Origin of the sequence: Micromonospora chaiyaphumensis (assembly GCF_900091435.1) — a bacterium.
GTDB classification, from domain to species: domain Bacteria; phylum Actinomycetota; class Actinomycetes; order Mycobacteriales; family Micromonosporaceae; genus Micromonospora; species Micromonospora chaiyaphumensis.
Genome location: NZ_FMCS01000010.1, coordinates 112767 through 225899, shown reverse-complemented (window position 1 = coordinate 225899; position 113133 = coordinate 112767). Strand labels below are relative to the sequence as shown.

Genomic DNA, 113133 nt, shown 5'->3' with positions numbered 1-113133 from the left:
GTGCGGCTGGGCCCGCAGGTCGGTCCACCAGTCCGGCACCACCTCGACGGAGTACGGGGCGGCCGGGTGCGCGGACTCCACCCGCAGCGGTGGCGCGCCCGGCACGGCCACCGTCCCGTACGCCTGGGTGAAGGAGAAGCCCTCGTTGCGCCGGAAGCCGGTCCCGCTGAGCGGGTGGCGCGCGTACAGCCCGGAGCCGGTGGTGCCGACCTCGGGATTCAGCGCCCGGTAGGGCAGCAGGGTCGCCAGCCCGAGCCGGTCCAGCTCGGCGGCGATCTCCGGGGTGAACTCCTGCACGGTGAGCACGTCCACGTGGTGCGCCCGCACCAGCTCGACCAGCCGGGCCGGCTGGGCGCCGCCCTTGAGCAGGTTGGCGGTGAGCAGGCGGAGCACGGGCCCGTCCGCCGTGGGCCCGTCGTCGCCGACGGCCCGTGGCGCCACGGCGCCGGCCAGCGCCAGCGCGGCGAGGGCCGCGACCACGGCGGGCACGCGGCGCCGCAGGGCGAGCGCCAGCACGAGGGCGGCCGGCGCAGCGGCGGCGACGTACGGCGTGAAGGCGACCGCCTGCACGAGCGGCCCCCGTTCCAGCCCGGCGAGCCGGAGCACCGCCCAGGCGGCCACGGGCACGGCTGCCAGCCAGCACGCGACGGTGGCGACCCGTCCCCTCGTGATCATGGCCGTCACCCTACACGGCGCGATTTCATGAATGGTCGGTCGTTCACTTCTCACAATTATCAAACGCATTTCTCCGACGCGGCCGAGGAAATGTGAGCTATTGACCGTCCGCATTTTCCGATGTTAGGTTCCACCTGGTCGAGATGTCGCGACTCTCCGTAGTAATCCCAGCTCAAGGGCCAGGTAGCTCGACACTGACGGTGCGCTCAGAACTGCGCCTGGCTCCCGTGCCGCATCCATCCGTCCCGCGCCAAGCATGCGGGCCGGCCGTATCACCACGGTCACAAAAGGGAGATCTGTCATGGCCACATTCCTCAAGCGCAAGGCGACGGTGGTGGCCCTCGCCGCGCTGTCCCTCACCCTGGCCGGCGGGGGCATCGCGGCCGCCGCCCACCCGGCGGCGAAGGCGCCGGCCGAGGTGGCGCAGCCCGGGGCCCGGCAGCCCGGTCAGCAGCCGCCGGTGACCGCCGCCGAGACCCGGGCCGCGAAGGCCGCGCTGAACGCCACCCTGGCCGCGCCGACGCCCGGGCTGGTCGCCTGGGCGGTGGTCAGCAGCAACGGGACCCTGCTCCAGCACTCGGCCAACGTTGTGAGCGCCAAGAGGTTCTCCTCGTCGACGCCGGGTCAGTTCGCCGGGCAGTACCAGGTGACGCTCGACTACGCGGTCAACCTCAAGGGCCTGCACGCCACGATCGGCACCAACGACGCGGCGAACGTCCCACCCGCGGGTGAGGTCGCGGTGGCGCCCCGCTACCTGATCCCGAACGCGGTCTTCGTCCAGACCCGCAGCTCCAGCGGCGGGTACGCGGACCGGCCGTTCCACCTGCTCATCGCCAACTGACCCCCGCCGGCAGCCGGCCCCCGCCCCCGGGCGGGGGCCGCCTGTCGTGCTCGTCTGCCCCGGTCTGGCCCCGGCCGCACCCGCTCGCGCCGTTGCGGATCGGCCGGGGGAGTCGTCCCCGTCCGGCCCGGGAAGGGCCGCTCAGGGGCTGATAATCCGACGTTTGCCCACATGCCGGCACGGGAAGCAAGCACCGTGACGGACATCTCGGACACCCTGGCCAGCGTGCCCAGCCCGGTCGATGCCGACGCGAGCGGCGTCGAGCTGGAACAGACCCTCTTCGAGGTCAAACGCGTGATCGTCGGGCAGGATCGCCTCGTCGATCGCCTGCTCACCGCCCTGATCGCCGACGGCCACTGCCTGCTGGAGGGTGTGCCCGGGGTCGCCAAGACCCTCGCGGCGCAGACCCTCGCCACCGTGGTCGGCGGCACCTTCTCCCGGATCCAGTTCACCCCCGACCTGGTCCCCTCGGACATCGTCGGCACCCGCATCTACCGGGCCTCCACCGAGGCGTTCGACGTGGAGCTGGGCCCGATCATGGCGAACCTGGTGCTCGCCGACGAGATCAACCGGGCCCCGGCCAAGGTGCAGTCGGCGCTGCTCGAGGCGATGGCCGAGCGGCAGGTCTCCATCGGCGGCCGGAGCTGGCCGGTCCCCGACCCGTTCCTGGTGCTGGCCACCCAGAACCCGATCGAGTCGGAGGGGGTCTACCAGCTCCCCGAGGCGCAGCGCGACCGCTTCCTCATGAAGATCGTCGTGGACTACCCGAGCGACGCCGACGAGCTGGCCATCCTCTACCGGATGAGCACCGAGCGGCCGACCGCGCGCCCGGTGCTCGACCCGGCCCGGCTGCGCGAACTCCAGCGCCGTGCCGCCGACGTCTTCGTCCACCACGCCCTCGCCGAGTACGTGGTCCGGCTCATCCTCGCCACCCGGGACCCCGGGCGGTTCGGGTTGGCCGAGATCGCGCCGCTGCTGGCGTACGGGGCGAGCCCCCGGGCCACCCTCGGCCTGGTGGCGGCGGCCCGGGCGCAGGCGCTGATCCACGGCCGCGACTACGTGCTGCCGGAGGACGTGCGGGACCTCGCGGTGGACGTGCTGGCCCACCGGCTGGTGCTCTCCTTCGACGCGGTGGCCGACGGGGTCTCCGCCGAGACGCTGGTCCGCCGGCTGGTCGAGGCGGTCCCACCACCCCGGGTGGTCACCGGGCACCCGGAGACGGCGGCCGACCTGGCGGCGGCATGAGGCGCCGGGAGGCACCCACCATGCCCGACCCCGGGCTGGCCGACCTGGCCCCCGACCAGCGGCTGCGCCGCCTGGAGCTGACCGTCACCCGGCGGCTCGACGGGCTGCTGCACGGGCAGTACCGCGGCCTGCTGCCCGGCCCCGGCAGCGAGGCGGCCGGCAGCCGCGAGTACCGCCCCGGCGAGGACGAGGTCCGCCGGATGGACTGGGCGGTGACCGCCCGGACCACCGTCCCGCACGTCCGCGAGGTCGACGCCGACCGCGAGCTGACCACCTGGCTGCTGGTCGACGCCAGCCCCAGCATGGAGTACGGCACGGCCACACTGGACAAACGGGAGCTGGCGGTGGCCGCCGTGGCGGCGGTCGGCTTCCTCACCGCCGGCGTCGGCAACCGGCTCGGCGGCCAGGTGCTCACCCCGGACGGGATCCGCCGGTTCCCGGCCCGCGGCGGGCGTACCCACCTGCTCGGGCTGCTCCGCGCCCTGCTGGGCGCGCCGCGCACCGACGGGCACCCGGTGACGCCGGGCCTGCACGACGGGCTGGACGGGCTCCAGCGGATGGCCACCCGGCGCGGGCTCGTGGTGATCGTCTCCGACTTCCTCGACGGGTGGCCCGACGAGCCGGACGCCGCCCCGGCCTGGGAGACCGTGCTGCGCCGGCTGGCCGTGCGGCACCAGGTGCTGGCGGTCGAGGTGACCGACCCGCGCGAGCTGGAGCTGCCGGACGTCGGGCTGGTCACCCTCGTCGACCCGGAGACCGGCCGCCGCCGCGAGGTGTGGACCGGCGACCCGGGCCTGCGCGAGCGGTACGCCCAGGCCGCCGCCGCCCAGCGCGACCAGGTGCGCGATGCGCTGCGCCGGTCCGGGGCCACGCATCTGGCGCTGCGTACCGACCGGGACTGGAGCGCCGACATCGTGCGGCACGTGCACGCCCAACGCCGGCTCGCCGCCGCGCCCGCCGCGGCCCGGGGAGGTGCGGCGTGACCTGGGAGTCGCCCGCCCGCCTCTGGCTCCTGCTCGGCGTCGCCGCGCTGGTCGTCGGCTACCTGGCCATGCAGCGCCGGCAGAGCCGGTACGCGGTGCGCTTCACCAACCTGCGGCTGCTGGACCGGGTCGCCCCGCAGCGGCCGGCCTGGCGCCGGCACGTCCCGGCGGGACTCTTCCTCGCGATGCTGGCGCTGCTGGTGGTCGGCTTCGCCCGGCCCAACGCCGAGGTACGGGTGCCCCGGGAACGGGCCACCGTCATGGTGGCGGTGGACGTCTCCACCTCGATGCTGGCCGGCGACGTCGACCCGGACCGGCTGACCGCCGCGAAGGAGGCCGCCCGCCGGTTCGTCGACGGGCTGCCCGACGAGTTCAACGTCGGGCTCGTCGCGTTCGCCGGCAGCGCGGCCGTGGTGGTGCCGCCGAGCACCGACCGGGAGGCCCTGGACGAGGGGGTCGAGCGGCTCGCCGAGGGCATCACCGGGGTGCAGGGCACCGCCATCGGCGAGGCCATCAGCACCTCGCTGGGCGCGGTCAAGAGCCTGGACGCCAAGGCCGCCAAGGACCCGCCGCCGGCACGGATCATCATCCTCTCCGACGGCGCGAACACGTCCGGGATGGATCCCATGGAGGCGGCCGGCCAGGCCGTGGCGGCCAAGGTGCCGGTGCACACCATCTCGTTCGGCACCCCGTCCGGGTCGGTGGACCGGGGCGGGCGGGCCATCCAGGTGCCGGTCGACGGGCAGACCCTCAAGGCGGTCGCCGAGGAGACCGGGGGCGGCTTCCACGAGGCGTCCACGAGCGCCGAACTGCGTGCCGTCTACGAGGACATCGGCACGTCGGTGGGCTACCGCAGGGAACGGCAGGACATCTCGGCCCGCTTCATCGGCCTCGGGCTGGTCCTCGCCATGGGGGCCGCCGCCGGATCGCTGCGGTGGTTCTCCCGGCTGCCCTGACCAGCAAGGACCGGACGACGCACGACACGTGAGGAGCCCAGGTATGGCAGTGCAGACCGGACTCGGCGAGCCGCGCGGCCCGTGGTTCGTCTCGCCGGAGCTGGACCCGGACGGGCGCGGGCGCTGGGACGTACCCGGATCGGAGCGGGACGCCGCACGGCACGGCTGGCGCCGCCGGCTGCTCAGCGCGGCGGCGGTGGTGGCCCTCTCCACCGTCTCCGGGGCGGCGGCCGGCACCTGGGCCGCGGACCGGGACGCGCCGGGCCCGTCCGCGGCCTCCGCGGCGCCGGTGCCGGCGGAGCTGGTCACGGCCGCCGAGAAGACCGTCCCCGGCGTGGTCTCGGTGCTGGTCGGCGGGGCGTCCGGCACGTCGGCCAGCGGCTCCGGCTTCGCCATCGACAACGAGCAGCACATCGTGACCAACGACCACATCCTCTCCCGGGGCGGCTCCGGACCGGTGACGGTGGAGACCTCCGACGGGCGCCGGTTCAGCGCCGAGGTGGTGGGGCGGGAGCCGGCCAGCGACCTGGCGGTGCTGAAGGTGCCGCCGTCGGCCCGGCTGTCGGCGCTGCCGCTGGCCAAGCCGAACTCGACCCGGGTGGGCGAGCCGGTGCTCGCGGTCGGCTCCCCGCTGGGCCTGGCCGGCACCGTCACGGCGGGTATCGTCAGCGCGCTCAACCGGCAGGTACGCATCGGCAACGGCCGGCACACCGCGGTCCAGACCGACGCCTCCATCAACCCGGGCAACTCCGGCGGGCCGCTGGTCAACGCGCGCGGCGAGGTGGTCGGGGTGAACACGGCCATCGCCACCATCGACGGCAACGGCTCCATCGGCATCGGGTTCGCCATCCCGATCGACCAGGTGCAGCAGACCGCCGACACCATCATCGGCCGGGGCGGCTGACCGGTCCGCAGGCCCTGACCTGCGCCGTCGGGAGGTGCCGGGAACTGTCGGATATCCGGCGTGGGACCATCGGGCCATAGAAATATTACGCTGAGTATGGATACTGGCGTGGGTGGAGCAAGCTGTCATCGCGGCCCTCCTCCTTGTGGGCCTGGTCATCGGCGCCGGTGTCGGCGCGTCGTACGCCCGCGCGCAGCGGGGCTGGAAGGACTACCAGACGATCCGGACCAGCGTGCCCGGCGCCCGGCGTACCGCCTGGGTGGCGATCCGGGCGGTGGTCACCAAGATCGGTGTGATCGCGCTGCTGCTGGTCGGGGCGGCGGCGTACGCGGCGGCCGGGTCGGACCACGAACGCGCGGATCCCGCGCCCACCCCGACCCCGACCGTGACCGCCACCCCGGGGCACCGTGCCGGGCGCTAGCCTCGGGGCGTGGACGACGGACTGCGGGTGACCGACCGGCTCGTGGTGCCCGATGCCGAGCTGCGGGAACGCTTCTCCCGCTCGTCCGGCCCGGGTGGTCAGGGGGTCAACACGACCGACTCCCGGGTGGAGCTGAGCTTCGACCTGGCCGGGTCGCCGAGCGTGCCCGAGGCGCTGCGCGTCCGCGCCCTGGACCGGCTCGCCAACCGGCTGGTCGACGGGGTGCTCACCGTCGCGGCCAGCGAGCACCGGGCGCAGCTGGCCAACCGCGAGGCGGCCCGCGAACGGATGGCCGCCCTGCTGCGCGAGGCGGTCGCGCCGCCGCCGAAGCCGCGCCGCCCCACCCGGCCGTCCCGGGCGGCCAAGGAGCGCCGGCTGGCCGAGAAGAAGCGGCAGTCCCAGCGCAAGCGCGACCGCCGCGTGGACGGCGACTGACCGCCACGTACCCGAAAAGGGTTTGAGCCGAGGATCAGCGGCCGCCCAGACTGCCCGGGTGCCGAGCGATTTCTCCGTCAAGCCCACCCTCACCGGCGACCGCGTGCTGCTGCGCCCGTTCGTCGACGACGACCTCGCGGCCTTCGAGGCGATCCTGGCCGACCCGGAGGTGGCCCGGCTCACCGGCAGCCCGCCGGGGGAGGGGCTCGAACCGGCCCGGCTGCGGGCCTGGTACGGCACCCGCAACAGCCAGCCGGACCGGCTCGACCTGGCCGTCGTGGACCGGGCCACCGGGGCCTGCGTGGGCGAGGTCGTCCTCAACGAGTGGGACCGGCACAACAACAGCTGCAACTTCCGTACCCTGATCGGCCCGGCCGGGCGGGACCGCGGGCTCGGCACCGAGGCGGTCCGGCTCGTCGTCGGGTACGGCTTCGAGCAGCTCGGCCTGCACCGCATCGGGCTGGAGGTGTTCGCCTTCAACCCGCGTGCCCGCCGGGTCTACGAGAAGGTCGGTTTCGTGGTCGAGGGCACGCTGCGGCAGGTCCTCCGCGACGGCGACGGCTGGGTGGACGCCGCCGTCATGTCGATTCTGGCCGACGAGTGGGCCGCGCACCGGGGCCACCCGCCCGTCTGACCCTCAGCGGCGGGCCAGCGCCAGCACACTCAGACCGAACATCAGGACACCCAGGGGCAGGTGGACCGCCGGGACGTGCGCGATGCCGAGCACGACCTGGACCGAGGCGAGCACGAGGAATGCCGAGGCGTGCCAGACCGGCCGGAGCGAGCCGCCGCCGGGCTTCCACGCGAGCACCGCCGCGAGCACGTACAGCATCGACGCCGCGTACATCACCCGGGCTCCGACGCTGTGCAGCGTCTCGCCGTATGACGAGGTCAGCAGTAGTCCGGCGGAGACCGCCTGAACGAAGATGGTCAGGGTCTGCAGGGCGATCGCGAGCTGCAGGAACGAGGAGCTGCGCCGTGCGTTCGCCGTCACCTGGGTGGCCATGTCACGGTCCCCTTTCCGCCCTCGGGGCAGTAGATCGTTAAGGTCTCACCAGCCCGACGACACGGGCCGGCGAAAGGTAAGGCGAAGGCGGCCGGAAGCATGGGAACTGTGAGGACCCGCACAGAGGAGATAGCCGGCGAGCGACGCCAGCTGATCAACGTCGCCTACCGGTTGCTCGGTTCGGTGAGCGAGGCCGAGGACGCCGTGCAGGACGCCTACGCACGCTGGTACGGGCTGCCCCCGAGCCGGCAGGAGGAGATCCGGTCACCGGGCGCCTGGCTGACCACGGTGACCAGCCGGATCTGCCTGGACGTGCTCGGCTCGGCGCGGGCCCGCCGGGAACGCTACGTCGGCGCGTGGCTGCCCGAGCCGCTGCCCGACCGCACCGAGTGGGACCACGCGGGCGGCGCCGACCGCACCGGCCCCGCGGACCCCGCGGACCCCGCGGACCAGATCGTCCTGGACGAGTCGGTGTCCATGGCCCTCCTCGTCGTCCTGGAGTCGACGACGCCCGCCGAGCGGGTGGCGTTCGTCCTGCACGAGGTCTTCCGGTACCCGTTCGCCGAGATCGCCGACGTTCTCGGCCGGACCCCGGCGGCCTGCAAGCAACTGGCGGCCTCCGCCCGCCGGCGGGTGAGCGCCGCGCGCGCCCCGGTGCCGGCGACCGGCCAGGCCGAGGTGGTGCGGCACGTCCGGAAGGCCTGGGAGGCCAGGGACATCGCCACCCTCGTCGGTCTCCTGAACCCGGCCGCCGTGATGACCGCCGACGGCGGCGGCGTGGTCGGTGCCGTCCTGCAGCCGGTCGAGGGGGCGGCACGCATCGCCCGGTACCTGGTCGCCATCGCCGAGATGGCCCCGGGGCTCGAACTCCTGGAGCGGTCGGTCAACGGTGTGCCGGGGCTGGTGGCCCAGCGTGCCGGGGTCGTCGTGACGGTGGCCTCGTTCGACGTCTCCGACGGGCGCGTCAGCCGGATCTGGGCGGTGCGCAACCCGGAGAAGCTGCGGCCGTGGGCGCGGGAGGGCTAGCCTCGCGCGGCCGTCACACCCCGGCCCGTGCCGGTGTCTCCGCCGGATCCAGCAGGGTTGCGCAGACCTCGATCAGTCGGGCCCGGAGGCTGCCGGCACGCTCCGCGAACTCGCGTTGACGTGCGACGTACTCCGCCTTGCCCTCCGGAGTCTCGATCGCCACGGGCCGCTCACCGTACGAGGAGAAGTCGTACGGGGACGCCTGCATGTCGAGCAGCCGGATGTCCCTCGCCAGCGCGAAGCAGTCGAGCGCCAGCTCGCCCGGAACGGCGGGCCCCAGCTTGGTCGCCCACTTGTGGCAGTCCATCGAGGCGTGGAGGCAGCCCGGCTGGTCCAGCTCCACCTGGCTCTCTCTCGTGGGACGCAGCCGGTTGAGGCCGACCGCGTCCGGGGTGAAGAACCGGAACGCGTCGAAGTGCGTGCAGCGGATCTGGTGCGACTCGACCACCGCGTCGGTGCCCTCCTGGCCGAGCCGCAGGGGGAGCGGGTGCCGGTGCTCACGTTGCCGGTACACCATCGCCCACTCGTGCAGGCCGAAGCAGCCAGTGAAGGCCGGGCGCGACGCGATCGAGGACAACAGCCGGTGGATGAAGCGCACCGACTCCGCCCGGTCGGTGAGGAACGCCACGGCGTCGAGGCGCACGCCCCCGTCCGCGTCCGTGGCGTACCAACGCCACGTCCGGTGCGGTGCGGGCCCGTCCGGACCGGGCTCCAGCGTGACCCCGACGCCGGGGTGCCACCGCCGCAGCACGGACGGCCTGGTGCCGTAGTAGTCGTAGAGGAAGTCGTCGATCGCGTGGCGTTCCCTCGCCGCCCTGCGGGCACGGTGCCCCGCCGTGAGGGAGTCGGCGCGCTCCTCGTGGGCCCGCAGGCGCGCGAGCCAGGTGGCGGGGGCGAGGGCGGCGGTCACGGACCCCAGGGTACGGCCGCCGCCCGCCCCCGGTCACCGCACGTTCACCCGCACCCCGGCCGAGAAGACGCCGCTACGCAGCTCCAACTGCTTCGGCGGGTCGTCGCCGTGCACGGTGAACACCAGCGGCAGCAGCACCCGGGAGCCTGCGGCGACCGGCTGGGCGAAGACGTCCCGCCCGAGGTTCGCCACCCGGGTGGCGCTCTCGTCGGTGGCCACCCAGTTGCCCCCGGTCAGGTACGCCCGCTGCAACTGCCCGTGCCAGGTCTGCTCGCCGCCGGTGAGATTGCGCACCCCGACCGTGGCCAGGCACTGCCGACCGCCGCCCGGTGCCGCCGGTAGCGTGCCCACGCCGCAGGACACCCGGTAGACGGTGAACTCGAACGCGGTCTCGCGCAGCGGGACGCCGAGCGCACCCGTGACGCTGTTGCCCACCCAGGCGCCGCTGGTCGGCTGCTTCGTGGTGTCCATGGCGGCGACCCGCTGGGTGGCCGTCCACGCCGCCGCGCCCACCACGCCGGCCAGCACCGCTGCCGCGACCCCGACCACCAGCCAGATCGGCGGCCGCCGGCGGCGCCCGGCGAGGGCGGGCATGGCCGGACGCGGGTAGACGGTCCCCTGCTCCGCCGGGCCGCCCACGCCACCGGCGACCGGCGGGACGCCGGTGGCCGCCGGGGCCCGGCCCGGCCGCGTGCGCCGGCGGCGCCACGCCCACCACAGCACCCCACCGGCCACGACCAGGAGCGCGGCCAGCGCGGCCAGCAGCACCGGCGGGCGGCGCCAGGCCGGTGCCGCCGCGGTCACCTGCGCCGCCGGGACCCTGGACCCCGTCCAGGTCGCCGTGGCGCAGTCGTACGGCCGGGTGCCGTCGGTGCCGTAGGCGCAGGTCGGCGCGGTCACCGACCGGTCCGGAGCGGCCGTGCTGAGCGCGGTGTTCAGCGTGGTGGTGCTCCGCCCCGGCAGCCGCAGCCGCCAGGTCACCTCGTTGGCGGTGGCCGAGCCGATGGGGTGGTTGGCCCGGCCGCCGCCGGTCACCGCGGTCGCCCGGGATCCGGCCGGCAGCTCCTGCCGGACGGTCGTCTCCACCGGCGTCGGCCCGGCGTTGCGCACCTGGATCCGGTATCCCGGTGCCGGGGTGCCGGCCGCCGCCACCGCCACGGTGACCGGTGGCGTGCTGAGCCGGATCGGCGCCGGCTTCGTGGTCGGCACGGCCGGTGGCGCCGCCGGCATCCCGGTCGGGATCGGGGTGGCCCGGGCCGCCGCGGCCGGCGGAGCCGCCGGTTGCGGGGGCGCGGCCTCCGCCCGGTGCGCCGCGGGCAGCGCCGGCACGGCCGCGATGATGCCGAGGCAGTTCACGAGCACTGCCAGGGTCCTGTGGTGTCGTCTCGATGCAGGCATACGAACGAACCTCCGGCCCCGAAGCTATGGGCCCGGGCCCGCCGGGCGGGTACGAAGTCCGCAATCCCGCCCCGGCGGGCGCGGGCCGGCGTACCCTGGCGCGCCGCCCGCCAACGGGGAGCGGGTGGCCGCGTCCGGCGTGGCCCGCCCCGCCCGCGGGGATAGATTGGCCGGGTGCGTATCGCTCGTTTCGCTCATGCCAAGGGAATGTCGTTCGGGGTCGTCGAGGGCGAGTCGGAGGCCGGGCCGCAGGGCCTGACCATCGCCGAGATCGAGGGCCACCCGTTCGGGCAGATCCAGTTCTCCGGCGCCCGCTGGGCGCTCTCCGACGTCCGGCTGCTCTCGCCGATCCTGCCCAGCAAGGTGGTCTGCGTGGGCCGCAACTACGCCGAACACGCCGCCGAGCACGGCAGCGAGGTGCCCAAGGAGCCGCTGCTCTTCCTCAAGCCGTCCACCTCGGTGATCGGCCCCCGCGACGCCATCCGGCTGCCGATCTTCTCCAAGCAGGTCGAGCACGAGGCGGAACTGGCCGTGGTGATCGGCGCCCCCGGCGCCCGCCGTGCCGACCGGGCCGCCGCCGAGCGGGCCATCTTCGGCTACACCTGTGCCAACGACGTCACGGCGCGGGACCTCCAGCGCTCCGACGGGCAGTGGACCCGGGCCAAGGGCTTCGACTCGTTCTGCCCGATCGGTCCCTGGATCACCACCGGGCTGGACGTCACCGACCTTGAGGTCCGCTGTGAGGTGGGCCGCAACCCGGAGGAGATGGAGGTGCGCCAACTCGGCCGCACCAAGGACATGGTCTTCGACGTGCCGGCCCTGGTGTCGTACATCTCCCACGTCATGACGTTGCTCCCCGGTGACGTGGTGCTGACCGGCACGCCGGCCGGGGTTAGCCCGCTCACCGACGGGGATACGGTCACCGTGCGGATCGAGGGGATCGGCGAACTCACCAACCCGGTGGTGCCGGTCGCCTGATGCGTCCGACGCCCTCGTTTCCGCAGTTGAGGGGCGGTTCGAGGGGGTTGGATTTGGCCTGTCGGCACCGGGAGGGTAAAGTTCATTCCTGGCGCCGCAAGGGGCCAATGGGGTATGGGGTAATTGGCAGCCCGACTGATTCTGGTTCAGTTAGTCTAGGTTCGAGTCCTGGTACCCCAGCGCAGCCGCGGATTCGCGAGAATCCCGGACGCTGGATTCTGGCGGAGTTCCGCTCCGCTCCTCGCCAGAGGAGCGGCAGATGATCTCTGATAGAGTGCAGCTTCCCCGCCCGCGAGGGCGCGGAAGCATGAAGTTCTGGCCCCGTCGTCTAGCGGCCCAGGACGCCGCCCTCTCAAGGCGGTAGCGCCGGTTCGAATCCGGTCGGGGCTACCACAGGAAACGGCCCGTCTCGCTACGCGAGACGGGCCGTTCACCGTCCGGCCCTCACTCTGCCCCTCACTCCGTCGATCATGAAGTTAGCGGCGGTCTCGATCTCTCTGACTGCCGCCAACCTCATGATCAACGAGGTTCAGGGGTGGGCGGGGTTACAGGCCGGAGAGGCGTTGGCCGGCTCGGACCACCGCCATGGCGTGGCGTTCGCCGGGGCGGCGGCCCAGGCGTTCGATCGGGCCGGAGATGCTGATGGCGGCGATGACCCGGCCCGTGCGGTCGCGGATCGGGGCCGAGACGCTCGCCACACCGGCCTCCCGCTCGGCGACGCTCTGCGCCCAGCCGCGCCGGCGTACCTCGGCGAGGGTGCGGCCCGTGAACTTCGACCGGGGCAGCAGCGGCATGACCGCCTCGGGCGGCTCCCAGGCGAGCAGGATCTGCGCCGCCGAGCCGGCCGTCATGGGCAGCACCGAGCCGACCGGCACGGTGTCCCGCAGGCCGCTGGCCCGCTCGGCCGCGGCCACGCAGATCCGCTCGTCGGCGCGGCGCAGGTAGAGCTGGGCGCTCTCACCGGTGGCGTCGCGCAGCGCGGCGAGCAGCGGCTCGGCCGCGGTCAGCAGCACGTCCGGTGCGGCGTTGGCCAGCTCGCCGAGCCGGGGGCCCGGGCGCCAGCGCCCCTGGGTGTCCCGGACCAGCATCCGGTGGATCTCCAGGGCCTGTGCCAGCCGGTGTGCGGTGGCCCGGGGCAGCTTGGTGCGTTCAACGAGTTCGGCCAGGCTGGCGCCGTCGACGCAGGCGGCCAGGATGACCACCGCCTTGTCGAGAACGCCGACACCGCTCATACTGTGTCCCACAAGCCGAAATTTACCTCCCAGAATTTAGGATGTCCAGATGGTGGGAGTCACTCAACCGAGGACCCTGGCCGAGAAGGTCTGGGACGCGCACGTCGTCCGCTCCGCCGACGGCGAGCCGGACCTGCTCTTCATCGACCTGCACCTGCTCCACGAGGTCACCAGCCCGCAGGCCTTCGACGGGCTGCGCCTGGCCGGCCGCCCGGTCCGCCGCACGGACCTCACGGTCGCGACCGAGGACCACAACACCCCGACCGGGTACGACGACCCGGCGTTCCGCTCCCGGCGCGGCGACCTGCTCACGATCGCGGACCCCACCTCCCGCACCCAGATCGAGACGCTGCGCCGCAACTGCGCCGAGTTCGGGGTGCGGCTGCACCCGCTCGGTGACGAGAACCAGGGCATCGTGCACGTCATCGGCCCCCAGCTCGGCCTCACCCAGCCGGGCATGACGATCGTCTGCGGCGACTCGCACACCGCCACCCACGGCGCGTTCGGTGCGCTCGCCTTCGGCATCGGCACCAGTGAGGTCGAGCACGTGCTGGCCACCCAGACGCTGCCGCAGGCCCGCCCGAAGACCATGGCCGTGAACGTCACCGGCCAGCTCGCCCCGGGGGTGACCGCCAAGGACCTGGTGCTCGCCCTCATCGCCCAGGTGGGCACGGGCGGCGGCCGCGGCCACATCGTGGAGTACCGCGGCGAGGCGATCCGGAACCTCTCCATGGAGGGCCGGATGACCATCGCCAACATGTCCATCGAGTGGGGCGCCAAGGCCGGCATGATCGCGCCGGACGAGACCACCTTCGCGTACCTCAAGGGGCGGCCCAACGCGCCGCAGGGGGCCGACTGGGACGCGGCGGTGGCCCACTGGCGGACGCTGCCCACCGACGAGGGCGCGACCTTCGACACCGAGGTGACCCTGGACGCCAGCCGGATCACGCCGTTCGTCACCTGGGGCACCAACCCGGGGCAGGGCGTGCCGCTGGGCGCGACCGTGCCGGACCCGGAGGAGTTCGTCACCGAGCCGGAGCGGGTCGCCGCACGCCGCGCCCTGGAGTACATGGACCTCACGCCCGGCACCGCCCTGCGGGACCTGGCCGTGGACGTGGTCTTCGTCGGCTCCTGCACCAACGGCCGACTGGAGGACCTGCGCGCCGCCGCCGACGTGCTGCGCGGTCAGCGGGTCGCCGACGGCGTACGCATGCTGGTGGTGCCCGGCTCGGCCGCGGTCCGCGAGGCGGCCGAGGCGGAGGGGCTGGACAAGGTCTTCACCGACGCCGGCGCCGAGTGGCGCTTCGCCGGCTGCTCCATGTGTCTGGGTATGAACCCGGACACGCTGAAGCCCGGTGAGCGCTCCGCCTCGACCTCCAACCGCAACTTCGAGGGCCGCCAGGGCCGGGGTGGGCGTACGCACCTGGTGTCCCCGCCCGTCGCCGCCGCCACCGCCGTGGTCGGCCGGCTGGCCGCCCCCGCCGACCTGTAGAAGGGCAGCCGAGCCATGGACAAGTTCACCACCCACACCGGCACCGCCGTGCCCCTGCGGCGCTCCAACGTGGACACCGATCAGATCATCCCCGCCGTGTACCTCAAGCGGGTGACCCGCACCGGTTTCGCCGACGGTCTGTTCAACGCGTGGCGGGAGGACCCCTCATTCGTCCTCAACGATCCCGCCTATTCGGGTGCGTCGATTCTGATCGCCGGTCCCGAGTTCGGCACCGGATCCTCCCGGGAGCACGCCGTCTGGGCGCTGCGGGACTGGGGCTTCCGGGCCGTGATCGCGCCCCGCTTCGGCGACATCTTCCGCGGCAACGCGCTCAAGGAAGGTCTCCTTCCGGTCGAGTTGGAATTGAAAGCCGTGGAAGAACTGTGGGATCTCGTGGAATCCGAGCCGAGCACCCCCATCACGGTCGACCTCACCGCCCGCCAGGTTCACGCCGGTGACGCCACCTGGGCGTTCCCGCTGGACGACCACAGCCGTTGGCGGCTCATGGAGGGCTTGGATGACATTGGACTCACCCTCCGGCACGAGGCCGAGATCAGCGCCTACGAGGCGTCCCGGCCGTCGTTCCTGCCCTCGGTCGCCTGATCGCAGATAGCTTTTCGCCCCCACCGGCCCCGCCGGTGGGGGCGAATCCGTTACGACACAAGGGCTTTTTTCCACCGAATGTTTGTGTCCAGGCAGCACAGGGCATACCGTGCGCGCAGAATGGCTCGCGACGAGTCAGTTGCACAATCGGGAGGAAGTCGTGAACAAGGCCGAGCTCATCGAGGCGCTCGCCGTTCGCCTGGGGGACCGGAAGACGGCGACGGCCGCGCTCGAGGCGGTCCTCACTGAGGTCCAGGCGGCGGTCACCAAGGGCGAGAAGGTGGCGATCACCGGTTTCGGAGCGTTCGAAAAGCGCGTCCGGGGCGCCCGAACAGCGCGCAACCCGCGGACCGGCGAGGCGGTGAAGGTCAAGAAGACCTCCGTCCCGACCTTCCGTGCGGGCGCGGGCTTCAAGGAGATGGTGGCCAGCGGCAAGGTGCCGAAGGCCACGGTCGCCGCCAAGAAGACCACCACGGCCGCCGCGAAGACCACGGGCGCGAAGGCGACCGGGGCCAAGGCGACCGCCGCGAAGAAGACCACGGCGACGGGCGCCGCCAAGAAGACCACGGCGGCGAAGGCCACGAAGACCACCGCCGCGACCAAGAAGACCGCGCCCGCGAAGAAGGCCGCGACCAAGACGACCGCGGCGAAGAAGACCACCGCGGCGAAGTCGGCCGCGGCCAAGAAGACCACGGCCGCCAAGAAGACCACGGCCGCCAAGAAGACGACGGCCGCCAAGAAGGCGCCGGCGAAGAAGGCTCCGGCCAAGAAGGCCGCCAGCCGGCGCTGACCGCACGCCCGAAAAGGCGCCCACCGTCCGTGGTGGGCGCCTTTCTCGTGCGTACGCGTTGACCCGCCGTCGCGCGGGCCCGCAGAATCCTCGTGCCGAGAACCCCCGTCGGTCACGAGAAGAGGGGCGCCCGTGCGCCACCGTCACCTCCGCACCGCCGCGCTCGCCCTGGGCGTCGTCGTCCTGCTCGACGTGCTGCGGGTGTGGCTGCCGTCGATCATCACCATCTTCGGCCGGGCGGCCGAGACACCGGCCGAACTCCTCGGCGCCTTCGCCCTCGGCTGGTTCGTGCTCGCCCTCGCCGCGCCCGTCCTGGTCCGCCGGCTCGGTCCGCGCCCGGTGGGTGTGGTGGCGGCCGGGGTCCTGGCCGCCGCCCGGCTGGCCCTGACCGCCGCGCCCGGCGGCCGCAGCCAGCTGTGGCTGGCCTGCGCCGGCCTGCTCGCCGGCCTGGTCTGGCTCGCCGCGACCGCCGCGACGGTCGCGCGGCCGGTGCCGGGGCTGGCGTTCGGCCTGGCCGGTGCCGCCGTCGGGCACGCCCTGCTCGGCACCGAGGACCTGGTCTGGCGGGGCGGCGCGCTCGGCTGGGCCTTGTCCGTCCTACTGGTGCTGGCCTTCCTGGCTGCCTCCGCAGCGGCCATCGGCTGGTTTCCGAGACCATGGCACAGCTCGGCCGTGCCGGAGCGGCCGGCCGCTGAGCGACGCAGTGGCCCGACGGGTGTTCGGGCCTGGCTGATCGCCGGTCCGGCGCTGCTGGTGGCGGGTCAGCTGGCACTCGCCCCGGCGCTCTGGAGCGCCTCGTACTCCTACGGATACGGCACGGCCGACTTCCCGGGTCTCGCGCTCCCGCCCGACGGCCCGGTGTCGTGGTTCCCGGCGTACGCGATCGGGTTGTTCCTGGCTGCCGCGCTCACCCGGCCCCCGTCCTGGCTCGGGCGGGTGGTCTGGCCGGCCACCCTGCTCGCAGGCGCGGTGCTGTTCGCCGCCGACCGGCCGGGGTGGCTCGGTTGGGCCTACCTGCTTGCCGCCCTCGGCCTCGGCGGCTGCTTCGCCCGCACCGACGGGGTGTCCGGTGTGGTGGAGGATTCGGCCGCCGACCGGGCGCACAAGGCGACCGGAGGCGATCCCCCGGACACCGGTGCGTTCCGGCGTGCTTGGGCGGCCGTCTGCGGAATGGTGCTCTTCGCGGTCGGGTGCGTCGCCTACTACGCGGCCTACGACCTGGGCTATGCCAACGGCTGGGTGCCGGTGGGCACAGCCGGCCTGATTGCCCTGGCCGCCGTCACCGGACCAGCCCAGGCGGCTCCCGTCCTGACCGGTTACGCCCGACGCCTGACGGCCCTGATGCTGGCGGCGTTGGCCTTGCTGGCAGGCGAGGTGCACCGGCCGGAGCATTCGGTGGCGTCGCCGAACCAGCGAACGGCGGAGGTGCGGCTGGTGGCGTACAACATCCGGATGGGTTTCGGGCTGGACGGGCGGCTCGACCTGGACGCGCTGACCCGGGCGGTGGACGGCAGCCGGCCGGACGTGGTGCTGCTCAGCGAGGTGGACCGGGGCTGGCTGCTCAACGGCGGCCACGACACCCTCGCCCTGCTGGCCGGGCGGCTGCGGATGCCCTACGTCTTCGCGCCGGCCGCCGACCCGGTCTGGGGCGACGCGGTGCTGAGCCGCTTCCCGGTGCGGGCCGGCCGGACCGAACCGCTCGCGGCGCACGGCGCACCCACCGGGGCTCAGGCGCTCGGCGTCACGCTCGACCTCGGCGGCCGGGAACTCGCCGTGGTCGCCACCCACCTGCAACCGCCGCCGGGGCAGGGACCGGTGGCCCAGGCCGGCGAGGTGGCCGCCTTCGCCATCCGGTACGCGGCCGGCCGCCCGCTGGTGCTCGGCGGCGACCTGAACACCGAGCCCGGCGATCCGGCGTTCGCCGAGTTCACCCGGGCCGGGCTGGCCGACGCGCTGGTCGCGGCCCGCCCGCTGCGCACCAGCCCGGCCGACGACCCGCGCAGCCAGATCGACCACGTCTTCGTCACACCGGGTCTCACCCCGTCCGGCGCGACGGCACCGCGCAGCACCGCCAGCGACCACCTCCCGGTCGCGGTGACGCTCGCCCTGCCCTGAGCACCCTTACAGGCGGTCGGCGGCGACGAGGCGGTCGCCGGTGAAGGCGAGCAGCCAGCCGCCGCCCTTCGGCGTGGTGAAGTCCTCGTCATCGCGGCCGGTCAGCCGTTCCAGCGCGCCCGGGATCACCTTGCCCTGGCTGCACACGGCGACCGGTTCCCCGGCGGCGGCCAGCGCGGCCAGCCGGGCCGCGGCAGCCAGCGCGCACTCGTCCGGCTGCTGGCCGGGTCGCGGCTCGTCGAGGTCACCGACCACCTCGATGGGCAGGTCCAGCAGGGCGGCCGCCGGGTCGAGGGTCTGCACGCAGCGCCGGGCCGAGGCGGAGACCAGGCGGGCCGGGCGGACGAGGGCGACCAGGGGGGCGAGCGCCTGCGCCTGGGCCCAGCCCTCGGCGTCCAGCGGCCGGCCGTCGTCCGGGCCTGTCCAGGTGCCGCGCTTGCCGGCGTGCGCGTGCCGGACCAGCAGCAGGGCGGTGGTGACCGGCGGCAGCGCCGCGAACGCGGCGATCACCTCGGCGTCGTGCGGGTAGCTGACCCGGCGTGCCGCCTCGTCGGTGGGGAACCAGGCCACCTCGTCCACCTCGGTGTCCGGCTGGAAGCCGCCCTGGGCGGCCGCCCGCATCGACCAGTAGTCGACGGCCTTCGGCCGGCCCTCGCTGCGGTAGCGGACGGACGGCAGGCGTACCTGCGGGACGGCCCGGACGTCGGTCTCCTCGGCGACCTCGCGGACGGCGGCCCGCAGCGGGTGTTCGCCGGCGTCCAGCTTGCCCTTGGGCAGCGACCAGTCGCCGTACCGGGGGCGGTGCACGAGGCAGACCTCGACGCCGGCTCCGGCCGGGCGCCAGACGACCCCGCCCGCCGCCCGGATCCGCACCGGCTCGTCGTCGGTCATCCGCTCACCGTATGCCCGCCCGGAGCGGGCCGTGGTCCGGTCAGCCCGCCCTCCCGCCGACCCGGTGCAGGAGCAGGTCCTGGAGGTGGGTCAGCGGCGTGTCGTCGGTGCCGGTACGCCGGTGCCAGGTGCCATCCCCGGACAGCTCGAAGGCGTCCACCTCGGGGCTGAACGCGGCGGTCAGCACGTGGTCCAGCTCGGCCCGGGCCACCGGGTCGCTCACCTGCACCAGCGCCTCGACCCGGCGGTCCAGGTTGCGGTGCATGAGGTCGGCCGAGCCCATCCAGAACTCCGCGTCGCCGTTGTTGCCGAACCGGAAGATGCGCGAGTGCTCCAGGAACCGGCCGAGGATCGAGCGGACCCGGATGTTCTCCGACAGCCCCGGCACCCCGGGCCGCAGCGTGCACATGCCCCGGATCAGCAGGTCGACGTGCACCCCGGCGATGGACGCCCGGTAGAGCGCGTCGGTGATCTCCTCGTCGACCAGCGCGTTCACCTTGAACTGCACGAGCCCCGGCATGCCGAGCCGGACGTGCTCGATCTCCCGCTCGATCCGTTCCACGAGGCCGCTGCGGATGCCCTGCGGGGCCACCAGCAGCCGCCGGTACGCGGTCTGCCGGCTGTAGCCGGTGAGCACGTTGAACAGGTCGGTGAGGTCGGCGCCGATCTCCGGGTCGGCGGTGAGCATGCCGAAGTCCTCGTAGAGCCGGGCGGTCTTCGGGTGGTAGTTGCCGGTGCCGATGTGGCAGTAGCGGCGGATCTGGTTGCCCTCCTGGCGGACGACCAGGGCGGTCTTGCAGTGGGTCTTCAGGCCGACCAGGCCGTAGACCACGTGGCAGCCGGCGCGCTCCAGCGTGCGCGCCCAGCCGATGTTGGCCACCTCGTCGAAGCGCGCCTTCAGCTCGACCAGCACCACCACCTGCTTGCCGGCGGCGGCCGCGTCGACCAGCGCGTCCACGATGGGGGAGTCGCCGCTGGTGCGGTAGAGGGTCTGCTTGATGGCCAGCACGTTCGGGTCGGCGGCGGCCTGCTCGATGAACCGCTGCACGCTCGTCGCGAACGAGTGGTACGGGTGGTGCACCAGCACGTCGCCGTCCCGCAGGGTGGCGAAGACGCTGCGCGGCACCTCGCCCTCGGCGAGCCGGGGGTGGGTGGCCGGCACGAACGGCGGGTCCTTGAGGTCGGGGCGGTCGGCCTCGCCGTAGACCTGCCAGAGCGCGGACAGGTCGAGCAGGCCGCGGACCCGGAGCACGTCGTGGCCGTCCATGTCCAGCTCGCGGACGAGCAGCTCCAGCATGTGGTCGGAGATGGAGGCGGCCACCTCCAGCCGTACGGGCGGGCCGAACCGGCGCCGCGCCAGCTCCCGTTCCAGGGCCTGGAGCAGGTCCTCGTCGCGGTCCTCGTCCACCTCCACCTCGGCGTTGCGGGTCACCCGGAACAGGTGGCACTCGACCACCTGCATGCCGGAGAACAGCTGCCCGAGGTGAACCGAGATGAGGTCCTCCACGGGCAGGAAGCGCACCCCCGGCTCGTCGCGGGCCACCCGGACGAACCGGGGCACGTTGTTCGGCACCTTCACCCGGGCGAACAGCTCCGAGCCGCCGTCCGGGTCGCGTACCGAGACGGCCAGGTTCAGCGACCGGCCGGAGATGTAGGGGAACGGGTGCGCCGGGTCCACCGCGAGCGGGGTGAGCACCGGGAAGATGTGCTCCCGGAACCAGGTGCGCAGCCGTTCCCGCTCGGCGTCGTCGAGGTCGCTCCAGCGCAGGATCCGGATGTCCTCGGCGGCCAGCTTCGGCAGCACGTCGTCGACGAAGCAGGCGGCGTGCCGGGAGACCAGGTCGGCGGTCTTCTCCGCGATCCGCTCCAGCTGCGTGCGCAGCGGCAGCCGGTCGCCGCCGCGCACCGGCAGGCCGGCGGAGAGCCGGCGCTTCAGCCCGGCCACCCGCACCATGTAGAACTCGTCCAGGTTGCTGGCGAAGATGGCCAGGAACTTGGCCCGCTCCAGCAGCGGGGTCCGGGGATCCTCGGCCAGCGCGAGCACCCGGGCGTTGAAGTCGAGCCAGGAGAGCTCCCGGTTGAAGAACCGGTCCTCGGGCAGCGGCCGAGCCGCCGGGGCCTCCACCTGCGGCCCCGGCCCCTCGACCGGGTCGAGGGACTCCTCCAGCCCGGCCGAGGCCGCCGCGACGGGCTCGGGGCTGACGCTCTCCTCCGGAGGGCGGACGCGGCGGAACCGGCCGTCGGCGCCGCGGGTCGACGCGCCGTTGCGGGGCGCGCCGGGGTCGACGAGGTTACGGGGGCCGTCGGGCTGCTCGCGAGGGGTGCTCACCACCTCATGATTCCCCGACAACGGTGAACGGAAAATGAACTCGGGGCAGGTTGGTCACGCCATCGTCGGCAATGTCACCCGGACGACCTCGCCGGCGGCGTCCCGCTCGATCCGGACCCGCTGCCCGAGCCGGAGCAGCCGCAGCCCGGAGGCGTCGAACGCGCGGGCCGGGAAGGCCAGCTCGGTGCCGTCGTCGAGGAGCAGCACGCCGCTGCGGGTCGACGCGTCGTAGGTGGCCACCGTGCCCTGCATGCCAGCACCGTACCCGACGTCCCGGCCGGTCCGGGCCAGCAGCGCGGCGGTGCGCGGACCGGCGCCGAGCCGGGCGGCGGCGGCGAGGTCGGCCGGGGTGTCCACGTCCCGGCGCAGCGTGGGCCAGCCGCCGGGCAGCGGCAGCGCCCCGCTCGCCGCGTGCGCCGCTGCCGAGCCGGGCCCGAAGCGGGGCGCCAGGGGCACCCCGGGCGGCGCGGCGAGCAGCACGGTGCCGCTGCCCGGGGCGTCGGCCACGAACCCGCGTACCCCGTCGGCGGGGACGGCCCGCAGCGCCGCGGCCAGGTCGGCCGGGCGCAGGGCGGGCAGGTCGGCGGTGAGGCCGGCCACGGCGGCGCGCGGGCCGGCCACGGACGCGCCGTGCCGGAAGGCGGCGTTCAGCCCGGCCGCCGGGTCCGGCGTGACCGCCGCGCCGGCCGTCGTCGCCTCCGCCGCGACCCGGGGGTCGTCGGTCACCACGAGCACCCGGACCACCGCCGGGCAGGCCCGCACCGCGCGGACCGTGTCGGCCGCCAAGGCCAGCGCCAGCTCCTCGTGGGGTACGCCGGGCAGCGCCCCGCGCAGGCGGCTCTTCGCCACCCCGAGGCGCTTCACCGGCACCACCACGGTCCAGGTCGGCTCAGGCACGTGACAATCCTGCCAGCCGCCCGGCGGTACCCTCACTGGCCGGACCGGGAGCGAGCAGGCATGATTTCGTCCCGGGGCGTGCGCGCGTGGGGCGGAACGAGGAGGCAGGGTGGCACCGCGGAGGCTGGGATTCTGGCCACGGTTCGCCGTGGTGCTGGTGAAGCCGGTGTTGACCGTCTGGACCCGCCGCACCTGGCGGGGGATGGAGCACCTGCCCCGCGAGGGCGGGATCATCATCGTGCCGAACCACATCTCGCACGCGGACCCGCTGGTGTCCGCGCACTTCATCCACGACGCCGGGCGCTGGCCGCAGTTCCTCGGCAAGGCCAGCGTGTTCCGGGTGCCGGTGATCGGCTGGATCCTGCACCGGTGCAAGCAGATCCCGGTGGAGCGCGGCAGCGTCGAGGCGGCCCGGTCCCTGGACAAGCTGGTGGCCGCCCTGAACTCCGGCGGCGCCGTCGTGATCTACCCGGAGGGGACCACCACCCGCGAGCCGGACCTGTGGCCCATGAAGGGCAAGACCGGCGCGGCCCGGCTGGCGCTCGCCACCGGCGCCCCGGTGATCCCGGTCGCCATGGTCGGCCCGGAGAAGATGTTCGACCCGCGGACCGCCCGCATCGGGCTGCGCCCGCGTACCCCGGTGACGGTGGTCGCCGGGCCGCCGGTCGACCTGAGCCGGTGGGCGGGCGCCACGCCGACCCGGGCGATCCTGGAGGAGATGACCGACACGATCATGCTGCGGATCCGGGACCTGGTCGCGGAGATCCGCGGTGGCACACCACCGCCGCTGTGGGAGCGGCCGGCCCGGACCCGTACGCCCGAGGTGACCGAGTGAGCGCGAGGAGTGAGCCGGTGTTGCGAGCCCCGCAGTCGCGAACGAAGGTGGCGCGGTGAGCGGGCATGTCGCCGTGCTGGGCGCCGGCTCCTGGGGCACCGCGTTCGCCAAGATCCTCGCCGACGCCGGCCGGGACGTGACCATCCTGGCCCGGCGCGCCTCGGTGGCCGAGGCGATCCGGACCGGGCGCCACAATCCCGATTACCTGCCGGACGTGCGGCTGCCCGACCGGGTCACCGCGACCGGGGACGCCGAGGAGGCCATCGCCGGCGCCGAGGTGGTGGTGCTCTCCGTGCCGTCGCAGACGCTGCGCGGCAACCTCGCCGAGTGGACCCCGTACCTGGACGCGGACGCCACGCTCGTCTCCCTCATGAAGGGCATCGAGCTGGGCACCACCAAGCGGATGAGCCAGGTGATCATGGAGACCGCCGGGGTGCCGGCCGACCGGGTGGTCGTCGTCTCCGGGCCCAACCTGGCCCCGGAGATCGCCGCCGAACAGCCGGCCGCCACCGTGGTCGCCGGCACCGACAGCCGCCGGACCGCCCTGGTGCAGTCGTCGATCCGCACGCCGTACTTCCGGCCGTACACCAACGACGACGTGATCGGCTGCGAGCTGGGCGGGGCCGTGAAGAACGTGATCGCCCTGTCGTACGGCATCGCCACCGCCATGGGCTTCGGCGACAACACCCGCGCCATGCTCATGACCCGCGGCCTCGCCGAGACCGCCCGGCTGGGCGTGGCGCTCGGCGCCGACCCGATCACCTTCGCCGGGCTGGCCGGCATGGGCGACCTGGTGGCCTCCTGCACGTCGCCGCTGGCCCGCAACCGCACCTTCGGCGAGCACCTGGGCCGGGGGGAGACCCTGGAGCAGGCGCAGGCGGCCACCCGGCAGACCGCCGAGGGCGTGAAGAGCTGCCTGGCCATCCGGGACCTGGCCCGGGCCCACGGGGTGGAGATGCCGATCACCGAGCAGATCGAGCGGATCTGCCACGAGGGGATGGACCCGCGGCTCGCCGTGGACGCCCTCATGAGCCGGACCGCGAAGCCCGAGTCGTACGAGTGAGGCGGCGATGACCGACGAGTGGGGTGACGGCACGCGCAGCGTGCACGCCGGGCTGCCCGCGCCGGAACCGGGCCAGCCCTTCCTGCCCGGGCCGGTCTTCGCGGCGCCGTACCACCTCGACCCGTGGCGGGGGCCGGAGGCGAGCCCCAACGGGTACGGGCGGCCGGACAACCCCACCCGGCGGCTGCTGGAGGCGGCCGTCGGCGAGCTGGAGGGCGGTGACTGCCGGGTCTTCGCCAGCGGCCAGGCGGCCATCACGGGGCTGCTGCTGGCCCTGCTGCGACCCGGGGACACCGTGCTGCTCCCCGCCGACGGCTACTTCCCGGTGCGTGCCTTCGCCACGGCCACCCTGGAGGGCATCGGGGTACGCGTCGGCTTCGTGCCGACCGCCGGGCCGTACCCGTCGTTCGAGGGCGTCCGGCTGGTGCTGCTGGAGACCCCCGCGAACCCGGGCCTGGACGTGGCCGACGTGCCGGCGCTGGCCGTCGCGGCGCACGGTGCCGGGGCCCTGGTGGCGGTCGACAACACCACCGCCACCCCGCTCGGGCAGCGCCCGCTGGAGCTCGGCGCCGACGTCGTGGTCGCCTCCGGCACCAAGGCCCTCACCGGCCACTCCGACCTGCTGCTCGGTTACGTGGCGACCCGCTCGGCCGAGCTGCTCGACGCGGTGACCGCCTGGCGGACCACGACCGGTGGGGTGCCCGGGCCGTTCGACTGCTGGCTGGCCCACCGCTCGCTGGCGACCGTGGACCTGCGGCTGGGCCGGCAGACCGCCAACGCCGAGGCGCTGGCCCGGCTGCTCGCGGGCCGCGGCGACGTCACCGGCGTGCGCTGGCCGGGGCTACCGACCGATCCCGCGTACCCGGTGGCCTCGGTCCAGATGCGACGGATGCCCGGTGTGCTCTCCTTCGACCTGGGCGACGCCGACCGGGTGGCCCGGTTCCTCGACGCGTCCCGCCTGGTGTCCGCCGCCACCTCGTTCGGCGGGCTGCACACCACCGCCGACCGGCGGGCCCAGTGGGGGGACGACACCGCACCCGGCTTCGTGCGGCTCTCCTGCGGCATCGAGGACGCCGCCGACCTGGTGGCCGACGTGACCGCCGCGCTGGACGCGGCCTGACACCGGCCCGGCCGCTCCGCTAGGGTGACGGGCAGCAGCGGCCCGCGCGGGCCCCGACCGGAGGAGGTGAGACCGATCCCCCAGCAGAGGACCGGCGCTCCCTCCGAGTCCGCGTCGCCCCAGGGTTAGGCGACGCCGGGAGCGCCGACGAGCGTTCCCGAAAGGCCTGCCATGCCAGCCACCCTGTTCTCCCCCGACCGTCCCGCTCTCGTCCGGCGGCTGCGCGCCGCCGGCTGCGTTTTCGCCGAGGACGAGGCGGACCTGCTCATCGCCGCCGCCGACTCGGCCGAGGCGCTCACCGACCTGGCCGACCGCCGGGTCGCCGGCCTGCCGCTGGAGCACCTGCTCGGCTGGGCCGAGTTCTGCGGCCTGCGGGTCGCCGTCGACCCCGGGGTGTTCGTGCCCCGCGGGCGGACCGCCCTGCTGGTCGCCGCCGCCGCGGCCGTGGGCGGCCCGTCGCCCGCCGTGCTCGACCTCTGCTGCGGTTCGGGCGCCGCCGCGCTGGTGCTGCACGGCCGGCTGGCACCCCGCTGGCTGGCCGCCGCCGACGTCGACCCGGCCGCGGTGGCCTGCGCCCGGCGCAACCTGACCCCGCTGGGCGTGCCGGTCTACCAGGGCGACCTGTTCGCGCCGCTGCCAGCCCGGTGGCGGGGGCGGCTGGACCTGGTGGTGGCCAACGCCCCGTACGTGCCGAGCGGGGAAGTGGCCATGCTGCCGGCGGAGGCGCGGCTGCACGAGGCCCCGGTGGCGCTGGACGGCGGCGCGGACGGGCTGGCCGTGCTGCGCCGGGTGGCCGCCGGCGCGGCCGAGTGGCTGGCCCCCGGCGGGCACCTGGCGGTGGAGGTGAGCGCCGGCCAGGCCACGGCGCTCTGCGGGATCCTCACCGACGCCGGCCTGGACCCGTCCGTGGTGCACGACGACGACCTCGAGGCCACCGCGGTCACCGCCCGCCGCCCGGGGTGAGCGCGCGGCCCAGGGCCGGGCCGCGCGACCGTGGCGGGACCACGCGGCGGGAACTAGCCTCAGGTCAGGCTCGGCGGGAGGCGGTGGCGGTGGGCAGCGCGGGTGTGCCGGTGGTGGTGGGTCTGGACAACGGCGGCACGAGCAACAACGCCACCGTGCTGACGGTCGACGGCCGGTTCCTGGTCGACGGGCTGGTGGAGATCCCGAGCGAGGTCCAGGCCGGTCCGGAGGCCGCGATCGAGGCCCTCGCCCGGGCGCTCGACGGCGTGCTGGCGCTGACCGGGGTGCCCCGCGAGCTGGTCCGCGCCGTCGGGCTGGACACCCCCGGCCCGGCCAGCGCCACCGGGGTGATCTCCTCGCGCGGCTCGACCAACTTCTCCCAGCCCGCCTGGCGCGGCTACGACGTGCGCGGCGCGCTGGAGCACCGGCTCGGCCTGCCGGTGGTCTACGCCAACGACGGCAACGCGGCGGCCCTCTACGCGCACCACACGCACTTCGGCGCCGACGCGATGGCCCGGTCCTCGGTCGCCGCGATCGTGGGCACGGGGCTGGGCGGCGGCGTGGTGGAGGGCGGCCGGGTGGTCGGCGGCGCGGCCGGCATGGCCGGCGAGTTCGGGCACGTGCACATCCCGCTCGACGGGCTGCTCGGGCCGGGCCAGCCGGTGCCCGTGTGCGCCTGCGGCTTCACCGGGGACGTGGAGAGCGTCGCCTCGCTCACCGCGATCGTGAACAACCTGCTGCCGTACTGGCTGGGCCGGTTCCCGGGGCACCCGCTGGCCGCCGAGGAGCCGGCCCGGGCGGCGAAGCTGGTCCGCGGCTACGGCGAGCGCGGCGACCAGCTGGCGCGTGAGGTCTTCACCCAGCAGGCCATGGCGCTGGGCCGGCTGTTCACCATCGCGGCCAACTTCACCGACCCGCACGCGTACTTCGTGGGCGGCGGGGTGGTGGAGGCGGCGCCGGAGTTCCGCGACTGGTTCCTGGCCACCGTGCGGGAGCACACCGTGCTCCGCGCCGAGCAGCGTGCGGTGGCGACCTTCGCGCTGGTGCCCGACCGGGACATGGCCGGGGCGCGCGGGGTCGCCATCGCGGCGCTGGAGGCGGTCCGCGGCGGGGCCGCCGCCGGCCCGCTGGTCGCCGGCTGAGCCGCGGCCTCGCCGCCCGGCGGATCAGGGCCGGCGGATCAGGGGCGCGGCGGGGCGCCGGTGAAGGCGGCCCAGGCGGCCGGTGGGAAGACCAGCACCGGGCCGGCCGGGTCCTTGGAGTCGCGGACCGCGACCGCCTCCGGCAGCGGCGCCATCTCGACGCACGCGCCCTCATCGCCGCTGTGGCTGCTCTTGCGCCAGCCGGTCACCGGCCGTTGGTGGCTGTTCGTGCCGTTCATGGGTTCTACCTCTCGTTCAGCAGGCGGAGCAGCTCGTCCCGGCTGGCCGCCGGGCTCAGCGCCACGGTCCGCAGGTGCTCCATGATCTTCGTGCAGGTGCGCAGGTCACCCGGCCGGTCCAGCACCATCTGCCCGGCGACCGTCTCCACCGAGGCGATGATCGGGTCCTCCGGGTCGGCGAACTCCAGGATGTGCAGCGACCCCCGGGTCCCCCGGTGGTAGCCGGCGGAGAGGGGGATCACCTGCACGGTGATGTTCGGCAGCTCGGCCATCTTCAGCAGGTGCTGCAGCTGACCCCCCATCACGGTCCGGTCCCCGACCGGGCGCAGTAACGCCCCCTCGTCGATGATGGCGTCGAGGATCGGCGGTTCGTCACCCGTGAGCCGTTGCTGGCGGTCGAGGCGCAGCTTGACCCGCTGCTCCACCTGCTCGTCGCTGAGGGTGTGCGGGCCGCCGCGCATCACCCCGCGGATGTAGTCGGCCGTCTGGAGCAGGCCGGGCACCACCGACGGCTCGAAGTTGGCGATCCCGGTCGCCTCCGCCTCCAGGGCGATGAAGTCGATGGTCCGCCGGTCCAGCAGGTACGAGTAGGAGACCCACCAGCCGGGTTTGCGGGCGTCCTTGGCGAGTTGCACGGCCGCGGCGGTCTCGTCGGGCCCCACCCCGTAGAGGGTGAGCAGCGCCCGCACGGTCGCCGGGCTGACCAGCGTCTGCGCGTTCTCGTAGCGGGACAGGGTGCTGCGGGTGCTGTTGATCTCGTCCGCCGCGGCCTCCAGGGTGAGGCCGGCGGCCTCCCGGTGGGTCCGCAGGGCGATGCCGAGCCGTCGGGCCCGGGCGGTCTTCGGCGCCATGCATCGATGGTCGCACATCAACGGGAGCTTGGGCATGAGAGAAATCCGATGAGAGTTGCATTCACGCGTGTCCACCTGTCAATCTGTGACGGCGTCCTCACCGCCGGTTGTCGTGGCGACGGTGGTGGTGAGTGACCGGAGGGGATGGGGCGCGCGGCGATCGGGTTTTACTCCCCCACGACCCGATCGTCGCGTGCCCTGGCCGGCAAGCCAGACGGGGAGGATCAGCGATGACGGTGACGGCCTGCCAGCCGGCGGACGAGGGTGGGCGGGGATGACCCGCTTCCTCGTGGTCCTCACCGACGTGCGCCCCCTCGACGGGATCTGGCGCAACGAGCGCACCAGCCCCGAGCGGCGCCGGCAGGTGGTCGGCGCGAGCAGCCGCGAGGCGGCGGACCGGATCGCGGGCGCCTTCATGGCGCTGGGCATGGTCCGCGCCGGCCGGCAACGGGTCAAGGTCATCGCGGTCGGCCGCCGGCCGCGCACCCCGGATCACCTGGACTGAACCGGGCCCGCCCCCGGGTCGCGGTGACGGGGGCGGGGAGCCGGGCGGCCGGTGGCCGGTCCCGCCGCCGGCCGCCCGGGCTCACCACCGCACATCCGGTTACTCGCCGTATACGACTCGTTGACCGATTGCGGCCCGCTGCGTCGTCTCCCCGGGTATCCACCACCGACGCTCGCCACGCACAGTAAGGTCAAGCGGGTGAGCGCCCCCGGCGAGCACGGCCAGCCGCAGTCGTGGACGAAGAGGTGACCGGAGTGACCACCCCAGGCAAGACCCGCGTGGCGATCGTCTTCGGCGGCCGCAGCCCGGAGCACGGCATCTCCTGCGTCAGCGCCGGCAGCGTGCTGGCCGCCCTCGACCCCGACGAGTTCGAGGTCGTGCCCGTCGGCATCACCCGGCAGGGCCAGTGGGTGCTCGCCAGCGGCGACCCCGGCCAGCTCGCCATCGCCGACCGCAAGCTCCCCGAGATCACCGCCGGCTCCGGCGCCGAGCTGGTGCTGCGCGCCGACCCGGCCGTGGGCGGCCTCATGGTGCTCGACCCGGCCCAGGGTCCGGTGGCGCTGGCCGACGTGGACGTGGTCTTCCCGGTGCTGCACGGCGCCTACGGGGAGGACGGCACCATCCAGGGGATGCTGGAGATGGCCGACATCCCGTACGTCGGTGCGAACGTGTTCGCCTCGGCGGCGGCCATGGACAAGGAGTTCACCAAGAAGCTCTGCGCCGCCGAGGGCATCCCGGTCGGCCCGTACGTGGTGCTGCGCGCCGGGATGACGCTGACCGAGGAGGACAAGGAGCGCCTCGGCCTGCCGGTCTTCGTGAAGCCGTCCCGCGCCGGTTCCTCGTTCGGCATCACGAAGGTCGACGACTGGGCGCAGCTCGACGCGGCGGTCGCCACGGCCCGGGAGATCGACACGAAGGTGCTGGTCGAGGGCGCGATCGTGGGCCGCGAGATCGAGTGCGGCGTGCTGGAGGGCGAGGCCGGCGGGGCCCCGGAGGCGTCGGTGCTCGCCGAGGTGCGGGTGGTCTCCGGCCACGACTGGTACGACTTCGAGGCCAAGTACATCGACGACGCCTGCGAGTACGACATCCCGGCGAACCTCCCCGAGCACGTGACCCGGCAGGTGCGCGAGTACGCGACCCGCGCGTTCACGGCGCTGGACTGCTCCGGCCTGGCCCGGGCCGACTTCTTCGTCACCCCGGAGCTGGACGTCTATCTCAACGAGATCAACACCATGCCGGGCTTCACCCCGACCTCGATGTTCCCCAGGATGTGGGCGGCCAGCGGGCTGGAGTATCCGAAGCTGGTCAACCGGCTCATCCGCACCGCCCTCCGCCGCGCCGGCCGCTGACTCCGCGACCGGCCGGCGGCGGTCAGGCGGAGCAGCCGGACGGCGCCGTCTTCGCGGCGGGCACCGAGGCGACCACCGCGTCGGAGATCGGCGTGACCCACTGGAGCGGCTGCTCGTACTGCTTCGGCACCCGCACCCGCACCGGGGTCTCCCGGTCGACGGTGGTCAGCACGGTGGCGTCGGCCTCCTGGACGGCGTGCCAGCAGACCTTGTTCACCGACCACACCTCGTCGGTGGGCTGCACGATCGCGGGCGAGCCGCCGCAGGCCACCGTGAGCGCCGGGTCGCCGTACGCGGCGTTCTGCTCGGCGCCCGCGGTGACCGGCCGCTGTGCCAGGTCACGGACGGTCGCCGGGAGCTGCGACACCAGGGCGCGGCACACCGTGGCGGGGCGCTCGGCCAGGGCCGGGGCCGGCAGCTCGACCGGCGCGCTCGACTGCGGCCGGACGGCGGACGCCGACGGGCTCGGCGCGGCGGCCGGGGAGTCCGGGGCGAGCTTGGCGAAGGTGAACCCGGCCACCGCCAGGGTGACCGGCACCGCGACGAGGGTCGCCCAGAGCGCGGCGCTGCGGGTCGACCGGTCGCGGCGCGCCGGGCGGGAATCCTCGGCGGCGGGGGAGGACGTGATCTCTTCCACTTACAGGCGCACCACCGAACACGTGAGGGTGCGGGTGATGCCGGGCACCAACTGCACCTTGCTGACGATGAGTTTGCCGAGCTCGTCGACGGTGTTCGCCTCGGTGAGGACGACCACGTCGTAGGGCCCGGTGACGGCGTCGACGCGTACCACGCCGGCAAGGTCCGCGATCTGACCGGCCACGTCACGTGCCCGGCCGACCTCCGTCTGGATGAGGATGTACGCCTGTACCACGACTCGACCTCCGTCCGTCGCCGCTTCGGCGGCCCGAAGGGTGAAACTACCCTACGGAGCGGCCCTGATCTGTCTCGGTCGCCGGGGGACCCCGGTGAGCGAGCACACGTGGGGCAGTGGTGGCGGGACTGCGGAGCTTGAAGAGCGCGACGAGGGGACGGCATGACGGTCGCGGGTGTCGGTGAGTTCGGGCTGATCGACCGGGTGACCGCCCGGTTGGCCCAGGGGGAGAGCTGCCTGCTCGGCCCCGGAGACGACGCGGCGGTGGTGGCGGCGCCGGACCGGCGGGTGGTCGCCTCCACCGACGTGCTGGTCGAGGGGCGGCACTTCCGCCGCGACTGGTCGGGGGCCCGCGACGTGGGGCACCGGGCGGCGGCGGCCAACCTGGCCGACATCGCGGCCATGGGGGCCACCCCGACCGCGCTGCTGGTCGCCCTCTGCATGCCGGCCGACCTCGACCCGGGCTGGGCCGAGGAACTGGCCGACGGGCTGGGGGCCGAGGCGGCCCTGGTGGGCGCGAGCGTGGTCGGCGGGGACATGTCCGCCAGCCCGACGCTGACCGTCGCGGTGACCGCCCTCGGTGACCTGGCCGGCCGGCCGCCGGTGGTCCGCTCCGGCGCCCGCCCCGGCGACGTGGTGGCCCTCGCGGGACGCACCGGCTGGGCGGCGGCCGGCTACACCGTGCTGTCCCGGGGGTTCCGCACGCCCCGGCTGCTCGTGGAGGCGTTCCGCCGCCCCGAGGTGCCCTACGCGGCCGGCCCGGAGGCCGCCGCGCTGGGGGCCACCGCCATGATCGACGTGTCGGACGGGCTGCTGGCCGACCTGGGGCACGTGGCGAGGGCCAGCGGGGTGGCCGTCGACCTCACCCGGGAGGCGTTCGAGGTGCCCCGGCAGATGCGCGACGCGGCGCAGGCGCTCGGCGTCGACCCGTACTCGTGGATCCTGGCCGGGGGCGACGACCACGCCCTGGCCGCGACCTTCCCGGCGACCGCGACGCTGCCGGCGGGCTGGCGGCCGGTCGGGCGGGTGACCGAGGGCGCCGGGGTGACCGTGGACGGCGCGCCGTACGCGGGGCCCGCCGGCTGGGACCACTTCCGTCGCGGGGAGTGATCTGCGTCCGATACCCGCGATCGGGCCGCCGGCGGTCCGGGGCCCGGTCGTACCCTTGCCTGTCGTGAGCGAGATCGAGATCCGGGCGCGGCGCTTCGACGCGCCCGAGGCGCAGGCGTTGATCCAGGCGGCCCTGGCCGACCTGGGCGCGCGGTACGGCGGCAGCGGCGACGACACCCCGGTCGACGCCTCCGAGTTCGAGCCGCCGGCCGGCGCCTTCCTGATCGCCTACCTCGACGGGCAGCCGGTGGGCTGCGGCGGCTGGCGCAGCCACGGCGACGGGACGGCCGAGCTGAAGCGGATGTACACGGCGCCGGCCGCCCGGGGCCGGGGCGTGGCCCGCGCGGTGCTCGCCGCGGTCGAGCGGTCCGCCCGGGACCACGGCCGCAAGCGGATCATCCTGGAGTGCGGCGACAAGCAGCCCGAGGCGATCGCCATGTACACCTCGGCCGGCTACGAGCGGATCCCGAACTTCGGCTTCTACCAGGACGCCCCGGGCTGCCTCTCCTACGGCCGCACCCTCTGACCGGCCGCACCCTCTGACCCCGCCGTCAGCCGGCGGTGATCCGGATCTCGCCGGCGGCCTTGCGGGCGGCGCTCTCCGCCTCGGTGGGCGTGGCGCCCCAGGCCAGCAGGTGCCCGCTGCGGTGCGCCGAGGAGAGCAGCTCCGGCACGTGGTCGCCGACCTTCGCCCCGACCTGCACGTCGAGCACCCCGGGCACCCGCTGGGCGGCCCGCCGGCCCTCCACGGCGGTGACCCGGCCGGGCGCGGCGACCAGGAACTCCACGGCCGCCGCGCCGGTCGGCCGGGTCGGCAGCGCGGGCCGCTCGCCGCGCAGCACCCGCAGGTACGCCCCGATGAAGTCGACCTCGTAGGCGATCGAGACCAGCGCGGTGATCATGTCGCCGGGCATCCGGGCGGCGCACTCGACAAGCGTCGGCACCCCGTCGACCAGGATCCACTCGCTGTGCAGCATGCCGCTGCGGAAACCGGCCGCCTCGGCGAGCCGCACGGCGGCGTCCCGCAGCGCCTGCCGTTCCGTCTCCAGCAGCGCGGACGGCACGGTGTGCCCGGTCTCCACCGGGTACCGGCCGCCGGCGATCCGCTTGTCCGTGACGTTCGCGAAGATCGTCTCGCCGTCGGCGACCAGCAGCTCGACGCTGTGCTCCGAGCCGACCAGCAACTCCTCGACCAGCACCCCGGTGGGCAGGCCGCGCTCGACGGTCTCGGCCGGCTCGGGCGGCGCCGCGCTGGCCGCCCAGCGCCCGGCGATCTCCGCCGGGTCGGTGATCAGCTGCACGCCCAGGCTGCCGGAGCGGCGGGTGGGCTTGAGCACGCACCGGCCGCCGTGCGCCCGGGCGAACTCCGCGGCCCGGGCCGGGTCGTCGACCAGCTCGTACGCCGGGTTGGCCAGGCCGGTCGCGTCGGCCAGCAGCCGCATCCGGTGCTTGTCGGAGAAGGTGTCGGCGGCGGCCACCCCGGCGCCGGGCAGGCCGAGCCGGTCGGCCAGCCGGGCGGCCGCGCCCACGGCGTACTCCAGGCCGGGCAGGACCAGCCGGGCGCCGGCGAGGCCGGGCTCGCGGGCGAGCAGGGCGTCGGGGTCGAAGCCGGTCTGGTACTCGGCCGGCACGAGCCGGGCGACCATCGACAGCCCGGCGACGAAACGCTCCAGGCCGCGGCGCCGGATCACGTCCGGCTCCTCGACCAGGACCACGCTGCCGGGCGGCAGCTCCTGGTCGAACCAGCGCAGCGAGCCGAACGACCCGCCGATCACCACCAGCTGCTCCCGCCCCAGGTCCAGCTCCACCGGTCGTTCCTCCCCACACCCGGCGCCGGAACGGACGGCCGGCGCAGCAGCACCCTAACCGGGCCGGCGCGGCCGGCCGCTGGACGGTCGGCGACCCGTCAGTGCGCGACCGGTGGGCACGACGAAAGCCGGCGGACCCGAGGGGTCCGCCGGCATCCGGCGAAACTGTGCAGGCGGTGCTGCCGCGTCAGGCGCGGGTGACCTTGCCGGCCTTGATGCACGAGGTGCAGACCTGCATCTTCTTGGTGGTGCCGCCACCGGCCGGGGTACGCACCGACTGGATGTTCGGGTTCCAGCGGCGGTTGGTCCGCCGGTGCGAGTGGGACACGTTGTGGCCGAAGCCCGGCCCCTTGCCACAGACGTCGCACACGCTAGCCACGGGATACTCCTGGGATTGAAACGTTCATGAGGTCGCCGCCAGGCGCTGCCCGGGCAACCTGGTCAGGTTACCCGATGACCGGCCGCCACGCCCAACCGCCCCGGTCGGGAGGCCGGCCCAGCGTACCCGGGGGACCGCCGGGCGGCGGCGGGTCCGTCCCCGGACCGTCCGGGACACGCCGGGCGGGCCCCGGCGGGTGTCGGTGCGCGCCAGTAGGCTTCCCGACGTGCTGGACACCCTCGACGCCGCCGCGGTGCGCCGCTGGTGCGCGAGCGGGCTGGCCGCCCTCCAGCGCCACCAGGGCGAGATCGACGAGCTCAACGTCTACCCGGTCCCCGACGGCGACACCGGCACCAACCTGGTGCTCACCCTCACCTCGGCCCAGCAGGCCCTCGCCATGGACCTGGAGACCCTCCCCGACGACGGGCACACCCCGCACGGGCACGCCCTGCGGCTGATGGCCCGGGGCGCGCTGCTCGGGGCGCGGGGCAACTCCGGGGTGATCCTCTCGCAGATCCTGCGCGGCTTCGCCGACGCGCTCGCCGCCGCACCGGCGGTCCGCGGCCGGCAGCTCGCCGCCGCGCTGGCCGACGCCACCACGGCCGCCTACGCGGCGGTCGCGCACCCGGTCGAGGGCACCCTGCTCAGCGTGGTCGCCGCCGCGGCCCGCGCGGCCGAGGGCGCGGACTCCGACGACCTGCGCGCGGTGGCCCGGGCGGCGGCCGGCGAGGCGGCCCGCGCCCTGGCGCGTACCCCCGAGCAGTTGCCCGCCCTCGCCCGGGCCGGCGTGGTCGACGCCGGCGGGCGCGGCCTCTGCCTGCTGCTCGACGCGCTCGTCGAGGTGGTCACGGGGGAGAGCCCGCGGCAGCCGGCGCCCGCACCGCCCGCGGTCCGCGCGCCCGCCACCGCCGTCCGGGAGACCGGCTCCCCGGCGTACGCCTACGAGGTGCAGTACCTGCTCGACGCCACCGACGAGGCGGTGGCCCGGCTGCGCGGCGAGCTGGACGCCCTCGGCGACTCCCTGGTGATCGTCGGCGACGCCGGCACCTGGAACGTGCACGTGCACGTCAACGATGTCGGGGCGGCCGTCGAGGCCGGCGTGGTGGCCGGACGGCCGCACCGGATCACGGTGACCCGGTTCGCCGACCAGGCGGCCCCGGCGCCCTCGCCCCCGGCGGCGCGGCCCGACGGCCGGGCCGCCGTGGTGGTGGCCACGGGCGCCGGCATCGCCGAGCTGTTCGGCGCCGAGGGCGCCACCGTGGTGCCGGCCAACCCGTCCACCGGCGAGCTGCTCGACGCGATCCGGGCCACGCGCGCCGCCCGGGTGGTGGTGCTGCCCAACGACCCCAACACCCAGTCGGTGGCGAGCGCCGCCGCGCGGGAGGCGCACGGCCTCGGGGTGAAGGTGAGCGTGGTGCCCACCCGGTCCCCGGTGCAGGCCCTCGCCGCCCTCGCCGTGCGCGACCCGAAGCGCCGCTTCGAGGACGACGTCATCGCCATGGCCGAGGCCGCCGGCGCCTGCCGCTACGCGGAGGTCTGCCACGCGAGCAGGGAGGCGCTCACCGTGGCCGGGCCGTGCCGGCCGGGCGACGTGCTGGCGCTGGTCGAGGGGGAGGTGCACCTCATCGGCGCCGACCTCCTCGACACCTGCACCGCCGTGGTCGACCGGATGCTCGGCGGTGGCGGCGAGCTGGTCACGCTGCTCTGCGGGGCGGACGCCCCGGCCGGGCTGGCCGACCGGGTGCGCGAGCACGTCGAGCGGTCCTGGCCGTTCGTCGAGGTGCAGGCGTACGAGGGCGGGCAGCCGCACTATCCGCTCCTGCTGGGGGTCGAATGACGAGCGAACCGGCGACGGTGGACACGCCGCTGAAGAAGCTGGTCGGGGAGCGCACGGCCAAGGCCCTGGCGAGCCACCTCGACCTGCACACCGCCGGCGATCTGATCTACCACTTCCCCCGCCGCTACGACGAGCGCGGCGAGCACACCGACATCCGCTCGCTCGACGTGGGGGAGCAGGTCACCGTGCTGGCCCAGGTGCAGCGCACCGCGGTCCGCCCGATGCGGCAGCGCCGGGGCAACCTGCTGGAGGTCACGGTCGGCGACGGCTCCGGCGGGGTGCTCACCCTCACCTTCTTCGGCAACCAGGCGTGGCGGGAGCGGGAGCTGCGCCCCGGCCGCTGGGGGCTGTTCGCCGGCAAGGTCACCGAGTTCCGGGGCAAGCGGCAGCTCAACGGCCCCGAATACGTGCTGCTCGGCGAGGGCGGCGACGGCGAGGCCGCGGCCAACGAGGAGGTCGAGGAGTTCGCCGGGGCGCTCATCCCGGTCTACCCGGCCGCGGCGGCCGTGCCGACCTGGGTGATCGCCCGCTGCGTACGGGTGGTGCTGGACACCTTCACCCCGCCGGACGACCCGCTGCCGGCCACCGTGCGGGCCAGCCGCAACCTGGTCGGCATCGGCGCCGCGCTGCGCGAGATCCACCGGCCCACCAGCAAGGAGGAGCTCTACAAGGCGCGGCGGCGGCTCAAGTGGGACGAGGCGTTCGCCGTGCAGCTCACCCTGGTGCAGCGCAAGCACCGGGCCGCGGCGTGGCCGGCGAAGGCCCGGCCGGCGAAGCGGGGCGGGCTGCTCGACGCGTTCGACGCCCGGCTGCCCTACGAGCTCACCTCCGGCCAGCAGGCCGTCGGCCGGGAGATCGCGGCCGACCTGGCGACCGCGCACCCGATGCACCGGCTGCTCCAGGGCGAGGTGGGCAGCGGCAAGACGGTCGTGGCGCTGCGGGCCATGCTCCAGGTGGTCGACGCCGGCGGGCAGGCCGCGCTGCTCGCGCCGACCGAGGTGCTCGCGGCCCAGCACCACCGGGGCATGCTCGACCTGCTCGGCCCCCTCGCGCAGGCGGGCGAGCTGGGCGCCGCCGACGACGCCACCCGCGTGGAGCTGGTCACCGGCTCGCTGGGCGCGGCGGCCCGGCGCCGGGCCCTCGCCGAGGTGGCCGAGGGGCGCGCCGGCATCGTGCTCGGCACCCACGCCCTGCTCTACGAGGGGGTCGACTTCGACGACCTGGGCCTCGTGGTGGTCGACGAGCAGCACCGGTTCGGCGTGGAGCAGCGGGACGCGCTGCGGGCCAAGGCCGACCAGCCGCCGCACGTGCTGGTCATGACCGCCACCCCGATCCCGCGCACGGTCGCCATGACCGTCTACGGCGACCTGGAGATCTCCACGCTGTCGCAGTTGCCGCAGGGCCGCTCGCCGATCGCCTCGCACGTGGTGCCGGCCGCCGAGAAGCCGGCCTTCCTCGACCGGGCCTGGCGCCGGCTCCGCGAGGAGGTCGCCAAGGGGCACCAGGCGTACGTGGTGTGTCCTCGCATCGGTGAGGGTCCGGTGTCGGACGAGGAGGCGCCGAGGGAGGACGACAACGGCCGCCGGCCCCCGCTCGCGGTGACCGAGGTGGCTCCGCTGCTGGCCGAGGGTCCGCTGCACGGGCTGCGGATCGGGGTGCTGCACGGGCGGCTGCCGGCCGACGAGAAGGACGCCGTGATGCGCTCCTTCGCCGCCGGTGACCTCGACGTGCTGGTGGCCACCACGGTGGTCGAGGTGGGCGTCAACGTGCCCAACGCCACCGTGATGATCGTGCTGGACGCCGACCGGTTCGGCGTCTCCCAGCTCCACCAGCTGCGCGGTCGCGTGGGCCGGGGCTCGGCGGCCGGCCTGTGCCTGCTGGTCACCGAGGCGATGGAGGGCTCCTCGGCCCGGGAACGCCTCGACGCCGTCGCCTCCACCACCGACGGGTTCAAGCTCGCCGAGCTCGACCTCGAGCAGCGCCGGGAGGGCGACGTGCTGGGCGCCACCCAGTCCGGCCGCCGGTCCCACCTGCGCCTGCTGTCGCTGCTGCGCGACACGGATCTCATCCGGGACGCCCGGGCCGAGGCGATCACCCTGGTCGAGGAGGACCCGGAGCTGGCCCGCCACCCGGCGCTGGCCGCGTCGGTCGCCGCCCTGGTCGACGAGGAACGCGCCGAATACCTGGAGAAGGGCTGAACCCCACGGGGCGCCCGTCCCGGCCTAGGCTCGTCCGATGCCGAAACCCTCTCTCGACCGCGGCGTGCTCCTGCTGGCCCAGGGCGACGAGATCCTGATGTCCCGGGTCACGGGTGCGGCCGACGCCGCCACCGCGTCGCCCTGCACGTCCGCGACCCGGTTCCAGATCGCCTCGATCAGCAAGCAGATGGCCGCCGTCGCGGTGCTGCTCCTGGCCGAGCGGGGCGCGCTGCGCCTGGACGATCCGATCGGCCGCTGGCTGCCGGACCCGCCGGCGGCCTGGTCCGGGATCACCCCGCACCACCTGCTCACCCACACCTCGGGCCTGGGTCATTGGGAGGAGTACCCGATGATCGACCTGGCCGCCCCGGCCGAGCCCGACAAGCTGCTGGCCGTCTTCGCGGGCGTGCCGCCCCTGTTCGCCCCCGGCGCCGGCTGGCACTACAGCAGCCCCGGCTACGTCCTGCTGGCCCGGGCCGTCGAGCGCGCGGCCGGCCGCCCGTACGCCGCGTTCCTCGCCGAGGAGGTCTTCGGGCCGCTGGGCATGACGGGCAGCTTCGCCGGCGGGGCCGCCGGGCGGGACGACGTGGCGACCGGGCACGAGGGCGGTCGGCCGGTGCCGTCCTGGGACCTGGACACGGTGAGCATGGGCGCCGGGGACGTCTGGTGCACCGGCGCAGACCTGCTGACCTGGCTGGACGTGCCCCGCCGGGGCCGGCTGCTCGGGCCGTCGGCGGCCGTGCTGACCGCCCCCCACGCGCCTACCGGCCGCCCCGGCGAGGCGTACGGCTACGGCTTCTTCGTCGGCCCGCTGGGCGGGGAGCGGGCGGTGCACCACTCCGGGGACAACGGTGGCTACAAGGCGTTGGCGGCCTGGTTCCCCGACTCGGACCGCCGCCTCGTGGTGCTGACCAACCAGGCGGAGATCGATCCGGCGCTGCTGAAGGCCGAGCTGGAATGAGCCGAGGGCGCGCCGGCCGGGTGGCCCGCGCGCCCTCGGATCAGGCGTACGTCAGGCGGTGAAGCGGATCCGCCGCCGCCGGGTCACCACGAAGAGCACCGCGCCGGCCGCCACCAGGGCACCGGCCACCGCGGCCAGGACGCCGGCCGCCGCGCCGGTCACCGGCAGGGCCGGCTCCCCGCCACCGCTGCCGCCGCAGTTCCCCTCGGGGGCGTAGACCGCCTGCATCTCCAGGTCGAGGTCGGGCAGGGCCACGGTGGCCTGCTCGTCCTTGCCGGCCTGGAAGGTCACCTTCTCCGTCCCGCCCGGCGCGACCGTCCGGGTCTCGGTGCGCCCGCCGTAGGTCAGCTCGGCCTTCACCGGCAGGCCACCCTTCGGGTTGGTCACCGTGAGGGTGAACGTGTCGCAGTCGGCCTTGGTGGCCACCGTCGGCAGCGCGCAGTCCTTCGGGCGCTGCCAGGAGTAGGTGCCCTTGTCGACCACCTTCCCGTCGACCAGCACCTCGACGGTGCCGGCGTTCGCGGCCGGAACGACGGTGTCGGTGTTCGCCTTGCCCGGCTCGACGGTCACCTTCTTCGACCAGCCGTTCGCGCCGCGCACCTCGAACTCGACCGGGTAGCGGCTCAGGCTGCCGTCGTTGCTCAGCGCCACGGCGACGGTGCCGTCGCACTTCGAGGTGAAGAGCGTGGCGGGGTTGGCGCAGGTGCGGCTGCCGCCGTTGTACCAGCCCTGCGGGCCGTGCGACCGGTTGCCGGGTGCGCCCGGCGAGCCGAGCTTGAGGTTGCCGTAGCGCTTGCCGTCCTCGGTCAGCGGGTCGATGACCTGGCTCGTGTCGCCCCAGATCAGGTCCACCTGGGTGTTGCAGTCGGGCAGGTCGACCGTCAGCTCGATCGAGGTTTTGGTCCCGCCGATCCAGTCGCTGTCCGGGGTGCCGTGGACGTACTGCGGGGTGGCGAACTGCGGGCGCGGGGCGAAGTAGGAGACGAGGGTGAACCACTGCTTCCCGTCGCCGCAGAGCGGCAGGTCGCCGTCGAGCTTGACCGTCGCGGTGCCCTTCGGTCCGTTGAAGGTGTGGCTGTAGGTGGCCGTGTCGAGGTCGACGCACTTGGGCGCCGGGGCGCAGGAGCGGTCCCGGGTCAGGTCGACGGTGCCGGTGTCGGTGTGCTCCTGGCCGTTGGCCTTCCACAGCGCGTAGATGGTCAGCGAGGCCGACCGGGTGTCGCCGGGCACGCGCTGGACCGCCTGGACGGAGCCGCCGTCGGGGACGACGGTGCCCTCCAGCGGGACGGGGGAGGCGCCCTCGACGGCGACGGTCACGTCGGTCTTCGGGTTCGGCGTGACCTGCTGGAGCGTGGCGGCCTTGTCCCGTTCGCTGTTCTCCACCGTCCAGGTGAGGACCCGCTCTCCGGTGAGCTGGTCACAGGCGGAGGTGGCCTTGATGGTGGTGTGGTGGGCGCTGGCGGGTGCGGAGACCGCCACTGCCCCGACGAGGCCGAGCAGGGCGGCGCCCAGCACGGCGAGCGGTCGCCGCGGCGACAGCCTGGTACGGATCACGGGTACTCCCGGATTGAGGGGGTTCGGGGTTGGTTGCCGGGGACCGCGGGCGCGCGGGGTTGCCGCGCCGGCGGCGTCCCGATGCCGGTGCCGGTGAGGCGAGCCGACAACCGGGCAGACCCTAGCGAAATCGACACGGACGGCGTTACCGCTACCGATGGCTCGTAAAGGGTCTGTTATAGATTTGAGATCATTGATGTACGACCCGTGACGGGCCGTCGCGCCGGGTGGTCCGTGCGCCCCAATTCGGGCATCGCGTAGCGTCGGGGCATGCGGAGGGAGCGACGGTGACCCGGATCGTGGGCGGGACGCTCGGCGGCCGGCGGATCGCCGCGCCGCCCGGTGCCGGCACCCGGCCCACCTCGGACCGGGTCCGGGAGGCGCTGTTCAGCGCCGTGCAGGCCGAACTCGACCTCGACGGGGCCCGCGTCGCCGACCTGTACGCCGGCTCCGGCGCGGTCGGGCTGGAGGCGCTGTCCCGGGGCGCCGCCCACGTGCTGCTCGTCGAGTCCGACCCCCGGGCCGCCCGGGTGATCCGGGAGAACGTCGCCGCGCTCCGGGCCGCCCCGGCAGCGCGCCTGGTCACCGGCAGGGTGGCGACCGTGCTCGCCGCCGGCCCGGACGGCGGGCCCTACGACGTGGTCTTCGCCGACCCGCCCTACGCCACACCCGACAGCGAGATCACCGCGATGCTGGCCGCGCTGGTCGGCGGAGGCTGGCTGGCCCCGGACGCCCTCGTGGTCGTCGAGCGCTCCAGCCGCACGGGCCCGGTCGAGTGGGTGGAGGGCGTCACTGGCGAGCGCAGCCGCCGCTACGGCGAGACCACCCTTTGGTACGGTCGCCGATCATGAGACGTGCGGTCTGTCCCGGCTCGTTCGACCCGGTCACCAACGGACACCTCGACATCATCGGCCGGGCGAGCCGGCTCTTCGACGAGGTGATCGTCGGCGTGCTGGTCAACCAGTCGAAGCAGGGGCTGTTCACGGTCGAGGAGCGCATCGACATGCTCCGCGAGGTGACCAAGTCCTACGACAACGTGCGGGTCGAGTCGTTCCGCGGCCTGCTGGTCGACTTCTGCCGTGCCCAGCACGCGAGCGTGCTGATCAAGGGCCTGCGCGCGGTCAGCGACTTCGACTACGAGCTCCAGATGGCCCAGATGAACATCGGCCTGGCCGGCGTGGAGACGCTCTTCATGCCCACCAACCCGCTCTACTCGTTCCTCTCCTCCAGCCTCGTCAAGGACGTGGCCAAGTGGGGCGGCGACATCTCCGCGCACGTCCCGGACGTGGTCCGCGAGGAGCTCGTGGCCCGGCTGCGCCGCTGACGGGCCCGCGCGGCCCGGCGGGCGACGCGCCGGGCGGGGGCGGGTGGCGCGGCGCTGGCCGATGCCCGACATGATGTGTGCAACGCCGAACCGGGGCGCAGGCCGCATCATGAAGGTCGGCCGACCAATGACAGGAGTGAGGTGCCGGTGGACCCGCTCGATCGCATCGACGAACTGATCGCCATGGTGGAGCAGGCCCGCTCCGTGCCGATGTCGCGCAACAACTGCATGGTCGACCGGGGCGAGATGATCGCCGCCCTGGACGAGCTGCGGGTGGAGCTTCCCGCCGACCTGCGCCGGGCCGCCGCGCTGCTGGAGGAGCGGGACAAGATCATGGAGGCCGGCAAGCGCGAGGCCGACCGGATCATCAGCGAGGGTGAGGCCGAACACGCCCGCCTGGTCTCGGTGAACGAGATCACCGTCTCCGCCGAGCACGAGGGCGCCCGGATCATCGCGGAGGCCCGGGCCGAGGCGCAGCGCCTGCGGGACGAGGTCGACGACTACGTCGACACCGCCCTGGCCAACTTCGAGCAGTTCCTGACCCGGGCGCTCGCCTCGATAGAGCGCGGCCGGGACAAGATGCACGCGCTGCGGGAGATCGGCACCTTCGCCGGGGACGAGGCGGATCGCCCGCTGCCCTTCTGAGCGCCGCTCCGGCAGCCGGTGGCCGCGCTACCCTTGCCAGCGGCACGCGGGCCGGTGGCCGACAGCCGGCACCCGACGGGCCAGGGACGACGCCCCGGTTCGACGGTCCGCCGGTCGTCCAGGTAACCTTCTTTGTCGGCCTCTCACCCGGCCGGAGTCTGACTATGCCCAAACACACGCCAAGCACACTCGACCCCAGGTCGCCGCTGGTCCTCGACACGAGGGACCTGCCGCGTCGGCCTGGCGCGTTGCGTACGCATCGGCGCGTCGTGCCGGCACCGGCGGACCTCGGCGTGGAGTTGATCACCGTGCCGGAGGGTGCGGACCTCGACCTCGACCTGAGGTTGGAGTCGGTGTCCGAGGGCGTGCTCGTCTCCGGGACCGTCACCGGTCCCGTCAAGGGCGAGTGCGGGCGCTGCCTGCGCGAGATCGACGACTCGGTGGCCGTGACGATCCAGGAGCTGTACGCGTACGAGAACAGCACCACGGACGACACGACCGACGAGGACGAGGTGGGCCGGATGCAGGGCGATCTGATCGACCTGGAGCCGGCGCTGCGGGATGCGGTGGTGCTCGCACTGCCGACCAACCCGCTCTGCCGGGAGGACTGCCCAGGCTTGTGCCCCGACTGCGGGGTGCACTGGGACGATCTGCCGGCCGACCACAGCCATCAGCAGATCGACCCGCGTTGGGCGGGCCTGTCGCAACTGACCCGTACAGAGGAGTAAGAACCGTGGCCGTCCCCAAGCGCAAGATGTCGCGCAGCAACACCCGGGCCCGTCGGGCGCAGTGGAAGACCGCGGCGGTCGCGACCGTGGCCTGCCCGCAGTGCAAGTCGGCCAAGCTGCCGCACGCCGCCTGCTCCGTCTGCGGCACCTACAACGGCCGTCAGGTCCTCGAGGTCTGACCGGACGCCGAGTGACGTCCCCGACCACCGGTCGGGTCACGCACGCACCACGGCTCTCGCCCGGTGCCCCGGCTCCCTCCGCCGCCGGCCGTTCCTCGGCCGGCGCCCCGACGGAGCCGGGCACCGCGCGGATCGCCGTCGACCTCCTCGGCGGGGACGATGCTCCCGCCGTCGTGGTTGACGGCGCTCTGCGGGCGGTGCGCACCGACCCCGACCTGCACCTGCTGCTCGTCGGCCCCAGCGAGGTCGCCGACGGGCTGATCGGTGCGCTCGACCCGGAGCAGCGCTCCCGGGTCACCGTCCGCCCGGTGCGGACCGCCGTCGGCATGGCCGACCATCCCACCGCCGCCCGCGGGGAGAGCACCGTCCGCGCGGCCGTGCACGCCGTCCGCGACGGGATCGCCGACGCGCTCGTCTCCGCCGGCTCGACCGGCGCCACCGTCACCGCCGCCGCGCTCGGCCTCGGCCGCTGGCCCGGCGTACGCCGGCCCGCCCTGGTCGCCACCCTGCCCGCCGTCGAGGGGCCCGTGGTGCTGCTGGACGTCGGTGGCACCCTGGAACCCGGCCCCGCCACCCTGGCCCGGCACGCCGTGCTCGGCGCCGCCTACGCGGCCGTGGCGCACGCCGTCGCCGCGCCCCGGGTCGGGCTGCTCTCCGTCGGCACCGAGGCGGGCAAGGGCGACCGCCTGCGCCGCTCCGCCGATCCGGCCCTCGCCGCCGTGCCACTGCCCTGCGGCGCCCGCTACGTCGGCCTGGTCGAGGGGTACGACGTGGCCGTCGGCGCCCGCGCCGATGTGGTGGTCACCGACGGCTTCACCGGAAACGTGCTGCTCAAGGCCATCGAAGGCGCCTACGCGATGGCCGGTGGGCCGCCGGCGAGCGGCGGCGCGCCGCGGGCGGCGGCCCTGCTCGGGGTGGCCGGCACCGTGGTGGTCTGCCACGGCGCGGCGCAGCCCGACGACGTCGCCTCCGGCATCGCCCTCGCCGCCCACCTGTGGCGCCGGGGCGCCACCGACACCGTCTCGACCGTGCTCGAGGCCGTCCCGCACGATCCCGCACCTGACCGCAACGACACCGAGGTAGCACCATGACCAACGACAAGCGGCGGCGTGCTCCCGTCGGCCACCTGGAGGCGGCCTTCGGGGTGTCGCTCGACCCGGAACTGCTGGAGCGCGCGCTGACGCACCGCTCCTACGCCTACGAGAACGGTGGCCTGCCCACCAACGAGCGGCTGGAGTTCCTCGGCGACTCGGTCCTCGGCGTGGTGATCACCACGGCGCTCTTCCACAACCACCCGGACCTGCCCGAGGGGCAGCTCGCCAAGCTGCGGGCCAGCGTGGTCAACATGCGCGCCCTCGCCGACGTGGCGCGCGGCCTCGGCCCGGACGGGCTGGGCGCCTACCTGCTGCTCGGCAAGGGCGAGGAGGCCACCGGCGGCCGGGACAAGGCGAGCATCCTGGCCGACACCCTGGAGGCGCTGCTCGGCGCGATCTACCTCCAGTACGGCCTGGACACCGCGGCCATCGTGATCCACCGCCTGTTCGACCCGCTGATGGCCGAGTCGGCCGGCCGGGGCGCGGCGCTGGACTGGAAGACCAGCCTCCAGGAGCTGACCGCCGCCCTGGGGCTCGGCGTTCCGGAATACCGGATCGAGGGCACCGGCCCGGACCACCTCAAGACCTTCACGGCCTGGGTGGTGGTGGCCGGCAACCGCTACGGCGGCGCGGAGGGGCGCAGCAAGAAGGAGGCCGAGCAGCGGGCCGCCGAGTCGGCCTGGCGCACGCTGACCGAGCAGGCCGAGGCGGAGGCCGCCGCGAAGGCGGCGGACGAGGCCGCGGAGGCCGGTGCGGGCCGTGCCTGAGCTGCCCGAGGTCGAGACCGTCCGGCAGGGGCTGGCCGACTGGGTCATCGGCCGGCGGATCAGCGCCGTCGAGGTGCGCCACCCCCGGGCGGTCCGCCGGCACGAGCCGGGCGGCGAGCACTTCGCCGACGTGCTGACCGGCCGGACGATCACCGACGTGCGGCGCCGGGGCAAGTACCTGTGGCTGCCCCTGGACAGCGGCGACGCCCTCATCGGGCACCTCGGCATGTCCGGCCAGCTGCTGCTCCAGCCGGTCGGCGCGGCCGACGAGCTGCACCTGCGGGTCCGGTTCCGGTTCGCCGACGACGGCCCGGAGCTGCGCTTCGTCGACCAGCGCACGTTCGGCGGGCTGTCGGTCTCCGAGGGCGGGGCGGAGCTGCCGGCCGAGATCGCGCACATCGCCCGGGACCCGATGGACCCGGAGTTCTCCGACGCCGGCTTCGTGGCGGCGCTGCGGAAGCGGCGCACCGAGGTGAAGCGGGCGCTGCTCGACCAGACGCTGATCTCCGGTGTCGGCAACATCTACGCCGACGAGGCGCTCTGGCGGGCCAAGCTGCACGGCGCCCGGCCGACCGACGCGCTGACCGGCCCCGCGGCCGCCCGGCTGCTCGGCCACGTCCGGGACGTGCTCGGCGAGGCGATCAAGCAGGGCGGCACGAGCTTCGACGAGCTGTACGTCAACGTCAACGGCGAGAGCGGCTACTTCGACCGGTCGCTGAACGCGTACGGCCGGGAGGGGGAGCCCTGCCCGCGGTGCGGCACGCCGATCCGGCGTGAGGCGTTCATGAACCGGTCCTCCTACAGTTGCCCGCGCTGCCAGCCGCGCCCCCGGGGCACCCTCCGGGGATGACCCCGAGCCGGCTCGGGGTTGCACCGGTGTGCCGCACCGGCCGCGGCCCGGCGGGTCCCCCGGTCGTACCCTGAAAATCCCGTTCTGTCCGGTTGGCCGACCCGGTTCCGGCCGCCCGGCCGGGGCCCGACGGATGGGGGACGAGCGGGGGCCGTTCCCCGATGTCCGGGCCCGGCGCGCTCCCTAGCGTCAGCAGACGTCGGCACAGGGCCGACGTCTGGAGGGGGATCCCAGATATGGGCAGGCGACCGGTGACCGTGCGGCTGGCACGGTGGAGTGCGGAGCATCCGTGGCGGGCCATCGCGCTCTGGGTGGTGTTCGTGGCGGTGTGCTTCGTCGGTGGCAACGCCGCCGGCCTGAACGAGGCGACCGACGACGACCAGGCGATCGGCGAGATGGGGCGGGCCCAGCTGATCGTCGACAGTGGGGGCTTCCACGAGCCGGCCACCGAGAACGTGCTGATCACCCCGCTCGCGGGGAAGCTCGACCCGGCCGCGGCGAAGGCCGCCGCCGACGACGCGACGGCCCGGCTGCGGCAGGTCGACGGGGTGGCCTCGGTGGGCGCGCCCATGCCGTCGCGGGACGGCAACGCCGTGCTGGTGCCGATCACCATGTCGGGCGACCCGGAGACCGCCGCGGACCGGGTGCAGCCGCTGCGCGACACCACGGCGAAGGTCCAGGAGGCGCACCCGGCGCTGCGGGTCGAGCAGGTCGGCGGCCCGTCGATCGGCAAGGCGCTCGACGACACCCTCGGCAAGGACTTCAAGCGGGCCGAGCTGCTCAGCCTGCCGGTCACTTTGGCCATCCTCATCATCGCGTTCGGGGCGCTCATCGCGGCCGGCGTGCCGGTGCTGCTGGCCCTCTCCTCGGTGGCCGCGGCCATGGGCCTCTCCACCCTGGCCTCGCACCTGGTGCCGGCCACCGACACCACGGCCAGCGTGATCCTGCTGATCGGCATGGCCGTCGGCGTGGACTACTCGCTCTTCTACGTCCGGCGGGAACGCGAGGAACGGGCCAAGGGCCGCTCCGGGCTCGACGCCGTGGAGATCGCGGCGGAGACCTCCGGGCACGCCGTGGTGGTCTCCGGCACCGCCGTGATCATCTCGATGGCCGGGCTGCTGCTCGCCCAGGACGCCATCTTCTCGTCGCTGGCCGTGGGCTCGATCCTGGTGGTCGCGGTCGCCGTGATCGGCTCACTGACCGTGCTGCCGGCGCTCCTGGCCAAGCTGGGCCGCTGGGTCGACCGGCCCCGCGTGCCGCTGCTGTGGCGGCTCACCGCCCCGCGCGTCGGGCGGCACGGCCAGCCGGCCCGGCCCCGCTTCTGGCCGGCCGTGCTGAAGCCCGCGCTGCGCGCGCCGATGGCGACCCTGGTGGTCTCGGTCGGCCTGCTGCTCGCCCTGGCCGCCCCGGCGCTGGGCATGAAGCTGAAGTTCCCCGGCATGGAGGACGTGCCCCGCACCACCGCGGCCATGCAGGCGTACGACCGGCTCACCGCGGCCTTCCCGAGCAACGGCACCAGCCACACCGTTGCGGTGCGGGCGCCGGCCGACCAGGCCGACCGGGTGCATGCCGCCCTCACCGGGCTGGCCGGCCGGGCCGCCACCGACCCGCTCTTCGCGCCGGCCGAGGGGGACGGCCCGAAGATCAAGGTGTCGGAGGACCGCCGGGTGTCGGTGCTGGAGGTGGCCACGCCGTACGCGAGCCGCACCGACGAGGCGTCCCGGTCCCTGCACGAGCTGCGCCAGGACCTCGTCCCGGCCGCGCTGAACGGCATCCCCGGCGTCGAGTACGCGGTCGGCGGCGGCGTGGCGGCCAGCGAGGACTACGCGGACCACATCTGGGCGAAGCTGCCCCTGGTGGCGGCCTTCGTGCTGGCGCTGACCTTCCTGGTGATGGCGTGGACCTTCCGGTCCGTGGTGGTGGCACTCACCTCGATCCTGCTGAACCTGCTCTCCGCCGGGGCCGCCTACGGCCTGCTGGTCCTGGTCTTCCAGGGTGACTGGGCGGAGGGGCTGCTCGGCTTCACCTCGATGGACGCGATCGTCACCTGGCTGCCGATGTTCCTGTTCGTGGTGCTGTTCGGGCTGTCCATGGACTACCACGTCTTCGTGGTCAGCCGGATCCGCGAGGGCATCCGCCAGGGCATGTCGAACAAGGACGCCGTGGCGTACGGGATCACCTCCTCGGCAGGGGTGGTGACGAGCGCGGCGATCGTCATGGTCGGGGTGTTCTCGATCTTCGCGACGCTGAGCACCATCGACTTCAAGCAGCTCGGCATCGGGCTGGCCGCGGCGATCCTGCTGGACGCCACGATCATCCGGGCGGTGGTGCTGCCGTCGCTGATGACCCTGCTGGGCGACGCGAACTGGTGGGCGCCGCGGTTCCTGCGCGGCCGGGCGGCGACCCCGCCGGCCGAGCCGCCCGCGCCGGCGCCGGAACTGGTCGGCGCCCGCTGAGTCGGGGGACGGGGGAGGGCGGGCCGGTCCGGTCCGCCCTTCGTCCGGTGACCGGGTTGTCACAGCAGGATTAACGGCCGCGGCGGCGGGGCATCTGGGCCGCCATGGACGAACAGCTTCCGCCGGCGGCCCGTCGTCACGCCCCGGCCACCGCAGCCTCCCGGAGCGCGTCATGAGCACCGACGTGCGGACCGGCACCGTACGGACCAACGTCCCGGCCCGCCTGGACCGGCTGCCGTGGTCCCGCTGGCACTGGATGATCGTGATCGGCCTCGGCACGGTGTGGATCCTCGACGGCCTCGAGGTGACCATCGTCGGCAACCTGTCCGGCAAGCTCGCCGAAGAGGGCAGCGGCCTGAGCATCACCCAGAGCCAGGTCACCGGCCTGGCCGCCGCGCTCTACGTGGCCGGCGCCTGCACCGGCGCGCTCTTCTTCGGCTGGCTCACCGACCGGTTCGGGCGCAAGAAGCTGTTCCTGCTGACCCTCGGGCTCTACCTGGTCGCCACCGCGCTGACCGCGCTGTCCTTCGACACCTGGTGGTTCTTCCTGTTCCGGTTCCTCACCGGCATGGGCATCGGCGGCGAGTACGCGGCCATCAACTCGGCCATCGACGAGCTGATCCCGGCGCGGCACCGCGGCCGCATCGACATCATCATCAACGGAACCTTCTGGCTCGGCGCGGCGCTCGGCGCCCTGCTCACCGTGCCGCTGCTCAACGGCCTGCCGACCAACCTGGGCTGGCGGGTGGCGTTCGGCCTGGGCGCGGTGCTCGGCGTGGTGATCCTGCTGGTCCGGCGGCACGTCCCGGAGAGCCCACGGTGGCTGTTCATCCACGGCCGGGCCGACGAGGCGAACCATCTCGTCGACTCGGTCGAGGCCGAGGTGAAGCGGGAGACCGGCAAGGACCTCACCGAGGCCGACAACTGGATCGAGATCAGGCAGCGGAAGAGCACCAACTTCCTGGAGATCGCCAAGACCCTGTTCGCCCGCTACCCGAAGCGCGCCACGCTGGGCTTCGCGCTCTTCATCGGGCAGGCGTTCCTCTACAACGCGATCACCTTCGGCTTCGCCCAGATCCTCCAGACGTTCTTCGACGTCCCGCCGGGCAACAGCGGCTACTACTTCGCCGTGATCGCGGTCGGCAACCTGCTCGGCCCGCTGCTGCTGGGCCGGCTCTTCGACACCGTCGGCCGGGTGCCGATGATCGCCGGCTCGTACATCGGCTCGGGCGTGCTGCTGCTCGGCACCGCCTGGCTGTTCCACTCCGGCGTGCTGAACGCGGTCACCATGACCGCCTGCTGGTGCGTGGTGCTCTTCTTCGCCTCGGCCGGCGCCAGCGCCGCGTACCTGACGGTCAGCGAGATCTTCCCCATGGAGACCCGGGCCATGGCCATCGCGTTCTTCTACGCGATCGGCACCGCCGCCGGCGGCATCACCGGCCCGCTGCTCTTCGCCAAGCTGGTCGGCACCGGCAAGGTCGGCGACACCGTCGTCGCCTTCGTGGTCGGCGCCGCCGTGATGATCATCGGCGGCCTGGTCGAACTGACCCTCGGCGTCAAGGCCGAGGGGAAGTCCCTGGAGGACCTGGCCACCCCGCTCAGCGCCGAGCACGCGGGCATCCCGTCGCAGCGCGGCGCCGGCGCCCCGGCGCCGGTCACCGGCGGCGCCCCCGGCTGACCTCCGCCGCTCCCCCCGGCACCGCCCCCGCCCGTCCAGGCCGGGGGCGGTGCCGCTTCTTCCAGGGGTACGCGGAGCACGATCCCGTGCTTTCGGTTTGTCGATGACCGGTCCGGTCCGGTAGGAAAATCGCATGCTGAGGGGCAACACGGTCGGGCTCAGGGCCCGGCACGAGGACGACATCCCGACCCTGCGAACCGAGCTCTACGACGACGTGGTCAACTCCTCCCGGGCCGAAGGGGGGCCGTGGCGGCCGATCACGCCCGGCTCGAAGGACCCGCGGCTCGTGGTGGACGACCAGGAGCAGGGAAGCGTCTCGTTCTCGGTGGTGGAGCTGGACGGCGGCACGCTGGTCGGCACCGCCACGCTGTGGGGCATCGACAACCACAACCGGTCCGCGCACATCGGCCTGGGCCTGCTCCCGTCCGCGCGGGGCAAGGGCTACGGCACCGACGTGGTGGCGGTGCTGTGCCACTACGGATTCGTCGTGCGCGGCCTCCAGCGGCTGCAGATCGAGACACTTGCCGACAACGCCGCGATGCTGCGCTCCGCCGAGCGCAACGGCTTCGTCCGCGAGGGCGTGCTGCGCTCCTCGGCCTGGGTGCTGGGCGAGTTCCTCGACGAGGTGGTGCTCGGGCTCCTCGCTCAGGACTGGAAGCCGGACGTGACGGCGTAGCCGCCCTGCGACAGCCGGCGGGGCCTCAGGCTCTCACACGTAGTCACGCCAGAAAGTCACCGTCACCTGGGGCTCGCGGAACTCCTGATCGATGTAGTGGGCGAGGTCGTTGCCGTACACGATGATGTCGGTCAGTCGGTGGATGGAGAGCACGGGATGCCCGGAGGAGCCGCGGCCGGCCGGCAGGTAACGGTGGGCGTACACGGGAACCATCCGGGGCACGTCGGCGAGCAGTCGCTGCGCCTTGGCGATACGCCGGGCGAGGTCGTGCGGGCGACGGTTCCACCCGGGTGGCCACTCGCCGCGCTGGATGCCGTCGAGCGCGGTCGCGAGTGGCCAGTCGACCTGCTCGTGCAGGGTGGTGGAGTCGAGCTGCCGCCAGTTCGGCCAGCCCCAGCTTGCCTTGTCGGGGTGGTCGTCGTGGCCAGGTGTCCAGACCGGCAGCCCGGCCGTGAGGAAGGCCCGGTGGTCGTCGGCGAACTCGAAGCCGAACCGCCGTTCGATGCTGAGGAACTCGGCGTCGGTGAGCCCTGGCTGAATGTCCACCAGGCCCAGCTGGGCCAACCGGCGAGCGGCCTCGATACCCAACGCGGCACCGGCATCATTCGTCACCGGCGAAGCGTAGCGACGGTGTAGTTGTCAGGCCGGTGTGTCGTCCTCGGTGGGGCGGGGCTGGCGGTACTCCTTGATCCAGCGCTCGATGTCGTCGGCCAGCCACACCTTCATGCCGCGCAGTTCCTGGTACGGCTTCGGGAAGGTGGGATACCTGGCGAGCTGCTGGAACCGCTGCCGCGACACGCCTAAGCGCTGGGCGATCTCGTAGGGCCCCATGAGCTGCCCCGGCCCTCGGTCCATGGCCTGAACGTAGGTCGATGATTGCTAGTCTATTGGATATTGCCAGTTGACTAACCGGTCGGCTGAACGGCATCGTGGTCGTATGCCGCGAGAGACCTGCCCGGTCCATGACTGATCACGGACCCGTTCAACCAATCTGGACCTGCTCGGGGTGCAGCCTGCCCTGGCCCTGTCCCACGCGCCGTCGGCAACTGCTCGCCGAGTACGACAACGCCCCGCTGTCTCTTTCCCTCTACATGGCCTCGCACCTGGTGTCCGCCACTCAGGACATGGGTTGGGCTCCGGCCGGGCCGCTCCATCGTCGCTTCCTCGGCTGGATGCCGTGAGCGTGCTCGGGCCGGGTGACGAGAAGTTCCACTACTCGGACAACTCCCACAGGTGGATACCCCCGGACCCCGACTTCCCGCAGGAGGTGTGGGACGAGATGGTCCGGCAGCACAAGGAGAGGCACCTGCGACCACCACGGCGGCCACGCCTCGCACGTCGTTCGATCTGACCGGGATGCCCTCAGGGCAGTGCGCAGGGTTCGCGCCAGGCGTCGAGGGTGCGGTCCTTGAGGATGGAGGCGAAGCCGTAGCCGACCGTGGTGACGCAGAACCGCGCCGGGTCGCCCGTGTACTCCACGTGGAAGACCGGCTTGTCCGCGTCGACGAACGGCAGTAGCTTGTCGCACCCGCCGCGGCGGACGCACTCCTGGTTGACCGCGAAGTCGAAGTCGGGGGCGAGCGCCGCCACCTGCGGCAGGTCGTCGATGAGACCGGGGGAGAGGTCAAGCCGCCGGGCCAGTTCGGCCAGCCGGCGGTTGAACAGCAACTGGTCGTCGAAGGTGAGCGGGAAGCCGGTGCGGTGCAGGTAGGCGTCCGCGTCGTCGAGCGCCACGGCGCCGAAGCCCTTGCCCCGGCAGAGCCGGAACCGGTCGGCCAGCACCGGCTCCAGCGAGTCCCACCGGCGGACGTCCAGCCACCGGGTGCTCGCCCGGCCGGGCACCGCCGTGCCGCGTACCGCGGCGGGGAAGCGGCTGGCGTCCGGCTCGCCGGTCGCGTACGTGCCGACCCGTACCTGGCAGACCAACCGCCGGTTGCGGGCGCGCAGCGCGCCGGTCTCGGTGGAGGTGGTGTGCACGGGGTCGAGCAGGAAGACGTCGGCGTCGACCGTGACGTCCACCGGGCCGGTGAGCTGCCACTGCCACTGCCAGTCCCGGGCGTGCGCCGACGGCCACGGGGTCGGCGCCCCGGGTGGGACGATCGGCTCCTGGCAGGCCGACGCCGGGGCGAGCAGCAGCGCCGACAGCACCACCGCAACGCCCCGGTGCGGCCCGCGTCGGCGGACGCGGGCCGCCCGGGGCGGCACGGCCCACGCCGGCCGCATCCGCATCGACAGCTCCCGGGTCGCGGGCGGCACCCCGCCCCCTGCCGGTACGTCTCCGGCGGCCCCGGTGCGCCGGCCGCGGGGCCGGCACGGCTCAGGCGTCCCCGGCGTACCTCACCCGGTCAACGAGCGCAGGCCCGGTCACGACGCGCGGTCAGCGCGGGGTGCCGAAGTCCTGCGTCCAGTACGGCCCGTTGCTCCGCGCCACGCCCACGCCGATCTCGGTGAACGAGCAGTTCAGGATGTTCGCCCGGTGCCCCGGGGAGTTCATCCAGGCGTCCATCACCGCAGCCGGGCTCTGCTGGTTCCAGGCGACGTTCTCGCCGTACGACCGCCAGGCGTAGCCGACCCGGTCGAGCCGGTCGCCCACGTCGCTGCCGTCGCTGCCGTCGTGGGTCATGTTCTTGTGGTCGGCCTGGTCCTGGCTGTGCCGCTGGGCGGCGAGCGTCAGCTTGTCGTCGACGGTCAGCGCCTTGCAGCCGGCCTTCGCCCGCTCCTGGTTGACCAGGGTGACGACCTCCCGCAGCTCGGCGGTGAGGCCCTTGGCCGAGGCCGTCGTGGCGCCCGTGCTGCTCGGCGCGGTGCTCCGCGGCAGCTGCCGGGACGGGGCGGTGGTCCGGCTCGGCTTCGGGGTCGGCTTCCTGCTCGGGGTGGGCCGGGCGCTGGTCGGCGCGGCGCTCGGGCTGGCCGACTCCGGCGCGAGGGCGTCGCCCGGGGCGTCCTCGGCGCCGTCGGTCGCGAGCGGGGCGGCGGCCACCGGCCCGTCGGCGGAGGTCGGCTCGGTCGGCTGGTCACCGTCGGGCAGCACCAGGGCGCCCACGCCGAGGCTCACCACGAGGGTCGCCGCCGCGGCGGCCCCACCGATGAGCAGGGGACGCCGCAGTCGGCGCCGCTGCCGGTGCCGGCCGGTGTCGTCGTCCGCGGCGTCGGTGGCCGGCTGCCAGGAGCCCGTCGACCGCTCGTCCACGCTCGGCTGCCAGGCGCCGGCCCGCTCGTCCACGGGCTGCTGCCAGGCGGTGTGCTGCTCGTCCACGGGCTGCTGCCAGGCGGTGTGCTGCTCCTCGGGGTGCCAGCCGCCGGCCCGCTCGTAGGGGGACATCGGCTCGTAGGGAGGCATCGGCGCGCCGCCCGGGTGGGCCGCCGGGCCGTACGCCGGCGGCTCGACGGCCGGGGAGTACCCGGTCCGGTCGGCGTCGGCGTACCGCCCGGCGTCGGCCCACCCGTGCGTCCCGGCGCCGGCGGTGGGGAGGTGGCCGGTGCGCTCGGGAGTGTGGTCGTCCCGCCACGGCGTCGTCGGGGCGTCGGCCCCCCAGGTGCCGGTGGGCGGCTCGGTCCGGTCCGGGCCGGGCTGCGCCGGCTCGTCCCCGAAGAGGTATGACGACCGCGGCTCGGGCCGGTCGGTGAGCCAGGCCGGTCCCTCGTCGGTCGGCGGCTCGGGGCGTCGGGGAACGCCATCCGGTTCGATCGGGTCGGTCCAGCGGTACACGCCTGTCCCCTCCACGGGTCGGTTGCGGGCCGCAGTGACGCTACGGGCGGCCCGCGAGCTGCGGCAACGTGGCTAAGAAAGAGTTAAGGGGAACCAGACAGCAAGGGTGAGGCGTTCACACATTCCCGGGCGTACAGTAAAGGCGTCCGGACAGAGCGTGTCCGCGCCTTGTGGCAGCCCCCCGACAAGTGGACCGGTGGACGTGGAGATGATCTACGGCCTGCAGGAACTTGACGAAGGAGGGGGTTTCGGCTCAATATATAGGTGTCGCCAGTCGCGCCCAGCCATGCCCGGATTTCGCGGGGGTGGCAGCCGCGAACATCAGTGGGCGCGCGTTGGCCGGCCTTTCCGGCAGCGCATATCAAGGAGTCAGCATGGCGAAGGCCCTCTACGGCCACGTAGGTGCAGCGCCCGACCGGCGTCTGCTCGACGAGGTCACCCGACTGCGTGCCAGGGTTCAGGCACTGGAGTTCGAGATCACGCGTCTGCGTGCCGACAACGATCGGCTTGCGGCGGCTGCGGCGGAGGCCGACGACCTCCTCCGTCTGGCCGAGCCCGCGCTGACCTGATCTCCGGTCGCCCGGAAAACTGAATCGCACCACACAGAAAACGCGCGCCGACACCCAGTGCCGGCGCGCAGCTTTTTGTTTTCGGGCCGCGCATTCCGCGATCTTGACGGGCCGTTCCGGAATTGCGTCCCGCAATTCTGATCTTGCACTTTCCCGTGGCGTGCGCCACACCGCCGGAAACCGGACACGTCCGGCACCGGGTGGGTCGCGTACCAGGCTCTCCCCGCCCGCGGGTTAGTCTGCGGGTTCGCCAGGTCCGCGCAGCCGGCGACGGTACGGCGGCCACCGGACGAGGATCGAGAAGGTGCATCTCAAGAGCCTGACGGTGAAGGGCTTCAAGTCCTTCGCCTCCGCGACGACGCTGAAGCTGGAGCCCGGGATCACCTGCGTGGTCGGCCCGAACGGCTCCGGCAAGTCCAACGTCGTCGACGCCATCGCCTGGGTGCTCGGCGAGCAGGGCGCCAAGGCGCTGCGCGGCGGCAAGATGGAGGACGTCATCTTCGCCGGCACCGCCGGGCGGGCGCCGCTGGGCCGGGCCGAGGTCACCCTCACCATCGACAACACCGACGGCGCGCTGCCGATCGAGTACACCGAGGTCTCCATCACCCGCCGGATGTTCCGCTCCGGCGAGAGCGAGTACGAGATCAACGGCGACTCCTGCCGGCTGCTGGACATCCAGGAGCTGCTCTCGGACTCCGGCATCGGCCGGGAGATGCACATCATCGTCGGGCAGGGCCGGCTCGACGGCATGCTGCACGCCAAGCCGGAGGACCGGCGGGCGTTCATCGAGGAGGCGGCCGGCGTCCTCAAGCACCGCAAGCGCAAGGAGAAGGCGCTGCGGAAGCTCGACGCGATGCAGACCAACCTCAACCGGCTCACCGACCTCACCGCCGAGCTGCGCCGCCAGCTCAAGCCGCTGGGCCGGCAGGCCGAGGTGGCCCGCCGGGCCGCCGCCATCCAGGCCAACCTGCGCGACGCCCGGCTGCGGCTGCTCGCCGACGACCTGCACACCCTGCGCACCACCCTGGACCGGGAGATCGCCGACGAGACCGCGCTGCGTGAGCGGCGCGAGCAGATCGAGGGCGAGCACGGCGAGGTGCAGGCCCGCCTCGGCGAGCTGGAGGCGGCGCTGGCCGAGGACGCCCCGCTGCTCGCCGCGGCCCAGGACACCTGGTACAAGCTCTCCGCGCTCCAGGAGCGGTTCCGCTCCATCGAGCAGCTCGCCCGGGAACGGCTGCGCCACCTCAGCGCCACCGGCGACGACGAGCGCCCCGGCCGCGACCCCGAGCAACTGGAGGCCGAGTCCCGGCGGGTCCGCGAGCAGGAGGAGGAGCTGCGGGCGGCGCTCACCGAGGACCAGATCCGGCTCGCCGAGGCGGTCGAGCACCGCCAGGAGCTGGAGCGGCAGCTCGCCGCCGCCGAGCGGGAACTGGTCGCCGCGGCCAAGGCCATCGCCGACCGCCGCGAGGGCCTGGCGCGGCTGACCGGCCAGGTCAACTCCGCCCGGGCCCGCACCACCAGCGCCGGCGAGGAGATCGAACGGCTCGCCGCCGCGCACACCGACGCCCTGTCCCGCGCCGAGAAGGCCCAGGCCGACCTGGACGCCGTCGCCGAACAGTCCACCGAGGCCGATCGGGACAACGCCGACCTGGACGCCCGGCACGCCGAGGCGGTCGCCGTCCACGAGCAGGCCCAGGCCGCCGTGCGCAGCCTCGCCGACGCCGAGCGGGCCGCCGAGAAGGACGCGGCGACCTGGAAGGCCCGCGAGGAGGCGCTCGCGCTCGGCCTGCGCCGCAAGGACGGCGCGGGCGCCCTGCTGGCCCGCGCCGACCAGGTGCCCGGCCTGCTCGGCAGCCTCTCCGGGCTGCTCACCGTCGCCCCCGGCAACGAGGCGGCGCTCGCCGCCGCGCTCGGCGGGCTCGCCGACGCCGTCGCGGTCACCGGCGTGGACGAGGCCGTCGAGGCCATGCGGCTGCTCAAGATCTCCGACGCGGGCCGGGCCGGGCTGCTGGTGGGCAGCCCCGCCGGCCCCGGCATGTCCGGCTCTGCCGACGCGCTGCGCCCGAAGCTGCCCGACGGCGCCCGCTGGGCCCCCGACCTCGTGGAGTGCTCCGCCGAGATCCGGCCCGCGGTGCACCGGGCGCTGCGGGACGTGGTGCTCGTCGACGATCTCGCCGCCGCGGCCGAGCTGGTCGCGGGCAACCCGGAGCTGCGCGCGGTCACCCCGGACGGCGACGTGGTCGGGGCGTACGCGGCGGCCGGCGGGTCGGCCAAGGCGCCCAGCTACATCGAGGTGCAGGCGGCCGTGGAGGAGGCGCGGGCCAACCGGGCCACCGCCGAGCGGACCAGCGCCGAGCTGCGCGAGCAACTGGTCGAGGCGCGCGCCGAGGTGGCCGCCGCCAAGGAGGCCGTGCAGCACGCCGCCGCGGCCAAGCGGGAGGCGGAGAGCCACCGCAACGCCGCCGCCCGCCGCCTCGCCGAGCTGGGCGCGGCCGCCCGGTCGGCCAAGGCGGAGACCGACCGGCTCGGCGAGTCCCGGGCCCGCGCCGAGGCGGCCCGGGAACGCGACCTCCAGGCCCTCGCCGAGCTGGAGGAGCGGCTCCGGCTGGCCGAGGCCACCCCGCTCGACGCCGAACCGTCCACCGAGGAACGCGACCAGCTCGCCGCCATGGTGCCGCAGGCCCGGCAGAACGAGATGGAGGTCCGGCTCGCCGTGCGTACCGCCGAGGAGCGGGTCTCCTCGATCGCCGGCCGGGCCGACTCCCTCGCCCGGCAGGCGACCGCCGAGCGGGCCGCGCGGGAGCGCGCCGCCGCCCGGCGCGCGGCCCGCACCCGGGGCGCGGAGATCGCGCGGGCCGTGGTCGGCGGGGCCCGCGAGGCGCTCACCCGGCTCACCGTCTCGATCGCCCGGGCCGAGGAGCACCGCGACGCCGTCGCCCGCGAGCGCGCCGCCCGCGAGGCCGAGCTCTCCGAGGTACGCGGCGCGGCCAAGCGGCTCGGCGCCGAGCTGGAGCGGCTGACCAGTCAGGTGCACCGGGACGAGGTGGCCCGCGCCGAGCAGCGGCTGCGCATCGAGCAGCTGGAGGCGAAGGCGGCCGAGGACTTCGGCCTCGACGTGGCCACCCTGATCGCCGAGTACGGCCCCGACCAGCTCGTCCCGCCCACCGACGCCGACGTCGCCGCCGCGGAGAAGGAGGGCACGCCGCTGCCCGAGCCGGTCCGCTACGAGCGGCCGGTGCAGGAGAAGCGGGCCGCCAAGGCGGAGCGGGAACTGGCCCTGCTCGGCAAGGTCAACCCCCTCGCGCTGGAGGAGTTCGCCGCGCTGGAGGAGCGCTACAAGTTCCTCTCCGAGCAGCTGGAGGACCTGAAGGCCAGCCGCCGCGACCTGCTCACCGTGGTCAAGGACGTCGACGACCGGATCCTGGAGGTCTTCGCCAGCGCGTTCGAGGACACGGCGCGGGAGTTCGAGCAGGTGTTCACCGTGCTCTTCCCCGGTGGCGAGGGCCGGCTGGTCCTCACCGACCCGGAGGACCTGCTCACCACCGGCGTCGAGGTCGAGGCCCGGCCGCCCGGCAAGAAGATCAAGCGGCTGTCGCTGCTCTCCGGCGGCGAGCGGTCGCTGACCGCGGTGGCCATGCTTGTGGCGATCTTCCGCGCGCGGCCCAGTCCGTTCTACATCATGGACGAGGTGGAGGCGGCCCTCGACGACGTCAACCTGGGCCGCCTGATCACGCTGCTGGCCCAGCTCCGGGAGAAGAGCCAGCTCATCGTGATCACCCACCAGAAGCGCACCATGGAGATCGCCGACGCGCTCTACGGCGTGACCATGCGCAGCGGGGTCACCCAGGTGATCAGCCAGCGGCTCAACCGGGCCGACGACGAGGGTCAGGAGACAAGCGAGTGAGTCGGGAACGCGCCACGGCGCTCCTGGTGGACTTCGACGGCGTGCTGCGCCACTGGGACCCGGCGGTGGCCGCGCGGGTCGAGCGGGAGTACGGGCTGAGCGAGGGCGTCCTCGGCGAGATCGCCATGTCCTGGGGCCTGCTCCAGCCGGTCCTCACCGGCAAGGTCAGCCACGCCGAGTGGATGACGAGCGTGGCCGACGCGCTGACCCCCTCGGTCGGCGACCCGGGCCGGGCCCGAGCCGCCGTGGACGCGTGGCAGCGTTACCGGGGCGAGGTCGACCCCGAGGTGCTCGCCTTCATCCGCGAGGTCCGGGCGGCAGGCGTGCGGGTCGGGCTGGGCACCAACGCCACCGACGTGCTCGACGCCGACCTGGCCGCGCTGGATCTGACCGACGAGCTGGACGTGGTGGTCAACTCCTCGGTGATCGGGGTGCACAAGCCGGCGAAGGAGTACTTCCAGGCGGCCTGCGAGGCGCTGGGGACGCCCCCGGCCCGGGTGCTGTTCGTCGACGACGAGGACCGGTCGGTGGCCGGCGCGCGGGTGGCCGGGCTCTCGGCGCACCGCTGGAGCGGCCCGGCCGACCTGCGCTACCTGCGGGCCGCGCTGGCGTACTGAGGCTGGGCGGTCAGTCGCCCGTGACGCCGTCGATGCGCTCGCGGATCAGGTCGGCGTGGCCGTTGTGCCGGGCGTACTCCTCGATCATGTGCACGTAGACCCAGCGGACGTTCATCTCGTCGGCGGTGCCGTCTCGGCGGGGGCGCCGGAAGGTGTGGTCCAGGGACAGGCCGGCGGCGGTCTTCCGGGCCGCCTCGACCTCGGCGCGGAAGGTGGCGAGGGTCTCCTCCGGGTCGGCGTCGGCGACGGCGTTCAGATCCGCGTCCTCGTCCTCGTCGTCGTCGTAGAGGACGGGGACGTCCTCCCCGGCGGCGCGGATCCGGAACCACCAGCGCTCCACACCGGCCAGGTGGCGGACCAGCCCGAGCAGGGTCAGGGTTGACGGCTCGACGCTCGCCGTCCGGAGCTGCTCGGCGGTCAGGCCGGCGCACTTGTGGAGCAGGGTGTCGCGGTGGTAGTCGAGCCAGCCTTCCAGCATGGTGCGCTCGTCGCCGACGTAGGGCTCGTGGCTGCGGTCGATCTCGGGTGCTCTCCAGGTCATCCGGCCATCCTCCGGCGCGGGTGCGACGGTCGCGACCGGATTTCAGGGCACCACCACGACCGGCCAGCGGCCGGTGCGGACCAGCCGGGTGGCGACCGAGCCGACCAGCTTGTGGCCGGCCTGCTCGGAGGACCCGACGACCACCAGGTCCGCGCGCTGCTCGTCGGCGGCCTTGGCCAGCTCGGCGTACGCGTCGCCGCGCCGGCACAGGAAGGTCACCGGCAGGCCCAGCTCCTCCGCGCCGCGCCGGCACTCCTCGCGCAGCTCGGCGGCCAGCTCGTCCTGGGTCTGCTGCACCGCCCCGGCCACCACGCCCGACATGATCGCGGTGTACGGGGACGGCGAGCTGACGAAGACGACCACGAGGCCGGCGCCCTGCCGGCGGGCCAGCCCGGCCGCGTACGAGGCGGCGCGCAGCGAGGTGCGGCTGCCGTCGACGCCGACCAGCACCACCCGGGGCCCGTCCGTGCCGCGCTCGAACGGCAGCGGCCGGGCCTCCGGGCCGTACTTCTCACGCTCGGGGGCGTCCATCGGTCAGTCCCGCCCGCCCGTGCGTACCACCGGGGCGCCGGCGCCGGCCGCGACGGTGGACTCCCGCTCGACCTCGGCGGAGATCGCGTCGCCGTTGTTGCGGCGCAGCGGCACCTCCTTGATGAACACGACCGCGAGCAGCGCGATCAGCCCGAACGGGGCGGCGGCCAGGAAGATGTCCCCGGCGCCGTGCCCGTACGCGGCCTCGACGACCGCGCGGATCGGTGCGGGCAGGGTGTGCACGTTCGGCAGGGTACCGCCGCTGCCGGAGCTGGACGCCGGAATGCCGAGCCCGGCGAGCCCCTCGGCGAGGTAGTCCTTGACCTTGTGGCCGAGGATCGCGCCGAGCGCGCTCACCCCGATGGCACCACCGAGGCTGCGGAAGAAGGCCACCACCGAGCTGGCCGCGCCGAGTTCGTGCGGGCCGACGGTGTTCTGCACGGCGAGGACCAGGTTCTGCATGGTCATGCCCAGGCCGAGGCCGATCAGCGCCATGAACACAGCGAGCCGCCAGTACGGGGTGTCCGCCCGCATGGTGCCCATCAGCGCGAAGCCGGCGGTGAGCAGCGCCGAGCCGGTGACCAGGTAGCGCTTCCAGCGGCCAGTGTTGGTGATGATGCGGCCGACCACGGTCGAGGCGACCAGCAGGCCGAGGATCATCGGCAGGGTCATGAGGCCGGACATGGTCGGGCTCTCGCCGCGGCTGATCTGGAAGTACTGGCCGAGGAAGACCGAGGCCCCGAACATGCCCACGCCGACCGCGATGCTGGCGATCACGGCGAGGGTGATGGTGCGGTTGCGGAACAGGCGCGGCGGGATCATCGGCTCGGCGGCGCGGTTCTCCACCCGGAGGGCGAGCGCGCCGAGCAGCACGGCGCCGGCCACCATGACGGCGCTCTGCCAGGACACCCAGTCGTACTTGTCGCCGGCCAGCGTGACCCAGATCAGCAGCAGCGAGACGGCCGCGGTGATCAGGGTGGCGCCCCACCAGTCGATCTTCGCCTCGCGCCGGACCACCGGCAGGTGCAGGGTCTTCTGGAGCACGACCAGGGCGAGAACGGCGAACGGCACGCCCACGTAGAAGCACCAGCGCCAGCCGAGCCAGTCGGTGTCGACGATGACGCCGCCGATCAGCGGGCCGCCGATGGTGCCGACGGCCATCACGGCGCCGAGGTAGCCGCTGTACCGGCCGCGCTCGCGCGGCGCGATCATCGTGGCCATGATCACCTGGGCCAGGGCGGTGAGGCCGCCCGCGCCGACGCCCTGGAGCACCCGGCAGGCGATGAGCTGGCCGGTGGACTGGGAGAGCCCGGCCAGCACCGAGCCCAGCACGAAGATCGTGAGGGCCAGCTGGACCAGGATCTTCTTGCTGGTCAGGTCGGCCAGCTTGCCCCAGATCGGGGTGGTCGCCGTGGTCGCCAGCAGCGTCGAGGTGACCACCCAGGTGTACGCGGACTGGCCGCCGTGCAGCTCGGTGATGATCCGCGGCAGCGCGTTCGAGACGACCGTGGAGGAGAGGATCGCGACGAACATGCCCAGCAGCAGGCCGGAGAGCGCCTCCAGGATCTGCCGGTGGGACATGTCGACGGCGGTCGCCCGGGTGGGCGCTGTCGCCTGCGTCATCGTGGATTGCCTCCGGAGAAAGACGGGGGAAGGAGTTGCTTCGGGCAACCGTATGGCTTGGTTGCCTCAAGCAACAACCTCACGTGGCGCAGGTCTTATTCCAGGGCGGATCCGGTCAGAAGGTCTCGTTGAACCGGTGCATGAGCCGGGCGAAGTCCTCGACGTCCTGTTTCGGCCAGGATTCGAGCGAACGCCGGATCTGTTCGAGTCGGGCCGCCCGTGCCGCGTCGAACCGGCGGGTGCCCTCCTCGGTGAGGCTGAGCTGAGCGGCCCGCCGGTCGGTGGGGTCCGGGTCGCGGCGGACCAGCCCCAGCGCCTCCAGGCCGCCGATCTGCCGGCTCAGCGTGCCCTTGCCGATGCCCAGCTTGACGGCCAGGTCCGTGAGCCGGATCGAGCCGGACCGGCGCAACCAGAGGAGCAGGCCGTAGGCGTTCGGCTCCAGGTTGGGATGCACCTCGCGGGCGATCTCCCAGGACAGGGAGCGCCCACGCCGCAGGAGCGCGGTCAGTTCGTGCTCGACGGCGCGCAGGCTCTCGTCCACGCTGAGAGGGTACTCACCCGTCGTCGCTGAGCCGCTGCCGCGCCACCGTCCGCAGGTGCCCGTCGCTCGTGGTGCCCTCGATGACCACCTCGGCCGCCCGGCCCCGGTGGGTCAGCGTGGCCACGGCGTTGCCGAAGTAGGGCCCGGCCAGCTTCTTCCAGCGCACCGGCGGGCGACGCACCCCGGCCGAGCGGGCCAGCGTGCGGGCCGCGCCGGCCGGCCCCGGGTTCCAGCCGAGCCGCATGAGCGGGCGCATCCCGGCCGGCACCTGGTTGTGGATGGGCGAGCAGGTGAGCTGGTGCACCGGGGTGCGCACGCTCTTGTCGGCGAACCGGGCCCGGGCCACGTACGAGTGGTGCACGTCGCCGGAGAGCACGCTGATCGAGGCCGGCCGGGAGTATGCCGGGCCGGCGCCGATCCGGGCGCCCTCACGCGGCGCCGTGCCGCTGCCCAGCCGGACGAACAGCTCACCGAGCGCCTCGAAGGAGCGCCGGAACGAGGCCCAGTGCTCCAGGTCCCAGGCCCGGCGCATCTGCTCGGCCAGCTTCGCGACCCAGGGCCGGCGGGAGTCGGCGAGCTTCTCGTTCCACGACTCGACGTGATGGATGCCGGGCGGGAGCAGCCAGGGCAGCGAGGCGCCGACCACCAGGTGGTCGTAGACGCCGTGCGCCCGGTCCAGGAACCAGGACCACTCGCCCGGCGGCAGCATGGCCCGGTTGCCGGCGTCGAGCACCCGGCTGGAGCGGTTGTCCAGCATCACCAGGCGGGTCCGGCCCAGGTCCAGCGCGTAGCTCCACTGGTACTGCACGGCCCGCCAGCGCTCGGTGTCGTGCGCCACGTCGGCCTCCTGGTCGACCCGCTCGCCGAACTCGTGCAGCACGCCCGTGGCGTCCTCGGCGGCGGTCACCTTGGCGTAGACCGGGTCGGCGGCGATCTCGTCCGGGGACAGGTTGCCCAGGTGCTGGTAGACCCAGTAGGAGGCCAGGCCGCTGCGGATGCGCTCCGCCCACCAGGGCTGCGTGCGCATGTCCGCCCGCCAGGACGCCGAGGTGTTCCAGTCGTCGATGATCTCGTGGTCGTCGAAGATCATCACGCTCGGCACCGTGGAGAGCAGCCAGCGGATCTCCGGGTCGCGCCAGGACTCCAGGTAGAGCTTCGTGTACTCGTCGAAGCTGACCACCTGGGTGGCCGGGGCGCCCTTCGGCCGGCGCCGCCGCCGCTTCAGCAGCCGGCGCACGGTCGGCGAGGTCTCGTCGGCGTAGACCTGGTCGCCGAGGAGCACCAGCAGGTCGGGCAGCGCGTCCGGGTCCGGGGTGGCGATCAGCCGCCGGGCGTACGCGTCCAGCGCGTCCGGGGGCAGCCGGCGGGCGGTGGCGTGCTGCGTGGTCTCGCGGCAGGAGCCGAAGAGCAGGGTCACCGGCTGGTCCCGGTCGTCCGCCGCCCGGGTGCGGATGAAGCTGGACGGGAAGCCGCTGTCCGGCACCGGCCAGACCACCTCGTCGTCGACGAGCACCTCGTAGGTGGTGCTGCTGTCCGGCGTCAGCCCCGACACCACCACGATCGCGTAGTGGTGGTCGTACGCCGAGAAGGTGGGCGCACTGCCGGTGGCGCCGCCGGCCGTGCGGACGGTGACCACGGCGGGCGCGCTGGTCTCCACCCAGACGGTGGCCCGGGTGTCGACGACCCGGCGCAGCAGCGGGCCGATGAGCAGACGGGGACTGGTCACGGCGCACCTCCGACGAAGATCATCAGATCCTTCCTACCCGGCCGGCGGTTGCGGCACGCCTTCCAGCCGCGAGCGTACCCGCAGCTTGTTCACGTGCCGAGGCGGTGAGTGGGACGCCGTCGCCGCCATCTGACAGGATTTCGGGCATGACGGAATACCTCCTCGTCGCACTCGCCCTGCTCGGCGTGCTGATCCTCGGCGGCCTCAGCCTCGTGGTGCCCCGGCTGCGCCGGCGCCCCGAGCCGCCGCTGCCGGAGACGGAGGTCGACACCCGGGCCGAGGAGGACCTGGCCGGGCCGCCGGTCGAAGCGGCGGAGTCGGACCTGCGCACCGGCGTGCTCGTCGAGCCGCCGCCGGTGGTCGAGGCGCCGCCGCTGCCCACCATCGAGGTCCCCGAGCCCACCGCCGGCCGGCTGGTCCGGCTGCGCTCCCGGCTGTCCCGCTCGCAGAACGTCTTCGGCAAGGGCCTGCTCGGCCTGCTCAGCCGGGACCGCCTCGACGAGGACACCTGGGAGGAGATCGAGGACAGCCTGATCACCGCCGACGTCGGCATCGACTCCACCCGCGAGATCGTCGACCGGCTGCGTGAGCGCACCCGGGTGCTCGGCACCCGGTCGGTCGACGAGCTGCGCACCCTGCTCGCCGCCGAACTGGTCAACGCGCTCGACCCGACACTGGACCGGTCGCTGAAGACCGCCCCCAAGGAGGGCGGGCCGGCGGTGCTGATGGTGGTCGGGGTCAACGGCGCCGGCAAGACCACCACCTGCGGCAAGATCGCCCGGGTGCTCATCGCGGACGGCCGGACCGTGCTGCTCGGCGCGGCCGACACCTTCCGGGCCGCCGCCGCCGACCAGCTGGAGACCTGGGGCGGCCGGGTGGGCGCGGAGACCGTCCGCGGCCCCGAGGCCGCCGACCCGGCCAGCGTCGCCTTCGACGCCGTGAAGCGGGGCATCGACACGAAGGTCGACACGGTGCTCGTGGACACCGCCGGCCGGCTCCAGAACAAGGTCGGCCTCATGGACGAGCTGGGCAAGGTCAAGCGGGTCGTGGAGAAGCACGGCCCGATCGACGAGACCCTGCTGATCCTCGACGCCACCACCGGGCAGAACGGCCTGGAGCAGGCCCGGGTCTTCACCGAGGTGGTGAACGTGACCGGCGTGGTCCTCACGAAGCTCGACGGCACCGCCAAGGGGGGCATCGTGATCGCCGTCCAGCGCAAGCTGGGCATCCCGGTCAAGCTGGTCGGCCTCGGCGAGGGCCCGGACGACCTGGCCCCGTTCGACCCGGCACAGTTCGTCGACGCGTTGCTCGGCAATGAGCCGATCGCCCGGGACGCGTAGCCTCGACGTGACGACTGACGATCGCGCCTACGCGGGGTGGCGCGACCCCAGCCACCCGTCGCCACGCCTCGGGAGACCGTACGTGACTTCGCAGGAGATCCCGCTCCACGGCGGGAACGTGAGCACCGTGGTCCGGGTGGGCGACACCGTCCGGCGCAACGCCGGCCCGTGGACCCCCTCGGTCCACGCCCTGCTGCGCCACCTGGAGTACGTCGGCTTCACCGGCGCGCCCCGCGCCCTGGGCATGGACGAGCGCAACCGGGAGGTCCTGTCGTACCTGGAGGGGGAGTGCGGGGAGTACCCGCTCGCCCCGCACTGGGTCACCGACGAGGCCCTGGTCACCGTGGCGACCATGCTGCGGATGTTCCACGACGCCCAGTACGGCTTCACCCCGCCGCCGGGTGCCGTCTGGCGCTCGTTCGGCCCGCCCCCGCCGGACACCGAGGTGATCTGCCACCACGACGCCGCCCCGCACAACGTGATCTGGCGGCCCGACGGCACCCTCGGGCTGATCGACTTCGACCTGGCCTCGCCCGGCGCCCGGATCTACGACGTGGCGTACGCGGCCTGGACCTGGGTGCCGATCTTCTCCGACCGGGACTCGATCACCCTCGGCTGGAAGCACCCCGACCGGCCGCGCCGGCTGCGCCTGTTCGCTGACGCGTACGGGCTGATCCCGCGCGACCGGCACCGGCTCATCCGCACCATCCGCAAGCGGATCGTCGACCACGTGGAGGGCATCCGGCGGATGGCGGCGGCCGGTGAGCCGGCGTTCGTCCGGATCGTGCACAAGGGCCACCTGCGCCGGCCCATGCGCGACCTGCGGCTGCTCGACTACGAGCGGCACGCCCTGGAGTACGCGCTGCGCTGAGCGCTCTCCGCCAGCATGATCGTCGTTCTTCACACGCCGGAAACAACCCGTCACGCGTCGGAAATCGAGCGGTGTCGGTGAAGGAAACAGCCGCCGAGCAAGCTTCCGCGCAACCGGCGTACGGGCGACGCTGCCCCGGAAGCCGCGAAGGAGGACTTCACCTTTAGGAGGCCAGCGTGCCTGAAGCACCGACGATCGACGGCGGCAACACCGTTTGGCTGCTGGTGTCGACCGCCCTCGTGCTGCTCATGACCCCGGGCCTGGCGCTGTTCTACGGCGGGCTCAACCGGGCCAAGGGCGTGCTCAACATGATGATGATGAGCTTCTCCGCCATCGGGCTCATCTCCGTGCTGTGGTGGTTCTACGGTTTCAGCGTCGCCTTCGGGGCCGACGTGAACGGTTTCTGGGGCGACCCCGCCGCGTACCTCGGCACCAAGACCTTCCTGGCCGAGACCGACCTCTGGGGCGCCACGGCGGAGAACCCCAGCGGCATCGGGGTCCCGCTCTACGTGTTCATGGCGTTCCAGATGGTCTTCGCGGTGATCACCGTCGCGCTGATCAGCGGCGCCATCTCCGACCGGGCCAAGTTCGCCGGCTGGCTGCTCTTCGCCTTCGGCTGGGCCACCCTGGTCTACTTCCCGGTCGCCCACTGGGTGTGGGGCGGCGGCATCATCGGCGCCAAGCTCCACGCGCTGGACTTCGCCGGCGGCACGGCGGTGCACATCAACGCCGGTGCGGCGGCGCTCGGCGTGGCCCTCGTGCTCGGCAGGCGGGTCGGCTGGCCCCGCGAGGGCATGAAGCCGCACAACATCCCGCTGGTGGCGCTCGGCGCCGGCCTGCTCTGGTTCGGCTGGTTCGGGTTCAACGCCGGCTCGGAGCTGACCGTCGACTCGGTCGCCGGCCTGGCGTTCCTCAACACCCAGCTCGCCACCGCCGCCGCGGTGCTCGGCTGGCTCGCGGTCGAGTGGTTCAAGGACGGCCGGCCGACCATGGTCGGCGCGTCCTCCGGTGCCGTGGCCGGCCTGGTCGCCATCACCCCGGCCTGCGGTTTCATCGCCCCCTGGGCGGCGGTCCTGCTCGGCATCGTCGCCGGTGCGGTCTGCGCCCTCGCCATCAGCCTGAAGTACCGGCTCGGCTACGACGACTCCCTCGACGTGGTGGGCGTGCACTTCGTCGGCGGCTGGATCGGGTCGCTGTGGCTCGGCCTCTTCGCCACCAACTCGGTCAACGGCGCGATCAGCGACGTGGTGGGCGCCTCCGACGGCCTCTTCTACGGCGGCGGCCTCACCCAGCTGGGCCGGCAGGCCCTGGCCGGCCTCATCGTCACCGTGTGGTCGGCCGGCATCGCCTGGTTGCTCGCCTTCGGCATCGAGAAGACGATCGGCTTCCGGGTGGCGGCCGAGGCCGAGGTCGACGGCATCGACGTCGCCGAGCACGCGGAGAGCGCGTACGACCTGTCGCCCACCACGGGCGGCAGCGGCGGGGGCGCGTTCGCCCTGGCCGGGATCGGCGCCGCCAGGCCGGCCCCGGAACCCACCGACCCGGCGGAGGAACCCGCCGAGCCGGTCAGCGAGAAGGTCGCCGGTTAACGTTCCTGGGATGGAGGGGTTGGACATGAAGCTGGTGACCGCGGTCATCAAGCCGTACCAGCTGGACGCGGTGAAGGAGGCCCTGCACGCCCTCGGCGTGGCCGGCCTGACCGTCAGCGAGGTCCAGGGCTACGGCCGGCAGAAGGGGCACACCGAGGTCTACCGGGGTGCCGAGTACACGGTCGAGTTCCTGCCCAAGATCCGGGTCGAGGTGCTGACCGACGAGATGGACGTCGACAAGATCGTCGACGCCATCGTGGGCGCCGCCCGGACCGGCAAGATCGGCGACGGCAAGGTCTGGGTGACCGGCGTCGAGGAGGTCGTCCGGGTGCGCACCGGCGAGCGCGGGCTCGACGCCCTCTGACGCCGGATCCGACCGACGTGACCTCGTTGACCACGACGACCGGCCCCACCGGGGACGGCCCGCTCGCGGTCAACGAGGTCGCCGGCGTACCCGGGGGGATCGGCGCCGAGGCCCGCGCGGCCCGCGCCGACGCCCTGGACGCCTGGCTGCGCGGCATCTTCTCGGCGCGGGAGGGGATCGCGCTGGTCGCGGTCGGCGGGCTGGGCCGCCGCCAGTGCGCGCCCCACGGCGACCTCGACCTGGTGCTGCTGCACGCCGGGGTGCCCGGCACCGACGAGCTGGCCGCCTCGCTCTGGTATCCGATCTGGGACGCCGGGCTGCGGCTGGACCACTCGGTGCGCACCGTCGCCGAGGCGCTGTCGGTGGCCCAGGACGACGTCAAGGTCGCCCTCGGCCTGCTCGACGCCCGCCACGTGGCCGGCGATCCGGTGCTGGCCGACCAGCTCGTCCGCACCGCCGCCGACCACTGGCGGCGCACCGCCGTCCGGCAGCTCCCGCGGCTGCGGGAGATCACCACCGCCCGCTGGGAGGCCCACGGCGAGCTGGCCTTCCTGCTCGAAGGCGACCTCAAGGAGGCCGCCGGCGGACTGCGCGACGTCGGCCTCCTCCGGGCCATCGCCACGGCCGGTGTCACCGACGCCCTCCGCCCCGCCGTGCACGCCGCCCACCGGCGGCTGCTGGACACCCGCGACGCCCTGCACCAGCAGGTCGGCCGCCGGGTCGACCGGCTGGTCGCCCAGGAACGCGACGGCGTCGCCGCCCTGCTGGGGCTGCGCCAGCCGCTGACGGGGGACACGGACGCCGAGGCCGAGACGGTCGGAGGCGGCGACGCGCTGCTGCGCCGCGTGGCCGGGGACGCGCGGACCGTCAGCCACGCCCTCGACGACGCCTGGCGGGCCGCCGACCGGCTCCGCGCCGGCCGGCACCGCGGCGCCGCCGGCCGGCCCCTGCGCCGCCCGGTCGCCCGCGACGTGGTCGAGCAGGACGGCGAGCTGGTGCTGGCCCGCACGGCCATCGGCGCCCGCCCCGACCCGAGCCTGTCGCTGCGGGTCGCCGCCGCGGCGGCCACCACCCGCCTGCCCATCGCCCGGGCCACCTGCGAGTGGCTGGCCGCGTACTGCCCGCCGCTGCCCGCGCCCTGGCCGCCGGCCGCCCGGGCCGCGCTCATCACCCTGCTCGGCGCCGGACCCGGCCTGGTGCCCGCCTGGGAGACCTGCGACCGGTACGGCCTGATCGACGGCTGGCTGCCCGAGTGGACCCGGCTGCGCAGCCTGCCCCAGCACAACCCGGTGCACCGGTTCACCCTCGACCGGCACCTCGTGCAGGCCGCGTACGAGGCGAGCCGGCACACCCGCGACGTGGACCGGCCCGACCTGCTGCTGCTCGGCGCGTTCCTGCACGACATCGGCAAGGGTCTGCCGGGCGACCACAGCACCGTGGGCGCACCCCTGGCGGAGGCGGTGGCCGCCCGGATCGGCCTGCCCGACGACGAGGTGGCGCTCATCGGGAGGCTGGTCCGGCTGCACCTGCTGCTGCCCGACGTGGCCACCCGGCGGGACCTCTCCGACCCGAAGACCGTCGCTGGTGTCGCCGGGCGGGTCGGCGACACCACCACCCTGGACCTGCTGCACGGCCTGGTCCGGGCCGACGCCGCGGCCACCGGGCCGGCCGCCTGGTCGGAGTGGAAGGGCCGGCTGATCGCCGAACTCGTCGCCCGGGTGCGCACCGCCCTGGACACCGGCGTGGTGCCCGCCCCGCCGGCCCCCGACCCGGCGCTGGTCGCCGGGCCGCTGCCCGTCGTACACCTGGGGGAGGACCGGGTGTCGGTGGCCGCGGCGGACCGGCGGGGGCTGCTCGCCACGGTGGCCGGCTGCCTGGCCCTGCACCGGCTGGAGGTGATCTCCGCGGACGCCGCCACGGTCGACGGCCGCGCCCTCGTGCAGTGCCGGGTGCAGCCGCGCTACGGCCTGGCCCCCGACCCCATCGCGCTCAGCGCCGACCTGCGCCGCGCGGTCAGCGGCGACGTGTCGGTCACCCAGCGGCTGCGCGGCCGGGCCCTCGCCGCCCGCGGCCAGGGTGCCGCGCCCCGGGTGGTCTGGCACCGCGAGGCGGCCACCGACGCCGTGCTGCTGGAGCTGCGTGCCGCCGACGCGGCCGGGCTGCTCTACCGCGTCACCTGCGCCCTCGACGAGGCCGGCGCCCAGGTGCGGGCCGCCCGGATCTCCACCCTCGGCGGCGACGTGGTGGACGCCTTCTACCTGGTGGGCGGCTGGCCGCCCGACGCCGACCGGGCCCGGATCGAGGCCGCCGTTCTCGCCGCCGTCTGACTACGTCCGGCGACGTAGGCGCGGAGCCGCCCGCGGGGCGACGTGCCGGGAGCCGTCCGGCGGGACGCTCGGTGGCATGAACCTGCCAGTGCAGACCGAAGGGCTCACCAAACGGTACGGCGGCCTGACCGCCGTGCAGGACCTCAACCTGACCGTCCGGGCCGGCGAGGTGTACGGCTTCCTCGGCCCCAACGGCGCCGGCAAGACCACCACCCTGCGCATGCTGCTCGGGCTGGTCCGGCCCACCGCCGGCACGGTCCGGCTGCTCGGCCGGCCCCCGGCCGCCGGCCGGCTCACCGGGGTCGGGGCGCTCATCGAGGGGCCGGCCTTCTACCCGTACCTCTCCGGCCGGGACAACCTGCGGGTGCTGGCCCGCTACGCCGGGGTCGGCGCCGACCGGGTCGCGCTCGTGCTCGACCTGGTCGACCTGACCGACCGGGCGGGCGACCGCTACGCCGGCTACTCGTTGGGCATGAAGCAGCGGCTCGGCGTGGCCGCCGCACTGCTGAAGGACCCCCGCCTGCTGATCCTGGACGAGCCGACCAACGGCCTCGACCCGGCCGGCATGGCGGACATGCGCACACTGATCCGCCGGCTCGGCGCGGCCGGCTGCACGGTGCTGGTCTCCAGCCACCTGCTCGGCGAGGTCGAGCAGGTCTGCGACCGGGTCGGGGTGATCGCCCGGGGCCGGCTGGTCGCCGAGGGCAGCGTGGCCGAGCTGCGCGGTGCGGCCGGGCTGCGGCTGCTCGCCGACCCGCTGGACGCCGCGGCCGCCCGGGCCCGAGACCTGGTCGGTGCCGAGCGGGTGCGGGTGGTCGACGGCGGGCTGGAGCTGGCCGTCGAGCCGGACCGGGCCGCCTGGCTCAACACCGAACTGGTCGGGGCCGGGCTCGCCGTGCGCGAGCTGCGTCCCCGGGAACGGGACCTGGAGCAGGTCTTCTTCGACCTCGTGGAGAAGGGAACGGCCGATGTCGCGTAGCTTCCGCGCCGAGACGGTCAAGCTCGTCCGGCGGCCGGCCAGCTGGCTGCTGCTGGCCATCACGCTGGTGCTCGCACTGATCTTCACCTACGTCTTCCCGTACGCCGGCATCGCGGGCGGCACCGACGGGCCGAACACCGGCCGGGCGCTGCCCGCCCTGCTCCCCGACCAGCTGGTCGGCAACTCCCTCGGCGGGCTGCCGGTCTTCCTCGGCTCGATCCTGCTGATCCTCGGCGTGCTCACGGTCGGCGGCGAGTACGGCTGGGGCACCTGGAAGACCGTGCTCACCCAGGGCCCGACCCGCCTGGAGGTGTACGCGGGCAAGCTGCTCGCCCTCGCCGCCGCCGCGCTGGCCGTGGTGCTGGCCGTGTTCGCGGTCGGCGCGGTGGCCAGCGTGCTCATCGCGTCCGCCGAGGCGCAGCCGGTGACCTGGCCGTCGGCCGGCGACCTGCTGACCGGGATCGGGGCGGGGTGGCTCATCGCGACGATGTGGGCCATGCTCGGTGCCGTGCTCGCCGTCGCGCTGCGCGCCGTGGCGCTGCCGGTCGGGCTGGGCCTGGTGTGGATGCTCGCGGTGCAGAACCTGCTCGCCGCGATCGCCGCGCCGCTGGTCGACTGGGTGGCCAAGGCCCAGGAGGGGCTGCCCGGGCCGAACGCCGGCTCGCTGGCCGCCGCGCTCGGCGCGCCGGGGGACACCCCGGGGGTGGCGGCCACCGTGGGCGGCGGGCAGGCGGCCGTGGTGGTGGCCGCGTACCTGGTCGGGTTCGCGGCCGTCGGCGCGGTGCTGCTGCGCCGGCGGGACATCGGCTGAGGCGGGGCGGGGGAGGGGACGTGGACCGCGAGCGTGGCAACCGGGGCCCCTGGCTCCTGGACGGCCTCGTCGCCCTGGCCCTGCTGGTGATCGGGCTGGCCGGCACCGCGCCGGCCGGCCTCAACCAGGGTGTGGGCACCGGGCGGGCCACCTATCCGCTGGTCGTGGTGGCCGCCGTCGCGGTGGCCGTGCGCCGGCGCTGGCCGCTGCCCACCCTGGGCGTGGTCACCGCCGCGAGCACCGCCTACCTGGTGCTCGGCTACCCCTACGGCCCGATCCTGCTGTCGTTCTTCGTCGCGGTCTACACGGTCGCCGCGTACCGGCCGGTGCGGCCCGCGGCGGGAGCCGCCGGCGTGGCGCTGCTCGTGCTGCTCACGCACGTCTTCGTCGGGGCGCACCCACCCGGCCTGGTCGGGCTCATGCCGGCCGCCGCCTGGGTGGTGGTGCCCTTCGCCGTGGGGGTCACGGTGCGGCTCGGTCGGGAGAACGCGGCGCGCAACCGCACCGACGAGGCGCGCCGGCTGGCCGACGCCGAGCGGCTGCGGGTGGCGCGGGAGGTGCACGACGTGGTCGGCCACGGCCTCGCCGCGATCCACCTTCAGGCCGAGGTCGCCCTGCACCTGCTGGCCCGCAAGCCCGAGCAGGCCGAGGCGGCGCTCACCGCGATCAGCCGCACGAGCAAGGAGGCGCTCGACGAGTTGCGGGTGACGCTGACCGTGGTGCGCCGCGACGAGGCGGTCGACGAGCGGACCCCCGCGCCCGGGTTGGCCCAGCTCCCGCAGTTGCGGGAGCGGTTGGCCGGCGCCGGGCTGCCGGTCACCGTCGAGGTGGACGGGCCGCCGCGCCCGCTGCCGGTCGCCGTGGACCTGGCCGCGTACCGGGTGGTGCAGGAGGCGCTCACCAACGTGCTGCGGCACGCCGGGCCGGCGACCGCCACCGTCCGCATCCGGTACACGCCCACCGAGGTCGCCGTCGAGGTGACCGATACCGGCCGGGGCGCGGTCGCCGCGGCGGACCGGCCCGGCTACGGGCTGGCCGGCATGCGGGAGCGGGTCACCGCGCTGGGCGGCTCGTTCGCCGCCGGCCCGGCCTCCACCGGCGGGTTCCGGGTGTCCGCCACACTGCCCGTGGAGGAGGTCGCATGATCCGTGTGCTGCTCGCCGACGACCAGGACCTGGTCCGGATCGGGCTGCGTGCTCTCATCGAGAGCGAGGACGACCTCACCGTGGTCGGGGAGGCGGCCGACGGGCTCGCCGCCGTCGAGGCGGCCCGCCGGGAACGCCCCGACGTGGTGCTCATGGACGTCCGGATGCCCGGCGTCGACGGCATCGAGGCGACCCGCCGGATCGTCGCCGACCCCGCGCTGGGCGGCACCCGGGTGGTCGTGCTGACCACCTTCGAGCTGGACGAGTACGTCTTCGACGCGCTCCGGCACGGCGCCAGCGGCTTCCTCACCAAGGACACCCGCCCGGCCGAGCTGCTGCGGGCCGTCCGGCTGGTCGCCGAGGGGGAGGCACTGCTCTCTCCGTCGGTGACCCGGCGGGTGGTCCGGGAGTTCGCCACCCGGCCGGCCCGGGTGCCCCGCCCGCACCCCCGGCTCGGCACGCTGACCGACCGGGAACGCGAGGTGGTCGGGCTGGTCGGCGAGGGGCTGAGCAACGTCGAGATCGCCGAGCGGCTGGTGGTCAGCCCGGCCACCGCGCGGACCCACGTGAGCCGCGCCATGGTGAAGCTCGGCGCCCGCGACCGGGCTCAGCTGGTGGTCTTCGCGTACCAGTCGGGGCTGGTCGCCTCATGATTCACCGGCACGTCCGGCACCCGCAGGAGCGCGGTGGTCCAGGGTGTTGCCTTCTGTCGCTGCGAACTTGATGGCGTGAACGATTCAGCTCGAGACGGGGTGGTCGGGCGGGGCCGATCCGCCGCCCCCGCGAGCCGGCCGGCACGAGTCGGACGCCTGCGTGGGTGACTCATCCACGTCATCAAGTTCCTAGCCAGCCGGGACAGACCGTCGAAACGGCACGCCGGTCGCGTTCCGTCTGTACTTGCTGCCGCCGTCCCACTGCTCAAGACCGCGGGTCCGGACATTGGGACTCTAGAAGATCTTGGTGTGCAACGGCCCCCTGAGGGGCCATTTCCGTCCAAGATCTCGGCGGCCCGGCGGCCCGGCGGCCCGGCGGCCCGGCGGCCCGGCGGCCCGGCGGCCCGGCGGCCCGGCGGCCCGGCGGCCCGGCGGCGCGGCGGTGGCGGGCGGTGCGGCGGTGGGGGCTGGGCGGCCCGGGAGCGGGGGTCCGGCCGGTGGGAAGCAGTGCGTGGGCGGGACCGTTACCCTTGCGGGTAGCCGGACGTGTGCGTGCCGGCCGACTGTGCTCGCCAAACCGACAAACGGGATGTTCGCGTGTTTGACACCTTGAGTGACCGCCTGTCCGGGATCTTCACCAAGCTCCGCGGCAAGGGTCGGCTCACCGACGCCGACATCGACGCCACCGCGCGCGAGATCCGCATGGCGCTGCTGGAGGCCGACGTCGCCCTGCCGGTGGTCAAGGGCTTCATCGCGAACGTCAAGGAGCGGGCGCGCAGCGCCGAGGTCTCCCAGGCGCTCAACCCGGCCCAGCAGATCGTCAAGATCGTCAACGAGGAGCTCATCGCGGTCCTCGGCGGCGAGGGGCGGCGGCTCCAGTTCGCCAAGCACCCGCCGACGGTGATCATGCTGGCCGGCCTCCAGGGTTCCGGTAAGACCACCCTCGCCGGCAAGCTGGCCCGCTGGCTCAAGGCCCAGGGGCACCAGCCACTGCTGGTCGCCGCCGACCTCCAGCGCCCCAACGCCGTCGGGCAGCTCCAGGTGCTCGGTGGCCGGGCCGGCGTCGAGGTGTACGCCCCGGAGCCCGGCAACGGCGTCGGCAACCCGGTGCAGGTCGCGCGCGACTCGATCGAGCACGCCAAGCGGGCCGCCCGCGACATCGTCATCGTCGACACCGCCGGCCGGCTCGGCATCGACGCCGAGATGATGCAGCAGGCCGCCGACATCCGCGACGCGGTCCAGCCCGACGAGGTCATCTTCGTCATCGACGCGATGGTCGGTCAGGACGCGGTCCGCACCGCCGAGGCGTTCCGCGACGGCGTCGGCATCACCGGTGTGGTCCTCTCCAAGCTCGACGGTGACGCCCGTGGTGGCGCGGCGCTGTCGGTCCGGGAGGTCACCGGGCAGCCGATCCTTTTCGCCTCCACCGGCGAGAAGCTGGAGGACTTCGACGTCTTCCACCCCGACCGGATGGCCAGCCGGATCCTCGGCATGGGCGACGTTCTCACGCTGATCGAGCAGGCCGAGCAGGCCTTCGACGCCGATCAGAAGGAGAAGATGACCGCCAAGCTGATGGGCGGCGAGCAGTTCACCCTGGAGGACTTCCTCGATCAGCTCATCGCGGTCCGGCGGATGGGCCCGATCGCCAACGTGCTGGCCATGATGCCGGGCATGGGGCAGATGAAGGACCAGCTCGCCGAGCTGGACGACAAGCACTTCGACCGGGTCACCGCGATCATCCGGTCGATGACCCCGGCCGAGCGCACCACCCCGAAGATCATCAACGGCTCCCGCCGGGCCCGCATCGCCAACGGCTCCGGCGTCACCGTCATGGACGTCAACCAGCTGCTCAACCGCTTCGCCGACGCCCAGAAGATGATGAAGCAGATGGGCGGCATGATGGGCCTGCCCGGTGGCGGCCGGCGCAAGGCGACCAAGTCGCCGAAGAACAAGCGCAAGGGCACCAAGGGCGGCGGGCGGCCGCGCACCGGCGCCGGGGTGCCGGGCGGCTTCCCGGGCGGCATGCCGCAGCTCCCGCCGGGCCTCGACCCGGGTGACCTGGCCGGCGGCCAGGGCCTGCCGCCGGGTTTCAAGCTCCCGAAGATCGACTTCAACAAGCTCGGCAAGGGCGGTGACAAGGGCCCGCGCTGACCCCGTTTCCGACGGCCCCGTTCCCACCCGTGGGGACGGGGCCGTCCGCGTACGGTGGCGGGCTCGTAACACGCTCGCGGACGTGATCGGGTAGGACTGTGCACATGGCTCTGCATGTGCGCGGTGTGCTCCTGCCCGACGACGAGGTCCGGGACGTGTGGCTGATCGGCGACCGGGTCACCTTCGAACCGGTCCCCGGCGCCGAGACGGTCGTCGACGGCGGTTTCGTGCTGCCCGGCCTGACCGACGCCCACTGCCACATCGGCATCGCCCGCGGCGGCGCCCCGATCACCTCCCTCGACCAGGCCCGCGAACTGGCCCGCACCGACCGGGACGCGGGGGTGCTGGCCATCCGCGACGCGGGCTCCCCGTACCCGTACCCGGAACTCGACGATGAGCCGGACCTGCCGCGACTGGCCCGCGCCGGCCGGCACGTCGCGCCGCCGAAGCGCTACCTGCGCGACATCGGGGTGGAGGTCGGCGCGGCGGAGGTGGCCGCGACGGTGGCTGCCCAGGCCGCCGCCGGCAACGGCTGGGTCAAGCTGGTCGGCGACTGGATCGACCGCGGGGTGGGCGACCTGGCGCCGGCCTGGGACGCCGACACCATGACCGCGGCCGTCGCCGCCGCGCACGCCGCCGGGGCGCGCGCGGCCGTGCACACCTTCTCCGAGTCGGCCGTGGAGATCATGGTGCGGGCCGGGGTGGACTCGGTGGAACACGGCACGGGGCTGAGCCTCGACCTGATCGATCTCATGGCCCGGCAGGGCACCGCGCTGGTGCCCACGATGATCAACATTCGGACCTTCGGCCACATCGCCGAGCAGGCCCGCGGGAAGTTCCCCGGGTACGCCGACCACATGCTCGCCCTGCGCGACCGCTTCCCCGAGGTGGTCCGTGCCGCGCACGAGGCGGGGGTGCCGATCTACGTGGGCACCGACGCGGGCGGTGGCATCGACCACGGGCTGGCCGCCGAGGAGATGCTGCTCCTGCACGAGCGGGCCGGCATGTCCGCCGAGGACGTGCTCGCGGCCGCCTCGTGGCGGGCCCGGGAGTGGCTCGGCTTCCCCGGCCTGGTCGAGGGCGGCCTGGCCGACCTCACCGTCTACCCCGAGGACCCCCGCGTGGACCTGCGCGTGGTCCGCGCCCCGTCCCGCATCGTCCTGCGCGGCCGCGTCCTCCGCTGACCCTGTGCGCGCTCCCCGCTCTCCCCGTTGATCAAGAAGTTTGCGTCAGCGGACGGGCGATTCCTGACGCAAACCTCTTGATCAACCCGCCGGGCGGGTGGTGGCGGCGTGGAAGAGGTGGACGGCCAGGTGGGACAGCTGGTCTGCGGTTTCGTCGACCGGGGACCGGGGGAGCACGATGTGGCTGACCACCAGGCGGACGATCGTGTCGGCGGCGAAGGCCAGGGCCGCCGGGTCGGCCTCCGGCACGTGCCGGCCGGCCCACTCCAGCAGGGCCGCGGACGACTCCGCGAGCACCAGCTCGGACCGGGTGGTCAGGTAGGGCAGCAGCTCGTCGGAGCCGCCCCGGGCGCTCGTCAGGATCGCCTTGACGAGGGGGTTGTCCGCGGCGGCGGCGAGGGTGTGCCGGATGGCCGCGTACGCGGCGGCGCGCACGTCGTCGCCGTGCGCGTCGAGGGCCGCACGGACCTCGCCGACGAACCGGTCCACCTCGCGCCGGGCGAGCGCCTCGGCCAGGCCGGCCTTGCTGCCGAACTCGTTGTAGACGGTCTGCCGGCTCACCCCGGCGGCCTGCGCCACCCCGCCCATCCGCACGCCGTCCCAGCCCGCGGCGATCGTCCGGGCGCGGGCGGCGTCGACGATCGCATCCCGCAGCCGTCTCGACAGCTCCGGCTCGGTGCGTCCGGTGCCGCGCCGCGACCCGGAGCCGTCGTGCGCCGACCCGGAGCCGTCGGCTGGAAGCTCACCCATCGCCGTCGAAGTCTACGGCCGGGCGGCGCGACACGGCGCGCGCCGACTCCCGGGCGCAGCGGCGGCCCGCCCGCCGCATAGGATGTGCGGTCATGGCACGCGTGCTCACTCCCCGTGCGGAGGACTTTCCCCGCTGGTACCAGGACCTGATCGCCAAGGCGAAGCTTGCCGACAACGGCCCGGTGCGGGGCACCATGGTCATCCGACCGGCGGGCTACGCCATCTGGGAGCGGATGCAGGCCGAGATGGACGCCCGGATCAAGGCGGCCGGCGCGGAGAACGCGTACTTCCCGCTCTTCATCCCGGAGAGCTACCTCAAGCGCGAGGCCGAGCACGTCGAGGGCTTCTCGCCGGAGCTGGCCGTGGTCACCCACGGTGGTGGCAAGCAGCTCGCCGAGCCGGTGGTGGTGCGCCCCACCAGCGAGACCGTCATCGGCGAGTTCATGGCCAAGTGGATCGACTCCTACCGGGACCTGCCGCTGCTGCTCAACCAGTGGGCGAACGTGGTCCGCTGGGAGCTGCGCCCCCGGATCTTCCTGCGCACCAGCGAGTTCCTCTGGCAGGAGGGGCACACCGCGCACGCGACCCGCGAGGACGCCCGGGCCTACGCCCGCCGGATCCTGCACGAGGCGTACGAGGACCTGATGGTCAACGTGCTCGGCATCCCGGTGGTGGTCGGCCTGAAGACCGCCCGCGAGCGCTTCGCCGGCGCGACCGCCACCTACACCTGCGAAGGCATGATGGGCGACGGCAAGGCGCTCCAGCTGGGCACCAGCCACGAGCTGGGCCAGAACTTCGCGAAGGCGTTCGACATCAGCTACTCCTCGGCCGAGGGTGGCCGGGAGCACGCCTGGACGACCTCGTGGGGCACCTCGACCCGGATGCTCGGTGGCCTGATCATGTGCCACGGCGATGACAACGGCCTGCGGGTGCCGCCGAAGCTGGCGCCGGTCCAGGCGTACGTCATGGTCGTCAAGGACGGCGAGGGCGTGGGGGAGGCGGCGAACAAGCTCCGCGACGCGCTGCGCGACGCCGGGGTCCGGGTCGCGCTGGACGATCGGACCGACACGGCGTTCGGCCGCCGCGCGGTCGACGCCGAGCTGCGCGGCTACCCGGTGCGCGTCGAGGTCGGCCCCCGCGACCTGGCCGCCGGCAACGCGGTGGTGGTCCGGCGTACGGACGGGTCGAAGGCGCCGGTCCCGGTCGCCGACGTGGTGGGCGCGGTGCTCGCCGCGCTCGAGGCGGACCAGCAGGCGCTGCACGACCAGGCGCTGGCGTTCCGGCAGTCCCGCACGGTCGAGGTCGGCACGCTGGCCGAGGCCATCGAGGCGGCCTCCACCGGCTGGGCGAAGGTGCCGTGGTCGGCCGTCGGCGTCGAGGGCGAGGCCGAGGCGAACGGCCAGGGCGTCACCGTCCGGTGCCTGCTGCGGGCCGACGGCTCGGTGCCGGACTCCGAGGACGAGCCCGACCTGGTCGCCGTCCTGGCCCGCGCCTACTGAGGTGCGGCCGGACGGTCCGGCCGACCGGTTCGCGCCGGGTCGGCTGATCCTGCACCGGAACGTGCGGCACGGCCGGCTCGGCTGGGTCCGGGCGGCCCGGGTGGTCTGCGACGACGAGCGGGGCCTGCTGCTGTGGGTGGCCCGGAACAGCCCGGTGGCGCACGAGGTGACCGCGGCGGGCCTGGGCATGCGGGCCGTGCCCTTCGCCGAGTGGATCATCTCGTCCTACCGGCTCGACCAGGGGCGCTGGAGCGGCCCGCCGGTGCTGAAGTTCCTGCCCAGGGGTGCGGCCCATTCGGTCTGGTGGTTCCGCGACGCCCGGGACAACTTCCAGAACTGGTACGTGAACCTGGAGGAGCCGGGCGTCCGCTGGGACGACGGCGCGGTGGCCGGGGTCGACATGGTCGACCAGGATCTCGACGTGGTGGTCCACCCGGACCTGAGCTGGGAGTGGAAGGACGAGGACGAGTTCGTCGAGCGCCTCGCCTTCCCCGAGCACTACTGGGTGACCGACGAGAAGGCGGTCCGGGCCGAGGGCGAGCGGGTGATCCGGATCGCCGAGGCCGGCGAGTTCCCGTTCGACGGCACCTGGTGCGACTTCGCGCCGCCCGCCGATTGGGACGTACCGGACGAACTGCCACCCGGCTGGGACCGTCCGCCGGTCCGCTGAGCCCGTGTCGTTCGTCACGGCGTGGCGACCTGGGTGACCTGTCCGGGTCCGGTGTGAGAGATCGGGGCCGGACATGGCAGAATGGTTCGCTGGTATCCGGCGCGCGTCCGGCGCCCTCTAACCCGGGCGCGTCGCCAGTTAACCGAGCAGTCTCCGGCCCAACCCCACTGTGCCGGTCGGCGCTCACCCGCCACACCGCCCGCACCGGGCCGGTGAGATCGCAACAGGAGCGAAACAACTGTGGCCGTAAAGATCCGGCTCCTGCGGATGGGCAAGATCCGCAACCCGCAGTACCGCATCGTCGTCGCCGACTCGCGCACCAAGCGTGACGGTCGCGCGATCGAGTTCGTCGGTGTGTACCAGCCGAAGGAGGACCCTTCGGTGATCGAGGTCAAGTCGGAGCGGGTCCAGTACTGGCTGTCCGTCGGCGCGCAGCCGAGCGAGGCCGTCCAGCGCCTGCTGGAGCTGACCGGTGACTGGCAGAAGTTCAAGGGCCTGCCGGCCCCGCCGCCGCTGAAGGTCGCCGCCGAGCGGGCCGACCGCAAGGCGGCGTACGAGGCCGAGGCGAAGGCCGCCGCCGGCGTGGCCGACACCCCGGCCCCGGCCAAGAAGGCCGCCAAGGCTCAGGCCCCGGCCGCCGAGGCCGAGGCGCCGAAGGCCGAGGAGCAGACCGGTGCCGAGTCCGGCGAGCAGGCCTGACATGGCGCTGCGTCCCGCCCTGGAGCACCTGGTCAAGGGGATCGTCGACCACCCGGACGACGTCCGGGTGCGCTTGGTCGACTCCCGTCGGGGCAAGCGGCTCGAGGTCCGCGTGCACCCGGAGGACCTCGGCACGGTGATCGGGCGGTCCGGCCGGACCGCCAAGGCGCTGCGCCAGGTGATCGGCTCCATCGGTGGGCGCGGGGTGCGCGTCGACATCGTCGACTCGTACTGATGCTTCTCATCGTCGGCCGGATCGGCAAGCCGCACGGCATCCGCGGTGAGGTAACCGTGGAGGTGCGGACCGATGAGCCCGAAGCACGTTTCGCGCCAGGGTCGGTGCTGGTCACCGACCCTGGCGCGGTCGCGCCCCCGGCGCCCGGGGCCTACCGGGTGCCGGACAAGTTGACCATCGAGTCCGCCCGCTGGCACCAGGGGCGGTTGCTGGTCAACTTCGAGGGCGTGCTGGACCGCGACGTCGCCGAGGCGCTGCGCGGCACCCTGCTCGGCGTGGACAGCGCCGACGTCGCTCCGCCGGCGGACCCGGAGGAGTTCCTCGACCATCAGCTGGTCGGCCTGGCCGTGGTGGCCCGCGACGGCGAGCGGCTGGGCGAGGTGGCCCGCATCGACCACGCCCCCGCCTCCGACCTGCTGGTGCTGCGGCGCCCCGACGGGCGTACCGCGCTCATCCCGTTCGTCAAGGCGATCGTGCCCGAGGTCGACGTCCCGGGCGGACGCGTGGTGGTGGAGCTGCCCGGCGGGCTGCTCGACCTCTGACTGGAGCCACCCCCTCATGCGCGTCGACATCGTGTCGATCTTCCCGGAGTACTTCGCCCCGCTGGACCTGTCGCTGATCGGCAAGGCCCGGGCGAGCGGCACGCTGCGGCTGGCCGTACACGATCTGCGGACCTGGACCCACGACGTGCACCGCACGGTCGACGACACCCCCTACGGCGGCGGTCCCGGCATGGTGATGCGGCCGGAGCCGTGGGGCGAGGCCCTGGACGCCCTGGCCCCCGACGAGCTGAGCCCGGACGGGCACACCCTGCCCCGGCTGGTCGTGCCGTCGCCGGCCGGCGTCCCGTTCACCCAGGCCCTGGCGCACGAGCTGGCCGCCGAGTCGCACCTGCTGTTCGCGTGCGGCCGCTACGAGGGCATCGACCAGCGGGTGCTCGACCACGCGGCGACCCGGATGCGGGTGACCGAGGTCTCCCTGGGCGACTACGTGCTCTTCGGCGGCGAGGTGGCCGTGCTGGTCATCCTGGAGGCGGTCACCCGGCTGCTGCCCGGGGTGCTCGGCAACGCCGGCTCGCTGGACGAGGAGTCGCACGCCCACGGGCTGCTGGAGGCCCCCATGTATACCAAGCCGGCGACGTGGCGCGGGCACGAGGTGCCCGAGGTGCTCCGCTCCGGCGACCACGGGAGGATCGCCCGCTGGCGGCGCGACGAGGCGCTGCTGCGCACGGCGGCCCGCCGCCCCGACATGATCGCCGCGGTGCCGCCGGAGAGCCTGGACAAGAAGGACCGGGCGGCGTTGGACCGGGGTGGATTTCAGCCCCCGGCGGGGGATGTGGCAAAGTAGAGGGGTTGCCGCATCCGTCCACGCCGTGGGCGGCTGCGAGGACCCTCGACCGGGGTCGGCGTCGCCGGCACCACCCGGGGGTCAGAATCACCCATCCGCGCATCGACTGACGGTGCGCCGTGAGCCTCACGAGGACACAGCGATGAACATCCTGGACGCCCTTGACGCCCAGTCGAAGCGCGTTGACATCCCCGATTTCCGCGCCGGTGACACCGTGAAGGTGCACGCGCGGGTTGTCGAGGGTAACCGGTCCCGGGTCCAGATCTTCCAGGGCGTCGTCATCCGCCGCCAGGGTGACGGTCTGCGCGAGACCTTCTCGGTCCGCAAGGTCAGCTTCGGCGTGGGTGTGGAGCGCACCTACCCGCTGAACAGCCCGGCGCTCGACCGGATCGAGGTCGTGACCCGCGGTGACGTGCGGCGCGCCAAGCTCTACTACCTGCGCGAGCTGCGGGGCAAGAAGGCCAAGATCAAGGAGCTGCGCGAGAAGCAGCCGGCGAGCTGACTTTTCGTTCGCCACGCCGCCGAGCTGCGCGGATGTCGTATCGACGGGATCGCATTACCCTGGTCGGTACGGGCGCAGCCGGACGGCGCGAAGCGGTCCACTGCCGCCCGTGGGGTCTCCGAGGGGACTCCCGGGCGGTAGTGTCGTTTCCGCGGACCGGAGAGTGGCATGGTGCAGATGCTTGACGAGGACGGCACCGTCGACCCGTGGCGCCGACGGCGGCGCATTCGCCGGCAGATGCCGCTCTGGCAGGAACTGCCCCTCCTCCTCGTCGTGGCCTTCTGCCTCGCGGTCCTGATCCGCACCTTCCTGCTCCAGGCCTTCTTCATCCCGTCCGGGTCGATGGAGAACACCCTGCTCATCGGCGACCGGGTGCTGGTCAACAAGGTCGTCTACGACGTCCGCGACCCGGTGCGTGGCGAGGTGGTCGTGTTCCGGGGCACCGACCGGTGGGTCGCCCAGGAGGCCCCCGCGCCCCCGACCAACCTCGCCGGCAAGGTCGGCCGCACCCTCGGCGACCTGGTCGGCATCAGCCGCCCCGGCGAGAAGGACTTCATCAAGCGGGTCATCGGGGTGCCCGGCGACCGGGTCTGGTGCTGCGACAAGGGCCGGGTCGTGGTCAACGGCGTGCCGTTGGAGGAGCAGGGGTACGTCTCCGAGGACTCCCCGGTCGACCTGCCGCCGAACCCCAAGGAGTGCCGCTCCCGGCAGTTCACCGAGATCGTCGTGCCGCCGGGCCAGATCTTCGTGATGGGCGACCACCGGCTGGTCTCGCAGGACGCCCGGTGCCAGGGTCCGGTGCCGATCGACAACGTGGTCGGGCGGGCCTTCATGATCGTCTGGCCGTCCCAGCGGTGGACCACCCTGCCCGTCCCGGAGACCTTCGCCGACCTGCCGCAACCCAACGCCGCGCCGGCCGGGCCGGCCCCGGTCGATCCCGATCCGGTGGGTGGCGTCGTCCTGATCCTGCCGGTCACGGCCGCGCTCTCCGTTCTCGCGCGTTCGGGGCGACTGCGCCACGGCCGGGGACGTAGGCTCCACCCGTGATTGACGAGCAGACCGAGAAGCCGCGCAGCTCCTTCTGGAAGGAGCTGCCCATCCTCCTGGGCGTGGCGATCCTGGTCGCAGTGCTGGTTCGTGCCTTCGTGCTGCAGACCTTCTTCATCCCCTCCCCGTCGATGGAGAACACCCTCAAGATCGACGATCGGGTGCTGGTCAACAAGCTGGTGTACGACTTCCGCTCCCCGCACCGGGGCGAAGTGATCGTGTTCAAGGCGCCCACCGAGTGGAGCGGCAACCCGCAGGGCGAGGACTTCATCAAGCGGGTGATCGGGGTCGGCGGCGACCACGTGGTCTGCTGCGACCGCACCGGGCCGCAGGAACGGCTGATCATCAACGGCAAGGCGATCGACGAGCCGTTCATCTTCCCCGGCAACAAGCCCGCCGACCAGGATTTCGACATCACGGTGCCGAAGGGCCGGCTGTGGGTGATGGGTGATCACCGGGAGGCCTCCGGAGACTCGCTGGAGCACTGGCAGCAGTCCGGCGAGGACATCACCGAGGCCACCATCCCGGAGGACCAGGTGGTCGGGCGTGCCTTCACGATCTTCTGGCCGGTCGGCCGCGCGACCTGGCTCAGCGTGCCGGAGCAGTTCGACGGCGTCCCCAATCCCTGAGCCGGAGGGCGTGGGCGATCGTCGGAGGCGTCTGGCAGGCTTGGGCGGTGACCGTCTACACCCCTCGTCGCGCGGCCCGGGTGCTGCTCGTCGACGCGTCCGACCGGGTGCTGCTGTTCGAGGGCAGTGATCCGGCCCGGCCGGGCCACCGCTACTGGTTCACGCCCGGCGGCGGCCTCGACCCGGGGGAGACCCCGGCCGCGGGCGCGGTGCGCGAGCTGGCCGAGGAGACCGGGCTGCGGCTCGCCCCGGCCGAGCTGGGCGACCCGGTCTGGTCCGAGACGGTCGAGTTCCCGTTCGACGGGGTCTGGTACCGGCAGGAGCAGGAGTTCTTCCTGGTCCGGGTGCCGGCCTGGGAGGTCGACACGGCCGGCTTCAACGAGATCGAGCAGACCAGCGTGCACGGCCACCGCTGGTGGTCGCTCGGCGACCTGGCCGGCACGGCCGAGCGCTACTACCCGCCGGACCTCGTGGCCCGGCTCGCGGGGGCGCTCGCCGGAGGTGGCCCGTGCTGACCCCGCCGCGCACGGTGGTGCGCCGCGAGGCCGGCCTCTACGCCCTGGAGCGCGCCCTGCAACGGCGCGGCTTCCGGCACGTGGCCGGCGCCGACGAGGCCGGCCGGGGCGCCTGCGCCGGGCCGCTGGTGGCCGCCGCCGCGGTGCTGCCCGAGGGGCGGCGGGGTGAGATCGACGAGCTGGCCGACTCCAAGCTGCTCACCCCGGCGGCCCGGGAGCGGGTCTACGACGAGGTCGTGGCGCGGGCCCTGGCGTACGCGGTGGTGATCATCCCCGCCGAGGAGGTCGACGCGCGCGGGCTGCACGTGTGCAACCTGGCCGCCATGCGCCGGGCGCTCGCCTCGCTGACCACCCGCCCGGAATACGTGCTGACCGACGGCTTCGGCGTCGACGGGCTGGACGTGCCCGGCCTGGCCGTCTGGAAGGGGGACCGGGTGGCCGCCTGCGTGGCGGCGGCGAGCGTGCTCGCCAAGGTCACCCGGGACCGGATCATGGTGGAACTGGACGAGCGGCACCCGGGCTACGGCTTCGCCGAGCACAAGGGCTACATCACCCCCGAGCACAGCGCCGCGCTGCGGGAGCTGGGGCCCTGCCGGGAACACCGCTTCTCGTACGTGAACGTGGCCACCGTCTCGGGACGGGACGGGCGGCCGCCCCGCTCGCGCCGGCCGGCCGCCGGCAGCCCCGAGGAGGCGCTCTTCGGTGCCCCCGACGGGGCGTTCACCGGTGGCCCGGACGAGCCGATGGAGCGCTCCGCCGCGCCAGGGGGTACCGTCGGCGTGGCGTTGGGCGAGCAGCCGCGACCTCCGGCGTCGGTGGGGGAAGATGTGGTCATGGAAGGCGGAGTGCGATGAGCGCGGAAGATCTCGAGAAGTACGAGACCGAGATGGAGCTGCAGCTCTACCGGGAGTACCGCGACATTGTCCGCCAATTCTCCTACGTGGTGGAGACCGAGCGCCGTTTCTACCTCGCGAACCAGGTCGACCTGCACGTCCGTAACTCGGACGGCGAGGTCTACTTCGAGGTCGAGATGCACGACGCCTGGGTGTGGGACATGTACCGGCCCGCCCGTTTCGTCAAGAATGTCCGCGTGATGACGTTCAAGGACGTCAATGTGGAAGAGCTCGAAAAGCCCGACATCTCGCTTCCCGCAGATTCCGGATTCGGCGGCTGACCCGACCCGGCCCAGCGGCCGGGGGTCACCCGGCCGACCGCCCGAGGCGGATCACTCCGCCAGCACAACCACCTCGACCCGCTGCACCAGGTTGTTCGCGAACCCGCCCCGGTTCCACGGCTGCTCGACCGGCTGGGTCCGCCCGGAGGCGTCGACCGCCCGGGCGCCCAGCACGTGCCGCCCCGCCGTCGCCCGCCACGACACCTGCCAGCGCCGCCACGCCCACTCGCCCCCGGTGGGCTCGTCAAGGGTCGCCGGCACCCACGTCGCACCGCCGTCGAAGGTCACCTCGACGGCCGTCACCGGCGCGTGCCCCGACCAGGCGCGACCGTCCACCGTGCACGGCCCGGGCCGCAGCACCCGGGTCCGCGACATGAAGTCCGGGAAGCCCGGCGGGCGGACCAGGGCGCGGGGCTCGATCCGCGTCACCGGCACGCCCGGGTCGTCGGCGTCCTGCCGCAACCGGTACGCCACCGCGTTCTGGTAGCCGTCGAACGGCTCGGTCAGCACCCGGATGTCGCGCAGCCACTTGACGTGCGCCATGCCGTACCAGCCGGGCACGATCAGCCGTAGCGGCGCGCCGTGCTGCGGCAGCAGGGGAGCGCCGTTCATCTCGTACGCCAGCAGCACCTCCTCGCGCAGCGCGTCCGCCACCGGCAGCGCCCGCTGGTAGTCCTGCTCGACCCCGCGCTCCACGCCGTGGTCCGCGCCGGTGAAGACCACGTCCACCGCATCGTCGGCCAATCCGGCCTCCCGGAGCAGCGGGGCCAGCGGGGTGCCGGTCCACTCGGCGTTGCCCACCGCCTCGACCAGCCACGGCTGGCTGACCGGGCGAGGATGCAGCAGCGCCCGGCCGTTCCCCGCGCACTCCAGGGTCACCCGGTGGGTCACCCGCGGCCGCTCCCGCAGCGCCACGAGGTCGAGGCGCAGCGGGCTCGCGACCGCGCCGCCCACGGTCAGCGCGTGCGCCGCCGGGTCGACGTCCGGGATGTCGTAGTGGATGAGCAGGTAGTGCAGTCCGGCCGGGGTCACGTCGTAGCGCAGCGCCTCCAGCGGGATGCCGTGGTTGCGCGCGGCCAACTGGAGTTCCTCGGAGCTGATCGCCTCGTCCGGTCCGGCGATCCGGGAAGGTCCGCTGGCGTCGTCCACAGTGGTCATCTCGTTGCTCCTCGGCCTGGTCAGGGGTGGGTGAGACGGTCGTAGCCGAGGAACTCGAACATCGCCGTGCCCGGCTTCAACGGACGCGACGGGCCGCCGAAGCGATGTGCGCCGACGCCGACCCCGTCGGCCGGGCTGCTCACCGCGACCGGGGCGAAGCCCTCCTCGGCGAACCAGTCGCAGATGACGGGGACCAGGTCGGGCTCGCGGCGGTGCCGGGTCCAGAAGACCGTGCCGCCGGGGGCGCAGAGCGAGGCGCAGTGCCGGACCGTGGCCCGGATGTCGGCGTCGGTGATGTTGCCGAAGATGCCGCAGACGAGGACGAGGTCCGCCGGCACGAGGTCGGCGTACCGGTCGGTCAGCGCCGCGTCCCCGACGACCACCTCCACGCCGGTCAGGCCCGCCTCGGCGGCGGCCCGCCGGGCGACCTCGGCGTTGCGCGGTTCCAGCTCCACGAGGCGTGCCGTCACGTCCCCGCCGCGCGGATGGGTGGCGAGCACCGGGATGAGATCCCGCCCCTGACCGGCGCAGAGGCTGATGGCCCGCAGCGGTCCGGGAGGGGCGCTGTCGAGCGCCTGCGCGATGCGGTCCCGCACCTCGGCGAGGCGGCGGGACAGGGAGGAATCGGGCTGGTCGTAGTCGGTGTGCCAGGCGTACCAGTCCTTCGTCACGCGGCCAGCATAGGCGGCGCGGCGGTAGCAGATCCGCCCCGCCGGTAGGGGTGCGTCCACAGGCGGACGGTTGTCCACAGTGGCGTCATCGTCGGGTCGCGTGGTTGATGCGGGGCCGGCAGAGTGCGGTGGCGTGTCGAAGGCGTTGAACCTGGCCCGGGTGGCCCTCGTGCTCGTGTTGCTCGTGGTCCCGGCCCTGCCGGTTGCCCCTCCCGTGCCGGCCGGTGCCCGGATGTTGCCCGTCGCCCGGGCGTTCGCGCTGTCGCCGTCGGCCGGTCCTGGCCTGAGGTCGGTGGCGCGGCCTTCTGCGGTGGTGCCGTCTTCCGGGGCGCCGGTGCCCGATGCGCCGGCGGCACGGTTCCGCTGGCCGCTGCCCGGCACGCCGCGCGTGGTGCGCCGGTTCGACCCGCCGCCGCAGCCCTGGCTGGCCGGGCACCGGGGCGTGGACCTGGCCGCCACGCCGGGCGTCGAGGTCCGGTCGGCGGGCGCGGGGGTGATCCTCTTCGCCGGCACGGTGGCGGGGCGGCCGGTGGTCACCGTCGGGCACGCCGACGGGCTGCGCACCACCTACGAGCCGGTCCGCCCCGGCCCGGCCGCCGGCGCCCGTGTCGCAGCCGGCACACCGATCGGCCTGCTGGTGGCCGGGCACCCGGGCTGCCGCGCGGCGGCGTGCCTGCACTGGGGGCTGCGCCGGGGCGAGGAGTACCTGAACCCCCTCGCCCTGCTCGGGCTCGGTCCGGTCCGGCTGCTCCCGCTCGATCCGCCGCCCGCCGGAGGCGCCGCTCAGCCCTGGGCGAGCAGCGTGGGCAGCCGGACGGCCAGCCGGTCGTACTCGTCCGGAGTGTTGTAGACCTGGCCGCACAGGCGCAGGTAGCCGCGACCGTTCCAGGCGGCCGTCGACACCTCGACCGAGAGCCGGTCGGCGATCCGGGCCCGCAGGTCCCGCGCCGCGTCCATGGTCGTGGCGACGCCGGGCGGCAGCGGGATCAGCCGCATGGCGACCGTCGGCCCGCCGGGCTCCGGCAGGTCGGCCGGCGCCACCCCGAGGGCGTCCCCGACCACCCGTTGCCCGTACGCGGCCAGCGCCGCGTTGTGCGCCCGTACCCGCTCCAGGCCGAGGCTCCGCAGGGTGAACAGGCCGACCGGTGCGGCCAGCCAGCCGGTGTAGTCGAGGGTCGCCTGCCACTCCACCCGGGTCGGGAACCCGCTGCCCTGCTCCCAGGAGACCACCAGCGGCTGGATCCGCTCCCGCCACGGCTCGGCCACCACCAGCGCGGCGGTGCCGCGCGGCGCGTACGCCCACTTGTGCAGGTTGCCGACCCAGAAGTCGGCGCCCACCGAGGCCACGGTGGTCGGCAGCATGCCCGGGGCGTGCGCGGCGTCGACGAGCACTGGCACCCCGTGCTCCCGCGCCACACCGACGATCGCCGCCGTGGGAAAGAGCCGGGCGGTCGGCGAGGTGATCTGGTCGACGATCAGCAGTTTGGTCCGACCGGGACGCAGCCCGGCCCGGACGATCTCCACCACCTCCTCGTCGCCGGCGGTCAGCGGCACCGGCAGGGTCCGCGACACCGCCCCGGTCCGCGCGCACTCCCGCTCGACGGAGAAGCCCACCGCCCCGTAGCCGTGGTCGGTGGTCACCACCTCGTCGCCGGGGCCCAGCCCCAACGACTGGAGCACGATGGCGGCGCCCGTGGTGGCGTTGCCGACGAGGGCGGTGCCCTCGGGATCCGCGCCGAGGAAGGTGGCCAGGTGCCGCCGGGTGTGGGCGATCCGGTCGACCAGGCCCTGGGTGAAGAAGCGGAGCGGGTTGGCCTCCATCTCGTCGCGCAGGCGCTGCTGGGCGCGCTGCACGGCGATCGGCACCGCGCCGAACGATCCGTGGTTGAGGTGACTGACCGACGGGTCGAGGGAGAAGAGCAGCCGAGCCCCGGGGATCGGCTCGGGCGGCTGCGGGACCGTCATCGGGCGATCGTAGCCCGCCGTGGATCATCAACCCGCCGCTTCCGGCCCGCAACGCGTTCCGTCGCTGGGCCGTTGGCGCGCGGGCTGTCGACGCTCGTGGGTCAGGTGTCCGTCCCGGGGCCGGTGCGCGGCCCGGCGTCCCGGGTCAGGCGCGCGGGTGCGCCTGCCGGTACGCCGCCCGCAGCCGCTCCACCGAGACGTGGGTGTAGATCTGGGTGCTGGCCAGCGAGGAGTGGCCCAGCAACTCCTGTACGGCACGCAGATCCGCGCCACCCTCCAGCAGGTGGGTGGCGGCCGAGTGCCGCAGCCCGTGCGGGGTCACCCGTGGCAGGCCGGCGGCCTCGGCGTACCCGGCGACGATCCGGCGGGCGGTGGTGGGGTTGAGCCGGCCGCCCCGGGCTCCCAGCAGCAGCGCGTGCCCCGATCGGGGCGCCGCCAGGGCCGGCCGGCCGCAAGCGAGCCAGGCGTCCAGGGCCCGTTGCGCGGGCACCCCGTAGGGCACGGCCCGTTCCCGCCCGCCCTTGCCGAGGACGCGGACGACCCGGCGGGCCTGGTCGACATCGGTCACGTCCAGGCCGCAGGCCTCGCTGATCCGCACCCCGGTGCCGTAGAGCAGTTCGAGCAGCAGCCGGTCACGCAGCAGCACCGCGTCGGGCTCGTCGTCTCCGTCTCGGCCCGGCGCGGTGGCGCGGCCGGCCGTCGCGGCGGTCCGAGCGGAAGCGTCCTGTGCGTCGCCTTCGTCCCTTGGCGGCCGCGCGTTCCTGCCGGCGGGCCGGCTGTCGGCCTGCTTTCCGATCGGTGTGGCGGTCCCGCCGCTTGGCCGCGTGTCGACCTGGTCTGCGCCCGGCCCGGCGTTCCGGTCACCGGGCTGCGTGTCGACCAGGTTCGTGGCGGGTGCGGCGTTGCCGGCGTCGGTCCGCGTCCGGGTCAGGCTCAGGTCCGGGGCGTCCATCAGCGCTGCGGCCTGGTCGGCCCGCAGGACGGTGGGCAGTTCCCGGTGCGCCTTCGGACTGGCGAGCGGTGCGCCCACGTCGGCGGGCAGCAGGCCGGCTCGGTGCGCCCAGGCGCTGAACGTGCGCGCGGCGGCGGCCCGCCGTGCGAGGGACGTCCGGGCCGCGCCCATGGTCCGCTGTCTCGCCAGCCAGCTCCGCAGCACGGTCAGGTCGAGCTCCGACAGGTCGACGCACCCCATCCGCACCGCGTGGTCGAGCAGCGAGACGAGATCCGTGACGTACGCCCGCACGGTGTGCGTGGACCGGTTGCGCACCCGGGCCAGGTGGTCGGCGAAGTCGTCGACCGCCTCCCGCATCGGGGCCGGCAGCGCCTCGTGGGCCGCCCGCGTGCCACGCCGCTGGTCAGTCATCGCGAACTCCGGCCGACTCGTCGGTGCCGAGGCTGCCCGGGGCGCGCCTCGGAGCGGGAGCGGGCGGGAAACACGAGGTCAGCCTACGGCCCGTCGGCGGGTGGTGGCCGGCCGCCGCTCCGGGCTGGAGCCGCTGACCCGGCGGAGAGGACAGGGCCCCCTACACCGGCTGAGCGAAGGCAGGCACAGCGTCCGCGGTCCGCGACACCGGCTGACTGAAGGCAGGCGCAGCGTCCGCGGTCCGCAACACCGGCTGATTGAACGCACGCACAGCGTCCGCTCTCGGCGAGAGCCGGCCGGGATGGGCCCGGCCACACGGGCGATCGGCCGGTTCCGCCTCGCGCTGCTGCGGGCGCGCGGAGCGCCGAGTCAGGCCGGGTCGGGCGGGCGCTCGCGTGGGCGGCGTGCCGGAAACCGGAGCCGACGCGGGCACGGCACGCCGTACGGGGTGGCTGACCCGCCCTGGACAGGGGAAACTGTTGCTACGAAGAGGACGGTGGTGACGTTTCCGGATCGCCCACGGGCGGACCGCCGACGTCGCCGACAGGTGCCGACACCCTTGATGGCGGGCGGCCGGGCGCTCGGGCGTACCGGTGTGGTGGCGGCGCGGAGGGGTGACTCGCGAGACTGATCGGAACGGGCGTCCCGGGTGGCGACGCCGGCGGGAGGAGGGACCGAGCGTGGGGGTGGATGCCGTCCTCTACCGGCAGGTGCGGGCCGGGCCGGCTCGCCGCCGGCCGTCGTACGTCTCGACCGAGGTGGTGGCGGACCCGAACGACGTCCTGCTCAACCTGCTCAAGCGGGTGCGCGGCGGGGGTCGTACGCCGCTGCTGGACCGGGTCGACCCGCTCGGTGAGCTGGTGGTGGACGCCGAGGGGGTGCCGCAACTGCTGGAGGAGCTGCGCTGCCTGGCCGAGGTGGCCCGGGCGCCGGTGGAGGTCGACCAGGTCCGGCAGCTGGTCCTGCTGGCCCGGCGCTGCCTGAACAGCCGCGACGCCGAGATCCGGTTCGAGGGCGACTGAGCCCACTGATCGAGCGGATCAGCAGGGCGGGGTCACCAGCGGACTCGGACTGCCGCCGGTCGGCGCCCGGTCGCCCGCGGCCGCGCGCTCCGGCGGTGGTGCGAGGGCGTAGCCGTCGTCGCGGCGCACCACCATGGCCAGCTCCTCCAACATGGAGAGCTTGCGCATCGCGGTGCGCAGGTCCACCCCGGCGCGAGCCGCGATCTGTTCCACGCCGATCGCCTTCCGGCGGGGCAGCGCCTCCAGCACCTGGACCGCCTCGTCGTCGAGCCGGTCGCGCGGCTGTTCTGGCGCGCGGGCGGGTGGCGCCAGGTCGTACCCGATCCGTCCCACCTCCTCCAGCACGTGGGCGGTGCCGGTCACGAGCCGTGCCCTGGGGTGCTCGCGCAGCGCCTCGTGCGCGCCCACGGACATGGCCGAGGTGACCGGCCCCGGCACCACCATGCCCGGCCGGCCGACGCCGATCGCCCGGTTGAGGGTCTGGGTGGCGCCGCTGCGGGCCGCCGCTTCGACCAGCACCGTGCCCGCCGTCGCCGCCGCGATCACCCGGTTGCGGATGAGGAACCGGGGCCGCAGCGGCTCCGCGCCGGGCATCCACTCGCTCACCAGCAGGCCCGCCTCGGCGATCCGGTCGAACAGCGCGGCGTTGCCCATGGGGTACGGGCGGTCCAGCCCGCAGGCCAGCACGGCGACCGTGAGCCCGCCGGCGGTCAGCGCGCCCCGGTGCGCGGCGGAGTCGATGCCGAACGCCCCGCCGGACACCACCGTCCAGTCCCGGTCGGCCAGCCCGTAGCCCAGCTCGGTCGCGACGTGCGTGCCGTACGGGGTGGCCGCCCGGGCGCCGACCACCGCCACCGATCGGGCCAGCGCCTCGCCCAGCGGCGACGCCCCGCGTACCCAGAAGCAGAGCGGCGGGGCGGTCTCCAGGTCGACCCGGCGACCGGTCGCCGACAGCCGCAGGGCGCGCAGGTCGGCGACCTGGGCCGGCCATTCCTCGTCCTCGGGGGTGACCATCCGCGCACCGAGCCGCTCGGTCCGGCGCAGCGCCTGCTCCGCCACCTGCCGGGCCGCACCCGCGGCGGAGCGGGCCGCCACGGCCGACCGGAGCGTCGCGTCGGGCGCGCCGCCGTCCAGGAGCAGATCGAGCGCGGCGACCGGGCCCAGCTGGTCGACCAGGCGGTGCACCGACCAGGTGCCCGGTTCGGTGAGCCAGGTCAACGCCACCCGCGCCAGCAGGCGTTCCTCCGTGTCGGTCATGCGCCCTCTCCCGTCCTCAGCTGGATGGCCTCCGCGATGTCCCCGCCGTCGGGGCGGTCCCGCCCGTCCAGGTCGGCGATGGTCCAGGCGAGCCGGACGACCCGGTCGAAGCCGCGCGCCGACAGCGAACCGGTGTCGAGCCGCTTCCGGAGTTCCCGGGTGTCCCGCCCCGGCAGGCGCCACGGATGCTGGCGCAGGTAGGGGCCGGGGATCTCGGCGTTGACCCGCCGGCCGGTCGAGGACCACCGCTCGGCGGCGGCTCGACGCGCCGCGGCGACCCGGGCCGCGACCGTGGCGGACGACTCGTTGGGTGCGCCGGTCTGCAACAGCTCCGCCGCACGCACCGGAGGCAGCCGCACCTGGACGTCGACGCGGTCGAGCAGCGGGCCGGAGAGCCGGCCCAGGTAGCGCCGCCGGGCCAGCGGGGTGCACTCGCAGTCGACGTCGCCCGACGGCTTCGCGCAGGGACACGGATTGGCGGCCAGCACCAGTTGCGTCCGCGCCGGGTACTCGGTGGAGCCCTGGCTCCGGGCGACCTGGACCCGGCCGTTCTCCAGCGGCTGGCGCAACGCCTCGAGCGCCCCCTTGCTGAACTCGGCGGCCTCGTCGAGGAAGAGCACGCCCCGGTGCGCCAGTGACACCGCCCCGGGTCGGCCCAGCCCGGACCCGCCGCCCACGAGCGCGGGGACCGTGGCGGTGTGGTGCGGCGCCTGGAACGGTGGCCGGCGCAGCAGCCGGCCACCGGGCGGCAGCAGCCCGGCGATCGAGTGCAGGGCGGTGACCTCCAGGGCGGCGTCGTCGTCGAGCTCCGGCAGGACCGAGGGCAGCCGCTCGGCGAGCATGGTCTTGCCGGCGCCGGGCGGACCGAGCAGCGCCAGGTGGTGCCCGCCGGCGGCCGCCACCTCCAGCGCCCGGCGACCCAGCCGCTGCCCGGCCACCTCGGCGAGATCCGGCCCGCCGGTCACCGGAGCCGGCGCGTCGGCGGCCGGGCTGAGCAGCGGCGCGCCGTCCCGGACGAACGCGACCAGCCGGTGCAGGGTGTCGACGGCGCGTACGCGGACGCCGGGGATCACCGCCGCCTCGGCGGCGTTGCCGGCCGGCACCACGACCTGGACGAACCCGGCCCGGGCCGCGGCGGCCACCATGGGCAGCACGCCGCGCACGGGGCGGACCGTGCCGTCGAGGCCCAGCTCGCCGAGGACCACCGTCGCGTCCAGCGGCACGAGTGGCAGCTCGCCCGAGCCGCCGAGCACCGCCACGGCGATGGCCAGGTCGAAGGCGGAGCCGTATTTCGGCAGGGTGGCGGGCAGCAGGTTGAGCGTGATGCGGCGGTTCGGCCACTTCTGGCCGGAGTTGACGATGGCCGCGCGGACCCGGTCCCGGGCCTCGTGCAGCGCGGTGTCGGGCAGGCCGGAGATCACCACGCCGGGCAACCCGGGCGCCAGGTCAGCCTCCACCTCCACCACGTGCCCGGCCATCCCGACCAGGCCGACGCAGAGCACCTTGGCGTAGCTCACGGTCAGAACGCGCCTCTCACGTGCTCGACCCGGGCCGGCCCGGCGACCGGGAGCCGGACCGCCAGGACGTCGAAGCGGACCTCCTCGGCGGTCGTGCCCGTCGCGGCGAGCCAGCGGGCGGCCAGCCCGCGCAGCCGGCGCGCCTTGGCCCGCACCACCGCCTCGGCCGGACTGCCGAAGTCCTCCGTGCGCCGGGTCTTCACCTCGCAGAAGGCGAGCACCGGCCCGTCCCAGGCGATGATGTCGATCTCCCCGTCGGGGCACCGCCAGTTCCGGGCGATCGGGCGCAGCCCCGCCTCGATGAGGTGCCGCACCGCGCACCGCTCGCCGTACGCCCCGACGGCCTGGTTCCGCTTCGTCATGCCGGTCAGCGTGGGGCTTCCGTACCGGCGGCGGGGGCACCCTGTGGACGACGGGAGGCCCTGTGGACGGACGCACGATCATGCGCCCGCTGTGCTAGGCGTGGCGGGCCGGTGCCGTCGGCGACCCGGGCGATCCCGCAGTGACCAGCGACGATGCACGGGGCGGCCCGGATGGCGCGGATGGTGCCGGTCGCATACCGTGCCGGTCGTGGACGGACGACGGAGCTTTCCCGAGGATGAGCAGGGGTCGCACTGGGGCGACCGTGGGTACGAGCCGGACTGGCGCGCATCGGGCGAACGGCGCCACCGCGACGACTTCCCCGCCCCGGAGCAGCGCACCGGCGAGAACCGGTACGCCGACCCGGCCCGTTTCGGGACCGCCGACCCGCTCGGCGACGACACGGGCAGCTGGCGTCCGCACCGGCTGGACGACCCGGTGGAGACCTCCGGCGAGCTGCCGGGGGAGCGCGGCGGCCGGCGGGCGGCCCGCGAGTCCGCCGACCCGCTCGGCCCGGACCGCACCGCCGACCCGCTCGGCTCGACCCGCACCGCGGACCCGCTCGGCGGGGACCGGGCCGCCGACCCGCTGCGTCCCGGCCCGCTGGGCGGCTACCCGGTCGTCGACCCGAACCGCCCCGTCGACCCGCCCCATGGCGGCCAGGCGCCCACCCACGCCGGCCCGGCCCCGGCCTACGCCGGCCCTTCGCCGATCCCGGTGGGGGACCGGCCCAGCCCCGGCGCGGCGACCCCGCTGATCGTCGGTGAGCGTCCGGGTGGCCCCGCGCCGGAGATGACGGCCGGACCGGTCCCGCACCCGTTGGAGATGCCGACCGGCCCGATGCCGTCGGTCGCGCCCCGGCCCGACGGCCCGCCGCCCGGCGACGGCGTCTACCGCACCCGCCGCCCGGCTCTCGCGGTCCTGCTCGCCGTCATGGTGCTGGTCCTGGAGGTCCCCGCGCTGCGGGTGCTGCTGCGCGGCCTGGTCGGCGACCCGGTCTCCACCTCGCACGTCGTGGTGGGCACGTTCCTCGTGATCGGGCTGCCGATCTTCGGCACCGGCCTGTACGGGCTGCGCACCGGAGGGCTGGCGTTGGCCGACGGCAGCCGGGGCTGGCTCCGCCCGCCGACCGCCTACCTGACCGTCGGCCTGGTCCTCTTCCTCGCCGCCGCCCTGGCCGCCGGCTGACCCCGCCGCCCTCGCCCACGGCCGCTGGCTGAGATAGGCCGACGGACCACGGACCGCACGGGGCACGGTGCAGCGAGGCGTCCCGAAAGGGGCCGGATGGGCGTTCCCGAACCCCGGGACCGGGGGACGGAGAAGGGGCGTACACTGGTCAGCTGGCGACCGCCTTGCGCGGTCGACCTCGCGCGCCCTCTCCACGGACCTCTCGTGGGGCGGCGGCCTCCCTGGTCCCGATCTTGATCGGGCCCACCATGGCCGGCGACCGGGCGCCAGGCGTCCGGCCGCCGGCCGGACGGGACAACCAGGGATGAACAGGGAGTACCCACCATGGCCGTCGTGACCATGCGTCAGCTGCTGGAGAGCGGTGTCCACTTCGGGCACCAGACCCGGCGCTGGAACCCGAAGATGAAGCGCTTCATCTTCACCGAGCGCAACGGTATCTACATCATCGACCTGCGCCAGACCCTCGACTACATCGAGAAGGCGTACGACTTCGTGCGCACCACGGTGGCCGGGGGCGGCAGCATCCTCTTCGTCGGCACCAAGAAGCAGGCTCAGGAGGCCATCTCCGAGCAGGCGACCCGGGTCGGCCAGCCGTACGTGAACCACCGTTGGCTCGGCGGCATGCTGACCAACTTCCAGACGGTGTACAAGCGCCTTCAGCGGATGAAGGAGCTGGAGGCCCTGGGTGACCTGAGCGGCACCGCCGCCGGTTACACCAAGAAGGAGACCCTGCAGCTCTCCCGCGAGAAGGAGAAGCTGACCAAGACCCTCGGTGGCCTGCGCGACATGCAGAAGCTCCCGGCCGCGGTCTGGGTGGTCGACACCAAGAAGGAGCACATCGCCGTCGACGAGGCCCGCAAGCTGGGCATCCCGGTGATCGCCGTGCTCGACACCAACTGCGACCCGGACGAGGTCGACTTCCCGATCCCGGGCAACGACGACGCGATCCGCTCGGCCGAGCTGCTGACCAAGGTCGTCGCCGCCGCCGTCGCCGACGGTCTGATCGCCCGCTCCGGCCGTGGCCGTGGCACCGACGAGAAGCCGGAGCCGGGCCAGGTCGGCGCCGACGAGCCGCTGGCCGAGTGGGAGCGCGAGCTGCTCGAGGAGCCGAAGAAGGCCGACGAGCAGCCGGCGACCACCGCCGAGCAGCCGGCGACCGCCGCCGCGGAGTGATCTCGCCGTCGCGTCCCCACCGTCCGTTTTCCCGGTCGGTGGGGCGCGACGGGTACGCCGGGCAGAACCGGCCCGGATCCGGGTAACCGGCAGCCAGACCATCCAACGCAGTCTCCAACACCGAAGAGAGAGTCATGTCCAACTTCACCGCCGCGGACGTCAAGAAGCTCCGGGACCTCACCGGCGCCGGCATGATGGACTCCAAGAAGGCGCTGACCGAGGCCGAGGGCGACTTCGACAAGGCCATCGAGATCCTGCGCGTCAAGGGCGCCAAGGATGTCGGCAAGCGGGCCGGTCGCACGGCCGCCAACGGCCTCATCGCCCACGCCGGCCAGGCGCTGCTCGAGCTCAACTGCGAGACCGACTTCGTCGCCAAGAACGACGCCTTCATCGCGCTGGCCCAGCAGCTCGTCGAGCACGGTGTGGCCAGCGGCGTGACCAGCGCCGAGGAGCTGCTCGCCAGCACCATCGACGGCAAGACCGTGGCCGACCTGATCCAGGAGCAGTCCGCCAAGATCGGCGAGAAGCTGGTGCTCAACCGCTTCGCCAAGCTCGACGGCACCACCGCGGTCTACCTGCACCGCAAGAGCCAGGACCTGCCCCCGGCGGTCGGTGTGCTGGTGCAGTACTCGGGCAAGGCCGACGAGGCCGGCGACGCGGACGCCCGCGGCGTGGCCATGCAGATCGCCGCCATGCGCCCGAAGTACCTGACCCGCGACGAGGTCCCGGCCGAGACGGTCGAGTCCGAGCGGCGCATCGCCGAGCAGACCGCCCGCGAGGAGAACAAGCCCGAGGCGGCGCTGCCGAAGATCGTCGAGGGCCGGGTCAACGCCTTCTTCAAGGACTTCGTCCTGCTGGAGCAGGCGTCGGTCGCCGACAACAAGAAGACGGTGAAGCAGCTGCTGGCCGACGCCGGCATCGAGGTGACCCGCTTCGTGCGGTTCGAGGTCGGCCAGGCCTGAGCCGCCGTACCGGGCGCATGACGGGCCCGGGCGCAGGGAAATCTTCGACGAGGAGGCCGCCGGTGTACGTGACAGGCACCGCGGCCTCCTCGTCACATAGGGTCGGCAGCGGCAGTTACGCGGTACGCGGCGCCCACGAGGTGCGCGACGGAAGGGGCGGGGCGGATGACGCAGGTTGTGAGTGACCGGAGCCTGGCGGCGGATGACCCGACCGCCCCGCCGCCCGGTCGGGCCCGCCGGGTGGTGCTGAAGCTCTCCGGTGAGGTCTTCGGCGGCGGCGCCATCGGTGTCGACCCCGACGTCGTGCAGGCCATCGCCCGGCAGATCGCCACCGTGGTGCGCCGTGGCGTGCAGGTCTCGGTGGTGGTCGGCGGCGGCAACTTCTTCCGTGGCGCCGAGCTGCAGAAGCGCGGCATGGACCGGGCCCGCGCCGACTACATGGGCATGCTGGGCACGGTGATGAACTGCCTGGCCCTCCAGGACTTCCTGGAGAAGGAGGGCATCGAGACCCGGGTGCAGAGCGCCATCACCATGGCCCAGGTCGCCGAGCCGTACATCCCGCTGCGGGCGATCCGGCACCTGGAGAAGGGCCGCGTGGTCATCTTCGGCGCGGGCGCCGGGATGCCGTACTTCTCCACCGACACGGTGGCCGCCCAGCGGGCGCTGGAGATCCGTGCCGACGTGGTGCTGATGAGCAAGAACGGCGTGGACGCGGTCTACACCGCCGATCCCCGGATCGACCCGACGGCGAGCAAGCTCGACTCGATCACCTTCTCCGAGGTGCTGCGCCGCAACCTGCGGGTGGCCGACGCCGCGGCGTTCAGCCTCTGCATGGAGAACGGCCTGCCGATGCTGGTCTTCGGCGCCCAGGGCGACGACACCATCGTCCGTGCCGTCGGTGGTGAGAAGATCGGCACGTTGATCACCGCCTGACCGGTTCCGCCGAGCCGGCAGCGGTCCTCCGACACAGCAGCACCCGCACAGCCCACGACGAGCGACAGAAGGAGGCGAGGAGACCGGTGATCGACGACACCCTCCTCGAGGCAGAGGAGAAGATGGAGCGTGCCATCGAGCACGCCAAGGAGGAGTTCGGCGGGATCCGCACCGGTCGCGCCAACGCCGCCATGTTCTCCCGGATCGTGATCGACTACTACGGCAGCCCGACCCCGCTGCCGCAGATGGCGTCCATCGCCGTGCCCGAGCCGCGCATGGTGATCATCAAGCCGTACGACAACTCGCAGATCAACGCCATGGAGAAGGCGATCCGCGACTCGGACCTCGGGGTGAACCCGAACAACGAGGGCAACCAGCTGCGCATCGTGCTCCCGCAGATGACCGAGGAGCGGCGCCGCGAGATGATCAAGGTCGCCCGGCACAAGGGCGAGGAGGCCAAGGTGGCCGTCCGCAACATCCGCCGCAAAGGCAAGGAAGAGCTGGACCGCCTGGTCAAGGATGGCGAGGTCGGCGAGGACGAGGGCCGGCGCGCGGAGAAGGAGCTGGACGACCTGACCCAGCGCTTCGTCGCCACCGTCGACGAGCTGGTCAAGCACAAGGAGAACGAGTTGCTCGAGGTCTGAGCGCCGCGCACCCGCCACGGCACCGGTGTGCCGCCGCCCGTCACGGGTGGCGGCCCGGTGCCGTCGTCGTGCCGGACGGCGTCCGCCGTGCGAGCTTCCCGGGTGCAGTAGGCTCGGCACGATTCCCGCCCACCACGGAGTGAACAGCGGGGGTCGGCCGGCCGTCGGGCCGGTCAACCGGAACTGCTCGCGGCTGTAGGGGATGGTCTTGGTCTTGCGTCATGTGGTGGCTCCCGTACCGCCTGCCGGTGCGTGATGTCCCACCCCGACCCCTACGGCAACGCCGAGCCGCGCGGCTGGGACCACCCGGGGCCGCTGCCCTGGCCGGAGACCGACCTGGAGCCCGGCCCCTGGCGCCCCGGCGCCGAGGCGTACGCGCGTCCGCCCGTACGCCCGGCCGCCGACCCGTACGCCCGGCCGGCTGACCGCCACGACGGGCCCCGCGGCCGCCGGCCGTACGACGGCCCGCCAGGCCCCGAGCGCGGCTGGCACGAGGAGCCGGCCCCCGGCGGCCCGGGCCGCCTGGACGCCGGGCGGGGCCACCGGGACGCCGGCTCCGGCGGGTTCCGGCCCGCGGACCGGGACCCGTGGGACCACGACCCGCGCGACCGGGGCCCGGCCGTCGACCCGCGGGAGCGGTACGACGCGACCCCGCGGGGCCGCGGCTACGACCGGCCGGACGACGAGTACCCCACCGCCCAGATCGCTCCGGTGCGGGACGAACCGACCACTCAGCTGCCGGCGGTGCGCGACGAGCCCGGCCCGGACCCGGAGGCGCCGGCGACCCGGCGCTCGAAGGGCCGGCGGCGGGCCAGCGCGGACCGTCCGCCGACCGCCCAGCCCAAGTCCTCCCGGGCGGGCCGCAACCTGCCGGCCGCGATCGGGGTCGGGCTGGCGCTCGGCGCGGCCATCGTGGTGCCGCTCTTCTTCTACCTGCCGGCCTTCCTCGCCGTGATCGCCGCCGCGGTGGCGATCGGCTGCTGGGAGATGGCCCGCGCGGTACGCCGCAGCGGCGCCCACCCGCCGCTGGTGCCGCTCATGGCCGGCGGCGTGATCACCATCGGGCTGGCCTGGTTCGCCGGCCCGGACGCGCTCTGCCTCGGTCTGCTGGTCACCGTGCTGGGCACGATGATCTGGCGCCTGGGCGACGGCCCCGGCAACTACCAGCGGGATCTCACGGCGGCCACGCTCATCGCGGTATACGTGCCGTTCCTCGGCGGGTTCGCGGCCATGCTGGCGGCCGCTCCCGACGACGGTCACCTGCGGGTGCTGGTCACCCTGGTCGCCGTGGTGCTGTCCGACACCGGCGGCTACGCGGCCGGCGTCGCCTTCGGCAAGCACCCGATGGCCCCCACGATCAGCCCGAAGAAGTCCTGGGAGGGCTTCGGGGGCTCGGTGACCGCGGCCGCCGCGGGCAGCGCCCTGCTGCTCTGGCTGCTGCTCGACGTGGCCCCCTGGTGGGGCGCGCTGTTCGGGGTGGCGATCTCCGGTGCGGCGGTCCTCGGCGACCTCGCCGAGTCGATGATCAAGCGGGATCTCGGGGTCAAGGACATGAGCAACCTGCTCCCCGGGCACGGCGGCCTCATGGACCGGCTCGACTCGATCCTGTTCGCGGTGCCGACCGCGTACCTGCTGCTGGCGGTCTTCGTGCCGATGGCGGGCTGAGGCGTGAATCACGTGGGTGGCGCCGCCCCGGCCGGCCGGTCGGGACCGATTCGGCACCCACGGACAGGTGCGTCACCCGTTCGGCGTGTCAGACTGGACGCGCCATGACGAGCCTCCCGCTGATCTCCGTAGACCCCGACGCCCGCGGCCGCCGGCCCGCGATGCCACCCCGTCACCTCGCCGACCTGGACCTGCCGGGCCGGCAGGCGCTCGTCGCCGAGCTGGGGGAGCCGGCGTTCCGCGCCAAGCAGGTCTCGAACCACTACTTCGGCCGTCTGGTCCGCGACCCGGCGCAGATGACCGACCTGCCGGCGGCGACCCGCGAGCGGCTGGCGGGCACGCTGCTGCCCACCCTGCTCAACCCGGTGCGGGAGATGGCCTGCGACGACGGCGCCACCCGCAAGGCGCTCTGGCGGCTGCACGACGGCTCGCTGGTCGAGAGCGTGCTGATGGGTTACCCCGACCGGGTCACCGTCTGCATCTCCAGCCAGGCGGGCTGCGGCATGGCCTGCCCGTTCTGCGCCACCGGTCAGGCCGGGCTGACCCGCAACCTCTCCACCGCCGAGATCGTCGACCAGGCCGTCTACCTGGCCGGGGTGGCCGCCTCGGGGGCGGTGGCCGGCTCCCCGCCGCGCCTGTCGCACGTGGTGTTCATGGGCATGGGCGAGCCGCTGGCCAACTACGCGCGGGTGGTGGCGGCCATCCGCCGGCTGGTCGCCCCGGCCCCCGAGGGGCTCGGGCTGTCCCAGCGGCACATCACCGTTTCCACGGTCGGCCTGGTTCCTGCCATCCGCCGACTGGCCAGCGAAGACCTCTCAGTGACCCTTGCGTTGTCGCTGCACGCCCCCGATGATGAGCTGCGCGACGAACTCGTGCCGGTCAACCAGCGCTGGAAGGTGTCCGAGGTGCTGGACGCGGCGTGGGACTACGCGGACACGACGGGGCGTCGCGTGTCCATCGAATACGCGATGATCAAGGACGTGAACGACCAGCCGTGGAGAGCCGATCTGCTCGGGCGGCTGCTGGCCGGCAAGCTGGCCCACGTGAACCTGATCCCGCTCAACCCGACTCCGGGCAGCCGCTGGGACGCCAGCCCGAAGCCGGTCGAGCGGGAGTTCGTCCGGCGGTTGCGCGACGCCGGGGTGTCCACGACGGTGCGGGACACCCGGGGTCGCGAGATCGACGGGGCGTGTGGGCAGCTCGCCGCCGCCGAGGACAGGGACAGCGACCCACGCGCCGCAACGGCGTGACGGCGTAGCGGTAGAGACCAGGAGACATAGTGGCGAGTCAGGGTCAGCGTTTCCGGCGTAAGGCGCTCCGCCGGGGATACAAGGTCGACGAGGTCGACGCCTTCCTGGATCGGGTGGAGGCGACACTCGCCGGCCAGCCGGTCGGCGCGCCCGTGGCCTCCCAGGAGGTCCACGACGTCGTCTTCCGGGTCCGCTTCAACGGCTACGACGAGTGGCAGGTCGACCTGCACCTCGACCGGGTCGAGCGGCAGCTCGCCGAGCTGGAGGAGCGCGGTGGCGCCCCCGGTGGGCGGGGTGGCGACCCCCGGATGGCCGACCGGCTCGGCCCGCCGATGCGCGACGACCGGGGCCTCTCGCCCGTGCCGCAGCCCCCCATGCCGCCCCGGCCGATGCCCGCGCAGGCCGGCCCGCCCGCCGACCGCTACGGCAACCGCTACGACGAGCCGACCGGCGCCTTCGCCGGTGGGTACGACGCGCCGCGCGGCGGCTACGACGCACCCCGGGGTCCGGGTGGCCCCGGCCCGATGGGTCCGGGCGCCCCGATGGGTCCGGGCGCCCCGATGGGCCACGGCGGCCCGCCCTCCCGCGGCCTGCCTCCCGGCCCGGGCGGCTACGGCCAGGACGGGGGCTTCGACGGCTTCGAGGCCGGCCGGCACGGCCGCACCGACATGACCGCCGAGATCCGGATGCCCGAGCGGGACCTGCGCGGTCGTGGCCCGGCCGGCCCGCCGCCGGTGCCGCAGCAGGGCTACGGCCCGGACCAGGGCTACGGCGGCCCCGACCAGGGCTACGGCGGCCCGGAGCAGGGTTACGGCGGCGGCCCGGGCATGTCCGGCCCGCCCATGGCCGGTCCGCCGATGGTGGGCCCGCCGATGGCCGGCCCGCCCGGCAGCGACCTCTACCGGGTGGACCAGATCCGCCGCAGCTTCCAGGTGCGCCGCTTCGGCAGCGGGTACGACCCGGACCAGGTCGACCGGTTCTTCGAGACCCTGCTCGGCGGCATGCAGGGCCGCAACCCCATGCCGGTGAACCCGAAGGACCTCGACACCCTGCGCTTCGGGCTGGTGCCCGGCGGCTACTTCGAGGCCGAGGTCGACGCCGCGCTCAAGGACGTGCAGGACATCCTGCTCGGCCGCTGAGCCGCCGCACGACGACAAAGGGCCCGTCCCCGATCGGGGGCGGGCCCTTTCGCGTGCCGGTCGAGCGCGTGCCGGTCAGGACCGCAGGCCGTTGCGGCGCAGCACGGCGTCGCCGATGACGATCGCCAGCAGCAGGGCCGCGAGCCCGAACAGCCAGATGTTCTCCACGTTGCCCTCGTGGTTGCCGCAGAGCGCCATGACCACCAACACCACCGCCGAGAGCACCGCGCCGATCCGCCCCGACTTGCGGTGCCCCGGCCGGTGCTGGTCGGGCGCGGTTACCGGCTCACTTCCTGCCACTGTCGGTCCTTCCCTCGCGATCGGATCTCCGGTTAGTCTGGCACGCCCCGTGGCGGCCCCGGTGCGGGGTCCGCCCTGATCGGGCCGCCCGGGTTTCCGGACCCGCCCGGTGTCCCGGGCCGTCGGACCCGGGCGGTCGGGTCGGAACGTCACTACCGGCGTCGCGGGACGGCGACCACACTGCCTCCGGTAGCGTCTTGACGTACGCCTGATGCCTTTTTGAGGGGGACTACGGTGCGAGTGACCGGTACGGGCCATGCCAGCATGCGGATCGACACGGCCGCGGGCAGCATCCTGTGCGACCCGTGGGTCAATCCCGCCTACTTCGCCTCGTGGTTCCCCTTCCCGGACAACTCCCAGCTCGACTGGGCGGCCCTCGGCCAGTGCGACTACCTCTACGTGTCGCACCTGCACCGGGACCACTTCGACGCCAAGCACCTGCGCGACCACATCTCCAAGGACGCCACCGTCCTGCTGCCCGAGTTCCCCACCTCGGAGATGGAGGACGAGCTGCGGGAACTGGGCTTCACCAAGTTCCTCAAGGCCCCGAACGAGCAGGTCGTGGAGCTGCCCGGCGGCCTGAAGATCATGATTCAGGCGCTGACCAGCCCGACCGACGGCCCGATCGGCGACTCGTCGCTCTGGGTGGAGTACGACGGGGTCCGGCTGCTCAACCAGAACGACGCCCGCCCGACCGACCTGACCGTCTTCGCCGAGCTGGGTCACGTGCACGCCCACCTGCTGCAGTTCTCCGGCGCGATCTGGTACCCGATGGTCTACGAGCTGCCGCAGGCGGCGAAGACCGCGTTCGGCAAGCAGAAGCGGGAGCGGCAGTTCGACCGCACCTGGCGCTACATCGACGACCTGAAGGCCGACCACGTCTTCCCGATCGCCGGCCCGCCCTGCTTCCTCGACGACGAGCTGTTCCAGTTCAACGACGTCTTCGGCGACGAGGGGAACATCTTCCCCGACCAGTCGGTGTTCCTGTCCGAGTACGCCAAGGTCGGCGGCACCAACGGCATCGTGCTGCTGCCCGGCAGCGTCGCGGAGGTGACCACCGAGGGCGCGACCACGACGCACCCGGTGCCGGTCGAGGAGTTCTTCGCGAACAAGCGGGCCCACCTGGAGGAGATGCGGGAGCGCAAGCGCCCGATCATCGAGGCGGAGAAGGCGTCCTGGCGGCACCCCGAGGTGGACGTGCTGGGCGAGATGAAGCGCCGGATCGAACCGCTGCTGGACGAGTCGATCTACCTGGCCAAGGGCGTCGGCGGGCCGGTCCGGTTCGACCTCGTGGGCTACGACGGTGAGAGCGTCGAATCCATCGTGGTGGACTTCCCGGGCAAGGAGGTGCGGCCGTACGCGGACGAGAAGGTCCGCTACCGGTTCCGTACCGAGCGGGCGCTCATCGAGCACCTGCTCTACATCGACGAGGTCGACTGGGTCAACTCGCTCTTCCTCTCCTGCCGGTTCTCGGCGGCCCGGATCGGCCAGTACAACGAGTTCGTCTACGCGTTCTTCAAGTGCCTCTCCGAGGAGCGCCTCCAGTACGCCGAGGGCTGGTACGACGAGCACGAGCGGGCCGTCGACGCCGAGGACATCACCCTCGACGGCTGGGTGGTGCAGCGCCGCTGCCCGCACCTCAAGGCGGACCTGAGCCGGTTCGGCATCGTCGACGGCGACCAGCTCACCTGCCAGCTGCACGGGTGGAAGTTCGACCTGTCCAGCGGCCGCTGCCTGACCAGCGTCGGCCACAAGATCCGCGCGCACCGCGCCGACGCGGAGACCCCCGCCCCGGCCGGCGAGGCGATCAGCTGAGTTTTCCCCCGCCCGCCGCCCCCGCCGGGTGACCATCAGGTCGGGAAGGGGGCGGTGTGGCGGAGGGCGCGGGCAGGAGCGGGTACCGGTTCGGGCGCGACCGGGAGATGACCCGGGACGCCTCCCGGGTGGAGACGTTCAGCGACGGCGTCTTCGCCGTCGTGCTGACGGTGATGGCCGTCGAACTGCTGCAGAACGGCCCGGCCCGGGATCCCGGGCGGGAACTCCCCGACGCCCTCGTCCAGGCCTGGCCGACCTACCTGGCCTACGTGATCACCTTCGGGATCGCCGGCCAGATCTGGCTCGGCCACCACAACATGTGGCGGTACGTGGTGCGGGTCGACCAGGTGCTGCTCATGTTCAACCTGCTCGTGCTGCTCTTCGTGGCGGCGATCCCGTTCACCGCCGACCTGCTGTCGGACAACCTGCGCGGCAGCGCGACCGAGCAGCGGCTGACCGCCGCCCTCTACCTGGGCACCGTGCTGGGCGAGTCGCTCTTCTTCAACCTGAGCTGGTGGTGGGCCCGCCGGCACCGGCTGCTCCACCCCGACCTGGACCCGCAACTGGCCCGGGCGGTCTCGCGGCGGCTGGTGATCCGCCCGCTGCTCTACACGATCGCCTTCGCCTTCGTCTTCGTCGACCCGGTCCTCAGCCTGCTCCTCTACCTGCTGCTGCTCGTCGGCCTCTCCCTCATCCGCCGGCCCGGCGACCTGCCCCGCTCCGCCGAGGCCGGCGGTGCGGTCACCGACCGAGGTCGTTGAGGATGCGCTGGGCGGCGTTGTGCCCGGCCGCGCCGATCACGCTGCCGGCCGGGTGGCAGCCGGCGCTGCCCGCGTAGACACCGTCGATCCCCGTGGCGTAGGGCATCCGGTCGGTGAACGAAACGGTGTTGTCGACGTGGTGGATGTGGCCGCCGGTGATGCCGAAGTGCGCCTCGATCCCCGGCGGGGGCAGCGGCACCGCGTCCGCGATCAGGTCGGCGGTGCCCGGGGCGTACCGCTCGCAGATCTCGACGAGCCGGTCGACGTAGCCGGGCAGCGCGGCGTCCCAGGTGGTGCCGGCCAGCTCGTAGGGGACCGACTGGACGAACAGCGCCGACGAGTGGTGCCCGGCGCCGTCGGAGAGGGACGGGTCGACGGTCGTGTGCAGGTACCACTCGATGGTCGGCTCCTCGGGCAGCCGCCCGGCCTGGACGTCCGCCCACATGGCGCGCAGCGCGGCCATCGGCGGCTCGCCGCCGGCGCCGACCAGCGAGGCCGAGCCCGGGAGCAGGTGGATGGTGGAGCCGAACGGGCTCGGCGCGTCCGCCGGCAGGCAGGAGAACCGGGGCAGGCCGGTGAGCGCCAGGTTGAGCTTGAGCGTGGTGCCGGGCCGGCGGACCGCCGCCATCCGCGCGCCCAGCTCCGCCGGGAGCGCGCCGTCGGGCAGCAGGTCCATGAGCCGGTACGGGTCGCACGCCCCGAGCACCACGGAGGCGGCCACCTCCCGTCCGTCGGCGAGCACCACCCCGCTCGCCGCGCCGCCGTCGAGGGTGACGCCGGTGACCGGCGCGCCGGTCACGATGCGGGCGCCGGCCGCGCGGGCGGCGTCGGCGAAGGTCCGGGAGACCGTGCCCATGCCGCCCTGGGCGATCATCCAGGTGCCGCCCGAGCCGGGCAGGCGGCACATGTTGTGCACGAGGAAGTTGTGCCCGGTGCCCGGGTCGTCCGGGCCGGCGTTCAGGCCGGATAGGCCGTCGGTCACCGCGTACATGCTGACCAGCAGCTCGGAGCGGAAGTCGAAGCGGGCCAGGTAGTCGGCGACCGAACCGCGGACCAGGTCGACGAAGACCTGCCGGAGGGCGGGCCGGACGTACCGCTCGGCGGTCTCCTCCACCGGCAGCGGCTCGGTCAACCAGGCCGGCGCCAGGTCCTCCCGGAGCTGGGCCAGCTCCGCCTGGAGCGCGTCGTCGGCGGCCGCGTCCGCGGGGGAGAACATCTCCGCCACCTGCCGCCGGGACGACGCGGCGTCGCTGCCGAAGAGCAGGTACGGGGAGCCGAGCCCACCCGGGGTCGGCAGGAAGTAGTGCGGGTCGCGGCGCAGCACCGGGATCGTCACGTCGAGGGTGGCGAGCAGCTCCGGCGGCATCAGCCCGAGCAGGTACGACCCGGTGGAGTGCCGCAGCTCGGGCACCTTGGGGAACGGGTTCTCGGTGCGGGTCGCGCCGCCGATCACCTCGGCCGCCTCCAGCACCAGCACGTCGAGGCCGGCGCGGGCCAGCAGGATCGCCGAGACCAGACCGTTGTGCCCGGAGCCGACCACGACGACGTCGGCGCGGGACGGCAGCTCACTCGCATCGCTCATGCCCGGGCAGCCTAGTGGCGCGAGGCCCGGTCCGGGGAGGGGTCGGCGGAGCCGACCTGCCGCGAACGCCGTTCACTCTCCTGCGCGAGAATTACCGGCTACGGCCGCGACGGTCGGTGAGGGGGCGTGGCGATGTTCGCCTGGTGGGGGCGCGTGGTCGTACGGGCCCGTTGGGCGGTGCTGGCTGCCGCGGCGGCACTCGTGGTGCTCGGCGCGACCTGGGGCGCCGGCGTCTTCGGCGAGTTGACCGGCGGCGGTTTCGACGACCCGGCCAGCGAGTCCAGCCGCACCGCGCAACGGATCACCGCCGAGCTGGGCCGGCAGGGCGCCGACGTGATCGTGCTCTGGTCCAGCGACACGGCGACCGTCGACCAGCCGGCCTTCCGCGAGCCGGTCACCCGCACGGTCGCCGGGCTGCGCGGCCGCCCCGCGGTGACCGGCGTGACCACCTGGTACGACAGCCCCGCCCCGGCCCTGGTCGCCACCGACCGCCGGGCCACGTACGCGCTGATCCGGCTGGCCGGCGCCGACGACGACGCGCGGGCGGCGCAGTTCGAGGCGCTGCGGCCGGCCCTGGACGCGCCGGGCCTGCGCACCGAGGTCGGCGGCACGGTCGCCTTCCAGCACTTCGCCACCACCCAGACCACCGAGGACATCACCCGCGCCGAGACGCTCTCCATGCCGGTGCTGCTCGTGCTGCTCGTGCTGATCTTCGGCGGGCTGGTCGCCGCCACCACGCCGCTGCTCATCGGCGGGCTGGCCATCCTGGGCGCCTTCGTGGCCGTCCGCCTGGTCAACCTGGTCACCGACGTGTCGATCTTCGCGATCAACGTCATCACGCTGATCGGCCTCGGCATGGCCGTCGACTACGCCCTCTTCGTGGTCAGCCGCTTCCGCGAGGAACTCGGCGCCGGCCACGACACCGCCACGGCGATCCGCCGCACCATGGCCACCGCCGGCCGCACCGTGCTGGTCTCCGGCCTCACCGTGGCGCTCGCCCTGGCCAGCCTGCTGATCTTCCCGCAGGCGTTCCTGCGCTCGATGGGGCTCGGCGGGGTGGCCGCGGTGCTGGTCGCCATGCTGGCCGCGCTCACCGTGCTGCCGGCCCTGCTCGCGGTGCTCGGCCACCGGATCGACGCGGTGCGCGTACCCCTGCCGTGGCGGCGGCGGGCGACGGGCGCGGGGCCGGCGGCGGCCGGGGCGGGCGGCGCCTGGGCCCGGATCGCGCGCAGCGTGATGCGCCGGCCGGTGCGCTACCTGGTCGGGGTCGCGGTGCTGCTCGCCGTGCTGGCCACGCCGTTCCTGCGGATCACCTTCGGCGGCTTCGACGAGCGGGTGCTGCCCGCGGACGCCGCACCCCGGGTCGTCGCCGAGCGGATCGCCGGTGAGTTCCCCGGCGGCCAGGTCGCCCCGATCGACGTGCTGGTCTCGGGCGCCCCGGCGTACGCGGCGCGCGGGCTCGCCGACCGGATCGCCGCGGTGCCCGGCGTGACCGGCGTGCAGGTGACCGCCCAGCGCGCGGAGAGCACGCTGCTGTCGGTGAGCTACCCCGGGGAGCCGACCGGCGACGTCGCCCAGCGGGTGGTCCGCGACCTGCGCGCCCTGCCCGCGCCGTCCGGCGGCGAGGTGCTGGTCGGCGGGCGGCCCGGCGCCGACCGGGACCTGCTGGACAGCCTCGGCGACCGGCTGCCGTGGATGGCCCTGCTGATGGCCGGCGCCACCCTGCTGCTGCTCTTCCTCGCCTTCGGCTCGGTGGTGCTGCCGGTCAAGGCGGTGCTCATGAACCTGGTCTCGATCGGCGCCTCGTTCGGCGTCATGGTCTGGATCTTCCAGGACGGTCACCTCGCCGGCCCGCTCGGCTTCACCCCGACCGGGTTCATCGAGCCGAGCAACCCCATCCTCATGCTCGCCGTGCTCTTCGGGCTGGCCACCGACTACGAGGTGTTCCTGCTCAGCCGCGTCCGCGAGGAGTGGGACCGGACCGGGGACAACACCGGCGCCGTGGCCGCCGGCCTCCAGCACACCGGCCGGATCATCACGGCCGCGGCGCTGCTGCTGATCATCGTGGTGGCGGGCTTCACCACCGGCGGCATGTCCTACATCAAGCTCATCGGGGTCGGCATGATCGTCGGCATCGTGGTCGACGCGACCCTGGTCCGCGCCCTGCTCGTGCCGGCCACCATGCGCCTGCTCGGCCGCTGGAACTGGTGGGCGCCCGGCCCGCTGGCCCGTGTTCACCGCCGCTACGGCCTCCGGGAGACCGGCACCGGGGATCAGGCGCGGGCCGCTGCCCGGGTGGCCCGCCAGCGGGACAGCGCCAGGGTGGCCGAGTAGCCGGCCAGCACGATCACGTGGAACAGGTAGAGCCACAGCAGCACCGCGACCCCGCCGCCGATCTCGTCGAACCCGCCGAACGGCGCCCCAAGGTCCAGCGGCAGTGAACAGAACAGCACGAAGCCGTGCAGGAAGCCGGACAGGTTCGCCGCCGTGAACGAGCCGAGGCCCACCGTGGCCAGCCAGTCCGGTGCGGCCGGCCCGACCACCCGGAACACCCACACCAGCACCGGGGTGAGCACCAGCCAGGTGGCCAGGAAGGAGAGCACCACGCCGAGCGCGCCGAGCCAGCCGCCCTGCTTGACCAGGTGGGTGGTGAGGGGCAGCGCCATGAGCACCGCCAGCAGCAACGCCGGGGCCGGGGCGAGCAGCGGGAGCAGCAGCAGCCGCCCCCGCCAGCCGACCAGGGCCCCGGCCTGGCCCGGCGGGGTGGCGACCGAGACGAACGCCCGGCGCAGCCCTTCGCCGTAGAGCGACGCCGGCAGGAGCGAGGCCAGCGCCAGCAGCGGGGTCAGCCCCAACC

General features: G+C 74.0%; 110 protein-coding genes, 2 tRNA genes and 1 pseudogene (2 of these 113 running past the window's edge). 78 read left to right on the top strand and 35 right to left on the bottom strand.

Annotated elements, in window-relative coordinates; translation table 11 throughout:
* Positions 1-675, bottom strand: the 5' portion of a protein-coding gene (locus tag GA0070214_RS25210) for an endonuclease/exonuclease/phosphatase family protein (RefSeq protein ID WP_091268860.1). The gene continues 288 nt to the left of window position 1, outside the view; the window shows 675 of its 963 coding nt (coding positions 1-675); it begins with the start codon at positions 673-675; its stop codon lies beyond the left edge, outside the window.
* Between the two features lie 301 nt (positions 676-976).
* Between GA0070214_RS25210 and GA0070214_RS25205 the strand changes: the two genes are divergently transcribed.
* The 8 genes from GA0070214_RS25205 to GA0070214_RS25170 all read left to right on the top strand — a co-directional run bounded on the left by GA0070214_RS25205 (position 977) and on the right by GA0070214_RS25170 (position 7094).
* Entirely contained in the window at positions 977-1516 is a 540-nt protein-coding gene (locus tag GA0070214_RS25205; RefSeq protein WP_091268858.1) for a hypothetical protein, read from the top strand.
* 195 nt (positions 1517-1711) lie between these two features.
* Entirely contained in the window at positions 1712-2761 is a 1050-nt protein-coding gene (locus tag GA0070214_RS25200) for an AAA family ATPase (RefSeq protein ID WP_091268856.1), read from the top strand.
* Between the two features lie 20 nt (positions 2762-2781).
* Positions 2782-3744: a DUF58 domain-containing protein gene (locus GA0070214_RS25195; protein ID WP_091268854.1), complete on the top strand. Its 963-nt coding sequence runs from the start codon at positions 2782-2784 to the stop codon at positions 3742-3744.
* Entirely contained in the window at positions 3741-4700 is a 960-nt protein-coding gene (locus GA0070214_RS25190) for a VWA domain-containing protein (RefSeq protein WP_091268852.1), read from the top strand. Before GA0070214_RS25195 ends, GA0070214_RS25190 begins: the two co-directional genes overlap by 4 nt.
* 43 nt (positions 4701-4743) lie before the next feature.
* Positions 4744-5604 carry a S1C family serine protease gene (locus tag GA0070214_RS25185; RefSeq protein ID WP_091268850.1) on the top strand — a complete coding sequence of 287 codons (861 nt, stop codon included), beginning with the start codon at positions 4744-4746 and terminating at the stop codon, positions 5602-5604.
* Between the two features lie 112 nt (positions 5605-5716).
* Positions 5717-6025 (top strand): hypothetical protein, encoded by a 309-nt coding sequence (locus tag GA0070214_RS25180; protein WP_091268848.1) that lies wholly within the window; start codon positions 5717-5719, stop codon positions 6023-6025.
* Positions 6026-6034: 9 nt separating this feature from the next.
* Entirely contained in the window at positions 6035-6460 is a 426-nt protein-coding gene (arfB, locus tag GA0070214_RS25175; protein ID WP_091268846.1) for an alternative ribosome rescue aminoacyl-tRNA hydrolase ArfB, read from the top strand.
* A 58-nt stretch (positions 6461-6518) separates the two neighbouring features.
* The gene (locus tag GA0070214_RS25170; protein ID WP_091268844.1) at positions 6519-7094 is read left to right on the top strand and encodes a GNAT family N-acetyltransferase; all 576 of its coding nucleotides are present in this window, start codon (positions 6519-6521) and stop codon (positions 7092-7094) included.
* A gap of 3 nt (positions 7095-7097) precedes the next feature.
* On the opposite strand, the gene GA0070214_RS25165 is transcribed toward GA0070214_RS25170, so the two are convergent.
* A complete protein-coding gene (locus tag GA0070214_RS25165) occupies positions 7098-7466 on the bottom strand; it encodes a hypothetical protein (RefSeq protein WP_091268841.1) in 369 nt (122 codons plus the stop codon).
* A gap of 108 nt (positions 7467-7574) precedes the next feature.
* Here GA0070214_RS25165 and sigJ point away from each other — a divergent pair, with 108 nt between their 5' ends.
* Positions 7575-8492 (top strand): RNA polymerase sigma factor SigJ, encoded by a 918-nt coding sequence (gene sigJ, locus GA0070214_RS25160; protein WP_244167846.1) that lies wholly within the window; start codon positions 7575-7577, stop codon positions 8490-8492.
* A gap of 13 nt (positions 8493-8505) precedes the next feature.
* On the opposite strand, the gene GA0070214_RS25155 is transcribed toward sigJ, so the two are convergent.
* Positions 8506-9402, bottom strand: coding sequence for a 3-methyladenine DNA glycosylase (locus tag GA0070214_RS25155; protein ID WP_244167845.1), 897 nt, complete (start codon positions 9400-9402; stop codon positions 8506-8508).
* A gap of 33 nt (positions 9403-9435) precedes the next feature.
* Complete coding sequence (locus tag GA0070214_RS25150) at positions 9436-10800, bottom strand: hypothetical protein (protein ID WP_091268835.1); 1365 nt, start codon at positions 10798-10800, stop codon at positions 9436-9438.
* Between the two features lie 174 nt (positions 10801-10974).
* Here GA0070214_RS25150 and GA0070214_RS25145 point away from each other — a divergent pair, with 174 nt between their 5' ends.
* The 3 genes from GA0070214_RS25145 (at position 10975) to GA0070214_RS25135 (ending at position 12171) form a co-directional block, all read left to right on the top strand.
* Entirely contained in the window at positions 10975-11778 is an 804-nt protein-coding gene (locus GA0070214_RS25145) for a fumarylacetoacetate hydrolase family protein (RefSeq protein ID WP_091268833.1), read from the top strand.
* Between the two features lie 108 nt (positions 11779-11886).
* Positions 11887-11958: transfer RNA gene (locus GA0070214_RS25140), tRNA-Gln, on the top strand.
* A 137-nt stretch (positions 11959-12095) separates the two neighbouring features.
* A tRNA-Glu gene (locus GA0070214_RS25135) sits at positions 12096-12171 on the top strand.
* A gap of 152 nt (positions 12172-12323) precedes the next feature.
* On the opposite strand, the gene GA0070214_RS25130 is transcribed toward GA0070214_RS25135, so the two are convergent.
* Positions 12324-13010 carry an IclR family transcriptional regulator gene (locus tag GA0070214_RS25130; RefSeq protein WP_013284529.1) on the bottom strand — a complete coding sequence of 229 codons (687 nt, stop codon included), beginning with the start codon at positions 13008-13010 and terminating at the stop codon, positions 12324-12326.
* 49 nt (positions 13011-13059) lie between these two features.
* On the opposite strand from GA0070214_RS25130, the gene leuC reads away from it, so the two are divergent.
* From leuC to GA0070214_RS25110, 4 genes are all read left to right on the top strand, one after another.
* Positions 13060-14502: a 3-isopropylmalate dehydratase large subunit gene (leuC, locus tag GA0070214_RS25125; RefSeq protein WP_091268831.1), complete on the top strand. Its 1443-nt coding sequence runs from the start codon at positions 13060-13062 to the stop codon at positions 14500-14502.
* Positions 14503-14517: 15 nt separating this feature from the next.
* Positions 14518-15105: a 3-isopropylmalate dehydratase small subunit gene (leuD, locus tag GA0070214_RS25120; RefSeq protein WP_091268828.1), complete on the top strand. Its 588-nt coding sequence runs from the start codon at positions 14518-14520 to the stop codon at positions 15103-15105.
* Positions 15106-15265: 160 nt separating this feature from the next.
* Positions 15266-15895, top strand: a complete 630-nt coding sequence (locus GA0070214_RS25115; RefSeq protein ID WP_091268826.1) for an HU family DNA-binding protein — start codon at positions 15266-15268, stop codon at positions 15893-15895.
* Positions 15896-16027: 132 nt separating this feature from the next.
* Positions 16028-18010 carry an endonuclease/exonuclease/phosphatase family protein gene (locus tag GA0070214_RS25110; RefSeq protein WP_091268824.1) on the top strand — a complete coding sequence of 661 codons (1983 nt, stop codon included), beginning with the start codon at positions 16028-16030 and terminating at the stop codon, positions 18008-18010.
* Positions 18011-18016: 6 nt separating this feature from the next.
* Here the strand turns inward: GA0070214_RS25110 and GA0070214_RS25105 are convergent, their stop codons facing one another.
* From GA0070214_RS25105 to cofC, 3 genes and pseudogenes are all read right to left on the bottom strand, one after another.
* Positions 18017-18901, bottom strand: a complete 885-nt coding sequence (locus GA0070214_RS25105; RefSeq protein ID WP_091268822.1) for an NUDIX hydrolase — start codon at positions 18899-18901, stop codon at positions 18017-18019.
* A 40-nt stretch (positions 18902-18941) separates the two neighbouring features.
* Complete coding sequence (locus GA0070214_RS25100) at positions 18942-21230, bottom strand: RNA degradosome polyphosphate kinase (protein WP_208602890.1); 2289 nt, start codon at positions 21228-21230, stop codon at positions 18942-18944.
* A 264-nt stretch (positions 21231-21494) separates the two neighbouring features.
* Positions 21495-22127: pseudogene (cofC, locus tag GA0070214_RS32620) on the bottom strand (2-phospho-L-lactate guanylyltransferase); the annotation flags it as partial.
* 109 nt (positions 22128-22236) lie between these two features.
* Here cofC and GA0070214_RS25090 point away from each other — a divergent pair.
* The 5 genes from GA0070214_RS25090 to GA0070214_RS25070 all read left to right on the top strand — a co-directional run bounded on the left by GA0070214_RS25090 (position 22237) and on the right by GA0070214_RS25070 (position 27250).
* Positions 22237-22962 (top strand): lysophospholipid acyltransferase family protein, encoded by a 726-nt coding sequence (locus GA0070214_RS25090; RefSeq protein WP_091268816.1) that lies wholly within the window; start codon positions 22237-22239, stop codon positions 22960-22962.
* A gap of 55 nt (positions 22963-23017) precedes the next feature.
* A complete protein-coding gene (locus GA0070214_RS25085; RefSeq protein ID WP_091268814.1) occupies positions 23018-24025 on the top strand; it encodes an NAD(P)H-dependent glycerol-3-phosphate dehydrogenase in 1008 nt (335 codons plus the stop codon).
* A 7-nt stretch (positions 24026-24032) separates the two neighbouring features.
* On the top strand, positions 24033-25145 hold the full coding sequence (locus GA0070214_RS25080; protein ID WP_091268813.1) for a cystathionine gamma-lyase: 1113 nt from the start codon (positions 24033-24035) through the stop codon (positions 25143-25145).
* Positions 25146-25316: 171 nt separating this feature from the next.
* Positions 25317-26108: a putative protein N(5)-glutamine methyltransferase gene (locus GA0070214_RS25075; RefSeq protein WP_091268811.1), complete on the top strand. Its 792-nt coding sequence runs from the start codon at positions 25317-25319 to the stop codon at positions 26106-26108.
* Positions 26109-26197: 89 nt separating this feature from the next.
* The gene (locus tag GA0070214_RS25070; RefSeq protein WP_091269037.1) at positions 26198-27250 is read left to right on the top strand and encodes an ROK family protein; all 1053 of its coding nucleotides are present in this window, start codon (positions 26198-26200) and stop codon (positions 27248-27250) included.
* A 38-nt stretch (positions 27251-27288) separates the two neighbouring features.
* Here the strand turns inward: GA0070214_RS25070 and GA0070214_RS25065 are convergent, their stop codons facing one another.
* Both GA0070214_RS25065 and GA0070214_RS25060 read right to left on the bottom strand, forming a co-directional pair.
* Positions 27289-27489 carry a DUF397 domain-containing protein gene (locus GA0070214_RS25065; RefSeq protein ID WP_091268809.1) on the bottom strand — a complete coding sequence of 67 codons (201 nt, stop codon included), beginning with the start codon at positions 27487-27489 and terminating at the stop codon, positions 27289-27291.
* A gap of 5 nt (positions 27490-27494) precedes the next feature.
* On the bottom strand, positions 27495-28340 hold the full coding sequence (locus tag GA0070214_RS25060; protein ID WP_091268799.1) for a helix-turn-helix domain-containing protein: 846 nt from the start codon (positions 28338-28340) through the stop codon (positions 27495-27497).
* Positions 28341-28614: 274 nt separating this feature from the next.
* Here GA0070214_RS25060 and GA0070214_RS25055 point away from each other — a divergent pair, with 274 nt between their 5' ends.
* Both GA0070214_RS25055 and GA0070214_RS25050 read left to right on the top strand, forming a co-directional pair.
* Complete coding sequence (locus GA0070214_RS25055) at positions 28615-28845, top strand: hypothetical protein (RefSeq protein WP_091268797.1); 231 nt, start codon at positions 28615-28617, stop codon at positions 28843-28845.
* 254 nt (positions 28846-29099) lie between these two features.
* Positions 29100-30194, top strand: a complete 1095-nt coding sequence (locus GA0070214_RS25050; protein WP_091268794.1) for a D-alanine--D-alanine ligase family protein — start codon at positions 29100-29102, stop codon at positions 30192-30194.
* A gap of 22 nt (positions 30195-30216) precedes the next feature.
* Here the strand turns inward: GA0070214_RS25050 and GA0070214_RS25045 are convergent, their stop codons facing one another.
* Together GA0070214_RS25045 and GA0070214_RS25040 are read right to left on the bottom strand one after the other, a co-directional pair.
* Positions 30217-30831 (bottom strand): DUF3515 family protein, encoded by a 615-nt coding sequence (locus GA0070214_RS25045; RefSeq protein ID WP_208602886.1) that lies wholly within the window; start codon positions 30829-30831, stop codon positions 30217-30219.
* Positions 30832-31065, bottom strand: a complete 234-nt coding sequence (locus GA0070214_RS25040) for an Lrp/AsnC ligand binding domain-containing protein (RefSeq protein WP_091268792.1) — start codon at positions 31063-31065, stop codon at positions 30832-30834.
* 162 nt (positions 31066-31227) lie between these two features.
* Here GA0070214_RS25040 and GA0070214_RS25035 point away from each other — a divergent pair, with 162 nt between their 5' ends.
* The gene (locus tag GA0070214_RS25035; RefSeq protein ID WP_091268790.1) at positions 31228-32175 is read left to right on the top strand and encodes a thiamine-phosphate kinase; all 948 of its coding nucleotides are present in this window, start codon (positions 31228-31230) and stop codon (positions 32173-32175) included.
* A gap of 64 nt (positions 32176-32239) precedes the next feature.
* Complete coding sequence (locus GA0070214_RS25030) at positions 32240-32701, top strand: GNAT family N-acetyltransferase (RefSeq protein WP_091268787.1); 462 nt, start codon at positions 32240-32242, stop codon at positions 32699-32701.
* Between the two features lie 25 nt (positions 32702-32726).
* Here the strand turns inward: GA0070214_RS25030 and GA0070214_RS25025 are convergent, their stop codons facing one another.
* Both GA0070214_RS25025 and rpmB read right to left on the bottom strand, forming a co-directional pair.
* On the bottom strand, positions 32727-33983 hold the full coding sequence (locus GA0070214_RS25025; protein WP_091268785.1) for an ATP-grasp domain-containing protein: 1257 nt from the start codon (positions 33981-33983) through the stop codon (positions 32727-32729).
* 187 nt (positions 33984-34170) lie between these two features.
* Positions 34171-34362, bottom strand: a complete 192-nt coding sequence (gene rpmB, locus GA0070214_RS25020) for a 50S ribosomal protein L28 (RefSeq protein ID WP_073832489.1) — start codon at positions 34360-34362, stop codon at positions 34171-34173.
* Between the two features lie 226 nt (positions 34363-34588).
* On the opposite strand from rpmB, the gene GA0070214_RS25015 reads away from it, so the two are divergent.
* The 3 genes from GA0070214_RS25015 to GA0070214_RS25005 are packed head-to-tail and all read left to right on the top strand — an operon-like array spanning position 34589 to position 39358.
* The gene (locus GA0070214_RS25015) at positions 34589-36199 is read left to right on the top strand and encodes a DAK2 domain-containing protein (RefSeq protein WP_091268783.1); all 1611 of its coding nucleotides are present in this window, start codon (positions 34589-34591) and stop codon (positions 36197-36199) included.
* The gene (gene recG / locus GA0070214_RS25010) at positions 36196-38397 is read left to right on the top strand and encodes an ATP-dependent DNA helicase RecG (RefSeq protein WP_091268782.1); all 2202 of its coding nucleotides are present in this window, start codon (positions 36196-36198) and stop codon (positions 38395-38397) included. The genes GA0070214_RS25015 and recG overlap by 4 nt, the downstream gene beginning before the upstream one ends.
* A gap of 37 nt (positions 38398-38434) precedes the next feature.
* Positions 38435-39358 (top strand): serine hydrolase domain-containing protein, encoded by a 924-nt coding sequence (locus GA0070214_RS25005; protein ID WP_091268781.1) that lies wholly within the window; start codon positions 38435-38437, stop codon positions 39356-39358.
* A 51-nt stretch (positions 39359-39409) separates the two neighbouring features.
* On the opposite strand, the gene GA0070214_RS25000 is transcribed toward GA0070214_RS25005, so the two are convergent.
* A complete protein-coding gene (locus GA0070214_RS25000; protein ID WP_091268780.1) occupies positions 39410-40912 on the bottom strand; it encodes an LPXTG cell wall anchor domain-containing protein in 1503 nt (500 codons plus the stop codon).
* A gap of 287 nt (positions 40913-41199) precedes the next feature.
* Between GA0070214_RS25000 and rsmD the strand changes: the two genes are divergently transcribed.
* The 11 genes from rsmD (at position 41200) to GA0070214_RS24945 (ending at position 51309) form a co-directional block, all read left to right on the top strand.
* A complete protein-coding gene (gene rsmD, locus GA0070214_RS24995) occupies positions 41200-41763 on the top strand; it encodes a 16S rRNA (guanine(966)-N(2))-methyltransferase RsmD (protein WP_091268779.1) in 564 nt (187 codons plus the stop codon).
* Positions 41760-42236 carry a pantetheine-phosphate adenylyltransferase gene (gene coaD / locus GA0070214_RS24990; protein WP_091268776.1) on the top strand — a complete coding sequence of 159 codons (477 nt, stop codon included), beginning with the start codon at positions 41760-41762 and terminating at the stop codon, positions 42234-42236. Before rsmD ends, coaD begins: the two co-directional genes overlap by 4 nt.
* 147 nt (positions 42237-42383) lie before the next feature.
* On the top strand, positions 42384-42881 hold the full coding sequence (locus GA0070214_RS24985; protein WP_091269033.1) for an SPFH domain-containing protein: 498 nt from the start codon (positions 42384-42386) through the stop codon (positions 42879-42881).
* 164 nt (positions 42882-43045) lie between these two features.
* Positions 43046-43609 (top strand): YceD family protein, encoded by a 564-nt coding sequence (locus tag GA0070214_RS24980; RefSeq protein WP_091268769.1) that lies wholly within the window; start codon positions 43046-43048, stop codon positions 43607-43609.
* A gap of 5 nt (positions 43610-43614) precedes the next feature.
* Positions 43615-43788, top strand: coding sequence for a 50S ribosomal protein L32 (gene rpmF, locus GA0070214_RS24975; RefSeq protein ID WP_091268767.1), 174 nt, complete (start codon positions 43615-43617; stop codon positions 43786-43788).
* 131 nt (positions 43789-43919) lie between these two features.
* Positions 43920-44879, top strand: a complete 960-nt coding sequence (locus GA0070214_RS24970; RefSeq protein ID WP_244167850.1) for a phosphate acyltransferase PlsX — start codon at positions 43920-43922, stop codon at positions 44877-44879.
* Positions 44876-45649: a ribonuclease III gene (gene rnc, locus GA0070214_RS24965; RefSeq protein WP_091268763.1), complete on the top strand. Its 774-nt coding sequence runs from the start codon at positions 44876-44878 to the stop codon at positions 45647-45649. Before GA0070214_RS24970 ends, rnc begins: the two co-directional genes overlap by 4 nt.
* Positions 45642-46499 (top strand): bifunctional DNA-formamidopyrimidine glycosylase/DNA-(apurinic or apyrimidinic site) lyase, encoded by an 858-nt coding sequence (mutM, locus tag GA0070214_RS24960; protein ID WP_091269031.1) that lies wholly within the window; start codon positions 45642-45644, stop codon positions 46497-46499. Before rnc ends, mutM begins: the two co-directional genes overlap by 8 nt.
* 236 nt (positions 46500-46735) lie before the next feature.
* Positions 46736-48955 carry an MMPL family transporter gene (locus tag GA0070214_RS24955; protein WP_091268761.1) on the top strand — a complete coding sequence of 740 codons (2220 nt, stop codon included), beginning with the start codon at positions 46736-46738 and terminating at the stop codon, positions 48953-48955.
* A gap of 172 nt (positions 48956-49127) precedes the next feature.
* A complete protein-coding gene (locus GA0070214_RS24950) occupies positions 49128-50633 on the top strand; it encodes an MFS transporter (protein ID WP_091268759.1) in 1506 nt (501 codons plus the stop codon).
* Positions 50634-50766: 133 nt separating this feature from the next.
* The gene (locus GA0070214_RS24945) at positions 50767-51309 is read left to right on the top strand and encodes a GNAT family N-acetyltransferase (protein WP_091268758.1); all 543 of its coding nucleotides are present in this window, start codon (positions 50767-50769) and stop codon (positions 51307-51309) included.
* A 33-nt stretch (positions 51310-51342) separates the two neighbouring features.
* On the opposite strand, the gene GA0070214_RS24940 is transcribed toward GA0070214_RS24945, so the two are convergent.
* The 4 genes from GA0070214_RS24940 to GA0070214_RS24920 all read right to left on the bottom strand — a co-directional run bounded on the left by GA0070214_RS24940 (position 51343) and on the right by GA0070214_RS24920 (position 55018).
* Entirely contained in the window at positions 51343-51921 is a 579-nt protein-coding gene (locus GA0070214_RS24940) for a hypothetical protein (protein WP_244167844.1), read from the bottom strand.
* A 27-nt stretch (positions 51922-51948) separates the two neighbouring features.
* Positions 51949-52164, bottom strand: coding sequence for a helix-turn-helix transcriptional regulator (locus GA0070214_RS24935; protein ID WP_244167843.1), 216 nt, complete (start codon positions 52162-52164; stop codon positions 51949-51951).
* A 507-nt stretch (positions 52165-52671) separates the two neighbouring features.
* A complete protein-coding gene (locus GA0070214_RS24925; RefSeq protein ID WP_244167842.1) occupies positions 52672-53565 on the bottom strand; it encodes an endo alpha-1,4 polygalactosaminidase in 894 nt (297 codons plus the stop codon).
* Between the two features lie 121 nt (positions 53566-53686).
* Positions 53687-55018, bottom strand: coding sequence for a CAP domain-containing protein (locus GA0070214_RS24920; protein ID WP_091268754.1), 1332 nt, complete (start codon positions 55016-55018; stop codon positions 53687-53689).
* Between the two features lie 374 nt (positions 55019-55392).
* Between GA0070214_RS24920 and GA0070214_RS24915 the strand changes: the two genes are divergently transcribed.
* The 3 genes from GA0070214_RS24915 to GA0070214_RS24905 all read left to right on the top strand — a co-directional run bounded on the left by GA0070214_RS24915 (position 55393) and on the right by GA0070214_RS24905 (position 60108).
* The gene (locus GA0070214_RS24915; RefSeq protein WP_007456482.1) at positions 55393-55587 is read left to right on the top strand and encodes a hypothetical protein; all 195 of its coding nucleotides are present in this window, start codon (positions 55393-55395) and stop codon (positions 55585-55587) included.
* Between the two features lie 304 nt (positions 55588-55891).
* Positions 55892-59491 (top strand): chromosome segregation protein SMC, encoded by a 3600-nt coding sequence (gene smc / locus GA0070214_RS24910; protein WP_091268751.1) that lies wholly within the window; start codon positions 55892-55894, stop codon positions 59489-59491.
* On the top strand, positions 59488-60108 hold the full coding sequence (locus tag GA0070214_RS24905) for an HAD-IA family hydrolase (RefSeq protein ID WP_091268749.1): 621 nt from the start codon (positions 59488-59490) through the stop codon (positions 60106-60108). The genes smc and GA0070214_RS24905 overlap by 4 nt, the downstream gene beginning before the upstream one ends.
* Positions 60109-60118: 10 nt before the next feature.
* Here the strand turns inward: GA0070214_RS24905 and GA0070214_RS24900 are convergent, their stop codons facing one another.
* From GA0070214_RS24900 to GA0070214_RS24880, 5 genes are all read right to left on the bottom strand, one after another.
* On the bottom strand, positions 60119-60649 hold the full coding sequence (locus tag GA0070214_RS24900) for a DinB family protein (RefSeq protein ID WP_091268747.1): 531 nt from the start codon (positions 60647-60649) through the stop codon (positions 60119-60121).
* Between the two features lie 42 nt (positions 60650-60691).
* Complete coding sequence (locus GA0070214_RS24895; protein WP_091268745.1) at positions 60692-61180, bottom strand: universal stress protein; 489 nt, start codon at positions 61178-61180, stop codon at positions 60692-60694.
* 3 nt (positions 61181-61183) lie between these two features.
* Positions 61184-62803, bottom strand: coding sequence for an MDR family MFS transporter (locus tag GA0070214_RS24890; protein ID WP_091268743.1), 1620 nt, complete (start codon positions 62801-62803; stop codon positions 61184-61186).
* A 115-nt stretch (positions 62804-62918) separates the two neighbouring features.
* A complete protein-coding gene (locus tag GA0070214_RS24885) occupies positions 62919-63344 on the bottom strand; it encodes a MarR family winged helix-turn-helix transcriptional regulator (RefSeq protein ID WP_091268741.1) in 426 nt (141 codons plus the stop codon).
* Positions 63345-63357: 13 nt separating this feature from the next.
* Positions 63358-65070 (bottom strand): alkaline phosphatase D family protein, encoded by a 1713-nt coding sequence (locus GA0070214_RS24880; protein ID WP_091268739.1) that lies wholly within the window; start codon positions 65068-65070, stop codon positions 63358-63360.
* A 146-nt stretch (positions 65071-65216) separates the two neighbouring features.
* Here GA0070214_RS24880 and ftsY point away from each other — a divergent pair, with 146 nt between their 5' ends.
* The 11 genes from ftsY (at position 65217) to GA0070214_RS24825 (ending at position 78484) form a co-directional block, all read left to right on the top strand.
* A complete protein-coding gene (gene ftsY / locus GA0070214_RS24875; RefSeq protein ID WP_091268737.1) occupies positions 65217-66410 on the top strand; it encodes a signal recognition particle-docking protein FtsY in 1194 nt (397 codons plus the stop codon).
* Positions 66385-67281 (top strand): phosphotransferase, encoded by an 897-nt coding sequence (locus GA0070214_RS24870; protein WP_187399608.1) that lies wholly within the window; start codon positions 66385-66387, stop codon positions 67279-67281. Before ftsY ends, GA0070214_RS24870 begins: the two co-directional genes overlap by 26 nt.
* 176 nt (positions 67282-67457) lie before the next feature.
* A complete protein-coding gene (locus GA0070214_RS24865; protein WP_091268733.1) occupies positions 67458-68870 on the top strand; it encodes an ammonium transporter in 1413 nt (470 codons plus the stop codon).
* 25 nt (positions 68871-68895) lie between these two features.
* Positions 68896-69234 (top strand): P-II family nitrogen regulator, encoded by a 339-nt coding sequence (locus tag GA0070214_RS24860; protein ID WP_013284578.1) that lies wholly within the window; start codon positions 68896-68898, stop codon positions 69232-69234.
* 17 nt (positions 69235-69251) lie between these two features.
* The gene (locus GA0070214_RS24855) at positions 69252-71561 is read left to right on the top strand and encodes a [protein-PII] uridylyltransferase (protein ID WP_091268730.1); all 2310 of its coding nucleotides are present in this window, start codon (positions 69252-69254) and stop codon (positions 71559-71561) included.
* Between the two features lie 76 nt (positions 71562-71637).
* Positions 71638-72540 carry an ABC transporter ATP-binding protein gene (locus GA0070214_RS24850; RefSeq protein ID WP_091268729.1) on the top strand — a complete coding sequence of 301 codons (903 nt, stop codon included), beginning with the start codon at positions 71638-71640 and terminating at the stop codon, positions 72538-72540.
* Entirely contained in the window at positions 72530-73351 is an 822-nt protein-coding gene (locus GA0070214_RS24845; protein ID WP_091268727.1) for an ABC transporter permease, read from the top strand. The genes GA0070214_RS24850 and GA0070214_RS24845 overlap by 11 nt, the downstream gene beginning before the upstream one ends.
* A 20-nt stretch (positions 73352-73371) precedes the next feature.
* On the top strand, positions 73372-74496 hold the full coding sequence (locus GA0070214_RS24840; protein ID WP_091268725.1) for a sensor histidine kinase: 1125 nt from the start codon (positions 73372-73374) through the stop codon (positions 74494-74496).
* Positions 74493-75149 carry a response regulator transcription factor gene (locus GA0070214_RS24835; protein WP_091268723.1) on the top strand — a complete coding sequence of 219 codons (657 nt, stop codon included), beginning with the start codon at positions 74493-74495 and terminating at the stop codon, positions 75147-75149. The genes GA0070214_RS24840 and GA0070214_RS24835 overlap by 4 nt, the downstream gene beginning before the upstream one ends.
* Before the next feature lie 597 nt (positions 75150-75746).
* Entirely contained in the window at positions 75747-77300 is a 1554-nt protein-coding gene (gene ffh, locus GA0070214_RS24830) for a signal recognition particle protein (RefSeq protein WP_091268720.1), read from the top strand.
* 104 nt (positions 77301-77404) lie between these two features.
* Positions 77405-78484, top strand: a complete 1080-nt coding sequence (locus tag GA0070214_RS24825) for an amidohydrolase family protein (RefSeq protein ID WP_091268718.1) — start codon at positions 77405-77407, stop codon at positions 78482-78484.
* An 81-nt stretch (positions 78485-78565) separates the two neighbouring features.
* Here the strand turns inward: GA0070214_RS24825 and GA0070214_RS24820 are convergent, their stop codons facing one another.
* On the bottom strand, positions 78566-79138 hold the full coding sequence (locus tag GA0070214_RS24820) for a TetR/AcrR family transcriptional regulator (protein ID WP_244167849.1): 573 nt from the start codon (positions 79136-79138) through the stop codon (positions 78566-78568).
* A gap of 188 nt (positions 79139-79326) precedes the next feature.
* Here GA0070214_RS24820 and proS point away from each other — a divergent pair, with 188 nt between their 5' ends.
* From proS to GA0070214_RS24760, 12 genes are all read left to right on the top strand, one after another.
* A complete protein-coding gene (gene proS, locus GA0070214_RS24815) occupies positions 79327-80733 on the top strand; it encodes a proline--tRNA ligase (protein WP_091268713.1) in 1407 nt (468 codons plus the stop codon).
* A gap of 1 nt (position 80734) precedes the next feature.
* The gene (locus tag GA0070214_RS24810) at positions 80735-81403 is read left to right on the top strand and encodes a ribonuclease FAU-1 family protein (protein WP_279615669.1); all 669 of its coding nucleotides are present in this window, start codon (positions 80735-80737) and stop codon (positions 81401-81403) included.
* 240 nt (positions 81404-81643) lie between these two features.
* Positions 81644-82102 carry a 30S ribosomal protein S16 gene (gene rpsP / locus GA0070214_RS24805; RefSeq protein WP_091268710.1) on the top strand — a complete coding sequence of 153 codons (459 nt, stop codon included), beginning with the start codon at positions 81644-81646 and terminating at the stop codon, positions 82100-82102.
* Complete coding sequence (locus GA0070214_RS24800; protein WP_172836435.1) at positions 82077-82337, top strand: RNA-binding protein; 261 nt, start codon at positions 82077-82079, stop codon at positions 82335-82337. The genes rpsP and GA0070214_RS24800 overlap by 26 nt, the downstream gene beginning before the upstream one ends.
* A complete protein-coding gene (rimM, locus tag GA0070214_RS24795) occupies positions 82337-82879 on the top strand; it encodes a ribosome maturation factor RimM (RefSeq protein ID WP_091268708.1) in 543 nt (180 codons plus the stop codon). Before GA0070214_RS24800 ends, rimM begins: the two co-directional genes overlap by 1 nt.
* A gap of 16 nt (positions 82880-82895) precedes the next feature.
* A complete protein-coding gene (gene trmD, locus GA0070214_RS24790) occupies positions 82896-83684 on the top strand; it encodes a tRNA (guanosine(37)-N1)-methyltransferase TrmD (RefSeq protein ID WP_091268706.1) in 789 nt (262 codons plus the stop codon).
* Positions 83685-83826: 142 nt separating this feature from the next.
* The gene (gene rplS, locus GA0070214_RS24785; protein ID WP_091268704.1) at positions 83827-84186 is read left to right on the top strand and encodes a 50S ribosomal protein L19; all 360 of its coding nucleotides are present in this window, start codon (positions 83827-83829) and stop codon (positions 84184-84186) included.
* A gap of 168 nt (positions 84187-84354) precedes the next feature.
* Positions 84355-85233, top strand: a complete 879-nt coding sequence (gene lepB / locus GA0070214_RS24780) for a signal peptidase I (RefSeq protein ID WP_091268701.1) — start codon at positions 84355-84357, stop codon at positions 85231-85233.
* Entirely contained in the window at positions 85230-85862 is a 633-nt protein-coding gene (gene lepB, locus GA0070214_RS24775; protein WP_091268698.1) for a signal peptidase I, read from the top strand. The genes lepB (GA0070214_RS24780) and lepB (GA0070214_RS24775) overlap by 4 nt, the downstream gene beginning before the upstream one ends.
* Before the next feature lie 47 nt (positions 85863-85909).
* Positions 85910-86377, top strand: a complete 468-nt coding sequence (locus GA0070214_RS24770; protein WP_091268696.1) for an NUDIX hydrolase — start codon at positions 85910-85912, stop codon at positions 86375-86377.
* Positions 86371-87231, top strand: a complete 861-nt coding sequence (locus tag GA0070214_RS24765) for a ribonuclease HII (protein ID WP_091268694.1) — start codon at positions 86371-86373, stop codon at positions 87229-87231. Before GA0070214_RS24770 ends, GA0070214_RS24765 begins: the two co-directional genes overlap by 7 nt.
* Entirely contained in the window at positions 87228-87551 is a 324-nt protein-coding gene (locus tag GA0070214_RS24760) for a DUF2469 domain-containing protein (RefSeq protein ID WP_007075222.1), read from the top strand. Before GA0070214_RS24765 ends, GA0070214_RS24760 begins: the two co-directional genes overlap by 4 nt.
* Positions 87552-87602: 51 nt before the next feature.
* Here GA0070214_RS24760 and GA0070214_RS24755 read toward each other — a convergent pair whose 3' ends face one another.
* Positions 87603-88709: a sulfite oxidase gene (locus tag GA0070214_RS24755; RefSeq protein WP_091268692.1), complete on the bottom strand. Its 1107-nt coding sequence runs from the start codon at positions 88707-88709 to the stop codon at positions 87603-87605.
* A 20-nt stretch (positions 88710-88729) separates the two neighbouring features.
* Positions 88730-89380, bottom strand: coding sequence for a class I SAM-dependent methyltransferase (locus tag GA0070214_RS24750; protein ID WP_091268688.1), 651 nt, complete (start codon positions 89378-89380; stop codon positions 88730-88732).
* Between the two features lie 133 nt (positions 89381-89513).
* Here GA0070214_RS24750 and GA0070214_RS24745 point away from each other — a divergent pair, with 133 nt between their 5' ends.
* Positions 89514-90230 (top strand): murein hydrolase activator EnvC family protein, encoded by a 717-nt coding sequence (locus GA0070214_RS24745; RefSeq protein ID WP_244167841.1) that lies wholly within the window; start codon positions 89514-89516, stop codon positions 90228-90230.
* Here GA0070214_RS24745 and GA0070214_RS24740 read toward each other — a convergent pair.
* Both GA0070214_RS24740 and GA0070214_RS24735 read right to left on the bottom strand, forming a co-directional pair.
* Entirely contained in the window at positions 90164-91345 is a 1182-nt protein-coding gene (locus GA0070214_RS24740; protein WP_091268686.1) for an aminotransferase class V-fold PLP-dependent enzyme, read from the bottom strand. The two genes, GA0070214_RS24745 and GA0070214_RS24740, sit on opposite strands and share 67 nt — an antisense overlap.
* Before the next feature lie 145 nt (positions 91346-91490).
* Complete coding sequence (locus GA0070214_RS24735; RefSeq protein WP_091268683.1) at positions 91491-92708, bottom strand: tyrosine-type recombinase/integrase; 1218 nt, start codon at positions 92706-92708, stop codon at positions 91491-91493.
* Between the two features lie 680 nt (positions 92709-93388).
* Between GA0070214_RS24735 and GA0070214_RS24730 the strand changes: the two genes are divergently transcribed.
* Positions 93389-93730 carry a hypothetical protein gene (locus tag GA0070214_RS24730; protein ID WP_091268681.1) on the top strand — a complete coding sequence of 114 codons (342 nt, stop codon included), beginning with the start codon at positions 93389-93391 and terminating at the stop codon, positions 93728-93730.
* Positions 93731-93748: 18 nt separating this feature from the next.
* Here the strand turns inward: GA0070214_RS24730 and GA0070214_RS24725 are convergent, their stop codons facing one another.
* From GA0070214_RS24725 to GA0070214_RS24715, 3 genes are read right to left on the bottom strand one after another with little or no spacing between them, the layout of a single operon-like run.
* Positions 93749-94987 (bottom strand): DNA-processing protein DprA, encoded by a 1239-nt coding sequence (locus GA0070214_RS24725; RefSeq protein WP_091268678.1) that lies wholly within the window; start codon positions 94985-94987, stop codon positions 93749-93751.
* Positions 94984-96504 carry a YifB family Mg chelatase-like AAA ATPase gene (locus GA0070214_RS24720; protein ID WP_091268676.1) on the bottom strand — a complete coding sequence of 507 codons (1521 nt, stop codon included), beginning with the start codon at positions 96502-96504 and terminating at the stop codon, positions 94984-94986. Before GA0070214_RS24720 ends, GA0070214_RS24725 begins: the two co-directional genes overlap by 4 nt.
* Positions 96505-96506: 2 nt before the next feature.
* The gene (locus GA0070214_RS24715) at positions 96507-96866 is read right to left on the bottom strand and encodes a YraN family protein (RefSeq protein ID WP_091268672.1); all 360 of its coding nucleotides are present in this window, start codon (positions 96864-96866) and stop codon (positions 96507-96509) included.
* A gap of 199 nt (positions 96867-97065) precedes the next feature.
* On the opposite strand from GA0070214_RS24715, the gene GA0070214_RS24710 reads away from it, so the two are divergent.
* The 8 genes from GA0070214_RS24710 to GA0070214_RS24675 all read left to right on the top strand — a co-directional run bounded on the left by GA0070214_RS24710 (position 97066) and on the right by GA0070214_RS24675 (position 105818).
* On the top strand, positions 97066-98052 hold the full coding sequence (locus GA0070214_RS24710) for a hypothetical protein (RefSeq protein WP_091268670.1): 987 nt from the start codon (positions 97066-97068) through the stop codon (positions 98050-98052).
* A gap of 324 nt (positions 98053-98376) precedes the next feature.
* Positions 98377-99225: a 30S ribosomal protein S2 gene (rpsB, locus tag GA0070214_RS24705; RefSeq protein WP_091268668.1), complete on the top strand. Its 849-nt coding sequence runs from the start codon at positions 98377-98379 to the stop codon at positions 99223-99225.
* A gap of 134 nt (positions 99226-99359) precedes the next feature.
* On the top strand, positions 99360-100187 hold the full coding sequence (tsf, locus tag GA0070214_RS24700) for a translation elongation factor Ts (protein ID WP_091268665.1): 828 nt from the start codon (positions 99360-99362) through the stop codon (positions 100185-100187).
* A 165-nt stretch (positions 100188-100352) separates the two neighbouring features.
* Positions 100353-101120: a UMP kinase gene (gene pyrH / locus GA0070214_RS24695; protein WP_091268664.1), complete on the top strand. Its 768-nt coding sequence runs from the start codon at positions 100353-100355 to the stop codon at positions 101118-101120.
* 86 nt (positions 101121-101206) lie between these two features.
* Positions 101207-101764, top strand: coding sequence for a ribosome recycling factor (gene frr, locus GA0070214_RS24690; RefSeq protein ID WP_091268662.1), 558 nt, complete (start codon positions 101207-101209; stop codon positions 101762-101764).
* Between the two features lie 255 nt (positions 101765-102019).
* Positions 102020-103429: a phosphatidate cytidylyltransferase gene (locus GA0070214_RS24685; protein WP_091268660.1), complete on the top strand. Its 1410-nt coding sequence runs from the start codon at positions 102020-102022 to the stop codon at positions 103427-103429.
* 104 nt (positions 103430-103533) lie between these two features.
* A complete protein-coding gene (gene rlmN / locus GA0070214_RS24680) occupies positions 103534-104679 on the top strand; it encodes a dual-specificity RNA methyltransferase RlmN (protein ID WP_091268658.1) in 1146 nt (381 codons plus the stop codon).
* A 29-nt stretch (positions 104680-104708) separates the two neighbouring features.
* Positions 104709-105818, top strand: a complete 1110-nt coding sequence (locus tag GA0070214_RS24675) for a DivIVA domain-containing protein (RefSeq protein WP_091268656.1) — start codon at positions 104709-104711, stop codon at positions 105816-105818.
* Between the two features lie 75 nt (positions 105819-105893).
* On the opposite strand, the gene GA0070214_RS24670 is transcribed toward GA0070214_RS24675, so the two are convergent.
* On the bottom strand, positions 105894-106118 hold the full coding sequence (locus GA0070214_RS24670; RefSeq protein ID WP_091268655.1) for a DUF2631 domain-containing protein: 225 nt from the start codon (positions 106116-106118) through the stop codon (positions 105894-105896).
* Positions 106119-106352: 234 nt separating this feature from the next.
* Between GA0070214_RS24670 and GA0070214_RS24665 the strand changes: the two genes are divergently transcribed.
* The gene (locus tag GA0070214_RS24665; RefSeq protein WP_091268653.1) at positions 106353-107933 is read left to right on the top strand and encodes a Rieske 2Fe-2S domain-containing protein; all 1581 of its coding nucleotides are present in this window, start codon (positions 106353-106355) and stop codon (positions 107931-107933) included.
* A 107-nt stretch (positions 107934-108040) separates the two neighbouring features.
* Entirely contained in the window at positions 108041-108694 is a 654-nt protein-coding gene (locus GA0070214_RS24660) for a TMEM175 family protein (protein ID WP_091268651.1), read from the top strand.
* On the opposite strand, the gene GA0070214_RS24655 is transcribed toward GA0070214_RS24660, so the two are convergent.
* The gene (locus GA0070214_RS24655) at positions 108675-110276 is read right to left on the bottom strand and encodes a phytoene desaturase family protein (protein ID WP_091268649.1); all 1602 of its coding nucleotides are present in this window, start codon (positions 110274-110276) and stop codon (positions 108675-108677) included. The genes GA0070214_RS24660 and GA0070214_RS24655 overlap by 20 nt on opposite strands.
* 132 nt (positions 110277-110408) lie before the next feature.
* Here GA0070214_RS24655 and GA0070214_RS24650 point away from each other — a divergent pair, with 132 nt between their 5' ends.
* On the top strand, positions 110409-112610 hold the full coding sequence (locus GA0070214_RS24650) for an MMPL family transporter (RefSeq protein WP_091269021.1): 2202 nt from the start codon (positions 110409-110411) through the stop codon (positions 112608-112610).
* Here GA0070214_RS24650 and GA0070214_RS24645 read toward each other — a convergent pair.
* Positions 112550-113133, bottom strand: the 3' portion of a protein-coding gene (locus GA0070214_RS24645) for a YhjD/YihY/BrkB family envelope integrity protein (RefSeq protein ID WP_091268647.1). It continues 259 nt past the right edge of the window; 584 of the gene's 843 nt are visible here — the last part of the coding sequence; its start codon lies off the right edge, out of view; it ends in the stop codon at positions 112550-112552. The genes GA0070214_RS24650 and GA0070214_RS24645 overlap by 61 nt on opposite strands.

What these genes read in the sequence shown, in the direction of transcription:
- tsf (WP_091268665.1), top strand. Translation starts at nt 99,360, where the DNA reads ATGTCCAACTTCACCGCCGCGGACGTCAAGAAGCTCCGGGACCTCACC.
- GA0070214_RS24870 (WP_187399608.1), top strand. Translation starts at nt 66,385, where the DNA reads ATGAGCCGATCGCCCGGGACGCGTAGCCTCGACGTGACGACTGACGAT.
- GA0070214_RS25185 (WP_091268850.1), top strand. Translation starts at nt 4,744, where the DNA reads ATGGCAGTGCAGACCGGACTCGGCGAGCCGCGCGGCCCGTGGTTCGTC.
- GA0070214_RS25205 (WP_091268858.1), top strand. Translation starts at nt 977, where the DNA reads ATGGCCACATTCCTCAAGCGCAAGGCGACGGTGGTGGCCCTCGCCGCG.
- GA0070214_RS24725 (WP_091268678.1), bottom strand. Translation starts at nt 94,987, where the DNA reads ATGACCGACACGGAGGAACGCCTGCTGGCGCGGGTGGCGTTGACCTGG.
- GA0070214_RS24890 (WP_091268743.1), bottom strand. Translation starts at nt 62,803, where the DNA reads ATGACGCAGGCGACAGCGCCCACCCGGGCGACCGCCGTCGACATGTCC.
- GA0070214_RS24950 (WP_091268759.1), top strand. Translation starts at nt 49,128, where the DNA reads ATGAGCACCGACGTGCGGACCGGCACCGTACGGACCAACGTCCCGGCC.
- GA0070214_RS24955 (WP_091268761.1), top strand. Translation starts at nt 46,736, where the DNA reads ATGGGCAGGCGACCGGTGACCGTGCGGCTGGCACGGTGGAGTGCGGAG.
- GA0070214_RS25150 (WP_091268835.1), bottom strand. Translation starts at nt 10,800, where the DNA reads ATGCCTGCATCGAGACGACACCACAGGACCCTGGCAGTGCTCGTGAAC.
- GA0070214_RS25195 (WP_091268854.1), top strand. Translation starts at nt 2,782, where the DNA reads ATGCCCGACCCCGGGCTGGCCGACCTGGCCCCCGACCAGCGGCTGCGC.
- GA0070214_RS25035 (WP_091268790.1), top strand. Translation starts at nt 31,228, where the DNA reads ATGACGGTCGCGGGTGTCGGTGAGTTCGGGCTGATCGACCGGGTGACC.
- GA0070214_RS24845 (WP_091268727.1), top strand. Translation starts at nt 72,530, where the DNA reads ATGTCGCGTAGCTTCCGCGCCGAGACGGTCAAGCTCGTCCGGCGGCCG.
- GA0070214_RS24715 (WP_091268672.1), bottom strand. Translation starts at nt 96,866, where the DNA reads ATGACGAAGCGGAACCAGGCCGTCGGGGCGTACGGCGAGCGGTGCGCG.
- GA0070214_RS24740 (WP_091268686.1), bottom strand. Translation starts at nt 91,345, where the DNA reads ATGACGGTCCCGCAGCCGCCCGAGCCGATCCCCGGGGCTCGGCTGCTC.
- leuC (WP_091268831.1), top strand. Translation starts at nt 13,060, where the DNA reads ATGGTGGGAGTCACTCAACCGAGGACCCTGGCCGAGAAGGTCTGGGAC.
- recG (WP_091268782.1), top strand. Translation starts at nt 36,196, where the DNA reads ATGACGAGCGAACCGGCGACGGTGGACACGCCGCTGAAGAAGCTGGTC.
- GA0070214_RS24850 (WP_091268729.1), top strand. Translation starts at nt 71,638, where the DNA reads ATGAACCTGCCAGTGCAGACCGAAGGGCTCACCAAACGGTACGGCGGC.
- GA0070214_RS24660 (WP_091268651.1), top strand. Translation starts at nt 108,041, where the DNA reads ATGACCCGGGACGCCTCCCGGGTGGAGACGTTCAGCGACGGCGTCTTC.
- GA0070214_RS24735 (WP_091268683.1), bottom strand. Translation starts at nt 92,708, where the DNA reads ATGACTGACCAGCGGCGTGGCACGCGGGCGGCCCACGAGGCGCTGCCG.
- GA0070214_RS25075 (WP_091268811.1), top strand. Translation starts at nt 25,317, where the DNA reads ATGCCAGCCACCCTGTTCTCCCCCGACCGTCCCGCTCTCGTCCGGCGG.
- GA0070214_RS25165 (WP_091268841.1), bottom strand. Translation starts at nt 7,466, where the DNA reads ATGGCCACCCAGGTGACGGCGAACGCACGGCGCAGCTCCTCGTTCCTG.
- GA0070214_RS25105 (WP_091268822.1), bottom strand. Translation starts at nt 18,901, where the DNA reads ATGACCGACGACGAGCCGGTGCGGATCCGGGCGGCGGGCGGGGTCGTC.
- GA0070214_RS24860 (WP_013284578.1), top strand. Translation starts at nt 68,896, where the DNA reads ATGAAGCTGGTGACCGCGGTCATCAAGCCGTACCAGCTGGACGCGGTG.
- GA0070214_RS24760 (WP_007075222.1), top strand. Translation starts at nt 87,228, where the DNA reads ATGAGCGCGGAAGATCTCGAGAAGTACGAGACCGAGATGGAGCTGCAG.
- lepB (WP_091268701.1), top strand. Translation starts at nt 84,355, where the DNA reads ATGGTGCAGATGCTTGACGAGGACGGCACCGTCGACCCGTGGCGCCGA.
- rimM (WP_091268708.1), top strand. Translation starts at nt 82,337, where the DNA reads ATGCTTCTCATCGTCGGCCGGATCGGCAAGCCGCACGGCATCCGCGGT.
- GA0070214_RS25065 (WP_091268809.1), bottom strand. Translation starts at nt 27,489, where the DNA reads ATGAACGGCACGAACAGCCACCAACGGCCGGTGACCGGCTGGCGCAAG.
- pyrH (WP_091268664.1), top strand. Translation starts at nt 100,353, where the DNA reads ATGACGCAGGTTGTGAGTGACCGGAGCCTGGCGGCGGATGACCCGACC.
- GA0070214_RS24825 (WP_091268718.1), top strand. Translation starts at nt 77,405, where the DNA reads ATGGCTCTGCATGTGCGCGGTGTGCTCCTGCCCGACGACGAGGTCCGG.
- GA0070214_RS24835 (WP_091268723.1), top strand. Translation starts at nt 74,493, where the DNA reads ATGATCCGTGTGCTGCTCGCCGACGACCAGGACCTGGTCCGGATCGGG.
- GA0070214_RS24935 (WP_244167843.1), bottom strand. Translation starts at nt 52,164, where the DNA reads ATGGACCGAGGGCCGGGGCAGCTCATGGGGCCCTACGAGATCGCCCAG.
- rpsB (WP_091268668.1), top strand. Translation starts at nt 98,377, where the DNA reads ATGGCCGTCGTGACCATGCGTCAGCTGCTGGAGAGCGGTGTCCACTTC.
- rlmN (WP_091268658.1), top strand. Translation starts at nt 103,534, where the DNA reads ATGACGAGCCTCCCGCTGATCTCCGTAGACCCCGACGCCCGCGGCCGC.
- GA0070214_RS24945 (WP_091268758.1), top strand. Translation starts at nt 50,767, where the DNA reads ATGCTGAGGGGCAACACGGTCGGGCTCAGGGCCCGGCACGAGGACGAC.
- coaD (WP_091268776.1), top strand. Translation starts at nt 41,760, where the DNA reads ATGAGACGTGCGGTCTGTCCCGGCTCGTTCGACCCGGTCACCAACGGA.
- GA0070214_RS25055 (WP_091268797.1), top strand. Translation starts at nt 28,615, where the DNA reads ATGACCCGCTTCCTCGTGGTCCTCACCGACGTGCGCCCCCTCGACGGG.
- GA0070214_RS24895 (WP_091268745.1), bottom strand. Translation starts at nt 61,180, where the DNA reads ATGGACGCCCCCGAGCGTGAGAAGTACGGCCCGGAGGCCCGGCCGCTG.
- GA0070214_RS24980 (WP_091268769.1), top strand. Translation starts at nt 43,046, where the DNA reads ATGCCCAAACACACGCCAAGCACACTCGACCCCAGGTCGCCGCTGGTC.
- leuD (WP_091268828.1), top strand. Translation starts at nt 14,518, where the DNA reads ATGGACAAGTTCACCACCCACACCGGCACCGCCGTGCCCCTGCGGCGC.
- GA0070214_RS24650 (WP_091269021.1), top strand. Translation starts at nt 110,409, where the DNA reads ATGTTCGCCTGGTGGGGGCGCGTGGTCGTACGGGCCCGTTGGGCGGTG.
- GA0070214_RS24900 (WP_091268747.1), bottom strand. Translation starts at nt 60,649, where the DNA reads ATGACCTGGAGAGCACCCGAGATCGACCGCAGCCACGAGCCCTACGTC.
- GA0070214_RS25005 (WP_091268781.1), top strand. Translation starts at nt 38,435, where the DNA reads ATGCCGAAACCCTCTCTCGACCGCGGCGTGCTCCTGCTGGCCCAGGGC.
- GA0070214_RS25080 (WP_091268813.1), top strand. Translation starts at nt 24,033, where the DNA reads ATGACCGACGAGTGGGGTGACGGCACGCGCAGCGTGCACGCCGGGCTG.
- proS (WP_091268713.1), top strand. Translation starts at nt 79,327, where the DNA reads ATGGCACGCGTGCTCACTCCCCGTGCGGAGGACTTTCCCCGCTGGTAC.
- GA0070214_RS24755 (WP_091268692.1), bottom strand. Translation starts at nt 88,709, where the DNA reads ATGACCACTGTGGACGACGCCAGCGGACCTTCCCGGATCGCCGGACCG.
- trmD (WP_091268706.1), top strand. Translation starts at nt 82,896, where the DNA reads ATGCGCGTCGACATCGTGTCGATCTTCCCGGAGTACTTCGCCCCGCTG.
- ftsY (WP_091268737.1), top strand. Translation starts at nt 65,217, where the DNA reads ATGACGGAATACCTCCTCGTCGCACTCGCCCTGCTCGGCGTGCTGATC.
- rnc (WP_091268763.1), top strand. Translation starts at nt 44,876, where the DNA reads ATGACCAACGACAAGCGGCGGCGTGCTCCCGTCGGCCACCTGGAGGCG.
- GA0070214_RS25130 (WP_013284529.1), bottom strand. Translation starts at nt 13,010, where the DNA reads ATGAGCGGTGTCGGCGTTCTCGACAAGGCGGTGGTCATCCTGGCCGCC.
- GA0070214_RS25060 (WP_091268799.1), bottom strand. Translation starts at nt 28,340, where the DNA reads ATGGCGCCGAAGACCGCCCGGGCCCGACGGCTCGGCATCGCCCTGCGG.
- GA0070214_RS24685 (WP_091268660.1), top strand. Translation starts at nt 102,020, where the DNA reads ATGTCCCACCCCGACCCCTACGGCAACGCCGAGCCGCGCGGCTGGGAC.
- GA0070214_RS24655 (WP_091268649.1), bottom strand. Translation starts at nt 110,276, where the DNA reads ATGAGCGATGCGAGTGAGCTGCCGTCCCGCGCCGACGTCGTCGTGGTC.
- rplS (WP_091268704.1), top strand. Translation starts at nt 83,827, where the DNA reads ATGAACATCCTGGACGCCCTTGACGCCCAGTCGAAGCGCGTTGACATC.
- GA0070214_RS24915 (WP_007456482.1), top strand. Translation starts at nt 55,393, where the DNA reads ATGGCGAAGGCCCTCTACGGCCACGTAGGTGCAGCGCCCGACCGGCGT.